This window comes from Pseudoneobacillus rhizolycopersici (genome assembly GCF_054786815.1).
The window spans coordinates 1-115343 of record NZ_JBTOOE010000008.1 but is presented as its reverse complement, the minus strand read 5'-3'; the positions used below and the strand labels follow the sequence as shown (position 1 = coordinate 115343).

The window sequence follows — 115343 nt, the reverse complement described above, 5'->3', positions numbered from 1 at the left end:
GCCTCATTAAATTTTTTGTTTTTAAGCCGATCCAAGCCTTTTTCTAGTAAAAGCTTGTCTACATTCGGGAAAAGGAAAATATTATCCTGATGATGTTTGGCTTTTCGTCGCTTCTTCATGACATTTCCGCCTTAGAAAGTATCTTTGTAGAGTAGTTTAGCACGGAGGCTTTAAAAAAACAAAATGGAACAAAAAAACTCACCATCGCTAGGTGAGTAATTGATAAGTTGGTATGTAGTTAAAATGGCGTCCCAGGAGAGATTCGAACTCCCGACCGTACGCTTAGAAGGCGTATGCTCTATCCGGCTGAGCTACTGGGACATAAGTAATTTTTAAGACATTTTTTATTATAGTAGTGTAATTACTAATTGTCAACACTTTAAAATACTTTTTCTAAAAAACTTTTAAAGTATCTAGGGGGAGAAATTTCCCCCAAAGTGAAGTGGCTAAGAATTTACGATAAATTCAAGATTTAACTCAGGTAGTAGCCCTAGATTAATATCATATACATTTAATCGGATTTTGTCATTGATTATTTCCAAAATACAATAAGTTTTTTCTTTCCGCATACGTGGGAGGCGGATGCTTCCCGGATTGAGAAAAAGCACATTACCGATCACTTCCGCACCAAGAATATGGGAATGACCAAAACAAACAATATTAACACCTAGCTCGGCAGCTCGATAAGATAAGGCTAAGAGTGAGGATTTGACTCTATGGTGATGACCATGAGTCACAAAAATCCGTTTTCCACCTTTTTCTTGAATAGATTCCTCAGAAAATTGATCATTCCAATCGCAATTTCCCCTAACGACCGTAAATCCTGATAAGGCAGGATGGTCAGACATTAATTCTGAATCGCCACAATGGATCATGAGATCAACCGAATCCTGATGCTTGGCCTTAATTTCCATTAACTCATTTGTTAATCCATGACTATCGCTGACAACCAATACCTTAACCATCAACGGCTACATCCGCAAAAATCGTTTCGATATCCTGACTTAGCTTCTCGAGAGCCTTAGCGCGGTGACTAATTGCATTTTTCTCCTCGGATGACAATTCGGCCATGGCCAGCTTTTTTTCAGAAACATAAAAAATCGGATCATATCCAAAACCATTGTGTCCGCGTCGTTCCTTTAAGATTTTTCCTTCGCATGTACCTGAAACCGTATAGGTTTTTTGACCGGGGATTGCAATCGCTAAGGCGCAGTAGAATCTCGCAGTACGTTCCTGGTCTGGTACATCTTGTAATTCGTCTAACACCTTGTCCATATTGGCCTCATCATTTTTTGTTACACCCGCATAGCGGGCAGAATAAATGCCTGGGCGACCATTTAATGCATCGACGACCAGTCCAGAATCATCAGCTAGAACAGGGCGCCCTAAAAGAAGGGAAACGGCCTCCGCTTTTAGGATTGCATTTTCCTCAAAGGTCGTACCGGTTTCCTCAATATCTTCAGCTTCAGGATAATCAATTAATGTTTTAACCTGAAAACCATAGGTCGAAAACAGATTTTCAAATTCCTTTGCTTTACCTTTATTTTTCGTGGCAATTACAAGTTCCTTCATTTACTTTTCCCCTTACTTGTCGTCGAGATTAATTTGACGACATTTTCGCCAAGCGCATTCTTTTGAAATTCAAATAGCTCCATCAATCCTTCTTGAGCCGATTTTAGTAATTCATGCAATTGGTTATAAGAAAAAGTTGATTCTTCTCCCGTTCCTTGTAATTCAACAAATTCTCCGCTTCCTGTCATGACAACATTCATATCCACTTGGGCAGCAGAATCTTCAACATAGTTTAAATCTAATACGGTTTGACCATTTTCCAAAATCCCAACACTTGTTGCTGCTAAAAAATCATGAACAGGAAATTTTGAAATCGACTTGTTGGTGTACAATTTATATAGGGCTTGTACCATGGCGACATATGCGCCCGTAATGGAGGCTGTTCTCGTTCCACCATCTGCTTGAATAACATCACAATCGATCCAAATAGTTTTCTCACCAACTGCGTCAAGATTAACGACCGAACGCAAGGCGCGCCCAATCAGACGTTGTATTTCCATTGTTCTCCCCGACACTTTACCTTTTGAGGATTCACGAATATTACGGGTTCCAGTTGCCCTTGGTAGCATCGCATATTCAGCTGTAATCCAGCCCTTTCCTTGGTTTCGCAAAAACGGGGGAACACGGTCCTCAATACTTGCGGTACAGATTACTTTTGTCTCGCCGACGGTAATCATCACGGACCCTTCCGGATGGATTAAATAGTTCGTTTCAATATGTATTGGTCTAAGTTCGTTATTTTGCCTTCCATCGAAGCGCATGTCTTGTTTCCTCCCAGCACATTAACACTGACTAAATAAGAAAGAGGCGGCACTTTATGCCTACCTCTTTGATTGTCATTATATAGTATAACAAAAATTATTTATTAGAAACTACCTGTATTTACTTTTTCTGGCCTCGTTACTGGTTCAGAAAGTTTGTCACCATTTTCCTTAACGAGATTTGCATCGCCATTGACCATAACCGAAACACTTTCAATCCCTTGCTGTTCAGTCAAGGAAAGAACTAGAGATGTCAGTAAGTGGTCCGAAATGATTTTTTGTTCATTGTGGCTACTATACAATGCATCATTAAAATTTAATGTCACTTTTCCGTCAGTAACTTTTGGTTTCTCAATTAATTTTACACCTGATAAAAATTCTGACACGAGCCCGGAAGCATAGTTTGGACCTTCAACTAACTCATTGACAACCGCTTCGACAGGATTAGAGGTTGAATTGCTGACACGTTTCGTAACTGGCACATAATAATAATTGCTTTCATCGCCACCAAGATAATAAACGGTGATTGGCTTTGTATTTGTGATATCGGAAACATCTGAATTATCCATATTAATTCCATTTACCCGACTAACCGTTTTACCAATCGGTGTTCCTTTAACCGGCATTTCTGTAAGTTCATGACCATTCATTTTGAACGACACACGATCGATTGAATCGAATTGTGTTAATGTCCAAGTTACCGCTTGGACTATCTTCATTTCATCTTCCTCTTTATAGTTCTTAAATTCCTTTGAAAAATTAACCGTAGCCACTTTATCCTTTACATCAATTGAAACTTGAGTATCTTCGGGAAGTACAGCACGGAATCCGTTTGGCAATAGGTCTGTTACCTCCCCGTTTTCAACTAGGTATTGTAATGCTTGGGTAGCAACTGCTTCTGTATTTGGTAATGCCATTGTTTGCGGAACGACAAAACCATTTTTATCAATTAAATAAAGCTCTGTCATGACTGTACTTTCAGCAATAACATCACCAGTCGCAGTCCCTGTCACATCATTTGTTACAACGGATTCTTGATTTTCATCCGTGTATGTTACCTCCTGCGGTGGATCAATTTGCGTTTTCTTTTCTTCCCCAAATAGCCCACAGCCTGATAGAAGAACAGATGAGACAAGGACTGCTGAAACAAGGCTCGTTGTTGTTTTTTTATTAACGGACATGAATTATCCCTCCTGAGACGGTTTGTACTAATATATATACAAGCTCTTTAAAAAATAGACCGACGCTTATAAAAGTTTTTTAAGATTAATAAAAAAAAGAATCCTTTCATATTGAACAGAAAGGATTCTTTAATCAATTTTTATTTGCTGGACAGTGTCAATTTTCCTACCTAGCCAATTCGATGCAATTTTTGAAAATATCGTGGTGGAACCGGTCGTGAAAAATTGATGAACTGGTTCTTCTAAAGAAGGGTTTAACTGGCCACTATGGTCAAGGATGGCGCTCATTTCGTGTGCAGTCTCATCCCCTGAACTAATGATTTGGACATTTTTCCCCATCACATTTTTAATTAGTGGTTCTAGCAGTGGATAATGGGTACAACCTAAAATTATGGTATCCAATCCCTTGTTTTTTAATGGTTGCAATGTTTCAGCGACCATTTTTTTGGCAATTGGCCCATCCGTTTCACCGCTTTCCACTAATGGGACAAATTTAGGACAAGCCAAACTGATGACACTGATTTTTTGCTGATATGATTTTAAAGCTTTTTCATAGGCACCACTTCTTACCGTTCCAATTGTTCCTAGAACACCAACCCGAAAATTGTTAGTCACTTTAATAGCTGCTCTGGCACCTGGATAAATCACTCCGATAACGGGTATAGGCAAGGTTTCACGTATTTCATCCAGTACTACCGCGGTAGCTGTATTACAGGCAATGACCAACATTTTAATGTTTTGTTTTAGTAAAAATTCGGTTAACTGCCATGTAAAAAGTTTTATTTCCTCTGTGGAACGCGGGCCATACGGACATCGCGCAGTATCCCCAAGATAATAAATTTGTTCATAGGGCAGCTGGCGCATTACTTCTTTTACTACAGTTAACCCACCGACACCTGAATCAATAATACCTATCGGTTGTTTCAAACATCTCGCCTCATTCTTATCGCATTTCTTGATGTAGCTTTAATAGGCTTCCTCTTAAGGCCTCTACTTCTTCTGATGAAAAGTCTTTTAATACACCCTGTAGATAAGCTTGTCTTTTATCAATTACCTCTTCAATAATTCGTTCACCCTCTTCTAATAGGTGAATGCGCACCACTCTACGATCATTAGGATCTTTTACACGCATAACAAGTGTATTTTTTTCCATTCGATCAACGAGGTCTGTAGTTGTGCTACAAGCTAAATACATTTTATTGGAAAGCTCCCCAATTGTCATGTCACCCTCTTCAAACAACCATTGTAAAGCGACAAACTGGGGTGGTGTAATCGTATAATTACTAAGGATTTCTCTTCCCTTTTGCTTAACAATTCCCGATATGTAGCGCAATTCTTTTTCAATTTCAGCAACAAGTTGTGCTGCTGCCTTTCTTTCAAGCTCTTCAATTTTCATTTTTTCATCTCCTCTGTTTATTTTTTTGTATCAAGAAAAAGGTCTAACCTTAAACATTTAGGGTGTCTACTTTTATTTTCTATCTTTTTCAATAAAAATTCAAGATAATATGTCGAAAAATGATTAACCGGCAATCAACTTACATGATTGCCGGTCAACTTTAAAGTTCTAGCTCTCCCATACGAAGGAGTTCTACAACCGCTTGTGAACGCCCCTTAACACCAAGCTTTTGCATGGCATTGGATATGTGGTTCCGAACTGTCTTTTCGCTTATAAATAATTCACTAGCGATTTCTTTTGTCGTTTTATCTTGGACTAACAGTTCGAATACTTCTCGTTCTCTTTTGGTGAGTAATGGCTTGTGAGTATATTCATTCTCCTTCAAGTACTGTAACCCTCCTTGCCTTCGCCAGCTTTGAACCGTGGGATGGGTATAGATTTAGTCACCATATCATATGTATAAAATACCAAACTAGTGACTAGAAACTTGAAAAGAGCTTGAAATGTAAAATATAAGTATTTCAAAAAATATTATTTTAAAAATGGAATAAGGGCTCCCAGTAATAGGGAACCCTTAATTTTAAATTTGGTCGCTTCCGAAGAAGTTTTTGAATGCTTGGAAAGTTGTGTCGCGGTTTAGTGCAGCAATCGATGTTGTTAAAGGAATTCCCTTTGGACATGATTGCACACAGTTTTGTGAGTTACCGCAGTTTGCAAGTCCACCGTCCCCCATAATCGTTTGGAGGCGTTCTGCTTTATTCATTTCCCCAGTTGGATGAGCATTGAATAGTCGTACTTGTGATAACGGAGCTGGTCCGATGAAATCAGATTTGCTATTTACATTCGGACATGCTTCTAAACAAACACCACAAGTCATACATTTTGATAATTCATAAGCCCATTGACGTTTCGTTTCCGGCATACGTGGTCCAGGTCCTAAATCGTAAGTACCGTCAATCGGAATCCATGCCTTAACCTTTTTCAGGGAATCAAACATACGACTACGGTCAACTTGTAGGTCACGTACAACAGGGAACGTTCTCATTGGCTCTAAGCGAATCGGTTGTTCTAATTGATCCACTAACGCTGAACAAGATTGGCGTGGCTTGCCGTTAATAATCATTGAACAAGCTCCACATACCTCCTCCAAACAGTTCATGTCCCAAGTGATTGGTGTTGTATCTTCACCTTTAGCATTTTTCGGATTACGTCGAATCTCCATTAAAGCCGAAATAACGTTCATATTAGGACGATATGCCAGTTCGAATTCCTCCGTGTAAGGAGCAGAATCAGGACTGTCTTGACGTGAAATGATAAATTTTACGGTTTTTTGTTCAGACATACCTTTCTACTCTCCCTTCTTCTTCGAATAATCACGCTTACGAGGCTTGATCAACGAAGTATCTACTTCATCGTAATGGAAAGCTGGTGCAGACTTACCATTGACAAACTTAGCCATTGTTGTTTTCAAGAATTCTTCATCATTTCGCTCAGGGAAATCTGGCTTATAATGTGCACCACGGCTCTCATTACGATTATAAGCACCAAGTGTGATAACACGTGATAATTGAAGCATGTTTTGTAACTGGCGTGTAAAGCTAGCTCCTTGATTGCTCCATCTAGCCGTATCGTTAATATTAATTTTCTCAAAACGTTCAAGTAGCTCTTGAATCTTCTCATCTGTTTTTAGAAGTTTATCGTTAAAACGAACAACTGTTACGTTATCTGTCATCCATTCCCCTAATTCTTTATGGATAACATACGCATTCTCGGTACCGTTCATGGACATAATCTTATTCCATTTTTCTTCTTCTTGTTTCACGGCGCCATCAAATACAGTAGAAGATAGAGAGTCTACGCTCTTTTCTAATCCATTAATATATTTAACAGCATTTGGACCCGCTACCATACCACCATAGATTGCTGATAATAGAGAGTTTGCACCTAAACGGTTTGCACCATGCTGTGAATAATCACATTCACCCGCAGCGAATAACCCTGGAATATTGGTCATTTGGTCGTAATCTACCCATAATCCACCCATAGAATAGTGAACAGCAGGGAAAATTTTCATTGGAACTTTACGAGGATCATCACCCATGAATTTCTCGTAAATTTCAATGATACCACCAAGTTTAATATCAAGCTCTTTTGGATCCTTATGAGATAAATCTAGGTAAACCATGTTTTCGCCATTGATACCTAATTTTAAATCCACACAAACATGGAAAATTTCACGTGTTGCAATATCACGTGGAACAAGGTTTCCATATGCCGGATATTTTTCTTCAAGGAAGTACCATGGCTTACCATCTTTATATGTCCAGACGCGTCCACCTTCACCACGAGCTGATTCACTCATTAAGCGCAGCTTATCATCACCAGGGATGGCTGTTGGATGGATTTGAATGAATTCTCCATTTGCATAATAAACACCTTGCTGGTAGGCAATCGCAGCTGCTGAACCAGTATTAATAACTGAGTTAGTTGTCTTCCCAAAAATAATCCCAGGACCACCAGTTGCAAGGATTACCGCATCTGCAGCAAATGATTTAATTTCCATTGTCTTAAGATTTTGACATACAACCCCGCGGCAGATGCCTTCATCATCAAGAACTGAACCCAAGAATTCCCAGCCTTCATATTTCGTAACAAGACCGGCTACCTCATGACGGCGAACTTGCTCATCAAGAGCATATAGTAATTGCTGCCCAGTTGTTGCCCCGGCAAATGCCGTACGATGATGTTGCGTACCACCGAAACGACGGAAGTCTAATAAACCTTCAGGCGTCCGGTTAAACATAACACCCATACGGTCAAATAAATGAATTATTCCAGGTGCTGCCTCTGCCATTGCTTTAACAGGTGGCTGATTAGCCAAGAAATCTCCACCATAAATTGTATCGTCAAAGTGGATCCAAGGAGAGTCCCCTTCACCCTTTGTATTAACCGCTCCATTAATACCACCTTGGGCACAAACAGAGTGAGAACGTTTAACAGGAACTAACGAGAATAATTCAACGGGTGTACCGGATTCTGCAACTTTGACAGTTGCCATAAGGCCAGCGAGACCGCCACCGACAACAATCACTTTACCTTTACTCATCGTGACTCACTCCTACTTTCCTCAAATCTTTCATATTTCAATAGAATCGATAATATTAGCTAACAAATGCAAATAGTGTTCTGACAAACACAAATGATGTGGCAAGGAAAATCACAATAGTCACATAAGTAGAAATGACCTGTGAACGAGGCGATACGGTGATCCCCCAGCTTACCAAAAATGACCATAATCCATTCGCGAAGTGGAATGTTGTAGAAATGACACCGACAACATAGAATGCGAACATAAACGGATTTGATAAAATATTTGCCATCATATCAAAGTTTACTTCTGCACCAAAAGCTGCGGCCACACGGGTTTCCCATACGTGCCAAGTGATAAAAATTAGAGTAATCACACCGGAAACACGTTGTAATAGGAACATCCAGTTACGGAAAAAACCGTAGCGACTTGCGTTGTTTTTAGCAGTAAAAGCGATGTAAAGTCCGTAGATTGCATGGAATAATAACGGTAAGAAAATGATAAAAGCCTCTAATAAATACCGGAATGGAAGATTTGCCATAAAATTAGCAGCGCTATTGAAAGCCGATTCCCCTCTTGTGGCAAATTGATTGACTATCATATGCTGCATTAAAAACAAACCAACCGGAATTACCCCTAGTAATGAGTGCAATCTCCGATTAAAAAACTCACGATTACCTGCCATCATGTACCCCCCTTAAAAATTAAAAGTTAATTAAGTATTAGGTATATCTATCCTAAATTCCCCTTCTATGGAAGATAAACCTATCATCACTGTGAAAAAGTTTCGACACTTTTCGTACAATTATGTGACAAATTCATTTTACTCCCATCAAGTTGAAGCGTCAAGGAAACGATTACACAATAATTTTGCTAAGATAATTATCGGAAATTTCAGAACTGTAATATTTACCAATTCAGTAATAATTATTTTTGTTCATAATAAAAATGTTCATGGATAAGGTTGAATTTTTTTACAAACTTAAAGGAAATTTTGATTATAATAGGATAATAGAAAGAGAGGAGAAACATGTGAAAAAGTTAAGAAGTATGGAGGAGGAAATTTCGTTACATGAGATTTCGGTTCCTTCATTTGGATATGAGTTAATTCGTGAAGAGCTTTTAAGTAATATTCTTGGCAAAGATGCTCCTGAAATCTTATACTGGGCAGGCAAACAACTGGCTAGAAATTATCTATTGCAAAATCTAGATGAAATATCAGCATTTTTTTCCGAAGCCGCTTGGGGAACTTTAACAGTAAAAAAAGAACATAAAAATGAATTAATATTTGAACTGACGAGTGAATTAATTAGTAGAAGACTGAAGTTGAAGCAAGATATCCATTTTCGCTTAGAAGCTGGTTTTTTAGCCCAACAAATCGAAAACCAACTTAGGATGGTCGCAGAGGCAAATGTTCAAATACATAAGAAAGCGGGCATTATTGAAATAACAGTAAGATGGGATCAGAAGGATTTATTCTAACTAAAACGAGGTGCCCTTTGATGAAGGGCACCTCGTTTTTGGGTTTATGCATTCGCAAATGCACCGGCAAGTTCAAATGTATCATGTAATACTTGTACGGCATGTAACATATGTTCCTTTTCAACGACTGTAGAAACTTTTATTTCGGATGTACTTACCATTTTTATTTGAATTTGGTTTTTAGCAAGTGCTTCGAACATTTCTGCCGCTACACCCGGATTTGATATCATCCCTGATCCAACAATCGAAACTTTTGCTAAACCGGTTTCACTCTCAACTCGGTCAAACATTAGTAATTCTTTATTTTTCTCGAGCACTTCTATAGTTTCATCCAGTGAGTCTGTTTTTATAGAAAAGGAAAGGTTTGTCGTATCCTCAGAAGTTATGCTTTGAATAATAATATCGACGTTAATATGGTTCGATGCCAGTGTGGTAAAAATGGTTGATAAGCTTGTGAATGAATTAGGCAAACCAAAAACAGTTACCCTTGTAATTTCATCTTCAAACGCCACACCGCGTACAATTAAGTTTTGTTCCATGCTTGCTTCCTCCTCAATAATTGTTCCTGCTACTCTCTCCAAACTGGATCGAACTTCCAATGGCACTTGATAATTTTTTGCAAATTCAACTGCACGCGGATGTAACACGCCTGCCCCTAAATTTGCCAGCTCAAGCATCTCATCGTAGGAAACGGAAAGTAATTTACGTGCTTCCTTTACATACCGTGGATCAGTGGTAAAAACACCTGTTACATCTGTGTAAATATCACACTTATCTGCCCCTAACGCTGCAGCTAACGCCACAGCCGTCGTATCAGATCCACCTCGGCCTAATGTCGTAATATCACCCGTTTCGGAAATTCCTTGGAAACCTGCAACGACAACAACCTGTCCAGCCTCTATTTGCGCTTGAATGGCCTTCGTATCAATATGCGTAATCCGCGCGTTGCTATGTACGGACTCGGTTGATATTCCTGCTTGCCAACCTGTAAACGAAGTGGCACTTACACCTTTTTCAGCAAGCGCCATTGAAAGTAAAGCGATGGTTACTTGCTCTCCTGTTGATAAGAGCATATCCATTTCCCGTTTTGACGGATTGGCTGAAAGTTCTTTGGCTAATGAAACTAATACGTCAGTGGTTTTCCCCATTGCCGATACAACAACGACAACGTCATTTCCATTATTCTTTTCTTCTAATACTCGCTCGGCAACATTTTTAATTCGTTCTGAACTGCCTACTGAGGTCCCACCAAATTTTTGCACAATTAAACCCACAATTTTCCCTACTTTCTATGTTGTTAGAAATGAATATGTCCTCTTCATGCAAAAAAGCAATGAGAGGCGCGCTCCCATTGCTTTTATAGACGTAAAAATATACGAAAATAAACAATTTGAGATAGCGCTCCAAGATGTTATGTTCATCTTGACAATCTGGCATTTCTTAAACGCACAGACCAGCAAAGAAAGTAATGAGTCTTTCTTTACTTCGGCGAACATTCCTTTCAAAGTTTTTCTCAGAAGCTCAATCTTCTCCAAACTTTTACTCTTAAGGCTCGCACCTCTACCCACTTTAATAAAGTGTTTAATTAAATTATCACTTATTATATCACAGCCCATTTTTGTCGACAACCATTATTCTTGCAGCCTCTTTATTAATTCCGTGGCAACATTAGTTGGAATGCCGATCTCTGTAAAATCCTCCACTTTGGCTTCCTTCATTTTTTTCACTGAGCCAAAGTGCTTAAGAAGGGCCTTTTTCCGCTTTTCGCCTATTCCTTCAATCTCATCAAGAAGCGATTGAAACGCCCCTTTACCTCGAATTTGCCGATGAAATGTAATCGCAAAACGGTGGACCTCATCTTGAATTCGTTGTAATAGGTAGAATTCCTGACTCGTCCTGCTTAAAGGGACCACCTCTAAAGGACTTCCATATAATAGCTGAGACGTTCTGTGTTTATCATCTTTTGCAAGTCCAGCCAGCGGAATATCTAATCCAAGCTCATTTTCGAGGATCTCGCGAACTGCTTCAATATGCCCTTTACCACCATCAATAATAATTAAATCCGGTAGTGGGAGGTTTTCTTGGAGAACTCTTGTATAACGACGTCTTGTCACCTCACGCATGGATTCATAATCGTCTGGACCTTGCACCGATTTAATTTTATATTTTCGATATTCCTTTTTATAGGGTTTTCCATCTATAAACACAACCATGGCTGACACCGGATTAGTCCCTTGGATATTCGAATTATCAAACGCTTCAATTCGGTGCGGTGTATAGATTCCCATCGCTCTTCCGAGATTTTCAACTGCCTTGATTGTTCGGTCTTCATCCTTTTCAATTAGGGAGAATTTTTCCTTTAAGGCAATGTTCGCATTCTTTTCCGCTAATTTAACAAGTTCCTTCTTGGATCCTTTTTGCGGTTTTAAAACCTTTACTTCAAGCAACTGCTCAAGAATGCTTGAGTCTATTTTTTCAGATATAAGAATTTCCTTAGGCTTAAAATGATTCGCTTTTGTGTAAAATTGGCCAAGAAAACTAAGTATTTCTTCTTCCGGTTCATTATAGATTGGGAAAAGCGACACATCACGCTCAATCAGTTTTCCTTGGCGGACGAAGAATACCTGGACACACATCCAACCTTTATCAACCGCGTAACCGAATACATCACGATCAGTGAAATCGGTCATCGTAATTTTTTGTTTCTCCATTGTCGCTTCGATGTGGGCAATTTTATCACGAAACTCTTTGGCCCGTTCAAAATCTAGTTCTTCAGCGGCAGCTGTCATTTTTTCAGTGAGGTCTTTTTTTATTTCTTTATAACCTCCGTTTAAAAATCGGGTGATTTCGTCGGTTAATTCCTTGTATTGCTGCTCGCTAATATCGTGAATGCAAGGTGCTAGGCATTGTCCCATGTGATAATACAAGCAAACCCGATCGGGTAGGGTAGAGCATTTTCTTAATGGGTAAATGCGGTCGAGGAGCTTTTTTGTCTCATTGGCTGCTTGGACATTTGGATATGGTCCAAAATACTTTCCTTTATCTTTTTTGACTTGTCTCGTTGTGATGAGCCGTGGATGGCGCTCGGATGTAAGTTTAATAAACGGATATGTTTTATCATCCTTTAGCATCACATTGTATTTTGGGTCATGTTTTTTAATTAGATTAATTTCCAGGAGAAGTGCTTCAATATTGGACGAAGTTACAATATACTCAAAATCCTCAATTTCACTGACTAGCCTTAATGTTTTTCCATCATGTGAGCCAGTGAAATAGGATCGAACACGATTTTTTAAAATTTTCGCCTTTCCAACGTAGATGACTGTTCCTTGGCGGTCCTTCATTAGATAACAGCCAGGCTGGTCAGGTAGTAATGTTAGTTTATTTTTAATGGTTTCATTCATAAGACTGACCACACCTTTTTTTATATTCTTTTTCATTATAACCTTGGTGTGAAAATTTTTAAATGAAAAAAGCCCCAGTTGGACTGAGGCTTTTTGGAAGATTAAAGATGTTTTTTAAGTAGGTTTTCTAATGATTCTTTTGGTTGGAAACCAAGAGTCTTATCAACTTGTTGACCGTCTTTGAAAACCATTAAGGTCGGGATGCTCATTACTCCAAATTGAGCAGCTGTCTCTTGATTGTCATCCACATCAAGCTTAACAATTTTCACCTTTTCGCCTAATTCTGCATCAAGTTCTTCAAGAACTGGAGCAATCATTTTACAAGGACCACACCAAGGTGCCCAAAAATCTACTAAAACCACTCCTGAGCTAGTTTCAGTAGCGAAGTTTTGATCAGTTACATTTACAATAGCCATACTCAATTTGCCTCCTAATTATTACTGGTAAATCTACCGTCAGTATATCACTATGACTCCATTCTTGCTATTAATTTGCTCCTTATATAAATTTCCCTTTGTGGTAGTTCCTATTCACTGTTTTTGGGCATGGGGATTCTCAAACTTTCCTGGTGGCTGCGGGTTTGGGAATGACTTTGACGATGTGATTCCCAAACTCCTCTACTGCCGACGACTTTGGGAATCAAAACCCCAATTTGATTCCCAAACCTCACTACATAATGAAGGATTGGGAATCAAAACCCCGGTTTGATTCCCAAACCGCACTCCATAACAAAAGTTTAGGAATCAAATCGTCATATTTATTCCCAAACCTTACTACATATCAAAAGTTTAAGAATCAAATCCTCAAATTGATTCCCAAACCTCACTTCACAACGAGAGTTTAGGAACCAAAACCCCTGATTGATTTCGAACTTCGCTTTAACCATCAAGATTGAGAATCAATTCCCCAACCTCCACAAAAAAATGGCCGACACATGTCAGCCATTTTCATAATTACGCATTTACCTTTAATTTCTTAAACTCTTCTGTTAGCATAGGAACGACTTCGAATAGATCTCCGACGATTCCGTAGTCTGCTACTTTGAAGATGTTTGCTTCTGGATCTTTATTGATCGCCACAATGACCTTCGAGTTCGACATACCTGCTAAATGTTGAATTGCACCTGAGATACCGCAAGCGATATATAGATCAGGAGTTACCACTTTACCTGTTTGACCGATTTGTAAAGAATAATCGCAATATTCCGCGTCACATGCACCACGAGATGCTCCTACCGCACCGCCAAGAACATTAGCAAGTTCTTTTAATGGTTCGAAACCATCTTCGCTCTTTACACCACGCCCACCAGCAACAACGACCTTTGCTTCTGATAAATCAACACCTTCTGTTGCTTTTCGAACTACTTCCTTAATAATGGTGCGTAAGTCTTTTACATTGACAGATACAGAAGAAACTTCCCCGTTTCTGGACTCATCCTTTGCAAGAACACCGATATTGTTCGGACGAACGGTCGCAAAAATAAAGTTATCTGTAAAGATTTTCTTTTCAAACGCTTTGCCGGAATAGATTGGTCGGGTAAACACAACATTACCACCAGCCACTTCAATTGCAGTCGCATCAGAAACAAGACCAACTTGTAGTTTTGCTGCAATTTTTGGAGCAAGGTCTTTACCAAGTGCAGTATGACCTAAAATGAGTCCTTCAGGCTTTTCTGAATCTATCACAGCTAATAACGCTTGTGAGAAACCATCTGATGTATAAGATGTTAATTTGTCGTTTTCAACAACGACAACTCGGTCTGCGCCATATTGGATTAATTCACTAGCTAAAGAGTTAACTGACCCGCCGATTAACACACCTACAACTTCTCCGCCTTCAGCTACCGTTTTTCCAGCAGCCACTGCTTCAAAGGAAACGTTCCGTAGAGAACCATCACGAACTTCACCTAATACTAAAACTTTTCTCGCCATTTGTTAAACCTCCTGTGAATACAAAATATGTGAGTATTAAACTACTTTCGCTTCCGTGTGTAGAAGGTGGACTAATTCCTTCACTTGATCATTAAGATCACCGCTTAGAATTTTTCCAGCTTCCTTTTGGGCTGGTAAGTAGATTTCAATTGTTTTGGTTTTCGCTTCAACATCGTCTTCTTCCAAATCTAAATCATCAAGTTCAAGCTCATCGAGTGGCTTTTTCTTTGCTTTCATGATTCCAGGTAAAGACGGATAACGTGGCTCGTTTAAGCCTTGTTGTGCCGTTACAAGCAACGGTAAAGTTGATTCGATTACTTCAGAGTCGCCCTCAACATCGCGAACGATTTTTACATTTTTTCCATCGATTTCAAGATTTGTAATCGTTGTGACATAAGGAATGTTTAACAATTCAGCAACACGAGGTCCTACCTGCCCAGAACCGCCATCGATAGCAACATTTCCGGCTAAAATTAAATCAGCATTTTTATCTTTTAAGTATTCGGAAATGATTTTTGAAGTGGTGAATTGGTCACCGTAATCTATATCATCTTCAGTGTTAATTAGGACCGCTTTATCCGCCCCCATCGCAAGGGCCGTTCTTAGTTGCTTTTCAGCATCCTCGCCACCAACGGAAATGACTGTCACTTCACCGCCATGAGCGTCGCGTACTCTAATCGCTTCTTCTACCGCATACTCATCGTAAGGGTTGATGATGAACTCAGCACCATCTTCATTGATTTTTCCGCCAGAGATGGTGATTTTTTCTTCAGTGTCAAAAGTTCTTTTCATTAAAACGTAGATGTTCATTGTTTCCCCTCCTGAAAAATTCGTCAGTTCAAAAGATTGAGATAATTTTCAATAAAATTATTTCCCTTTAAATTGTGGTTCTCTTTTTTCTAGGAATGCAGCAATTCCTTCTTGCCCATCCTCGGAGCCAAATACTTTACCAAAAAGTAATGCCTCTTGTTTCACACCAGCATAGAATTCAGAAGTCTTGGCGTAATTAAGAAGTTCAATGGCAGCCCGAATGGATACTGGACTCTTCTTGGCTATTTTTCTAGCAATCTTGTAAGCGTTTTCCAAAACCTCAGCATCCGGGTAAGCATGATTAGCTAGTCCGTATTGAACTGCTTCGGTCCCAGATATCGGGTCGCTCGTAAACAACATTTCTGCAGCACGGGCAACACCTACATATTTCGGAAGCCGCTGTGATCCTGCGAAACCAGGAACTAAACCAAGCTGAAGCTCCGGTAAACCTAGTTTAGCATTTTCAGAGACTAAACGGAAATGGCAAGCCATTGCCAATTCGAGACCGCCACCTAGTGCAGCACCATGAATGGAGGCAATAATTGGTTTTGGAAACTTTTCCATGCGTTCAAATATATTTTGTCCGTATTCGCCCAGTTTTGAAAATTCCTCTTCAGACTTCACTTCGGTAAATTCCTTAATGTCTGCCCCAGCTGAGAAAAATCTGCCTTCACCATGAATGACGATGACGCGGATTTCCTCATTTGGTTCAATTTCATCTAATACAGCTGATAACTCCTTTAAAAGCCCTGAAGAAAGAGCGTTTGCCGGAGGTCGGTTGATAGTAATGGTGGCAATCCTGTCTTCAAACGACCATTTTAAATATTCCAATTCAAATCCTCCTTTATGAAACATGGTTATTACCTATGGCCACAGCCATTAATAAGAAGCTGATGGACAGCCGGTGCAAGGGCTAACAAATCATAACGCTGCTCGTTCATCACCCAGGAAGTGATGGTTTCATCCATCGTTCCAAAAATCATTTGCCTGGCCAGTCTTGTATCTAGTGTTGGAATAAATTCACCATTTTCTTTACCTTCTACTAATATTTGGTCAACAACCTGTAAATAATCTTTTAAAACATCATTGATTTTTAAACGAAGTTCCTTATTTGACTGTCGAAGTTCCAGTTGTGTGACAATTGCAAGGTGGTGATTTTCCGAAAGAAGTTGAAAATGTGATTCGACCAACATTAATAATTTCTCTACTGCGCTGTCTTTTCCTGCAATTTTTTGCTGAATTTTTTCTACGAATGTGCCCATTTTTTCTTGAAATAGTGATATTAGAATATCTTCCTTATTTTTAAAATAAAGATAAATGGTCCCATCGGCGACACCTGCCTGTTTGGCAATCTTTGATACTTGCGCAGCATGGTAGCCATTTTCTGCAATGACTACTACGGCAGCATCGATAATTTGCATATATTTTGGTTTGTTTTTTTTCATTTATTCCACTCCAAAAAAGAGGTCACTAACGATGATAGAAATATGAATGAATAATCATTCATATTTCTATCATAGTAAGTAACCTGATTAATGTCAATAATCTGAAAAAATTATTCTTGTATAATGGACAAGCCTTATCTGAAAAATAAAGAGTCAAAAATCGACTCTAAAAATAGTCCATTACGTTTGATTGGTCAACTCTTCTAGTTTTTTCTTTTCTTCATCCACTAAAGCTCTTCTAAGAATTTTCCCAACTGCTGTTTTGGGCAATTCTTTTCTAAATTCATAGATTCGCGGGACTTTATAGGCTGCTAATTGTTTTCTAACAAACTTATCTAGTTCATCCTCTGTGAGAGTCGATCCTTCTTTTAAAACAATATATGCCTTAACAGTTTCTCCGCGATAAGCATCTGGTACTCCGGCGGCAACAACCTCTTGGATATCGGGATGTTCATATAATACCTCTTCAATTTCACGCGGATAAATATTAAATCCGCCTGCAATAATCATATCTTTTTTTCGGTCAACAATAAAGAAATAACCTTCTTCGTCCATATAACCTAAATCTCCCGTTAATAACCAATCGTTTCGTAAGGTTTGCGCCGTTTCCTCCGGCTTATTCCAATAGCCCTTCATTACTTGTGGACCGCGTATGGCAACTTCGCCAATTTCACCTGGTGGTAATGGCTCCCCTGTTTCAATGGAAAATATCGCCGCATCTGTGTCGGGCCACGGCACTCCGATACTACCTTTAACCCTTGGTCTGTCCCATAAAAAGTTTGCATGGGTTACAGGAGACGATTCTGTTAAACCATACCCTTCAACTAATTTTCCACCTGTTGCTGTTTCAAAATTTTGCTGCACTTCTACAGGTAATGGTGCTGAGCCAGAGAGACAGGAATCGATTGAAGATAAATCATATTTTTTTATATCAGGGTAATTTAACAGACCGATATAAATAGTTGGTGCTCCTGGGAATAAAGTTGGTTTTTCTTTATGAATGGTTTTTAGGGTTGTTTCTGCATCAAACTTTGGTAAAAGAATCATTTCATTGCCATCCATAACCGCTAACAGTAAGACCGTTGTCATCCCATAAACATGGAATAATGGCAGGATTCCTAAAATTTTTTCTTGCCCTGGTTTGCATTTGTACATCCAGGCTTTACACATCGTGGCATTGGCAACTAAGTTTTTATGAGTTAACATAACCCCTTTTGGAAAACCAGTCGTTCCACCTGTATATTGCAATAAGGCAAGATCTTCTTCAAAATCAAACTCATATCTCTTAAGTTCTTTGGCAGGTTGTTTGAGGATTTCTGTTAATAAATGATTGTTGCCCTCGTGTTTCACGTTAACAACAATGCCATATTGTTTCTTTTGAATAAATGGATAAATTAGGTTTTTGGGAAACGGAAGCGCCTCTTTGATAGCGGTTACAATGACATGTTGCAGGTTTGTCTTATGAATCACCTTCGATAACCGAGGAAATAATATGTCGAGTGTGATGATAATCTTTGAATCGGAATCATTCATTTGATACTCAAGTTCTCTCTCCATATAGAGCGGGTTTGTCATGACAACAACGGCGCCAGCTAATAAAGCACCGAAATAACTAATCACCGCTTGTGGCGTATTCGGTAGCATGATCGCCACCCGATCACCTTTTGTTATTCCTAATTGTTGTAAATATGAAGCGAGATTTGTAGCTTTTTCATGCAATTCATAGAAGGTCATTTCTTTACCCATAAAATGAATAGCAGTCTTGTCGGGATATTCTTTGGCCGCATTGATTAAGTATTGTTGTAATGGCTGGGAAGGATAGGATAGCGTATGGGGTATTTCATCGGGATAAGTCTTGAGCCAGGGCTTTTCTACATGCATCGGCGAACCTCCTTTTTGATTTTTCTAAAAATTCAAATTATAGATAACCACTTTTATTATAATACAGGATATTGGTATAAACAATCACAAAAAAACTACCTAGTCGAACTAGGTAGTTTCCTCTTTAGGCAAAAAACACTAAATAGATGACCCCAATTAATAAAAAACCAGCACATAAACCAATTAGTACTTTTGCTAATGTTTCCACTTTGTTCGCTCCTTACAGGATTCCTGCACCGATGACGTAGGAAAGACCAACTGAGATGACCAGTGCAATAAACCCAACCGCGCGGTTATCCTTTTCTATTTCTTTATCCACATTAAATTTAGGAGTTAAAAATTCAAAAATAAAATAACCAACTAATAATAGAAAAAACCCAAATACTCCCCAACTAATGACGGTAAAAAGATTATCATGCTGCATAATGGAGAAACGAAAAATATTAGCAACACCAAATATTTTTCCTCCAGTTGCCATCGCAACCGCCAGATTACCGTTTTTAATTTCTTCCCAATTTTTATACTTCGTGACTAGCTCAAAAATAGCTAAAAAGACGATCATACAAAGGATGACGACACTATAATAGGCTGCGGTACTCACAAACACATTTTCCCAAAATCCACTATTCATTTAAAAGTGAGCCTCCCTCGCTTATTTAAATTCAACAATGGTAACACCTATACCACCTTCGCCCGCATCACCAAATCGGGTTCTTTTTACGGAACGGTGATTCCTTAAATATTCGGTTACTCCTTGTCTTAATGCTCCGGTCCCTTTTCCATGAATAATCGAAACTCTTGGATAGCCAGCCAATAAAGCATCATCGATATATTTTTCTACACGCATTAACGCATCTTCAAAACGTTCACCACGGAGGTCGAGCTCTAAGCCAACGTGGAAGTCCTTACCTTTGACGATGGCCATTGGCTTCACTTCTTTTCGCTTAGGTGTACTCGTATATTCAAGATCCTTTTCGTTAACTTTCATTTTTAAAATTCCAATTTGCACAACCCATTCTTTATCGGAGGATTGCTCGATAATGGTTCCCATTTGACCGAATGTCAGAACTTTTACTTCATCTCCAGGTGTTAAGCTATGGGTTTTCTTTTTCGTTTTCAGTGTTGCAGACGATTTTTTCACTGTTGGTGTGGCTTCATCGAGACGTTTTCTAGCTTCAATTAGTTCATGCTCTTTTACTTCGGCATTTTTTTCTATTCTCAGTTTGCGCAGTTCTCTGATAATGTGTTCAGCTTCACCTTTTGCCTTGTCAACAATTTCAACCGCTTTTTCTTGAGCCTTCTCATACATGGTATCCTTCTGTTCATAGAAGGCTATCATTTGATTTTGTAGGTCTTTATGAAGCTTTTCGGCATTCTTTAATAGTTCATTTGCCTCAAGACGATCATGTTCAGCCTCGCGCCTACTTGTTTCTAATGAAGCAATCATATTTTCAATTTGATTCGTGTCTGCACTAATTTGCTTACGGGCATTGTCAATCACACGGTCACCAAGTCCTAACCGCTTAGAAATTTCAAAAGCATTACTTCTTCCCGGGACACCTATAAGGAGCTTGTAGGTTGGACTTAAAGTCTCAATGTCAAATTCAACGCTGGCATTGACAACTCCAGGTCGATTGTAGCCATATGCCTTTAATTCCGGATAGTGAGTCGTTGCGATTACCCGTGCTCCACTTTTTATTACTTCATCTAATATTGAGATTGCAAGGGCCGCCCCCTCTTGCGGGTCGGTCCCTGCACCTAATTCATCAAACAAAACTAGGCTATTAAAGTCGACCTTTTTTAGAATATCAACAATATTCACCATATGGGAGGAGAAAGTACTTAAGCTTTGTTCAATTGACTGTTCGTCACCGATATCGGCAAAAACCGAGTCGAAAACGGCCACTTCTGAACCATCTAATGCTGGTATTTGTAAGCCAGCTTGGGCCATCAGAACACAGAGCCCTACCGTTTTTAATGTAACGGTTTTTCCACCTGTGTTTGGTCCGGTAATGACGATGGTCGTGAAATCTTTGCCTAGCATCACATCATTTGCGACAACTTCATCCTTGGGAATCAATGGATGGCGCGCTTTATATAAAGTGATTCTACCATCTTGATTGATGGCCGGCTTAGAGGCTTTTATTTTATGAGCATATCGAGCCTTGGCAAACATAAAATCCAATTCGCCTAAAACATAGACAATGGTTAACAGTTCTTGCTCAAACTGGGCAACGAACGCTGAGAGTTCAGCTAGAATTCGTTCAATTTCGAGCTGTTCCTTCACTCTGATTTCTTGAAGCTGGTTGTTCAATTGGACGATCGCTTGTGGTTCGATAAATAGCGTTGCACCTGATGAGCTTTGATCGTGTATAATTCCGCCATAATGGCCACGGTATTCTTGTTTGACCGGAATAACGTAGCGATCATTACGAATTGTGATCAGCGAATCTGACAACATCTTTTGTGCGTTGGAGGAACGAATCATGCTTTCAAGTTTTTCTCGAACACGAGACTCGCCCACGCGCATTTGTTGGCGAAGGTTACGCAAAGTATCACTCGCGCTGTCTAGAACCTCGCCTCCTTCATCTATGGCATTTCGAATTTTTTCTTCCAGTTCGGCTAAGACCATCATTTTATTCACATATTGACTTAAGATTGGCAATTCGACAGCGTCGGCTATCATGTCTTCTACAAACCGTTTCATTTGGCGGCTGACCCGTACGGTGCTTGCTACTTGCATTAGTTCCTGAGGACTTAATATTCCGCCGATTGCTGACCGTTTTACATGAGGACGTATATTAAAAATACCCGACAATGGCACATTTCCTTTTAATCGAAACACTGTCGCGGCTTCATCAGTTTCTTCCTGTAGCTTTATGACTTCTTGATAATCAGTTGACGGGCTTAACTTATTTACTTTTTCCTGTCCAAGGGTTGAAGAGACAAATGCGTAGATTTGCTCTTTAATTTTATCAAATTCCAAAACCTTTAGAACTCTTTGATGCATGGAGGTAACACCCCTTATCTATTAAATCGGTACGCTGATGTTCATCATTTTTTGATATGTACGGATATTCCTTCTTTTATATACGACGAAGAATGGAATTGGTTTCGTACAAATAAAATTGTTGGAAAAATCCTAGTCCAAATTATGATTTACTCTGTTTGCTTACTAATCATTATGTGATTTAAATGAATGTTTTATTTTTATCACTGAGTAATGGGACGATGGTGTTTCAAACAAATAAAGGAGCTGAACCTATCAGACTCAGCCCCTACTAGCAATGTAGTCAAACCATAGTTCCTTAATTTGTTTCGAAAAGATAGGTGTATTTTTGATAACAGACTGGGCAATTGATGAATCCTTTATCGGTGCTTGGATAAAATCAATTGGAAGCAGTGCCGCAATATATAAAATAATAAAGACCAATAAATAAGCCTCAACAAGACCTAAAATTCCGCCAGCCCAAATATTCAGCTGTTTTAGAATCGGAATATGGGCGATAAAATCTAGCATCGTTCCAATGATTTGGAGGAAAATTTTCACCGAAAAAAAGATAATGGCGAAAGCAATCGCTCGGTAATAGGCATCCTCAAAATGGTCACCGTTAAAAATTGCATGTAGTGCGGTTTCCGTTCCGAAATCAGGATATGGGACCCATAAGGTCAGCTTTGGAGCGAGATCATCATAGTAGGTTGCCGCTATAATAAAAGACACAAAAAATCCTACTAAATGGATAAACTGTAATATAAGTCCTCTTTTCAAACCAACAAAAAATCCGATTAAAAAAATGACAAGAATGACGATATTGAGCATATGGAATCATTCCTTTACTTTAGATAATTCCGCCTCAAGCTTCTCGACTTGATCCTTAAGCTTAACAAAATCGTTCATTGCATTTAAAGCGGTTAATACTGCTAATCTACTAACATCAAGTGAAGGATTCTTAGAACCAATTTCACGCATTTTATCATCAACCATCGAAGCAACTAACCGAATGTGACTAGCACTTTCTGTTCCAACGATGGCATATTGCTGCCCATATATATCAACCGTCGTACGTACCTTTCTCGAATCTGCCAAATCCTACACCCCTATCAAAAAAAAGAATCCTACACACTATCATACCACGAACACCAAAACAGTGAAAAGCCACAACTTAAGACACACACACCCTTTAACGCGTTAAAGCACAGCGGGACTGTCCCGCTGTGCTTTAAAGTGCTAAAGGGTTTGTTTGGTTATGCTCTTAGTACGGCGCCAGTTTTTTGCTCGAGGGCGTTTAGTACTTGTTGATGGGCTTTGGTGACGTCTTCGTCGGTTAAGGTACGTTCTGGATCTAGGTATTTTAATGAGAACGCAATTGATTTTTTGCCTGGCTCTAGGCGGTCACCTTCGTAGAGATCGAATATGCTGATTTCTTTTAGAAGTGCTCCGCCCGCTTCCTGAATGACACTCTTCAATTCATTCGCAGATTTATCCTTCTCCACTACTAGGGCGATATCTCTGGTGATAGATGGATACCTTGGAATTGCTTGATATTTTAACGGCTCTTGGTCAGCAGTCAATATATCCCTTAGATTCAATTCACAAACATAGGTGTCTTTTAAGTCTTTATCCTTTTGAACCTGTGGATGAAGCTGGCCGACAAACCCAATTACCTTGCCATCCAATGCTACTTCTGCTGTTCGTCCTGGATGCATACCTTGAGGAGCAGCCTGGCGATATTCCACACGATCCGCTAATCCTAGCTTAGCAAATAAACCTTCTAGAATTCCCTTTACAACATAGAAATCAACTGGCTTTTTCTCTCCCTGCCATAAATGAGTATGCCAAAGTCCTGTTAAAGCAATTGCCAGATGTTCCTGCTCCTCAGGAAGAATATCCCCTTCGTTTGCTAAGAAAACAGCACCCGCTTCATAGACTCCGGTACTATCATTTTGTCTGGCCGCATTATATTTTAAAATATCTAATAATCCAGGTACAATACTTAAACGCAGCTGGCTTCGTTCTTCGCTCATCGGCATCGCTAAACGAATTGGCTCACGTTTCTCTAACGCAAATTGGGCTGCCTTATCTTCACTTGTTAATGAATAAGTAACCGCTTGAAAAAGGCCAGCAGATTCTAAATAACTCCGAACCCTTCTGCGCTTAGCTTGGTAGTCTGACAATCTTCCAGGAGTGGCTTCCCCAATTGGTAAGGTAGAAGGAATGTTATCATAGCCGTATAAGCGAGCTACCTCTTCGACTAAATCTTCTTCAATCGAAATATCGCCACGGCGAGTTGGTACGGTTACTTTGAATACCTCATTATCCGTTTCAACCTCAAATTGCAAACGATCAAAAATATCTTCCACTGTTTTAACTTCTAAATTGGTCCCAATGACTAGATTGATTTTATCTAAAGATGTTGAAACAACCGCTGGCTGAATGTCCATATGGTCCGCTTCTACTGATCCTTGCAAAACTTCTCCGCCAGCATACAATTCCATTAAATAAGCAGCACGTTCAGCAGCGGCACGAACCCGATTAGGGTCAACACCTTTTTCAAAACGAGCACTTGCTTCGCTGCGTAACCCATGAACCTTAGACGCTTTGCGAATCGTAGTCCCCTTGAAATAAGCTGACTCTAGTAATACCGTCGTAGTGTCAGATGAAACCTCAGAATTCGCTCCACCCATGACACCTGCTAAGGCAACCGGTTCTTGACCGTTCGTAATAACCAATTCATCACTTGCTAATGTTCGTTTAACATCATCAAGCGTTTCAATGATTTCACCTTCATGTGCTAAACGAACTATAATTTCTTTTGAACCTAATTTATCATAATCAAATGCATGTAATGGCTGTCCGTATTCTAATAGGATGTAGTTTGTAATATCGACCACATTATTATGAGGACGAATCCCTGCTGCCATTAATCGCGCTTGCATCCAAAGTGGCGCTGGGCCAATCTTGACATTCTTAATCACTTTCCCGACGTATAGCGGGTTATCTTCTTTAGCATCCACTGTAATCGAAATATAATCGGACGCTTTTTCCTGGGCTAGGGTCAGGGTCGTTTCCGGAAGTTTAACATCTCTCCCAAGAATAGCTGCCACTTCATAAGCTACCCCTAACATACTTAATGCATCTGCACGATTAGGTGTAATGCTTAATTCAAGAACTTGATCGTCACGATTCAAGAGTGTCAATGCATCTACTCCAACCTCTGCATCAGCAGGGAAAACGAAAATACCTTCAGAGTATTCTTTTGCTACTAATTTGCCTTCAATTCCGAGCTCCTGAAGTGAGCAAATCATTCCATTTGATTCTTCACCACGAAGCTTTGCCTTTTTAATTTTGAAATTTCCGGGTAAAACAGCTCCTACAGTCGCTACCGCAACCTTTTGACCTTGAGCAACGTTTTTCGCACCGCAAATAATCTGTACAGGTGTTTCCCCGCCAATATCAACTAAGCACTTGCTCAATTTATCAGCATTCGGGTGCTGTTCCCGCTCTAATACATGACCGACAACGACACCGCTCATTCCTTCATTTAAAATTTTGACACCCTCGACCTCAATCCCACTCTTCGTAATTCTTTCGGCTAATTCAGTCGGCGAAATCCCAGTTAAATCAACATAATCCTGAAGCCATTTATATGAAACAAACATGTTTATACCCTCCCTTATTTACTCTTGAACCGAAAATTGCTTTAAGAAACGCACATCATTTGTATAGAAATGACGGATATCATCAACACCATATTTCAACATTGCAATCCGCTCTGGTCCCATACCGAAGGCGAATCCAGTGTATTTCTTAGAGTCGTAGCCAGCCATTTCCAACACGTTTGGATGAACCATTCCTGCGCCAAGAATTTCAATCCAGCCGGTTTTCTTACATACGTTACAGCCATCCCCGCCACAGATTTTACAAGAAATATCTAATTCAACTGAAGGCTCCGTGAATGGGAAAAAGCTTGGGCGTAAACGAATTTTACGGTCTTCTCCAAAGATTTTTTTCACGAACAATTCTAATGTCCCTTTAAGGTCACTCATGCGAATGTTTTCGCCGACGACTAAGCCTTCAATTTGCATAAACTGATGAGAGTGTGTCGCATCATCGTTATCGCGGCGGTACACCTTTCCAGGACAAATAATCTTGATTGGCCCTTTGCCTTCATTTTTTTCCATCGTTCTTGCTTGAACTGGAGATGTATGGGTACGCAATAAGATTTCTTCTGAAATATAGAAGGAGTCCTGCATATCTCTTGCCGGGTGACCTTTCGGTAAGTTCAGCGCTTCGAAATTGTAGTAATCCTTTTCTACTTCTGGTCCTTCGGCAATTTGATAGCCCATCCCAATAAACAAATCTTCAATTTCTTCAATGATCTTGGTTAATGGATGACGGTTGCCTTGGCGAACTGGACGTCCTGGTAGGGTAACGTCGATTTTTTCAGAAGCAAGTTTGGCATTAATCACAACTGTTTCTAAATCAGCTTGTTTTTCGGAAATTTTAGATGCAATGATTTCACGGACTTCGTTAACCAGTGCTCCCATTTTCGGTCTTTCTTCCTCAGAAATCTTGCCCATTCCTCTTAATACTTCAGTAATCGGCCCTTTTTTCCCTAAGTAAGCAACACGAACATCATTCAATGCCTTAAGGTCAGTAGCCGCTTCAATTAAATTCAGCGCTTCCGTTTGCAATTCTTTTAAACGATCTTGCATTTGATTTTTCCTCCTTTAAAATTAAAAATCTTGCATGATTTTTGAAAAATAAAAAAACCTCTATCCCCAAAAAGGGACGAGGTTCAATTCGCGGTACCACCCTTATAAATGTGTACAAATATGTATACATTCACTTCGTTGAAGATAACGGCTTAGCCGGGTGCACCTTTACACATTAAAGTGGTCCCGGTGCCAACTCTGGAGGTGAACTTCACTTACCCTTTCCATAAAGATGCTTTCAGTCAAGGCATCTTCTCCCTAAAAGTTAGGTACAAGCTACTTTTCTCCGTCAATGTTTTTTGATCATGCAGTTTTGCAAATTATTATATTATAAAATGCGTTTCGTTTCAAATTGTTCTTACCTATTTTTAAAATAATATAGCAATATTCCAGCAGCAACGGCTACGTTTAAAGATTCACTTTTTCCATAAATCGGAATAAAGAGATTTTGATCCGTTCTAGCTAATAGTTCTGGGTTTATCCCATTTCCTTCATTTCCGACAATGATGGCAAATTTCCCTGCAGGTTTCACTTCGGTAAAGGTGGTTGCATTTTCCAAAGCGGTACCAAAAATCGAAACAGACTCAGCTCTTAATTTATTGACCCATTCAAAAAGGTCGCCCCTTAAAATAGGCAAGTGAAAATGGCTACCTTGAGCGGAACGGAGAACCTTTGAATTGTAAATATCAACGCTTCCAGTTCCGACGATAATCATATCAATACCTGCAGCATCAGCGGTACGAATAATCGTTCCGAGATTGCCTGGATCTTGAACTGCATCGAGGAGTAAAAAGCTCTGTCCATCCACATCACTATACTTCGGTTGGACACATACCGCAAAAATCCCTTGGGAGGTTTCCGTTTCCGCCAACTCCTTGACAACTTCCTTATTAATTTGTGTCACGGGGATGGCACCATAGTTCATTCGATGGGGAATCATTACTTCTTCGGAAACAATAATTTCTTGCACCATACCTTTAACTTTTAATGCTTCTTCTAACAGATGAAAACCTTCAATTAAAAAGGTACCTGTGCTTTCCCGTTCTTTCTTTGTATGTAGTTTTTTCCACTGCTTAACCTGTGGATTTTTCGAAGAGTGAATATACTTCACGAGATTCGCTCCTTTAATTGACCTGTTCAATTTTAATATTATATCTTTCTTTGATACATATTAAAAGTAATAATGGAAAAACTTATGTAAGTAATACAGAAAAGGAGTGGGACTTGATGAATTTAAATTTGCGAAATGCGATTGTTCATAACGTTCAAGGAAACACGCAAGATCAATTAAGAGATACCATTGTGGACGCCATTCAAACCGGGGAAGAAAAAATGCTTCCTGGTCTAGGGGTACTATTTGAAATAATCTGGAATAATTCTACTGAAGATGAACGACAAGAAATGCTACAAACGTTACAACAAGGGTTAAAATAAATATGACAAAAAAAGAAACTCCAGAACCAATCCGGAGTTTCTTTTTTTATTATTCGTAAGTAATTTTATCCACAGTTTCTTGATCTAAGCGTTTGGTTACTTCAACAATTAATTTAACCGCATTTTCATAGTCATCACGGTGAAGCATGGCTGCATGTGAGTGAATATAACGTGTGGCCACTGTGATGGCTAATGAAGGCGAACCTTTATGAGCTAAATGAATGGAACCAGCATCTGTTCCGCCACCTGCAATCACATCAAATTGATATGGAATTCCTAACTCATCAGCAACACCTGTAACAAAATCACGTAAACCTTTATGGGAAACCATTGAAGCATCATATAATAAGATTTGTGGACCCTTACCCATTTTGCTCATTGCTTCTTTTTCAGAGATTCCCGGGGTGTCTCCCGCGATACCGACGTCAACACCAAAGCCGATGTCTGGCTCGACAGCATTGGCTGAAGTTCTTGCTCCTCTTAAACCAACCTCTTCTTGTACCGTTCCTACTCCATAAACAACGTTTGGATGGTCAACACCCTTTAATTGTTTTAGGACATCAATGGCAATCGCACATCCAATGCGGTTGTCCCAAGCCTTAGCAAGTAGCATTTTTTCATTGTTCATCACCGTAAACTCGAAGTAAGGAACGACCATATCACCTGGACGAACGCCCCATTCCAATGCTTCCTCACGGCTTGACGCACCGATATCAATGAACATATCCTTAATTTCAACTGGCTTTTTGCGCGCTTCAGCTGATAAGATATGCGGTGGTTTGGACCCAATAACACCAGTTACATCGCCTTTGTTTGTGACAATCGTAACCCGTTGTGCCAGCATTACCTGTGACCACCAGCCACCAACAGTTTGAAATTTCAAGAAACCTTTGTCATCGATTTGAGTAATCATGAAACCGACTTCATCTAAGTGCCCGGCAACCATGATTTTTGGCCCGCCTTGTTTACCAACCTTTTTGGCAATTAAACTGCCTAAATGGTCAGACGTTACCTCGTCCGCAAAAGGCTCGATGTATTTTTTCATGACCTCACGAGGTTCTCTTTCATTTCCAGGAATACCCTTTGCATCGGTTAAATCCTTGAGCATGGTTAGTGTTTCATCTAATTTCGTCATTGATTCGACTCCCTTAATATGTATTCATGATTTATTATACAAAAAGACTTAGCAAAATGCACAAATTTTCACACTAATATCCTGTTTGTTGCCTTTCATAATTTACTTCATTTTTCAAAATGTATGCTTGTTCGATATCTTGATAACTTAAACCAAGTAGTTCTGCTAAAGAAAGATACGCAGAGAACAACTTTTGATAATTCTCAAATGATTGTCCTTCTTTAAAAAGATTTATTGCCGAAAACACAGTCAAAAATTGCTGGGTTAAGTCCTGCAAATGCTTGCTTTCCAGATTTAATTGGTATTGTTCAAACCCACATTCCAACCCCAGGGATAGAATAAAATGAACTCCATCGACAAATTCTTCTAAAATCTTTTCTCTTCGTGCCGGTGGCTTGAGACTCCAAAATTTAAAGCAGCGTGTTTCATTGGCTAGTTCACCTACTTCAACTAATAAGGCGAGAATTTTTTTTTCAATTAAATTCTCATTTTCTAGCTGGTGATTACTTTCAATATGGGAGTCTAAACTCTTTTGCATCTCATAAAGCTTTACTAATTGCATTTTTACCACTCCTTTAAAAAAGATTATAGCAAAAGTTGAAACCTTTTTAAGGTTTAACCGTATAGCAAGAAAAGTGATATTTTTGGAGGAATAAAAGATGTGGTTTCTTCGTACCTTGTTATTTGCGTTAATTTTATTTTTGGTTTATTACCTAATAAAATATATCATTAATCCAAAAAGGAAGCTTGAGTTAGCACATGAACAAAAAAGCTATTATTATTTTGATGATAAGGCGAATGTCCGTAAAAATTTCCTTCTCACTTACAAAGGGGTACTTTTTGAAGGAGAAAAATACTTAGGTGCAACAACTGATTCGTTTGAGGTAGTCTCGATATTTATTTTCCCAAAAGATTCGGGAGCTTTAATGGGCTTAACGAAGTCTGATTTTCGATATATCGAAAAGAAGGTTCAGGACCAATATCCTAATGCGAAAATTGATTGGAAAAGTCCAATCAAAGATTTACTCAACAAAGAATAATAGAAAATGGTTATCCTTTTGACATTGGATAACCATTTTTTTATTTATGAGGTTGAAGCCTTTTTAAAAAATTCCTTCCAACGAATGACGGCTATTTTCTCTCTTAATAAATAGACGAGTACGGTTAGAGCAAATAAAATGATGGCAATAATCGTCGGGGTAAATCGACTAATAAACTGACCAAAGATCGTATAAAAGAATGCCAGTGGTAGATTGGAATAGAAGGAGCCCCTTGCATATTCTTTAAAGTTCTTTTTGCGCTGCATTAAACAAAAGTTCATTAAATGAAAATGAATAAAAGGAATTAACCGTAAAATAGCAATCTGTCCAACTGTTAAATTACGATATTCACCAAACCATTTGATTTTGATGCGCGAGAGTTTCTCATACGTTTTAGGCATTTTATTAATCACAAAATAAAAGGCCAAACTAACGAGCATTAATCCGATTAACGAATATATGGTACCTAGTACGGTCCCAAAGATGACTCCGCCAGCGATGCAAACAATGGCCACTGGCAAGAATAAAAATTGCCTGACGATATGAAAGAAGATAAAGGCTAATGGGGCTAAATATCCAACTGACTTCACAAACACAAACACCATTGTAAGTTGTTCGTCCATTCTGCTCACACCGCCTTCTAATTTATGCCTTCTAAAGCATATAAAATCGGACTAGTTGTTATGACAATTATTTTAAATATAGGTAAATTAAGACCACCTGAATTACTGCTAATAAGGGAAAACCAATCCGAAACGAAGAGTGTTTTGTTTTATGTCTGAAAGCATTCATTCCGATGGTCGTTCCGATTGCTCCGAAACAAATCGCTGTAATCCAGAGTGCTCGTTCACTTATACGCCACCCACCTTTTTGTGCGCGGCTTTTATCAAAGCCCATTAGAATAAAGCCATAGATGTTAATAAAAAGCACGATTAGCCATGTCCAAATCTCCATCGACTATACACCTCTCCTAAAAGATAAAAAGCCACTCCCGAAATCCGAGAATGGCTAGTAAAGATTACTGGTTTAATTGAGCTTTAGCAGCGTTTGCTAATTCAGTGAATGCAGCAGCGTCGCTGATTGCTAATTCAGAAAGCATTTTGCGGTTTACTTCGATACCAGCAAGCTTTAAACCGTGCATTAAACGGCTGTAAGAAAGACCGTTCATGCGAGCTGCTGCGTTGATACGAGTAACCCAAAGTTTGCGGAAGTCGCGCTTCTTTTGGCGACGGTCGCGGAATGCATACATTAAAGATTTCATTACTTGTTGATTGGCAACTTTATATAATGTATGTTTTGAACCGAAATAACCTTTTGCTAATTTAATGACTTTTTTACGACGTCTGCGAGTAACTGTACCGCCTTTTACACGTGGCATGTGTTTTCCCTCCTATATTTCCATAACCATAGATGGCTTAAATGTTTACTAATAAGAAACGAATGCGTTTGTAGTCACCGCTAGAAACTAATGTAGCTTTACGAAGGTGACGTTTTTGTTTTTGAGATTTGTTTGCGAACATATGGCTTCTATAAGCATGGCTACGCTTTAATTTACCAGATCCAGTTCTTTTGAAACGCTTTGCAGCGCCACGGTGAGTTTTCATTTTAGGCATTATGGTATCCTCCTTATTGCTTATCGATTTTCGGTGCTAACATTAAGAACATACTGCGACCATCCATTTTTGGTGGGGACTCAACAGTTGCTACTTCAACACAAGCAGCAGAGAAACGGTCTAGCACACGTTGACCGATTTCCTTATGTGTAATCGCACGTCCTTTGAAACGGATCGATGCTTTTACTTTATCGCCTTTTTCTAAGAATTTAATTGCATTGCGAAGCTTAGTGTTAAAGTCATGCTCATCAATCGTTGGGCTAAGGCGAACCTCTTTAACATTGATGATCTTTTGATTTTTACGCGCTTCTTTTTCTTTCTTTTGTTGCTCAAATTTAAACTTTCCATAATCCATAATCCGGGCTACAGGCGGTTTTGCATTTGGAGCAACAAGTACAACATCAAGATTGACACGAGCAGCAATTTCTAATGCTTCGGTTTTTGTCTTGATTCCCAATTGGTCACCATTTTGGTCAATAAGACGAACTTCGCGAGCGCGAATTCCCTCATTCAACATCATGTCTTTACTAATAGTTAGACACCTCCAAGGTATTTTAGCGAATACAGCAACTTGAATAATTTCCCCGCTAAAAAAACATTAAAAAAGTGTGGATGCATATAACACCCACACTTTACGAAACAAATTTAAAAGAAGTTGTTTTCGTTTAACCTGTTAACTGCCTATATTGGCGCTATTCAGGTGAGAAGCGGGTGCTTCTTCTTATTCGAACGCTTGTATTCAATTACCTTAGCAACTATATCATAAAAAACGATGTATTGTCAAACATAAATAATTTCCGTAACAACGAATTAAATATTATCAAAATATACAACGTTATGCAATAGAATTTTAGAAAAATAACATTTGACAATAATTTACTGTTAGCGTAATACCTCAGCAGCAAGCTTTCCTGAAAAATCAGCTAAAGGAATGATATCGGAATTTTGTTCACCATATTTGCGGACGTTTACCGATTTTGATTCAACTTCCTTGTCACCTAACACAAGCATATATGGAATCTTTTGCATTTGTGCTTCGCGAATTTTGTACCCGATTTTTTCATCGCGACTATCCAGTTCCACACGCAATCCTTTTGATTGCAATTCTTCTAAAACTTCGCGCGCATAATCTGCGTGTGCATCTGGGGATACCGGAATGACTCTTACTTGAACAGGCGCTAACCATGCTGGGAAAGCTCCTTTGTATTCTTCAATCAAGTAAGCAACAAAGCGTTCCATTGTTGAAACAACGCCGCGGTGAATAACTACAGGACGATGGTGTTTGCCGTCTTCTCCGATATAAGTTAGATCAAATCGTTCTGGCAATAAGAAGTCCAATTGAACAGTTGATAAAGTTTCTTCCTTGCCTAGAGCTGTTTTTACTTGAACATCAAGCTTCGGACCATAGAAAGCCGCCTCGCCTTCAGCCTCAAAGTAATTAACACCCATTTCATCCATAGCTTCTTTCAGCATCGATTGTGCCTTATTCCACATCTCATCATCATCAAAGTATTTCTCTTTATCTTCTGGATCGCGATAGGATAAACGGAAAGTATAATCAGTAATGTTGAAATCTTTGTACACTTCCATAACAAGATTTACTACTCGCTTGAATTCATCCTTAATTTGATCGGGGCGAACAAAGATATGCGCGTCATTCAGAGTCATACCACGAACACGCTGTAATCCGGAAAGTGCTCCAGACATTTCATAACGATGCATTGTTCCAAGCTCAGCAATCCGAATTGGCAATTCACGATAACTATGAGGAGCATTTTTATAAACCATCATATGGTGCGGACAGTTCATCGGACGTAACACCAGTTGCTCATTATCCATTTCCATGACCGGGAACATATCTTCATGATAATGGTCCCAGTGACCAGAAGTTTTGTATAGATCGACACTTCCCATGATTGGTGTATAGACATGGTCATATCCTAAACGAACTTCTTTATCGACAATATATCGTTCGATTGTGCGGCGGATTGTTGCTCCTTTTGGTAACCAAACAGGCAAGCCCTGACCTACTAACTGGTTATTAGTGAATAAGTTAAGTTCCTTACCAATTTTTCGGTGATCACGTTCTTTTGCCTCTTCAAGTAGACGGAGGTGCTCAGCTAAATCTTCCTTCTTGAAGAAAGCTGTTCCATAAATGCGCTGCAACATTTTATTGTCACTGTTTCCGCGCCAATAAGCACCGGCAATGCTTAACAATTTAAATTCCTTCAGCTTTCCTGTTGAAGGAACATGGACGCCGCGGCAAAGGTCAATAAATTCTGCCTGCTGATATAGCGTCACTTGCTCATCTTGCGGAATCGCTTCGATAAGTTCTAATTTATATTCGTCATCCATTTCCTTAAACAGCTGAACCGCTTCATCACGAGAAACTTCTTTACGAATAATTTCGATGTTTTCGTTTATGATTTTCGCCATTTCCTTTTCAATCTTTGGTAAGTCTTCTGGAGTAATGGACTCCTCAATATCAACATCGTAGTAGAATCCACCCTCGATAACTGGTCCTACACCAAGTTTCACGCTTGGATATAAGCGTTTTAATGCTTGGGCCATAAGGTGGGCAGAACTGTGACGAAGCACTTCTAACGCTTCCGGTTGTTCTTGAGTAATAATTTCGACGGCTCCATCTTCTAAAAGCGGACGACGAAGATCATACATTTGACCATTAAATTTTGCGGCAATGGCTTTCTTTTTCAAACCTGAACTAATGGATGCTGCTATATCTTCTGTTGTCGTTCCCTTAGGAAACTCCTTAACAGCACCATCTGGAAACGAAACTTTAATAAGCTCACTCATTGTTACTTCCTCCTTAAATTAGTTAAGCGTCATGATAGACTCTTTTGATAAAAATAAAAAAACCCGCCCCCTAGGAAAAGGGACGAGTTTGATTAAACACGTGGTTCCACCCAAATTTTCACAACTAGAATAAAAAACTAGATGTGACTTTGTAGTAATAACGGTTTTTAGCCGTCAATCCATACTAAAAGGTTTCCGGATTGAAGTTTAAAGGTGGTAAGTAGTCTTGTCATGTTAGGAAGCTTTCAGCCGCTGACTTCCCTCTCTAGTAACTGATTCACAGAATACTCATGTCCTTATCATTACTTTTAACATTTATGATAATATGTACAATATTATAGTAGGTAATGATAGGAAATGCAAGTAGGCAATGATCCATTTTTACAAATTTATCGGATTCACTGGTGCTGATGCTTAAACTGTTCAAGTGGCAGTAAAATTACGCGTTCCTCAAAAATGTTTTTTATCGTTCGGATCACCGGTTCCTCAACGTCAGCAGTATATAAGAAAATTTCCCTTGGAGCCATCGATAAAAGCGGAGCAATTGTGACCGAGTCCACATAAATCGGATGATTGGAAAGCAGTTTACGATCAATCATCCGCGCAACTTCCGATCGTTTCATTTCTTCCAACTTCTCATTGTAAAAGATTGGCTCGTCCTCATATACTAATGATAAACGCGTCATTTTTTCCGGTCGCCCACGTAGAAATTCCCGTAAGGTTTGAATAAAAACCTGATATTCCTGTTCCATTTTATATTCATCTAGTGATATTTCCACAAAATTCAATAGTTTTTCTTGAAAATCTCGTAATCTAAATCGAACAAATGCCTCGAAGGAAAAAGCGATATTCGAGTCTTGTAACAGATCACGAACAGCTTTTCTTATCGTTGTTCCATCCATCGAATTACCAATAAAATCAGCTAATTCTTCATTTTCACCTTCCATTATGGAATAAACAATTGAAAGTATATGATCTTGTTCTTCAGGGTCACTATAGAAAAACTGCTCAGTTAAGATCTGCCGTAACCAATCATCACGTTTTGTTCTATAAATAAACTCAAAAAACACTTCGGTAACAGCATTTTTAAAATGTTCATCCAGTAAACCGACATTTATTTTAATTGTTTGGCGTTCTTCCAGAAGAAGAATTTCATCACAAAACAATATTTTTTCTTTAAGTTTTGAATAAAGTCTGTTCACATCCTCTTTATTTTGGAAGATGATCTCTACCAACCAAATCCCCCCTAGCCCCATGCACCGTTTATCTGTTTTTTATGAAAATTTCTTTTTACATGTATATGGGGGGCTTGGTCAAATTAGAAGTTTTTGAAAAAAATAAAAACAGATAGCTCAGGTAGAGCTATCTGTTTAGATGCGGCGGTTTGGACCGTCTATTTCAATGGCTTCGGTTAAGTAGCGAATTCGTTCCATTAGACGGCGAGCCTTTACCTTTTCTTCTTCACCGCGTTGACTATAGGTTAGGTGGTGCTCTAATTCTTCATAATTAAAATTAGATGTGAAAAAGGTTGGCAGATTTTCAAGCATTCGATATTGTAAAATCGGGCCCAGAATTTCATCCCTCATCCAGCTTGACATCGTTTCAGCACCGATATCATCCATCATTAAAATGGGTTCCTTCTTAATCGCTTCAATTTTTGAATTTAATGTTTGGTCACCAATCGCAGATTTTAATTCCCTAACAAGCTCCGGAAAATAAACAATCATCGAGGAAATTTGTTTTTCCGCCAATTGATTGGCAATGGCCCCTAAAAGATACGATTTTCCTACACCAAATTTGCCATAAAAGTATAAACCTTTCACAGTTTGGCCAGTAGGATACTTTTCCACAAAAGATGTTGCCTTATCAATGGCATCAATTCGTTTTGGAGTTGATTCATCAATATACAGATTAGCAAAGGAGGCTTTTAATATATCCTTCGGAACATAAAGGCTTTGAATGAGTTTTTCATTTTTTAGGCGTTCATCAAACATGATTTTTCTTGGGCACCGATGATATTCAAGATCAATCGATTGACGAAGTATAACCAGTTTAGGTGAAAAACCCTGAAGCATGTTTTGACAGTTAGATAAATCGGTACACTTTTCACATTCCTTACTTTGCGAAGAATACTCATAAAGTTTAATTAAATTTTTCTCCAGCATTTCATTTGTAAGTTGATCGCGGTTTTCGTTAATAAATGCTTTAATATAAGGATCAGAATAGACTTCTTGTTTCTGCTTTTCATAGCGTTTTTGAAAGCTTTCGTTAAAAGCTAGCTTTTTTAACGTCTCACTTAATTTTTCCATATATTTTTCCCTCCTTTACTTTTTAAATTTTTTCAATCGTTCTTCCAGTGCCCGCTTTTTCGCAGCAACATCATTACCTTCTTGGCTTGGTTCGTTCCTCTTATTCGTGTCACCATCATGAAACCAATCCGGCAACAACTCCGTTCGAATCGGCTTTTTATCATTTGTCTTTTTCTTAGACTTATTATTCCCCCACTCAAGATATTGACGATGTTCTTTTAGAGCTAAGGAAAAAGCTTCGTCAACCGTTTTAATCCCTTTTCTGGACCAGTGGCTCGCAATTTTTTCCACATAGGTTTTGGTTAGTTTCATATCCGTTTTCATCAGAACAAAATGGAGTAAAACATTTGCCACTGCTGGAGTAAGTTGTTGATGAAACATCACATCTTCAACGATTTGCAAATCCGATTTGCTAGGCTCACTGCCACCAGAAACATCGATTAAAAACTGTCTTGGTGAAACCGATTCAAAATATTGCTTTAGTTTTTCTTCCTTTGTTTGTGGTTCTTTCGGTTGTGTTTTTAACATGACCGGCTGAACCTTATCAACCAGTAATGGCAACTGGTCATTATGCTGGTATTGATAATGGTTCCGAGCCGCTTTACGCAATTCATCAATGTTAATTCCATCCACGTCCACAGCATCATAAATAATTCCTTGCATTTCAATCGGACCAATCTCATACAGAAAAGCTAAATTCGCAATTGCCTCTTTCACTTTTAGAGTAAGATATTGGTCGGGTACAAGGGATTTTCTTAAACCAGCGGTTAACAGTTCAAAATTAAACGTGTCAATTGGTACTTGAATCGTCTTCGTCTCTGCCCTGCCGATATAAGTCTTTCCTTCTTCCAGTTCTAAATCTTGCGATGTTTCTATATAAGCTTGTGGTGATTCGGGGAAGGCAGACGAAAAAACTTCACCGAAGGCAGTGGTCACATCATCGTAGCCATCCTCACTTTCCGAAAATCTTCGATCACTAAAAATGCGCTTTAACCGGCTATACTGTTTCTTGCCAATCTTTTGATATAAGTAAATATTAAGCATCCCGTCTAGGAAAAATCGTTCCGGGTTTAACGGCGGTTTAAGCTCGTAAACAAAAAAACGATTATCGTCTGTCGTTTTCACATATGTTTTTAACAGCCCAATTCCTTCGAGCTTTTTTCTGGCATAATAGATTTCCCGCAAATTCGTATCTAAAAAGTTCATCAAACTATGATGGGTTGTCGATTCCGACCATAACCGATTTTCTTCTAATTCTGCCCATAGGGTCAAATAAAGGCTTAGGGCGGTTGAACCGAGTAATGGTTGATACAATAAAGTAAGAACCTTCTGGTCAAAAAAATGCAACAAACCATCTGAAGAAACTTCATAACGGTCAATCGGGAGAAGCTCTTGCCAATGCTGAGCCATTTTCAAAAATCCCCTTTTCCAAAAATCAAAAAAGAGCCAAAACCGTTCAATCTATTAACGGTCATAGAACGGAATTTTAGCTCTATTTTAATTGTTCTCGTTTAATTAATTCCTTTAACTCATCTATAAAAACATTAATATCTTTGAATTGACGGTAAACGGAGGCAAAGCGTACATAGGCAACCTCATCAATCTTAGCCAATCTGTCCATAACCATTTCACCAATTGCATCACTTTTAATTTCAGAGATTCCAGTGCTGCGAAGCTCCTTTTCGACCTCACTAACAATATCCTCCAATTCCTTAAGAGCAACTGGGCGCTTTTCACAAGCCTTTATCAATCCTCTTAAAACCTTCTCTCGGCTAAACTCCTCTCGAGTCCCTTCCTTCTTCACGACAATAAGAGGAATTTCTTCTACTTTTTCAAAAGTGGTGAAACGAAAATTGCATTCCTCACACTCTCTTCTTCGACGAATAGCTTTCGCTTCATCGACAGGGCGCGAGTCCAGAACGCGAGTACCATTATGTTGACAAGAAGGACATTTCACTTTTCCATCACTCCAATGTGTAAGCGCAAGCATTTATTTTCTTATTTATATCTTATAAAAAACTAGCCATTTAGACAAGGGAACTGCGTAAACCCTACCCCCTGCCTTTCCCAATAAAGTTGGCAGCTTGGTTTAGTTTTTGATAAAAGTCAACCACTTGTTTTTTCAAGAAAGGGTAAGAGCCAAATAGCGAATAACTTTCCGTTGAGATATGTAGATCAACAGCAATCTCAAGTGGTTTAACCGCAACCACTGTAATAATAAGAAAGGATTGTCTTCCTCTTTTCAGATTGACTGATATTTCACCATGCTCCTTTGATAAATGTCCCATTACATAATTATCATTTTGCTTTACAGTTGTTTCAACGATATCGAATATTTGTTTATAGGTACCTTTATAGTAATGAGTGATTAATTTTTCGTCACGATGGTTTTCTTTCGTTTCACAAATTCTTTGATAACGGGCAAAAATAGACATTTTTAACTTCAAACCCCTCTGCTTAAAATGTACAAAAAAGAGGTGTATTTGATATACACCTCTTGTTAACATTCATCGTTATTATTGGGCTTTTACTTTTGCTTGTTGTACAGCAACTGGACCCATACCGCGAGGAATTTCGATGTTCTCTCGCGTTTGAGCATTCAAACTTTGCGCAATATAATCAGCAGCAATATTTGGATCTAAATCTCCGCAAGTGTAGACATCAATACTTGCGTATCCATGCTCTGGAAAGCTATGAATCGTTAAGTGTGATTCAGAGATTATGACAACCCCACTCACACCTTGTGGCGCGAATTTGTGAAAAGCTACTTCACGAATTTCAGCACCTGATTTTAATGCAGCATCAACGAAGATTTGTTCAATTAATTGCATGTCGTTTAATTTTTCAAAATCGCATCCCCATAGTTCAGAGATGACATGACGTCCCATAGTTTCCATTGTATTTCCCCCTTAACACGATTATCATGAATTTCTTAAAACGCTGGTAAGATGCAACTACCACGGGGGAAAGTTAGTCCAGAGAGGTCCTAACCCTTTAAGTAGTTCCATATTATCTTAAGAAGAAGTTCACGATGACTAGTATACTTCGTTTATATTATTTTTGCAACAAGGAAATTTAATTTTATTAGAATCTTAAATAGTTGCATAAAAATAGCTTGCCGGACTGACCAGCAAGCTTTTATATTATCCTACGTTTACTGTTGTGGATTGACTTTTCATGGCATTTGCAACGAATTTTACTAGATCGACGACACGGCAAGAATACCCCCACTCGTTGTCGTACCATGCTAATACTTTAACCTTGTTGGTTCCGATGACCATTGTTGATAATCCATCGATGATGGCCGAATTTTCATTTGTGTTGAAATCGACAGACACAAGCGGTTCGGTTGTGAAGCCAAGGATTCCTTTTAACTCACCGTAAGCAGCTTCAATAAATGCATCATTGATCTCGTCCACTGTAACATCTTTCTCTAAATCTACGACTAAATCTACCAAAGATACATTTGGAGTTGGAACACGTAAAGCCATTCCATGAAGCTTACCTTTTAATTCAGGTAAAACAAGTGATAAAGCTTTAGCAGCTCCAGTTGTAGTTGGAATGATAGATTGTGCGCAACCTCTTGCTCTTCTTAAATCCTTATGCGGATTATCAATATTATTTTGATCATTCGTGTATGCGTGAACGGTTGTCATTAACCCATTAACAATGCCAAACTTTTTATTTAAAACTTTAGCAACCGGTGCTAAGCAATTCGTTGTACAAGAAGCATTTGAGATAACATGGTGTTCGTTCACATCGAATTTTTCTTCGTTAACGCCCATAACAATAGTGATATCCTCATCTTTAGCCGGGGCCGTGATGACAACCTTTTTGGCACCTGCTTCAATATGTGCACTTGCTTTGTCTTTAGAGTTAAACTTCCCGGTAGCTTCGATAACAATATCAATATTTAATTCTTTCCATGGTAATTGTTTTGGATCACGATTACTTAAAAGTTGAACATATTTTCCATTTACTTCAAGTCCGTTCTCTAAAGCAACAACTTCCCCTTTAAATGGTCCATGATTTGTGTCATACTTTATTAAATGAGCAAGCGTTTCTGATGGATAGCTTGCGTTGATTGCAACGATTTCAAGATTATCCTCTAAAATTGCCTTTCTAAACACCATTCTTCCGATTCTTCCAAAGCCATTAATTGCGATTCTAGGTTTCATTATGCGGCCCCTCTCCTATATATGTTATACTTATATGCTATTAATATGGTTTTAGTATAACACATTCAACTATTGTTGTGATGAAAATTTTACTCAATTGTTAAAGTTGGACTTTTCTGACAATGGTATGATTAAAGGGGAATAAGTTTGAGGCCATAAAAAAACGACTTAAGTTCCACTTAAGCCGTTTCAATTACTTTCCAATTTTCCAGTATCCGTAATAATTGATCCTGTGTTTCGTCCACTGTTCCGTTATTATTGATTACCTCGTCAGCAAGAGAAATTTTATCCTTAAGTGGCATTTGGGAATGTATCCTTGCCAAGGCATCATTTTTCGGTAACCCATTTCTAGCCATTAGTCTTTGCAGCTGGACATCCTCCCCAACATAAACTAACAGCACCTTTTCCACTAAATGGGTAAGCTTGCTTTCAAATAAAAGCGGAATGTCCAACACTACCACAGGATGTCCTGCAGCAATTAGTCTTTCCTTTTCCGAGTTCATTCTTTCACGAACGGCTGGGTGGACAATAGCATTTAGTTGTAATCTTTTCGCCTCGTTATGAAAGACGATCGTGCCAAGCTTGCCACGATCAATTTCTCCATCTACCGCTACGATTTCTTCGCCAAACGTCTCAACTATCTGCTGATAGGCATTTTCGCCTTTTTCAACTACCCTACGTGCTTCGACATCTGCGTCAATAACCGGAATGCCAAGGTCTAGAAACATCCGAGTTACCGTACTCTTGCCACTGGCAATCCCACCTGTTAATCCAATTATTAGTGACATAAAAATACCTCATACAAATTTATAATTTCCAAACACCTATGATGATTAATAATACCCCTGGGATGAAGGTAAATTTTTGCACCCAGTCACTTTTTGAAAAAAATGCACCACTTTTGAGACCGGCTGTTACGAATAACGAGCTCATCACCGCAACGGCAAGCGCTAAATAAAATGGTGAAAAACCTAGGATAGCAGCGCCAACACCAGCACCAAAAGCATCTAAAGATAAAGCTACGCCGAGCATCAGCGCTTCAATTCCGGTTATCGTTCCAGATAAGTCAAAGTCGGCTGACATCGGTTTGCGTAAAATGTTGATGACAATGCCTAATGATTTAATTTCAAAATTAACAATCGTTTTTTCCATCGTTACGATTTCTTTGTTTTTCTCAGGGCGAAAAAACTGAAACAACACCCATGCCCCAATAAGGATTAAGATGAATCCGCCAATTTTATCCGTAATGCCAGGTGGAAACACTTTTTCAAGCGCATGCCCAACACCCGAAGCAATCAGTAGGGATATTGCAGAGCAGCAAGAAATAATAAGGATGGACTTAAAGGGAATTTTCATTTTCCGTAATCCATAGGTAAAACCAACACTGAAGCTATCAAGACTTACGGCAAAAGCAAGTATTAGAAGTGAAAGCGTCTGCGCCATATTGTGAAGGCTCCTTCCTGATAAACTATGAACAGTATATGGAGGGAACCTTCAAAATGTTATTCTTCTTACTTTAGCGGTTGGCAATTGGGGCAAAAATGAGTACCTCGTCCACCTACAACTGTTTTTTCTAGTGGTTGACCACAATTTTTACATCCTTCGCCTTTACGACCGTAAACAAATAATTCTAACTGGAACATCCCAATTTCCCCTTGGGAATTTACATAGGAGCGAATCGTACTTCCACCCTTCTCAACCGCTTCAGAAAGTGTGTTGATGATTTCCTGATGGAGCCTTGCTAGTTGCATCGAATTTAATGAGCTAGCAATGGTTTCCGGATGGATTCGTGAGCGAAACAAGGCTTCATCAACGTAAATATTGCCAAGCCCAACAACAATATTTTGGTCAAGTAAGGCTGGTTTAATTTTCCGGTTCGTTTTCTTCAGCTTTTCCATTAAATAATCGGCCGTAAAATCGGCGGCAAACGGCTCTGGTCCTAATTGTAAAAGGGGTGCGTTCATGAATTCTGTCCCCTTTTTAAATAAATGCATCGTCCCAAATTTTCTTACGTCTCGGTAACGAAGCTCTGTGCCATCGGTAAAATGAAAAATCACATGGGTATGCTTATCAATAGGCTCATCCTTTGGGTAAACAGCATACCTACCTTCCATTCGTAAATGGGAGACGAGTGCAAATTTATCACTGTAAAAAATCAGGAATTTTCCACGGCGAGAAATGGACTGAATCGTTTCTCCTTTTAGAGCATCACAAAACTGTACTACCTCAGATGGATTCTTAATCATTTTCGGCCAATTAACCGTTATGCTTTCTATCGTTTTATCAAGAACGAGCTTTTCTAATGTTCTTCGGACCGTTTCGACCTCAGGAAGCTCTGGCATGTCACGTCACCTCCTATTAATATTTTTTACCCCAAAGCCCTGATCAAGGCTCTTTTTGTTTTTCTATTTGGCATCGTACCAGGTAGGTCCATAAGAATAATCCACTTTTAATGGAACCGATAATTCCACAGCATTCTCCATCACTTCTGGAACAATTTGTTTTAATGTTTCAATCTCGTCCTTTGGTGCTTCAAAAATTAATTCGTCATGGACCTGTAATAATAAGCGCGTTTTTAAGTTTTCCCGTTCAAGTCGTTCAGCCATATCAATCATCGCTTTTTTAATAATGTCGGCTGCACTGCCTTGTATTGGTGTATTCATCGCAGTTCGCTCAGCAAAGCTGCGAATATTAAAATTACGACTCGTTATCTCAGGTAGATATCTTCTGCGATGAAGGATTGTTGAAACATAACCTTGTTGTTTAGCTATTTTTACAATATCCTCCATATAGTCCTTTACGCCTGGATAGCTTGTTAAATAACGTTCGATAAAGAGGCCAGCTTCTTTTCGAGTAATACTTAAGCTTTGTGATAATCCGTAATCACTAATCCCATAGACAATTCCGAAATTAACAGCTTTAGCATGGCGGCGCATATCAGAAGTTACCTCTTCAGCCGATACATGGAAAACTTCCATCGCTGTCTTCGTGTGGATATCCAAATTTTCTTTAAAAGCCTGAATCAATTTCTCGTCATTAGCAATATGCGCTAAGACTCTTAACTCAATTTGTGAGTAGTCTGCTGCAAAGATGACCCAATCCTTTTCCGAAGGGATGAAAGCCTGACGAATTTTTCTTCCTTCCTCCAAACGAATCGGAATATTTTGTAAGTTAGGATCCAGGGAGCTTAGCCTTCCCGTTTGTGCCAGCACTTGGTTAAACCGAGTATGCACCTTATCGCTGTTTGGATGAACAACCTTTAGTAGTCCCTCCAGATAAGTAGATTGAAGCTTACCAAGCTGACGATAGTTAAGAATCTCAGCAATAATCTCATGATCATCTGCCAACTTTTCTAACACATCCGCAGAAGTTGAATAGCCCGTTTTCGTTTTCTTTCCCGAAGAAAGACCCAGCTTTTCAAACAAAATCGTACCAAGCTGCTTCGGTGAGTTTATGTTAAAATGCTCCCCTGCAAGTTGATGGATTTTATTTTCGAGACCAATCAGCTTGACCGCAATTCCCTCATTCATATTTTTAAGTCGTTCGATATCGACTTTCACACCGGTTGATTCCATATCCGCTAAAATGAGCGAAAGCGGCAATTCTAAATCATAAAATAGCTCGGATTGGTGATTCTCTTTTAATTGGTCCTCTAATATACCACTTAGTTGCTCTAAAACTATCGCTTTTCGGACGATGTGCTCAGAGAGTGATTCAAGTTCAGGAATTCGTCTCTTTGCCCCTTTTCCATAAAACTCATCATCTGATTGAACATAATGGTTGTTGTATTGTCTGGCCACTGAGGCAATATCATCAATTGTTTCAGATGGATTGAGCAAATAGGAGGCGATTAATAAATCAAACTGGATTCCTCGTAAATGAATTCCATGCTTTCTTAGAGAAACCTCTGAACGTTTTCCATCATAAACCATTTTCAGCTTAGACTCATCTTCAGCCCATTGCTTAAACAGTGGAGAGGCAAATGCTTTTTCTGTTTCAATAAAAAAGTTGCCATTTTGATTGACGATCGCTATTCCTAGAATCGGGGCAAGATGATAATTATCCTCTAATAGCTCCACATAAAGAGACACATGATTGGTTAACATCGCTGAGGTTATTTCTTGCACAGTCTCATATTGTACCCTTTCTAGTTCGACTTTGGCAGCTTCTGTTCCGTCAGGTTCAATTTTATCCAGCAATGAATTAAAGCCAAGCTCTTTAAAGATGGCTTTTAACTTTTCAACATTATAGCCAACGTAAGCAATTTCAGGGAGAGTAACTTCAACGGGTGCTTCTCGAGTAATGGTTGCTAGTTCTTTACTCATGAGTGCTTGGTCTTTAAATTCAATTAGCTTGTCCTTTAATTTTGCCCCACTTACTTGTTCTACGGAGGAAAGCAATGTTTCTAGTGTTTCAAATTCTTTTAATAATTTTATCGCTGTTTTTTCACCAACGCCGGGAACTCCCGGAATATTGTCTGATTGGTCGCCCATTAAACCTTTCATATCAATAATTTGTTTTGGAGTTAGGCCGTATTTTTCTAAAATATGCTTTGGTGTATAGGCTTCAATATCGGTAATGCCTTTTCTAGTAATACCTACGGTTACCTGTTCTGAAGCTAATTGTGTTAAGTCTTTATCACCTGAAATGACTTTTACTTGATAGCCTTCCTCTTCAGCAACTTTTGAGACGGTACCGATAATATCGTCCGCTTCATAATTTTCCAATTCATAGCGTGAGATTCCATATGCATCTAACAAATCGCGGATAAATGGGAATTGCTCGGAAAGCTCAGGTGGGGTCTTTTGACGACCACCTTTATATTCGGTAAAGGTTTTATGACGAAACGTTGTTTTTCCGGCATCAAATGCCACTAACAAGTGAGTTGGCTTCTCTTCCTCCAAAATTTTCATTAACATCGTCGTAAAACCATAAATCGCATTCGTATGTACACCTTTATCATTATTTAATAACGGCAAAGCAAAAAAAGCACGGTAAGCAATACTATTCCCGTCGATTAAAACTAATTTTTTCTCCATCGCGTTTCTCCTTTCAAAAAAAAGACCGTCATTCCTCTCTCTATTCTATCATGGATAGAAATAGAAAGAAAAATAACGGCGTTCAAATAATAAGTTACTTCGTATATCCCATTAGCAATCTTGCATATGGAGAATCTGATGGTAAAACGATGACAGATTTCTCGTTAATCGTTTTCTTATAGGATTCTAGTGTTCGGAATAGTTCATAGAAACTAGGGTCTTTAGAGAAGGAATTGTTGTAAATCTTTGCGGCTTCTCCTTCCCCTTCCGCACGAATGACTTCTGCATCAGCTTGTGCTTTAGCAAGCATTTCCTTTACTTCACGGTCGGTTTCGGCAATTGTCCGATTCTTCTGTGCATCTCCCATTGATAAATATTCCTGTGCTTTTGATTCACGTTCAGAAATCATTCTTGTGTATACAGATTGTTCGTTTTCAGCCGGTAAATCGGTTCTCTTCATCCGAACATCAACAAGAACAATTCCATAATTATCTTGTGTTAATAACTCGTTAACCTTATTTGTTACTCGATCATTCAAGGAACCACGTGAAGACTTCTCATCATTTATTATCTCATCATAATTTAATTGACCAAGTTCAGCACGAACAACTGAATAGATGAATTCTTCCATTCGTGATTCAGCTTTTTCAACCGTTCTGGCGTTTGAAATCATTTTTTTCGGGTCTTCAATACGCCAAATAGCATAGTTATCTATGATCATTCTCTTTTTATCTTTCGTGTTGATTTCTGCTTCCTGGACATCGTATGTCATCTGATACTTAGGAAGGGATGAGACACTTTGAATAAAAGGAAGTTTATAGCTTAGTCCAGGTGTACCTTCGATTCGAACAACTTCTCCAAACTGGCGGACAACTCGGTATTCCCCTTCTTTTACAATAAATAGATTAGTAAATACAAAGATTAAGATAACCAATAAAACGACTAAAAATATCCCACCCTTGGTATAGTTTCGCCAATTAATGCCACGGGTTTTCATATCAATCACATTGTTATTGTCCATTAGTCTCACTTCCTTCCTCTTTCGTCTTCGGTTGGTTATTCTCTAATGGACGGATTGGAAAATACTTAAGTGTATTACCATCGTCATTCATAATATAAATTTCTGTATTTGGTAAGACTTGCTCAATCGTTTCAAGGACGAGACGCTGTCTCGTAATTTCAGGATTTTTACTGTATTCAGCGAATAGTTTATTAAAAATCGCGACGTCCCCACGAGCTCTTTCGATACGGGCCGCTTTATCCCCTTGAGCATTTGAGATTAATGCATCCTTTTCCCCTTGAGCCTCATTAGTCCGCTTATTTCGGTATTTTTTCGCTTCGTTAATTTTTGTATTCATCGTTTCTCTAGCGTCGGTAACGTTTGTAAACGCCTTACGAACTTCATCATTTGGTAGTTCGACATCTTGAAGTTTCACCGCTAAAATTGAAATCCCAATGTCATATTTAGAAATTAAATCAGATAATAGATCGCGGACATCGGCTTCGATTTCTGCTTTTCCACTAGTAAGAGCGTCGTCAATTTTTGAACTACCAATAATGCTTCTTAAGCTCGCAGATGTAGCATCATAAAGAATTTCCTCTGGCTTATCCGCATTGAATAAAAATTGCGCGGGGTTGGTAATTTTCCATTGTACAACGAGATCTGCAAGGACAATGTTTTCATCCCCTGTAATCATCTTTGTTTCATTCGGAAACTCCTTGATTTGGCCTTCTCTTTCCTCATAACCAAATTGTAAGCTAAATGTCTCTTTCGATAGCTTTTCGACATTTTGGATTGGCCAAGGTAATTTAAAATGCAGCCCGGGTTCAGTGAGACCCTGTTCGACTTTTCCAAATGTTAGAATAACCGCCTGTTCCGATTCATCAACGGTATACCAGGTCGTAAATGCCACAATACTTAAAATACCAATTAAAAAAACTAGTCCAGTAATCGTATAGATTCTTTTTATACTGACCATTGATTCATCACTTCCTTCTTAAAAAATATCCGCATTAGTCTATACGAACGAAAATTAAAAAAGTTGCATTAATTTTAAAAAAGAAAAGAGAAAGAGCGGGGTCTGCTCTTTCTCTTTCTTGCTTGGTCCCAATCTAATGGGGGTTTTCATTAAGAATCTTATCATTTGTATATGAATTGATTGTTAATGGTTGGTTAAGTTATTGTAAATTATCTAGTGCTGTGACTTTTTCTAACGAAATAGTAAATGTTGACCCCTTGCCCACTACACTTTTGACAGAAATCGTACCTTTATGTGCTTCAACAATATGTTTTACGATGGCTAAACCTAGTCCAGTCCCACCAGAATTTCGACTTCTAGCACGGTCAACTCGATAAAACCGTTCGAAAATTCGCGATACTTCATCCTGTTGGATTCCTATTCCCGTATCCTTAACATGAATATATACCCTATCGCCATCAGCATTTACCCCCATCTCAACATTACCTTGTGAACCAGTGTAATTGATTGCATTACTTAATAGATTGATAAATACCTGCTTAAGTCGGTAATAGTCCCCTTTTACAAAATGAGGAGAAGTTTTAGAGATGATTTGCAAACTGATATTTTTTTGGATAGCTCTTCCTACCAGCATTGTTTTTACCTCTTCAAGTAGAGATAGTATGTCGATTTCCTCAAGCTCCAGTTGAAAGTCATGCTGCTCTATTCTAGAAAGATCCAATAAATCTTGAATTAACGTTTGCAGGCGATCACTTTCTTTTAAGATAATCGATAAAAAGGATTCTAATGTATCTTGATCCTTCATCGCCCCGTCCAAAAGCGTTTCAGAGAAACCTTTGATAGAGGTAATCGGTGTTTTCAATTCATGAGATACATTTGCTACAAAATCCTTGCGCATTTGCTCTAATTTTTTAAGCTCAGTGATGTCATGAAAAACAAGGAGGACCCCCTTCCACTCATTCTGGGTCCCAATTATCGGCGAGCCAAATACATCAAAAAATCGCCTTTCAATCCCGATAGGAAGTAATAGTGTCCGTTTAATATTTTGTTCAGTCATAAAGATTTCTTCTATTAAGTTGGTGATTTCTTTATACTGAATAACATTATAATAAAGCTGCGACATATAGGATTCAGGACTAACGTCAAATACCTCTTTATAAGTTTTATTAATTAAACTTATATAGCCTCGGTTATCAATTAATATTAGAGCACTTCCCATATTCTCTATTAACGTCGATAAACGATCTTGCTGCATTTCCTGATTTTTGACAATTTCTTCAAAATTCCTGGCAAGAATATTGATAGAATGACTGAGAAGGCTTGTTTCATTTTGTTGATCAACATATGTACGCGCCCGGTAATTTCCTTTAGCTAATTCTAGAGCCACCTCTGTTGCTGCTTCAATTGGCTTAGTATAACGATTTTTTATCTTATTCCCTAAGAAAAGGATTAAGATAATGTCCATTACAATGCCAACTCCTAAAATGGTCCATAATCCACTAGGGGCTTGTTCATGGTAAGTAAGGAATAAGCGTCCCAATAAGAAGATAGTGAATATCAATATAGCAATAATGAGGGTGATGAGAATCAAAAATAGTCTAGAACGTTTTTTCATCACAGAGTCTTTGGCTCCTCAAGTTTATAGCCGATCCCTCTAATAGTCTTTATAAATAGTGGTTTTTTTGAATTTTTTTCAATTTTTTCACGCAAATGGCTAATATGAACATCAACAATTCTCGTATCGCCTGCAAAATCATAGTTCCACACGGCGCTTAGCAGTTGATCTCTCGTTAGTACTCGTCCTTTATTGGTCACTAGGTACATTAATAATTCAAATTCCTTTGGTGTTAGTTCAATCACTTCATCTTCCATAAAGGCTTCGTACTTATTCGGGAAAATTTTCAAATTCGCAATTTGGATATAGTCCTTATCTTCATCTTGGACAGGTTGATTGACAGGCGCTTGGGTTCTGCGTAAAATCGCCTTTACTCTAGCTACTACTTCCCTAGGACTAAACGGCTTTGTCATATAATCGTCTGCCCCTAATTCTAAACCGATGATTTTATCAAATTCGTCATCTTTTGCCGTAAGCATGAGAATCGGTGTGGACACTTTCTGTTGTCTCAATTGTTTACAAACTTCAATACCATCTAATTTGGGAAGCATTAAATCTAACACAATAAAATCAGGATTCAACGAAATAGCTAAATCGCGACCTATTTCCCCATCAGTTGCTGTGATAACCTCGAAGCCATTTTGCTCTAAATTGTATTGAAGTAGGGTAAGGATATGCTGCTCATCATCAACGACTAAGACTTTTTTTGACATAATTGCCTCCGCTTTCATTATTAACCCCTGTGAAAACCCCATAGTATTCATCTCTTATTATAATGAAAAAATAAAAAAAACCACAGTAAAATACCTGTGGATTTAAAAATTATCTAAAGCCCGACCTTCCATTTTCTCTAATTTGTGAGGTGGACATACTAAAATATCTCCAACAATTACCGTTTCTTCCGATTCATTTGTGCCGACGACATGAATGACTACGGTATGAGCGCTTTTATTCACTTCTGTTACTTCAAATAAAAATTGCACGGTACCATAATGATATACTTGTTTAGGGAACTCTAAACTTTGCTTTAAAATATGACTCCCAGGTCCAGGCATATATTTAGAAACGGCAGCAGTGATAATCCCTGTTAGCATAATGGTAGGGACAATTGGTTTTTGGAATGGAGTTTGAGATGCATAATCGTGCTGAATATAGAGTGGATTTGCATCATTGGTTAATCCAAGATATAAGAGTAAATCCTTATCTTCTATTTTTTCTGTTAGGGACAATTTTTCGCCTACAGAAATCTCTTCAATCTTGCGTCCAAGCTTTCTTTTTTTACCTAACAACAACAGGACACACCTCCAAATAGTGAAAGCGATTTCTAAAAAAATGATAGAAAAGGGACTGACCAATATTTGTTCATCGATCAGACCCCTTCTGGCTTTTTTATACTAAAACACTCATAACATTACGGACAGCTTCCGCTGATTTATCAAGAGCTTTCTTTTCCTCTTGCGTTAATTCAAGCTCGATCACTTTTTCAATTCCGTTAGCGCCTAGAATGGTCGGCACTCCAAGATAAATTCCTTCATAGCCATACTCACCCTCTAGATACGCAATGGAAGGAATGACGCGACGCTGGTCTTTAAGAATAGCTTCACACATTTGTACAAGAGAAGCAGCAGGTGCATAATAAGCACTTCCGTTACCTAGAAGGTTAACGATTTCCCCACCACCCTTACGAGTACGTTCCACGATTGCATCTAAACGGTCTTTCGGAATTAATGTTTCTAACGGAATTCCTCCCGCGTAGGAGTAACGAACAAGTGGAACCATTTCGTCGCCATGACCACCAAGAACAAAACCAGTAATATCTTTCACAGATAGGTTTAGTTCTTGAGCAATAAATGTACGGAAACGGGCAGTGTCTAGAACTCCTGATTGACCAATTACACGATTTTTAGGGAAACCTGTCTCTTTAAACAATGTGTAAGTCATTGCATCTACTGGGTTAGTTAAAACAACCACATAAGCGTTTGGCGAATGTTTAACGATTTCAGCGGCAACACTCTTCATGATTTTTTGGTTTGTTTGCACTAAATCGTCACGGCTCATCCCCGGCTTACGGGCAATACCCGCTGTCACAACAACAATGTCTGAATCCTTTGTATCCTCATAGTTAGATGTACCGATGATGTTTGCATCAAAACCTTGTACAGGACTTGCTTCTAACATGTCTAGCGCTTTCCCTTTAGTTGGGTTTTCCAATTGCGGAATATCAACTAAAACCACATCAGCAAGCTCTTTTTGTGCAATCATAAGTGCTGTTGTTGCACCTGTAAAACCGCCACCAATAACTGACACTTTTCTACGTTTAAAAGACATGGTAAATCCCCCTAATCGAGTTTTATATTTGAAAAGGGGCCGTTAAAAACGACCCGAGAAACTTCCATACTTTAATCTTATGCCATGTTCTTGATTAATTCGTCACCGAATTCAGAGCACTTTACTTCCGTTGCCCCTTCCATTAAGCGCGCGAAATCATAGGTTACAACTTTAGACGCAATTGACTTTTCCATAGATTGGATAATTAATTTTGCGGCTTCGTTCCAGCCTAAATGCTCAAGCATTAACACCCCTGAAAGGATGACAGAAGATGGATTTACTTTATCTAAACCAGCGTATTTTGGAGCAGTACCGTGTGTAGCTTCAAAAATTGCATGGCCAGTTTCGTAGTTGATGTTTGCTCCTGGTGCGATACCGATACCGCCTACTTGAGCAGCTAATGCGTCAGAAATATAGTCACCGTTTAAGTTCATAGTAGCAACAACATCGAACTCACTAGGTCTTGTTAAAATTTGTTGTAAGAAGATGTCTGCAATCGCATCTTTTACGATGATTTTGCCTGCTGCTTCAGCGTCTGCTTGAGCTTTGTTAGCTGCTTCAGAGCCTTGCTCTTCTTTAATTCTGTCATATTGCGCCCAAGTGAATACTTTATCGCCAAATTCTTTTTCAGCAAGCTCATATGCCCAGTTCTTGAACGCACCTTCAGTAAACTTCATAATGTTACCTTTATGTACGATTGTTAAAGATTTACGACCTTCGTTAATCGTATAGTTTAATGCAGCACGAACTAAGCGAGAAGTACCTTCTTCAGAAATAGGCTTAATACCGATACCTGATGTTTCAGGGAAACGAATTTTCTTCACACCCATTTCAGTTTGAAGGAAGTTGATTAATTTTTCTACTTCTGCTGAACCTTTTGCGTATTCAATTCCAGCATAAATATCCTCTGTGTTCTCACGGAAAATCACCATGTCAGTGTCTTGAGGACGCTTAACTGGTGATGGAACGCCTTCAAACCAACGTACTGGACGTAAGCACACGAATAAATCTAATTCTTGACGTAATGCTACGTTTAATGAACGAATTCCGCCGCCAACTGGAGTAGTTAAAGGACCTTTGATAGCAATGAAATATTCGCTAATTGCATCAAGTGTTTCTTGTGGTAACCATTCACCCGTTTGGTTAAATGCTTTTTCCCCTGCTAAAACTTCTTTCCAAACGATTTTCTTTTCGCCATTATAGGCTTTTTCAACTGCTGCGTCTAATACGCGAGAAGCTGCTGCCCAAATATCAGGACCGGTACCGTCTCCTTCAATAAAAGGAATGATAGGATTGTTTGGTACGTTTAATACCCCATTTGAAACTGTGATTTTTTCTCCAGACATTATGTATCCCTCCAAAATTTCTTTGTTCAACTATAAATGGATCGAAAAATGAATACTCAAAGGTTAGAAGAAAAATCTTCTAACCTCATTCATTTTAACAGTTTTCGATTGAAAGTAAAATATTAGCCTCTTTGCTCAATTGGTACATAAGTCTGCATGCCAGGACCTGTGTACTCTGCACGAGGGCGAATCAGGCGGTTGTTATCATATTGTTCTAAAATGTGTGCCAACCAACCAGATACACGGCTAACAGCAAAGATTGGTGTAAACAAATCATGATCGATTCCAAGACTATGGTACATGGAAGCTGAGTAGAAATCCACATTTGGTGGTAAATTCTTTTCACTTGTAACAATTTTTTCAATCTCGACTGACATTTGGTACCAATGCGGTTCACCAGTTAAAGCCGTTAATTTTTCAGACATTTTTCTTAGATGCTTGGCACGAGGATCACCTTGACGGTACACACGATGTCCGAATCCCATAATTTTCTCTTTATTTGCAAGCTTACCGTGAACATAGCTATCTACGTTTTCTAATGTGCCAATTTCTTTTAGCATTTTCATTACAGCTTCATTAGCACCGCCGTGAAGTGGTCCTTTTAATGCGCCGATTGCCGCAGTCACACCAGAATATACATCAGAAAGCGTTGCCACACAAACACGCGCAGTAAATGTAGAGGCATTTAACTCATGGTCAGCATGAAGAACTAATGCTTTATCTAGCGCTTCAACTGCAATAGAATCTGGTTCGTTACCTGTTAACATAAATAAAAAGTTAGCGGCAAAATTTAAATCTTTGCGTGGAGTCACTGGCTCTAGCCCAGCTCTTACGCGGGAAAACGCTGCCACAATGGCTGGCATTTTTGCTTGCAAACGAATGGCTTTACGATAATTTGCATCTCTTTCCATTACATCCGCTTCGTCGTCATAAAGACCTAGTAATGAAACAGCGGTACGGATGGCTGCCATCGGGTGAATATCACCGATTGGAATCAGTTTAAAATGTTCAATGATTTCCTTTGGAAGATCCATATTATCTGCTAATTGCTGCTTCAATTGGGCTAATTCAGCCGCAGTTGGAAGCTTGCGATGCCATAATAAAAATATTACTTCTTCAAAGGTTGCGTTGTCGGCTAAATCATCAATATTGTAACCAACATACGTTAATGTATCATCGATAATTGAACTAATCGATGAAGATGTAGCTACTACCCCTTCAAGACCTCTTGTAACTGACAATCTAATCTCTCCTTTACATGAAAAATTTCCCCATCAACCTATTAATGTCGGCTTAAGCCGTATAAATGAATCATAGTACAATATCCCGATTTCTTCAAAGTTATCGAGCGGGTGCTCGGTAAAAAGCAGAGTGTTCCGATTTATTATGTATCTACTGTATTCACCAATAAAAAAACTTCATTAAGAAAAAAGGATACGCTTACAAGCCTATTATAAACAATAATCAGAACTTTGGGAATGAAAACCACATAAAATGGCTGAAAAATTATTATACCGAAAAATAACTATCTAAAAAACTCAAAAATTTTCATCGCTAAAAAGGCGATTCCAGCACCGATCAATGGTCCGACTGATACACCATTAAATAACGAAACGGCAAGAATTGTTCCAATTACTAGTGCGGTTGTAATATGTGGGTCTGTTGAAAGTAATGTCACTCCCCCCTTTGCCAGTAATGCGACAGCCATTCCTGAGAGGAGTGCAATCCAAGCATATGGTGATTTAAAAGCACCACTTAAATCCTTAAAGCCTATATCACCATTGGCAATTGGAGATAATACTGCGATGGTAATGACGATAACTCCCCATTCAATTCCTTTTGTTTGGATTTGCGTGAAATATTTAGAATCGAGACCGATTATTTTTAGGATAAATAAAACAGCAATGGCTATAATCAATGATTTATTTTTTGCTAATAGGCCGATAACTAAGAGTAATAGTAAAAATAATAATGACTGCACCTTATCTTCCCTCCAATCTGGTGACGTTATTGTAATATAACTTATGTTTTAATAACTTATTGTTTAATTTTTGGTTTTAATAGGATAATCATACTTCCATGATGGAAAAAACGAGCCAGAATATGCGAATTATTCAATAAAATGTTAAAATAAATTCATTAATGCGTTTTTAGTCTGGGGGGAAGATATGAATCTAACATATGTTTACCGAACATTGCGATTTATTTTAGTCGCAGGGGCAGTTATCTTAGGGCTGATGGCGTTTTACTTTATTTCTAAGGTAACCTATCCATTTTTAATCGGTCTGGCAATTGCATTTTTAATTAATCCGCTCGTCAATTTTTTTGTTAGCAAATTTAGAATGCCAAGGTCGGTATCCGTCCTAGTAGCGTTAGTTATTTTATTTTCTGTTGCGGCCGGCCTGATCATCTTACTTATTGCAGAAATTGTTTCTGGAGCCGAATACTTAGCGAAGGTAGTACCTAATCATTTAGACACCGTAATCAATTATTTAGAGGAGCTATTTGCCGCGCAAATCATTCCTTTATATAACCAATTAACAAGCTTATTTAATAATTTGGATGCTGGCCAGCAGGATACGATAATGGAAAATATCCAAAATGTTGGTACTAAATTTGGTACAACTGTTGGCGCATTTATTCAGAATTTCTTTGGAAATATTCCAAACATCTTATCATGGTTTCCTAACGCCGCAACTGTTCTGATTTTTTCATTGCTAGCAACCTTTTTTATCAGTAAGGATTGGTACCGCCTTAGTGCCTTAGGAAGCAGACTGTTACCCGGACGCGCAAAGACTAGTGGAAAAACAGTGTTTGAAGATTTAAAAAAGGCATTGTTTGGTTTTATTAAAGCACAGTTGACGTTAATTTCAATTACGACAGTTATTATTTTGATTGGACTGCTCGTTCTTCGGGTGGACTATGCTATAACGATTGCATTAATTTGTGGTATTGTTGATATTATTCCCTATCTAGGAACTGGCGCCATTTTTGTTCCATGGATTATTTATGAAGCAATATCTGGTGATATCAGCACAGCGATTGGCTTGGGAGTCCTTTATGTGGTTGTGTTAGTCCAAAGACAAGTAATGGAGCCTAAGATTCTTTCCTCCAATATTGGTTTAGATCCACTGGCAACCTTAATTTCCTTGTTTGTTGGTTTTAAACTATTAGGATTTTTAGGGTTGATCGCAGGACCAGTTTTACTTGTGATCATCAGCACCCTACACCGTGCCAACGTTTTCCGCGATCTTTGGTCGTTTATACTGGGGAGAGAAGAAATTAAGTGATTAGAAAAAGCTACTCTGTTTGTAAAGAGTAGCTTTTTTAGGTTAGTAAATGATTTTCCTGTTGTTTTTGTGGATTTTTGCATGAAATTTTTTCTTCATGAATTTTTTAAAATAAACTCTAGTTACCGGGAAAAGGAGTAGGAACCCCATAATGTCGGTGAGAAAGCCAGGAGCTAATAGAAAGATTCCACCGACCAAAATGCAAATTCCATCCAGAATGGTTTCCCCGGGCATTTCTCCCATTTGTAACTGCTGCTGAAGCTGGCGATATACGGATAACCCCTGCTTTTTTGCTAAATAAGAGCCGATGACTCCTGTAAAGATAATTAAAAAAATGGTCGGCCAAGTACCGATGATTCTACCAGAAACTAATAAAAAACTGATTTCAGCTGCTGGTATGATGATAATTAAAAGTAAGAGTAATCTCAATGATAACGCCCCTATTCTACACTGCCTACCTATATAATAATACCAATAAAAGATAAGTTCAATTTCTGAAATGGTGTAACCAAAAAAGGGTACCCCAAATTAGGGCACCCATCAATCAAATTTTAAAGTACGCTGGCGTGACCATTGTAGATGACGCCGCGTCCTGAGTCTACGGTAATTTCTTGGCCGTCTTTGAATAATTTTGTAGCATTTTCAACTCCCACGATAACCGGAATACCTAGGTTTAGTCCTACCACGGCAGCGTGACTTGTTAGACCGCCTTCTTCGGCAATAAGGGCAGCGCATTTTTCAATCGCCGGAACCATTTCACGATCAGAGCCATAAGTAATTAGGATAGAGCCCTCTTTCACCTTAGCCAAAGCTTCGGCAGCATTCAATGCAACGACAACCCTACCATAAGCTGACTTTCTACCAATACCTTGCGCCTTCGCAATGATATCACCAACAACATGAATCTTCATTAAATTGGTTGTTCCTGCTTCTCCAACCGGAACACCTGCTGTAATGACCACTAGATCTCCATGCTTCACTAATCCGCTATTTACACTTTCATCAACGGCAATATCAAGCATTTCATCTGTTGTTCGTGCTTGTTGACCCATTTGTGGGTACACGCCCCAAACTAGTGATAAGCTACGCTTTGTTGTTTCGCTTGCTGTCACGGCAACAATTGGCGCTTTTGGACGATACTTCGAAATCATTCGAGCCGTATGTCCACTTTCAGTAGGAGTGATGATGGCATTTACATCCAGATTCAGAGCTGTGTATGCAACAGATTGGCCAATTGCATCAGTAATATTATGGTCGTTCTCCTTGCTGCGAGCGGAAAGGATTTCTTTATGGTCTAATGCTTCCTCTGCTCTTGAAGCAATATTGTGCATTGTTTGAACTGCCTCAACCGGATAATTCCCTGCAGCCGTTTCACCAGAAAGCATGATAGCATCTGTTCCGTCAAAAATCGCATTCGCAACATCACTGGCCTCAGCGCGAGTTGGACGCGGATTACGCTGCATCGAGTCTAACATTTGTGTTGCCGTAATAACCGGCTTTCCTTGCGCATTACATTTTTTGATGAGCATTTTTTGAACTAGCGGAACTTCTTCTGCCGGGATTTCTACACCTAAATCTCCTCTGGCAACCATTAAACCATTAGAAATTTCAAGAATCTCATCAATATAGTCAACGCCCTCTTGGTTTTCGATTTTAGGAATGATTTGAATATGAGTAGCTTGATTCTCTTCTAATAATCGACGGATTTCGAGAACATCGGAAGCACGTCTTACGAACGAGGCCGCAATAAAATCAACTTCTTGTTGGATTCCGAACAGGATATCCTTTGCATCCTTTTCCGTAATTCCTGGTAATTTAACGGAAACACCAGGCACATTGACTCCTTTTTTATTTTTCAATGTACCGCTATTTAAGATTTTCGTTTGAATTTCCTGTTTATCTTTATCAATTGATAGTACTTCCAATCCAATCAATCCATCATCAAGTAAAATTCTTGAACCAACATGGACATCGTGGATTAGCCCCGGATATGTAACAGAGAACTTTTCAGTAGTACCTTCAACCTCGACCATGGAAACGATGATATGGTTACCTGCTTGTAGTTCAATCGCTCCACCCACCATATTGTTCGTTCTGATTTCAGGGCCTTTCGTATCCAATAAAATCGCCACAGTTTTTCCAGTTTGGCGAGCTGCTTCACGGATATTCTTAATTCTTGCTCCATGTTCTTCATGGTCACCATGAGAAAAATTTAATCTCGCAACGTTCATTCCCGCTTCAATCAGTTGGGTTAATTTTTCGACACTCTCACTTGCCGGACCAATCGTACAAACGATTTTTGTTTTGCGCATTATCATATCCTCCAATTAAATCGATAATTCTTTCGAAAGTTTGTATAGACTTAAATCTCCAGAATGCTTATGGCTAAATATTTCGGATAAATCGGAATCGACTAACTTGTTCTGTTGAATTCCGACTGCTCTTCCACCCTTACCTTCCATTAATAATTCTACTGCTCGCGCCCCAAGACGGCTTGCCAATACACGGTCAAAAGCTGTTGGTGAACCGCCACGTTGGATATGGCCTAACACGGAAATTCGCGTATCAATATTGGCTGCTTCTTTTAATTGTTTTGCGAAATCGGTTGCACTACAAACTCCCTCAGCTACCACAATAATACTATGCTTCTTTCCACGCTCATGTCCACTCTTTAAGCGTGCCGCAATTTCTTCCATGTCATAATTCTCTTCAGGGATTAAAATCGTTTCCGCACCTCCGGCAAGTCCAGCCCATAGTGCGATATCTCCTGCATCGCGTCCCATTACTTCAATAATGAAAGTACGCTCATGAGAGGTAGCCGTATCACGAATTTTGTCAATTGCATCAATGACTGTATTTAAAGCGGTATCAAAGCCAATCGTAAAATCAGTCCCCGCAATATCATTATCGATTGTTCCTGGTACCCCAACACAAGGATAGCCTTGTTCCGTTAACGCCTTGGCTCCCCGATAGGAACCATCCCCACCGATAACGACCAAACCTTCAATCCCCAATTTTTTTAATTGCTCGATTCCTTTTTGCTGGCCCTCTTTCGTTCTAAACTCTTCACATCTTGCAGAATAAAGCATCGTTCCGCCACGATGAATGATATCACCAACCGATCCTAATTCTAGCTTTTTTATATTTCCATTTATTAATCCTGTATAACCCCCATAAACTCCATAAACGTCCAAATTATGAAAAATAGCTTTACGGACAACAGCCCGAACGGCTGGGTTCATTCCAGGAGAATCACCGCCACTAGTAAGTACTCCGATTTTTTTCATCTTTTCCACCTCTAAAAAATAATGTGAAAAACAATTATGTAATAAAAATTGTGCAAATCTAGGCTATTCTTATTATGAACAAATCGCCCCAGAATATTTCTAAAATAACATGAACCTATTGGTATCTCAATACAATAAGCATGAACTTTTAGGAAAAACTCTCGATTTCAAAATGTAAGCGTTTTAGAATAGGGAAAATGTCATAAACTTTTCAAATTAAAATAGTGTTCTATAATAGACAAATAAAAAGCTGACTCAAAGCAATTCGAGCCAGCTTTTATATTTATTTGACGCCTATCGATTCTTCTTCCTGGGAAAATTCACCAATTGCTTTGAATTTTTGATAGCGTTGATCGATTAATTGAATATCGGTCATTTTTGTTAATTCCTGTAAGGAACTAAAAAGAACTTGATCGATTTCACTAGCTTGTTGTTTCAAGTCACGATGAGCGCCACCCTTAACTTCAGGAATAATCTCATCAATAACCCCAAGTTGCTTTAAGTCTGGTGCAGTAATTTTCATCGTTTCTGCCGCTTGCTTAGCCAATGAGGAATCCTTCCAAAGAATCGCAGCAGCACCTTCAGGCGAAATTACCGAGTATGTTGAATTTTCTAGCATATGAATATGATTTCCAACACCTAGGGCTAAGGCACCACCACTTCCACCTTCACCAATCACGATACAAACAACTGGAACTTTTAAACTTGCCATTTCAAATAAATTTTTAGCAATTGCCTCGCTTTGACCACGTTCCTCTGCTGCCTTACCTGGATATGCACCCTTCGTATCAATAAAACAAATAATTGGACGATGAAACTTTTCCGCCTGATGCATTAAACGCAGTGCTTTACGATAACCTTCCGGATGTGGCATCCCAAAATTACGACGAATATTCTCCTTCGTATCTTTTCCACGTTGATGACCAATGACTGTTACAGGTATTCCCCGATACATTGCTACCCCACCGACGATTGCCTCATCATCACCAAAAGTACGATCTCCATGACATTCAAAGAAATCTTTAAAAAGTAAAGAAATATAGTCAAGTGTAGTTGGGCGATTTGGGTGACGAGCAATTTGCACGCGATCCCACGGTTTCATATTTTCGTAAATATCTTTTTCAAGCTTTTCTAAGCGGGATTCCAGTTTTTCTATTTCAACGGAAAGGTCAACATCCGCATTCTTGGTAAATTCCTTTAATTCGACAATCTTTTTTCGCAATTCAATGACCGGTTTTTCAAACTCTAATTCTCCTACCATTGAAGAGCACCCCCCGGTTGATGGATTTCAAGTAGGTTCATCATCTTTTCTCTTAGCTCTAATCTTGAAACAACTGCATCTAACTGACCATGTTTCAAAAGAAATTCAGCTGTTTGAAAATCCTCCGGAAGTTCTTCGCGGATGGTTTGTTCAATAATTCGTCTACCAGCAAAGCCAATTAACGCACCTGGTTCAGCAAAATTATAGTCCCCAAGTGATGCAAAGCTTGCAGACACCCCGCCAGTTGTTGGATGGGTCATAATCGATATAATCAATCCGCCATGATCGCTAAATCGTTTTAGAGCAACACTCGTCTTCGCCATTTGCATTAGGCTCAAAACCCCCTCCTGCATTCTGGCACCACCTGAAGCTGTGAAAATAATAAATGGTACTGAAAGTTGGTCAGCCTTTTCAATTGCACGAGTAATTTTTTCTCCAACAACTGAGCCCATACTTCCCATTCGAAAGGTAGAATCCATAATTGCTACAACGATTGGGAATCCACCAACTGTACCTGTTCCTGTTACAACAGCTTCGTTTAAATTTGTCTTTTTAATATCGCCCTGTAACTTCTCAAGATAATCCGGAAAATTTAAAGGATTCTCTGAAGTCATACTGGAATCCATTTCTTCAAAACTATTTTCATCCAAAAAGCTTTCAATTCTTTCAAAAGAGTTCATTGGATAATGATAACCGCAATGAAAACAAACCTTATTATTTTTAACTAGTTCCTTTGTGTACATGATTTTTTTACAATCCGGACATTTGGACATAATACCTTCAGGTACATCCTGTTTAGCACTCTCAGAAGGTATCGTTGCATATTTCTTCTTCTTATTTTTAGTAAATAACCCCTTAATTTGCAAAGTGAAACCTCCTAAATACGCAAGTGGTCAGACCACTTTTTGTTTTTTAATACCCAGCTCACAAGCTTGGGCAATAAATTAGCTTGTCCTATTACTATAGAACAATTTTTATACAAAATATGTTTGAATTTGTCGTTATAAAGACGACATATTCCGCATTTTATGATAAGTGTCTAATACTTGTTGCTCGGCACTATTTTCTAACGCGATGATTAATTCTTCGTATAATGATCGATGAATAGCCGCCTTCTTTATTTCTAAAGCATTTATATAATCATATAAAATATGCCATATTCTCAGTAACAAATAGTTTTCTGCCATTTCGGCAATCTCAAAGAAAAATTGTTCGTCATCGACAATTTCCGATTGGATTTTCGAGCGAAGTGTAGCCAAATCGGTTTTTGTTTTTCTGCCCACAGCGAGCCGAAGACAGTCCATTTCAATGTAATTTCTAGTCTCGATCACATCTTTAATTGCTTTTTCATCTTGAAGAACAAATGTCCCTAACAATTGGACCAGTTGATTGCCTCGAAAATCGCGAATGAACGTCCCTTCTCCGCGCCTAGTTTCAATTAGACCAAGCAACTCTAACGCCCTTAAAGCTTCACGAACGGAGGAGCGCCCAACATTAAGGCGCTCAGATAGTTCCCGTTCGGAAGGTAGTTTGTCACCAGGTTTTAATCGTTCCTGTGTTATAAGACCTCTCAATTGCTTGACAATTTCTAGATAAACCTTTGATTCTTTTTGTGAGGATGGCACCAGTATCATCACTCACTTTTGCCAATAATCGCTAATTGACGGGTTTTTTCTTTAATTTCCTCTGGATCGACCTTAATTCGGGCAACGCCTGTATCCATCGCAGCTTTCGCAACAGCTGCGGCAACTTCAGGAGCCACACGTGGGTCAAACGGTCCAGGAATAACATAATCGGAATGAAGCTCGTCTTCCGAAATGAGACCGGCAATGGCTTCAACAGCCGCTACTTTCATTGATTCATTTATATGGGTTGCGCGTACATCTAATGCACCTCGAAAAATCCCCGGGAAGGCAAGAACGTTATTTACTTGATTAGGGAAGTCAGAACGGCCAGTTCCGATTACGCTTGCTCCGGCTTCTTTAGCAATTTCAGGCATGATTTCTGGAACTGGGTTTGCCATTGCAAAAATTATGGCATCCGGATTCATGGATTCCACCATTTCTTTAGTGAGAGCCCCCGCAACAGAAACACCGATAAAGACATCGGCACCTTGAATAACATCTTCAAGATTGCCTTTTAGATTTTCACGGTTAGTATATTTAGCTACCTCGTCCTTGATGGCATTCATTCCTTTTGGACGACCTTCATAAATAGCCCCTTTTGTATCACACATGATGATGTCTCTGACACCATAACGATATAAAAGTTTGATGATGGCAATACCTGCTGCTCCGGCACCGTTTGCCACTACCTTAATTTCGGTAATTTTTTTGCCGACAATCTTTAAAGCATTCAAAAGCCCGGCAACCGTTACAATAGCAGTACCATGTTGATCATCATGAAAAATTGGGATATTCGTTTCCCGCTTTAAGCGTTCCTCCACTTCAAAGCAGTGAGGAGCTGAAATATCTTCAAGATTAACACCACCAAAAGTTGGCTCAAGTAGCTTAACCGTTTCCACAATTTTATCAACATCTGTCGTTGCAAGACAAATTGGAAAGGCATCCACACCTGCAAAACTCTTAAATAATACTGCCTTTCCTTCCATTACAGGAAGAGCCGCCTCTGGACCAATATTTCCTAACCCTAAAACAGCTGTTCCATCCGAAACCACTGCTACCATGTTCCCCTTCATGGTATAGTCATATACTGTTTCCGGTTTATCGTAAATTTCTTTACAAGGCTCCGCAACCCCGGGTGAATAGGCGAGACTTAAATCTCTTGCGTCTCTCACAGGTACCTTTGATTTTGATTCCAGTTTGCCTTGGTTTTCTCGGTGCATTTGCAATGCTTCTTCGCGCAAATTCATTCTTTATTCACTCCCTAAATTGATCAACATAGGATTTTTCTATATCGCTGCTAAGTGAATGGACTCTAGTAAAATAGTGGTCAGACCACAAATAAATTCTATTTACCAATATAACATAACTCAGCAACTTGTAAAGACTATTCCTTTAGGATTACGTTATCCAAACCAAGAATATTTTTTAATTGATCAAGCAAATATCCCGTTGGTTTAATAGAGAATTCTTCATCTAAAAGGACAGTTTTTTTTGATTTTTCGTAATATAAAACAATGCTAGTGTGCCCGTGGTTCTTTCGAAAAAGTTCTTTTAGTTGTTGAAGTACTTTATTCGATTGCTGTGATTCTTCTAATTTTAAATACAAGACGGATTTTGGTTTTTTATTCTTTTCTAACCACTCTTGCATTGGTACTACATTTTCGATAATGAGTTGTACCGTTTCGGATCGTTCTTCCACTTTCCCATTTACAACCAACATACTTCCCTGTTTAAGATGGAGGAGTGTTTTTGTATAGACTGTTGGAAAAACCACTGCCTCCATTTCCCCACTTGGGTCAGAAACCGTAAGGAAAGCCATTGCTTCTCCCTTTTTGGTACGAATTTTTTTAATTCCTGTTATATAAATCCCTACCAACACACGCTTGTTTGCTTTATTTAAACCAGATAGCTGTTTACAGCCAGATAGAAGTAATTCTTTTTCATAGGCAGTAACAGGATGGTCAGAAAGGTAAAGTCCTAAAACCTCTTTTTCAAGATTAAGTTTATCTTCAATTAATAGCGGTTCAATTTCGACATATTTAGGTTTCAAAAAGAACTCTGCCTCGGAAAAAAAGTCAATTTGATTCGTTTCTTCTGGATTAACTAGCACAGAATGGTCAATTGCTACATCTAAACTCGCTAAATAGATAGCTCTATCCTTTCCAAACTCATCAAAACTACCCGAGTGGACAAGTGTTTCCAACGTTTTTCGATTGATGATTTTCATTGAAACCCGCATACAAAAATCAAACAAATCGTCGAATTTCTTTTGCTTACGCTTTTGAAATATTTCCTTCATGACCACTGCACCAATGCCTTTAATTGCAGCTAGGCTGTATCTTATCGCGCCGCTCTCAACATGAAAGGAGTAACCGCTCTTATTAATGGAAGGCGGTAACACCTTTAAATTCATTTGTTTAACCTCACGAATATATTGAGCAATCTTTGATTCATTTCCTATTACCGATGTTAATAAGGCAGCCATAAAATATAATGGATAATGGGCTTTTAAATAGGCCAATTGATAAGAAATTAAGCTATAGGCAACAGCATGGCTACGATTAAACCCATAATTGGCAAAACGAACAATCAAATCGTAAATTTCATTGGCAACATTTTCTTGATAGCCATTGTTGAGAGAGCCTTTCACAAAATGGGTTCGTTCCCGGTCTAATATTTCTTTTTGTTTTTTCGAAACTGCTCGCCGGAGCAAATCTGCTTCACCTAGTGAGAAACCAGCCATTTTTGAGGCGATTTGGATAATTTGTTCTTGATAAACAATGACTCCATATGTTTTATCCAAAATATCCTTTAAATCTGGATGTGGGTAGTGAATCGGTTCAATGCCATGTTTACGGTCAATAAATAACGGAATATTTTCCATTGGACCTGGACGGTACAACGCATTGACCGCGACAATATCTTCAAATTGCGATGGCTTTAGTTTTATTAAAACCTTCCGCATCCCCTCCGATTCTAGCTGAAAAATACCGGTTGTATCTCCATCCGACAAAAGTTCAAAGACAGCTGGGTCATTTAATGGCAACGTCTTTAAATTTATTTTTTCACCTTTGCCCTTTTCGATTTGTCGCACGATATCCTCGAGTAAGGTTAAATTCCTTAACCCAAGAAAATCCATTTTCAACAGTCCAATATCCTCGAGATATTCCATTGAATATTGCGTTAGATAGACTCCTTGGTGTCCGTTTTGAATCGGAACCATATTTACCAAGGGCTCCTCACTGATAATGACTCCTGCAGCATGTGTGGAGGTATGCCGTGGCAACCCTTCAAGCTTTAGCGCCGTCTGAAACAGCTTTTTATGTAACTCGTTTTCACCGACAAATTCTCGTAGCCCTTCAGATTCCTTATAAGCCGATTGCAAACTAATCCCTAACTGTGAGGGCACTTGTTTCGACAGGGAATCGAGTTCCTTAGTATTTAGGCCAAACGCCCGACCTACATCCCTCAATGCTGCCTTTGCCGCCAATGTACCAAAGGTGATGATTTGAGCGACATGCAACTCTCCGTATTTCCCTGCTACATAGCGAATAACTTCGTCCCTTTTTACGTCAGGGAAGTCAATATCAATATCGGGCATTGAGATTCGCTCTGGATTTAGAAATCGTTCGAATAAAAGATCATGTTCGATAGGGTCGACATCGGTAATATTTAGAACGTAAGCAACTAATGATCCTGCTGCAGAGCCACGACCCGGCCCAGTAAGAATGTCATTTTCATTAGCAAATTTCATAAAGTCCCAAACAATTAAAAAATAGTCACTAAATTGCATTTTTTTAATAATTTGCAGTTCATAGGCTAGCCGCTCATGATATTCTTTCGATGGCTTAGCAATCTTTTCCTGCAATCCCTGAAAGCAAAGTTCCTCTAACAAGTTGTCAGCCGTATATCCTTCACCTGTTGGGAATTTAGGCAAATGCTTTTCATTTAATGAAAGAAGTACATTACACTGTTCGGCAATCTTTAACGAGTTCTCTAACGCATTGGGATACTCCGAAAATAACTTTACCATTTCCTGACTAGATTTAAAGTAATATTGGTCACTATCTAGCTTTTCATGGTGGTCATCTTGCAATTTTTCGCCATTTTTTATTGCTAATAAGCATTCGTGGGCTAAGGCATCCTCTTGTTCTAAGTAAAAAACCTGATTTGTCGCAACGGATGCTGTTTCTGTTTCACGTCCAAGTTGGAGTATTTCATTATGTATCGAAACTTCTTTTGTTGTTTGATGATTCTGCAAACCTAAAAAAAAGTTAGTTTTACCAAAAATAGATTGGTATTTTAAAATCGACTCCCTAGCTAATTCTCTATTTTTATTTAACAATTGGGATTCTATTTCTCCCTCAAGCCCAGGCGTGATTGCTATGAGCCCTGCATGGTAATGTTTGAGCCATTTGAGTGGTATGCCTGTATCTGATTTCGTTTTGATAACACTACTTATCTTTAGAAGATTTTGAAAACCATAACGATCCTTTGCTAGCAAAACAAGAGGATACGTCTCCTCTTTTTCATTTAAAATATCGGCGGTTAGTCCTAATATCGGTTTGATTCCGTGTTTTAAACATTCTTTATAAAAAGGAATGGTTCCATACATGACATTTCGGTCAGTCAATGCTAGTGCTTGAAAACCTTTCTGTTTGGCCGCTTGGACCAAAGAATTAATCGGAATGGTACTGCTTAATAAGCTATAGGTACTGTACACATGAAGGTGAATAAAAGACATTTCAAGTTCCCTCCCTTCCACTTACTTACGTTTCTATTATAGAGCCCAATCAATAAAAAAGAAAATATGTTCTCATTACATTCATCGAATGTTTTGTGGCTTTATCATAGAAGCTGTCCACTTTTCATATGATGAAGTAAGTCGATAATAGGACAGGTGGTTTTGTTATGAAGGAAATTGGCTTTTTCCCCACATTAATTGTTAGTTATTTTATTGCGCTAGGAGTTATTTTAGGAGGCTCGCTACTAAGTGGTTTAGCGGCATTTTTAACCGGACAACCTCCACTTACGACCATCTTCCGCTATTCAACCGATCTACGAATTTGGGCAATCATCGCCGCCATTGGAGGTACCTTTGATACCGTGTATAGCTTCGAAAAGGGTCTATTAGAAGCGGGAACCAAGGAAATCTTTAAACAGTTTATTTTAATTTTGGCAGCCTTAGGCGGTGCCCAGACGGGAGCTAAGCTGATATTTTGGTTGACTGAGGGTCATACACAACTATGAGAATTCCATCTATCCAATTATGGAAGGAATGGCGGCGCTTTTTTACAGGGATGGCCATAGGAGCAATGATTAGCTGGAGTATTTTTGTATTCATATTTGGCATATTGCAAGAAAAACAAGCAAAGCTTATTCATGAACAGGCTCATGATATTAAAAAATTAGAATCCGAAAAAAAAATATGGCAGGATGAATTTGCTGCACTAAATAAAAAAAATCAGGAAAAAATAACAGTTCAAGAGTTAAAAATAAAGATAAACCCAAAAACGGCTGAAAAGTTCAATTTAAATAAGTTTAGTGTTTATGAAGTGGAAGAGAGTATTAAAAACGATTTAGAAATGGTTGTCGCCAAAGATTTGGAGACAGTCTACAAAAGCCGTGAACTAATCAAGAGGGCAATTGAAAATAAAGTGTTTAAAATTGATAGCAAGCGTTATCGACTAGAAGTAGATGAAATCTATATTTATACAACCTTAAATATTCAGCTTCATATTCATTTAGCAAGTTAAAAAGACCCTGGCAAAAGGGTCTTTCAGACTGTAGACAAACTCGGAGAGTTTCGAGTGTGCTACAGTCTTTTTTCTATTAAAATAAATTTATACGCTAAAGAATCGTTGATTTCCGCGAAGGGCGAACGCTTTCCGCGGGGTGTGCCTTGAGCCTCCTCAGTCGCTATGCTCCCTGCGGGGTCTCAAGGCGCACACTAGTCCCGCAGGAGTCGTCGCCCTTCGCTCCAATCAACTAGTATCCTGAAAAAAAACTATGAGGTGACGTACCATGATGACCAAAAACCAATCCAATGAACGTGATCAATTAGAAATGCTGACTATCGACCAATTAGTTCTTAGAAGGTCATTTGGTACGATGCCTTTTGTCAACAATCTGAAAGACCCTACAAGAGGGTCTTTTCTTTAATGGTTGGAACAAAGTTCATCTAACTCTTTCACTACCTTTTCCGCTTCTTCCCAATGATAGATAGAAGCACCGGCTGCTAAAGGATGGCCACCACCGTTATAGTTACGGGCGACACCATTAATGATTGGACCTTTTGACCGTAAGCGAACTCGAACTTGGTCTTCTTCTTCGATAAAGAATACCCATGCTTTAATCCCTTTTACATTCCCCAGTGTTCCAACGAGTAAGGAAGCTTCGGATGGCACGACATTAAAACGTTTTAATACTTCCTTTGATAGTGTCACCGTGGCTACCCCAGTTTGGCGCATTTCAAAATTTTCAAGAATGTAACCATTTAATTTAATGACATTTGGCTCTAGCTCATACATTTTGTCAAATAGATCAGTTCTTGAAAATTGATAATGAATTAGTTCACCTGCATACATAAAGGTCTTTTCGGATGTACTCGGAAATAAAAATCTTCCCGTATCACCAACAATTCCTGCAAAAAGTAGTCTAGCTGCCTCATCTGACATCGTTAACCCTTTATCCTTACCATATAGGTAAAATTCATAAATCATTTCACTAACTGAACTGGCTGTTGTATCAACCCATAATAAATCCCCATATGGATCTTCATTAGGATGATGATCGATTTTGATTAACATTTTCCCAAGTGTATATCTGGAATCACAAATTCGTTCTTGATTGGCTGTATCGCAAACAATCACGAGGGCATCTTGGAAAACCTCATCACCAATCACATCCAAGCGTCTCATATAATGTAAGGATGGGTCTTCCTTTCCTACTGCATATACTCTTTTATTTGGGAAAGAATTCTTCAAAATTTCAACCAGCCCGCATTGGGAACCATAGGCATCCGGATCCGGCCGGACATGACGATGGACAATAATCGTATCAAATTGTTGGATTGTTTCTAGAATTTGCTCTTTCATATAGGTCTCCTTTATTTCTAGTGGAATTTAAACCAAAGAACCGTTAAAATAAATAGGTGAATGTCGATTTTTGTAGATGGAGGTTTCAACTATGCCTATTTTAGTTATATGTATTGTCATTTCGTTTGTTTTTTATCTTTTCTATAAAGTAAAATTTGTCAGAAGCAAGCTTCCTGTCGAAAGAAAATGGATTTCTGCTAAATCAAGTATGGCACTTGGTTTGTTTGTTGCTTTATTTGGTGTGAATCAGCTGTTTTTGTTCCAATCTACCACTACCTATATTATTGCAGCAATTTTTATTTTAATCGGTGGTTTGAGCACTTTTACGGGTTGGAAAGCATACAAACATTTCTTACCCTTAGCCGTGCAGGAATATGATCAAGTTTCAAAAAGATAATCAACAATTATAAGCTGTTTCGACTTAGAAACAGCTTCTTTATTATGTTTCTTTTCGTACGTATTTAACTCCGTTCAAGGAGCTGGCACATCATCATTGCTTTGCCGACAAGGGTTCCCTCATTATATACTTCTACATCTACTTTTCCAAATTTACGTCCGACTTCTAATACCTTTGGGTAGATTTCAAGCATACTGTCAATTTGAACTGGTTTAATAAAGTAGATGGTCATATTTTCTACAACTAAATCACCTTTTTTATAAGAGCGCAACACTCTGTTAGCCGCTTCCGAAACAATGGTCGTAAATACACCATAGGAAATTGTTCCAAGATAATTAGTCATTTGAGGTGTCACTTCACATTGATAAATGTCTTCACCCTTATTTTTACCGGTTGCGAAGACTAACTGACTTGTAACAATATCATCAATTGTCTCCCCAACCTGTGGCTGTCGCCCAATCATTTGCAGTGCTTTTAACACGTCCTGCCTACTAATAATCCCTTCTAACCGATTAGAGCTGTCAACGACGGGCAAGACTTCAATTCCTTCCCATACCATCATATGAGAGGCAGAGGCAACGCTCGTTTTACCACTTACGGTCATTGGATTTTTGGTCATAATTTTATCAATGAATGTTTCAGGGCTTTGACCGAGAATATCCTTTGCTGTTACCATTCCTTGAATTTTTCGATTATCATCAATTACCGGAAAGCGGCTATGGGTTGTTTCACGGTTTTGTTCATGCCACGTCGCCGCTGTATCATTTACATGTAGATAAATTGTTTTTTCAATCGGTGTAAGAATATCTTCAACCAGAACAATTTCTTTTTTGATGAGTTGATCATAAATCGCCCGGTTAATCATTGTTGCAACCGTAAAGGTATCATAGCTGCTTGAGATGATCGGTAATTGCAGTTCATCAGCTAATTTTTTGATATGATCTTCAGCATCAAACCCCCCGGTAATCAAAACTGCTGCTCCAGCTTTTAAAGCCAGTTCATGGGCATTTGTCCGATTCCCAACAATTAATAGGTTTCCTGCTCCTGTATAGCGCATCATCGCGTCAAGCTTCATCGCACCAATAACAAATTTATTTAATGTTTTATGAAGTCCTGCTTTGCCCCCGACAACTTGGCCATCGATAATATTGACGATTTCGGCATAGGTTAGCTTTTCGATATTTTCCTTTTTCTTGCGTTCAATACGAATGGTGCCGACTCGTTCAATTGTACTCACATAGCCTTTATTTTCAGAATCCTTTATGGCCCGATAAGCGGTACCTTCACTAACACCCATTACTTTAGCAATCTGGCGAACGGATATTTTTTCCCCTATCGGAAGTGAATCAATGTATTGGAGTATTTGTTCATGCTTTGTAGCCATACGTTCACCTTTTTCACTCTTGATACTTCCATTATAAAGTGAAGGTTTGGCTGATTTCAATGTTATCTGCTTACTTGGCTTGGCTTTTTATCAATTAGTGTCCAAGATACCTTACTTTTTTGTTTTTTTGTTTCTTTAAAGGGATGGCCCGTTTTTTTGGTGAGTATAGCAAGGCAGATAAATTTCCGGCAATGACAAAGAGAACGAAGATAAGCCAAGTGATAGCAAAGGTCCCTGCTAGTCCATCAGCAAAAATTGAAAATCTAGGGACAGCAAAATAGAGTAAAAAAGCACTTACTAACAAGCATAAAATATACCGATTTTTCTTCACGATGGATGAATCCCCCTTTTTTACTTTTACATAGCTTGTTCTATACTTATGCAAAGAAGGGGGAAAACATTAAAGAAAATTTTTATAGCTCAATAGCGTCCCCAGGGTGGAGTACTTTTCCATTTTCGTTCTCTAGAAGTTTTAAAAATTGGTTTGGGTCCTGTTTAATTGGTGGGAAGGTATTATAATGAATCGGTACAACCTGCTTCGCTTGAAGTAGCTTGGCCGCATATGCCGCATCCTCCGGCCCCATAGTAAAATTGTCGCCAATCGGCAAAAAGGCTAAATCAATCGAATGGCGGTCACCGATTAATTTCATATCTGAAAATAGGGCTGTATCCCCCGCATGGTAAATGGTCTTATCTTCTGATGTAAATAAAATCCCCGCTGGCATTCCGCAATAAATGATTTCATTCTTATCTGTCATATAAGCACTTCCGTGGAACGCCTGCGTTAATTTCACTTTTCCAAATTCAAATTGATAGGCGCCACCAATTGACATTCCATGTACTTTTTTTACTCCCTGCCAGCTCATCAATGTCGCTAGTTCGTGCATGGCGATAACAAGGGAGTTATTTTTCATCGCAAGCTGAACGGTGTCGCCAACATGATCATTATGCCCATGGGTTAATAAAATGACGTCGGGTTTAACCTCATCTAGAGTTAAGTCAGTTAAGCTGTTTCCAGTAATGAATGGATCTATAAGTATGACTTTTCCGTTCGTTTCAATTTTTACAACTGAATGGCCATGGTAGGATACTTTCATTATAGGTTGCCTCCTTTTAAGCTGTTGTTATCTATTTCCACAAAAGTTAAGGATATCCTTCTTGATATTTTTTATACTTGGTTGTGGTGGTTAGTAGCCACTTTTCGATTTCAGCAAAAAAGGTTACTAAAGCTCTTTTCAAATTTTACTTTTTCTCTTTTCCTTGCTAATCTCAAAACATAGACTTTTATAAAGGGGGAACTACATAATGAATGAGCGTATTCAAAAGGTATCAAGTTGGATGAGAGATTCTGATATTCAGCTTTCTTTTATCACGAACCCGGATAATGTGTTTTATTTTAGCGGCTTTTTAAGCAATCCACATGAGCGCTTACTTGCAGTTGCCATTTTCCAGGAACAGGAGCCATTTTTAATCTGTCCTGCCATGGAAGTGGAGGATGTAAAGAGAACGGGCTGGCAAGGTGATATTATCGGCCATACAGACATTGATCGTCCATGGGAATTAGTTCAAAAAGCCATCAGCAAACGAAACCTTACCATCAACAAAGTGGCCATTGAAAAAGAGCATATGAATGTGGAGCGCTATGAGGCAATATCTCAGCTTTTCCCACAAGCTACTTTTGTTTCTGCAGAGGATAAAGTCCGCACGCTTCGTCTTATCAAAGATGAAAACGAATTAAAATCGCTTCGCGAGGCTTGTGCACTAGCAGATTACGCAATTGAAGTTGGCTGCCAAGAAATCAAAGAAGGCAAAACTGAATTAGACGTGTTAGCGGCTGTGGAGTATGCCTTAAAGAAAAAGGGCGTCAGTGAAATGTCATTCTCTACTATGGTATTAACAGGTGCAAATGCTGCATCCCCTCACGGAAACCCTGGATTAACGAAAATTAAAAAAGGTGACTTTGTTTTGTTTGACCTTGGGGTAGTCGTGGATGGATATTGTTCCGATATTACCCGTACCGTTGCTTACGGTGAAATTAACGAGAAGCAGCGTGAAATTTATGAGACCGTTTTAAAAGCACAGCTTGCTGCGGTTGAAGCAAGTATGCCAGGGAAAACTGCCGCTGAAGTAGATTTAGCTGCGAGAAATATGATCAGAGAGGCTGGCTATGGTGACTACTTCCCACACCGACTTGGCCATGGACTCGGGATTAGCGTTCATGAATATCCATCATTAACTGAAACGAATCCACTTATCCTTGAAGAAGGCATGGTGTACACAATCGAGCCGGGGATTTATGTGCCGAATGTGGCAGGTGTTCGTATTGAAGATGATGTCTATATTACGAAAGATGGCGTAGAGATTTTAACAAAATTCCCGAAAACACTTGTAACAGTATAAAAAAAAATCCGAGGGACTTGCATAGCCCTCGGATTTTTCGTTTTTTTAAAGTTGTTCTAAAACTTCTCTTGCACTCTTATATTCAAGGTTTTGATCTTTCGCCACTGCTTCATAGGTCACATAGCCGTTTAATGTGTTGATACCTTTTAGAAGCGCTTCGTTATCTAAGCATGCTTGTTTGTATCCTTTATTCGCAATCGAAACAGCATAAGGTACTGTCACATTCGTTAACGCGATCGTTGATGTACGCGGTACCGCACCAGGCATGTTCGCAACCGCATAGTGAACCACGCCATGCTTCGTATAAGTAGGGTTGTCATGAGTTGTGATTCGATCGGTTGTTTCAAAAATACCACCTTGATCAATGGCGATATCGACAACAACAGAACCAGGCTTCATTGACTTAATCATTTCTTCAGAAACAAGCTTCGGAGCCTTAGCACCAGGAATTAAAACAGCGCCGATAACTAGGTCTGATTCCTTCACAGCCTCAGCAATATTGTATGGGTTAGACATTAATGTCGTAGCATCAGCACCGAATAGGTCGTCTAACTGGCGTAAACGTTCTGGGTTTAAGTCTAGGATGGTTACTTTTGCGCCTAAACCAATCGCCATTTTTGCAGCATTTGTTCCGGCAACTCCCCCACCGATAATCGTAACTACTCCACGTTGAACACCAGGTACTCCAGATAATAGGATTCCTTGCCCACCATGAACTTTCTCTAAAAATTGAGCGCCAATTTGCGCAGACATTCTTCCTGCAACCTCACTCATTGGGGTTAATAGCGGCAGGGCACCATTTGGAGTTTGCACGGTTTCATAAGCAATCCCAACCACTTTTTTGTCAAGTAATGCTTGAGTTAATTCTGGTTCTGGTGCTAAATGTAAGTATGTAAACAGAATTAATCCTTCACGGAAGTATGTATATTCACTTGGAAGTGGTTCTTTAACTTTCATGACCATGTCCATTGACCAAGCATCTGCTGCTGTGTCAACGATTTTACCACCTGCATTGAAGTAATCTTCGTCGGTAAATCCAGAACCTAGTCCAGCTCCTGTTTCGATAAAAACTTCATGACCAAATTTGGTTAAGTTAACAACTCCAGCTGGGGTCATCGCTACACGATTTTCGTTATTTTTAATCTCTTTAGGTACTCCGATACGCACGATGCATACCTCCCGAATTTATATAATTTGAAGTAATTCGATTTTACTATATCACCTTTAATAGAAAAGAAGAAGTAAAATCTGCATATTAATTTGAAAGCACTTACATTTTAACAAAATAACTTATTAAAAACCAACATAAAAAAGGGCTGATAAATGAAATCTCAGCCCAACTCTTTTATGACAACTCTGTTTGCTCTTCTGATTGTATCTCTTCCTGCTGTATCCCTCCGACGGTTCCGCTGTTATAGGAATCCATGATTTGCTGCGAAACCTCATTTAACCCGTCTTCGTCGTAAAAAAAGCCATATTGATCTTGTGGGTCGCGTTTTTTCAACTTTAAGTCCCCCTTTTTTATTTATTGTTAGAACTTTTGTCACAGATATACCTGTTAAAATTTTGTATAATATAAATGTGGAAGGAATTACAACTTGATTTTAACTCTATACTGATTTTTTCAGGAAAAGGGGGAAGCAAGATGTTAACTTATAAAAATATTATGGTTGCAGTGGATGGCTCTAAGGAAGCTGACTGGGCATTTAAAAAATCAATTGAAGTGGCGAAAAGAAATAACGCCCAGATTATTTTAACCCATGTCGTTGATACACGTACATTTGCAACGGTTGAAGCCTACGATTACACAATAGCAGAACGGGCTGATCGCTATGCCGGGGAAATGATGGAAAGCTACAAAAGAGAGGCTGAAGCTGCCGGAATTAACAACGTATCAATTTTGATCGATTATGGTTCACCAAAGCTGAAAATTCCAAGGGAACTTGCAAAAAAACATAGCGTCGATCTAATTATTTGCGGTGCAACAGGACTCAATATGGTCGAGCGTTTCTTCATCGGCAGTGTCTCTGAAAATATTACCCGATATGCCCCTTGTGATGTCTTGATTGTTCGGACTGAAAAAGATAACTAAGCCTGGAGCTGTTTCCAGGCTTTTTTTGTTATTATTAGTAACATCTAGCCGGTATTTTGTAGTAAAATAGTGAGCAGAACCTTAATGGAGGTAAACTTGCAAATGGATTTTTTTCAATTTAATCATAGACTTGGGATTCCTATTCCTCATCTAGTGGATGAGTGGGATGAATATAATAATGAAACACGAGAGGCTATCCTATTTCACTGGGAGAAAATCAGAGGTTCAATTCCAGATCGAATTGCTGATATTGAAACCGAAATCAACACTAAACAACATCAGCTTTCAAACGAAAGTGACTTCAAAAAATCCTGTCAATTAAACAGTGAAATTGCGGATTTAGCCTCGGTAATTAACGACTTATGGTTATGGTACAGAACCAATCAGGATCTATCGGCAAAAGCTCACATGTAAAAAGTCTGACGTTTACGCGTCAGACTTTTTTAGATCCTTTTGTAACTCTTTTACGACATGGCCCAACTCTGGAAGAATTAACTTATTCATCGCAAGGCGGACAGCGCCAGTTGATCCTGGAGTTGAAAAAACTGCCTTATCATTGACTACTCCAGCAATGGCCCTTGATAAAATCGCGGCGGAACCAATATCCTCTTGGTAACTTAGTAGTCTAAACAACTCGCCAAAACCGCTGATTTCCTTATCAAATAATTTTCGAATTGTTTCGATGGTAACATCCCTTTTGGCAATTCCCGTTCCGCCATTCGTCAAAACAACATCGATTTGCTCATTTCTGCAAGCCTTTAATACCTCAGAGCTAATGGCCTCTGATTCATCCTTAACAATCACATAATCAATCATCTGGTGACCGGCGCTCTCTAACAGCTCCTTCATCAATTGACCGCTTTTATCGGTATCCTTCGTGCGGGTATCACTAACCGTTATAATTTTACAGCGAACAGAAGTTATCGCTGTTTTTTTATGCTCTTGTAAGCTCATATCCATTCCCCATTATAAAATTTCATTATGTTTATTCTGTAAATAGCGCATTTGATAATAGTTTTGGGCAAATTCAGTCACTTTTCTCGTTAAGAAATAGTTTGAGCCTGCCCCAATCGACATACTGATTAGTGGGATACCCTGAAGGTATTTTTTCCGAAAGGTCATAATCGCAATGGCCTTTAACAGTTGTTTAATTGGCTGTTCAAACCATGAAACATCGGTTAACTTTTCATTGCCTTCAAATAAGTAGTCATGGGCATCAGATAGCTCGTTTTTTAATTCCTCCCACCCCTGAATTTGCAGACGATTTGGTAGGGTGGCAATATGAAAAACTTTTAGACTGGACATCATTTCAAATGGTGTGTTCACTTCAAACCCGTAGGACATGGCTATTAATTGAACGGCACGCAGGTTGATGACAGCCATGGCAGGTAAATCTGAGCTAAGTAAGATGGTTCCTCCAGTACCAGCTAGGGCACCTTGGGCAAACGAGTAGAAACGGTGACGAGCGACTTGTTGCCCGACAATATAGTTTAATTGGTCTATTTCAAGTTTTCGCATATCTGTAATCGTTTCAATTTGCGGGTCAAAAACTCTCCCTGCAGTCAGAATTCGTTCCTTTGCATCTGCTTGGAACTGCGTCCCTTGAATGATAGCATGCAAATGAAAAAGCCAATTATCTAAAAGGGCAAAAAATTGTGTTTGGATGTCGTCTGGAAGAAGTGAAAAAGCTCTTTCCAAGTATTTTTCATAGGTTAATTCAAAATCATTTGGTTGATATCCTAACAGCTTCGTTTCCCATTCCGTTAACTTCTCTCTTACTCTTTGATCTCTTTCTGTCCACATTCTTTTTCACCATCCCTTAAATAGACTTTTTTATAAGTATACCATGAGATAGTTTTATCTAAAAGAAACAGGCAAAGCCTCTCGAAAAGTCTTTGCCTGTAAATAGGTTTTATTTAGATAAACGGACAACGTCACGAGCAATCATAACTTCTTCATTAGTCGGTATAACCATTACTTTAACCGGGGAATGCGGATAGCTGACAAATCGCTCCCCACCTCGTGTTTTATTAAGGGAAGGATCCCAATACACGCCCATAAATTCTAATCCTCTAAGAACTCTGGCACGGATGACGTCACTATTTTCACCGATACCGGCAGTAAATATAATCGCATCAACTCCCGACATACGGGCAGCATAAGAGCCGATATATTTATGGATTCTGCTTGCAAAAACCTCTAAGGCTAACTCCGCTCGCTGATTTCCTTGTGCAGCAAGATCCTCAATGTCTCTTAAATCACTAGATAATCCAGAAACTCCTAGCATCCCACTCTTTTTGTTTAGTACGTTTAACACATCGTCAGCGTTCATTCCGGTCTTTTCCATGATGTATGGGATTAGGGCTGGATCGATATTTCCGGAACGAGTCCCCATGGTTACACCCGCTAATGGAGTAAAGCCCATGGAGGTATCAATCGATTTACCACCTTCAATTGCGGCAATACTCGCTCCATTTCCTAAATGGCATGAAATTAACCGCAGCTGTTCCAGCGGTCTCCCCAGCATATCAGCAGCTCTTAGCGATACATATTTATGTGAGGTTCCGTGGAAACCATATTTTCGAATCCCATACTTTTTATAATATTCATAGGGTAGACTGTATAGAAATGATTTTTCAGGCATCGTTTGATGAAAGGCTGTATCAAATACAGCTATCGCAGGAACATTGGGCAGCACATGTTGAAATGCCTTGATTCCAGTAATATTGGCTGGATTATGTAATGGTGCTAATTCCGATAATTCTTCGATTTTTGCAAGTACGTCATCAGTAATTAAGACCGAATCAGTAAACACTTCGCCGCCATGTACGACACGATGGCCAATACCTTCAATTTCATCAAGGGACTGAATAATCCCTAAAGTTGTGAGTTTATCTAAAAGCATCGAAACCGCGATATCATGATTTGCAATATCTGTTGTTTCTTTGATTTTTTCTCCGTTGACTGAAATCGTAAAAGTTGAATCATTCAAGCCAATTCTCTCCACGATTCCACTTGTAATTACTTTTTCTTCCGGCATTTCAAACAGCTGAAATTTTAAGGAAGAACTTCCAGCGTTAATAGCGATAATTTTTGCCATAATCCTTAGCTCCTTTGCTTACGATATACCCCTTTGTTTATTGTCTTCGATTTCATCTCTCTCCATACAAAATTAAAGCATTCAAATGAAGACATTTCAAATGTTATCAACCATTTCAGTTGATGTTGTTATTTTCCGATTATTAATACTATTGGAAAATGGTTCGTTTTTCACAAAAAAACAGACCACTTTATTGGCCTGTTCAAAGTTAATATTTATTTTCTTCTATCCAATCTTCAATTTGACCAAGAATATTTTCCATCGCGTTCCCATTCGAAAAACTTGGTAGATTGACTAAAAGAGCTTGCTTAGGTGCTTGAACATTGTCTCCTTTTTTCTGCAAAACTAAAATGCTTTTTGACGCATTTTTATTTTTAAACATATTGGTAGGTAACTGCAGAAGTCCTTGGATAAAGACATGTTCCTTTAAAAACTCCCGTAATGCAGGGGCTTCATCACTTTCAAATAATCCATTAGGGATAACAAAGAACAAATAGCCTCCTGGTTTCGTATGTTTCACGCTTTTTTCAATCAACAAATGATGTGCATAGGAATGTCCTTCCTTAGCCTTTAACTGATAATCAAGAGCTCGTACATCATTTGGGTAATAGCCCACCGGCAAATCACAGATGATACTATCGACGGGATCAACAAATAACGGTTCTAAGCTATCTTGGTTAAAAAATTCAACCGGATGCCTTTGTAAATTTGCGTTCACGTAAGCTAGTTTGATTAAAAGGTCATCCACGTCAATACCAATTGCAGAGATACTTTTGTTTGGCTGGTTATTGATAACGGCTGTTAATAGATTACCTGTCCCAACAGTCGGGTCAAGCAAGCTTATTTGCTCGTTTTTATTAAATTTATTCACTAAATAACCCATTAATATCCCTACAGAATCCGGGGTCATTTGATGATTAGGATGCGCGCTTTCTTTCATCCCTTTTAATATTGCTAACTGAAAAGCTTTGCGAAGTTCTTCATTTGTATATTCTTCCAACTTAACTTCTTTATATTTTTTTTCAAGACGTTTAGCTGCCAGCTCGGTTAGATCCTCTTGGAGGACGTGACCTTCATAAATATTTTCCCCGGTGTCTGCAACGGCTTCTAGGTAGGTATAGGATAATTCCTCTTGAAGAGAAAGGGCTGTTTCGTTAATAACGGTAAATAATTTTTCAACTGGAGAAATTTTAAGCATTGTTACCTCCCGCTCTCCTATAAAAGTTAAAAGAGACCTCGAGCCATCTCGAGGTCCGTTCGTACATTATCTTGCTTGCTTCGCTGCTTCAATAGCCGCTTCGTAGTTAGGGTGATCGGTTGCTTCAGGCACATATTCCACATATGTCACTGTATCAGTAGAATCAATAACAAATACGGCACGAGTTAAAAGACGAAGCTCCTTAATCGCTACCCCATAAGCTTCACCAAATGAAAGGTCACGATGGTCGGAAACGGTTTGAACGTTTTCGATTCCAGCTGCACCACACCAACGCTTTTGTGCAAATGGTAAGTCATTGCTAACAGTTATAACCTTAACGTTATCTAAGGAAGCAGCTTCTTGGTTGAATCTGCGTACTTCAGCATCACAAACCCCTGTATCAATGGAAGGGACTGAGATAATTAATCGAACTTGCCCCTTAGAGCTTTCTAGTGTTACAGGTGATAAATCGTTAGCTAATACTGTAAAATCAGGTGCTTTATCGCCAACCTTTACTTCATTAGCAGGTAAAGTAATAGGGTTGCCTTTAAAAGTTACATTTGCCATTTTTGAAAATCCTCCCTTTGTTCATATGTACAAAATAAATGATAACTTTTCACAGCGGTTTTTGCAAAAAATTACGCTTAGTCCGCAAGAAAAAAGTTAACCTTCCCTCCTAAGGATGGTTAACCTTGACTTTTTTAGATATCGAGGTCATGTTTTGGTCCTTGGTTGTTTTGATGATCAGTTTGATTTTTCTCTTTATCCTTCTTAGAGAACATTTGCTGAACCTTTTCAACGGCTTGAGGAGCCAAATCGAGAATTTTTTCCAATAAATGAGTGCTTTCATCTAAATGGAGCATTTTAACACCTTGAGAGTTTACAATCAGGAAGGCAATTGGTGTAATAGAAACTCCTCCACCGCTACCGCCTCCGAAAGGATGCTGCTTTTGTCCCTGGCCTTGGCCCTGTGAAGAGCCTCCTCCCCCGCCTTGTCCATCAATTGAAAATTCACTTCCACCTGCAGCAAAACCGAAACCAACCTTCGAAACCGTAAGTATTACGCTCCCATCAGGCGTTTCCACAGGGTCGCCGATTATCGTATTGACATCAATCATTGCTTTAAGGCTTTCCATTGCGGTCGTCATTAATCCTTGAATTGGATGATCAGACATAGTCGTTTCCTCCTTACTTAGGCTTTTCTAGATTGAACTGATAATGGTTTTGTTTTAAGTTTGGGGCGTCCACCCTTCCACATTTTCATCAGTTTTAAACCTGCTATCATAGCTTGCCCGATACGAAATTGAAACATACACTTAAAGCTTAATTGAGAAATCTTATGGTTAAAATATGGAGTTACCGTCATTTTCGGCATTTCTAAAAGCCTAAAATAATGACTAATGAGGCCAATTAATGAACCTTTTGCCGCCCAAATCGCGCCAGTTAGTACAGCCGTATCAGCAGCATCACCAACGCCTATATTGGTATGCCATTCTACTCGTTTCACCGACACTTTTTTAAAAAAGGTTCTCACAATCGTATGGAGATTCACAACGTGTCTCAGAAGCCATTTTGTACTGTCAATACTTTCAACAATATCCTTTTTACCTATCTGAGTATCTTTCATACCTTGCTTCGATTTTTCTTTCAAGACAATCGTAGGCGAATTATCATCTATTTTGATAACAGGGATTTCTTTTTTATATTTTATTAGTCCAAACCATATTTTAAAGGTTATCTTTAAATGATCATTGTCATTCCCATGATAGTAATCCAATAGGATGGATAATTTGCTCCAAAACAAGATAATAATCAGAACCAAAAGGATAATCAGCGCTATTATTAGCCACTTCATCTCGCTCACAACCTTTCAGACTTTTATTATCTACTTTTTGGAAAAAATTAAACCTATCAGACAGATGCTGATAGGCTTTTTTTATACTTCATGAACGACTGAAGTGTCCGAGAATAGATCATGAAGGCCTTGTTTTTTTGGTAAGAAGGCCACAATAACATAACTAATCATAATGGTTGTTGAGATAAAACGGCCGATCCATTCCCGAAATAGGATGGTCTTCCACGATAACTTTTCTTCTTTTAGTCCTACTACCTTTAGTCCAAACACCATTTTCCCAAGGGTTTGCCGGAAAAATTTCGTCATGAACACAAAATAAGCGTAAAAAGTAATCGCTGTTGCAATCGTAATTGGGGCAAATAGTTCATTGCCTACTATAGGAATATCGAAAACCCGAAAGACCGGTTTAATCATAATTCTGTCTATACTGCCAATCACGATTAAATCGAGAAGATAGGCCCAAAACCGCATCCAGAAACCCGCAAAATGAATAGGCGAAGCAGGTGTTTCATCTCGATGAAGATCTATTTGATTGGATTCTTGCTCAACGATATTTTCCATCCACGCTAACCTCCTAATCGGCGTATAAATACATGAGTCGAGGTGAATTTGGCTGGGTTAGCATTTTCATTAATCCCGCCATTTCTACATCTTTACCCATGATTTTTTGTGCACTCATGCTAAACAGGGAGCCGAAGCCAAAGGCATCATTATAGCGAACAACCTCGGCATCCGTTATTTTTAGATCCTTTTTCATTGTTTCGATGACATCGTCAAAGTAACCAAAATCATCAATTAGATTTAATTCTTTCGCTTGTCTTCCATCATAAATCCGCCCATCGGCAATTTGTTTCACCTTGTCAGGTGCAATATTTCTACCTTCCGAAATCACCTTAACAAAGCCTTCATAAGAATTATTGATCATCGTTTGTAAAATTTTTGTTTCTTCCTTAGTCATTTGCCTAGTAGGACTCATTATGTCTTTATATGGACCGCTTTTAATGGTCACAAAGTCGACTCCATATTTTTCGGCAAGTCCCTCATAGTTGATTCCCTGCATAATGACTCCTAGTGAACCAGTTAATGTTTCGGGGCTTGCAAAAATTTTCTGCGCAGGGGCTGAAATATAATAGCCCCCAGATGCAGCTATCGATCCCATTGATATGTACACTGGTTTTTTCGCTTCTTTTTGTATCTCGACAATTTTATTATGGATTTCAGCGCTTTCAACGACACCTCCCCCTGGAGAATTGACGCGAAGGATTATTCCTTTTACAGTGTCATCCTCTTTGACATGCTTTAATTTTTCTAAAAATGTTCGATGGCTATAGCCGGGACTTGCAAAAATAGAACTTACATCCCCACCAGTATCTTGAATGACTCCATCGACTTCTAACACGGCAACCTTTTTTAACTTGCTCCCTTTTTCAATCACTTCCTCGATAAATTTTTCGTCCTCCATTGCAAAAAGATCCCCAAATGATTTTCTCTCGCTGAAGGCAAAGGAAGACATCAGGTTAATGATGGTAGAAAAAATAAATAGGGCAGCTGCTATCGCTAACGCAGCCCAGCGTTTTCCATTCATTGTGGAAGCACCTCCAAAAAATTCATATATTGTTCAATTTATTATGTACGAATCTGAATTAAAAAAGTTCTCAAAACATGGTAAACTTAATTTTTAATAAGGTTGAATTTAGGATAGTCTATGTTAAAAGCAATCATTTTAATAGGAGGAATACATAATGCCAGAACGACGTAATGTTTATTTTTATCATACAAATGACCCTTCCATGTTGGAAAAGGTAGAACCGCTATATGAATTAGCTAACCGATATGGCTATAAGGTGCTAAAGGATCCTAAAGAAGCTAACATCATCATTAGTATCGGTGGGGATGGCACGTTTTTACAAGCGGTAAGAAAAACAGGATTCCGAGAAGATTGCCTATATGCCGGAATCTCAACCATTGGTCGGTTAGGAATTTATACCGATTTTCACATCAATGACACGTCCAAAATGATTGAAGCGATTACAAATGAACAAATTGAGGTACGCCGTTATCCGACAATTGATGTGACGATTGATGATCAATTTTCTTTCCGTTGCTTAAACGAGTTTACGATTCGTTCTGCGATTATCAAAACCTTTGTTATGGATGTCTTTATTGATCAATTACACTTTGAAACATTCCGCGGTGATGGAATGATTGTTTCCACACCAACAGGCAGTACCGGTTATAATCGGTCCGTGAATGGTGCGATTGTAGATCCGTTTTTACCTTGCATGCAAGTGACGGAAATGGCCTCTGTAAATGATAATCTTTACCGTACCATTGGGTCATCATTTATTTTAAGCAGTGATAGGGAATTAACCTTGAAGGTGGTCCAAAATGGGAATAACCACCCAACGATGGGGATGGACAACGAGGCATTAAGCGTCCAACATGTTGAAAAAATTCATATCAAACTAAGTAATAGTCGCATTAAAACGGTGAAGTTAAAGGATAATTCTTTCTGGGAGAAAGTCAAACGGACGTTTTTATAGTAAGAAAAAGCCTGGCTTGGTGCCAGGCTTTTGGATTATGCTGGAATATTGTTTTTTCGTTTCGCGCTTGCTGCGAACAGCTTCGTTTTGGAAAATGAATAAATGGTTAAGGCTAACCAAATAAACATAAAAGCAAGTAAATGAGATTTGGAGAAATGCTCACCGTAAACAAAGACTCCAAGCATTAACGATATGGTCGGTGCAATATATTGAAGGAACCCTAAGGTTGATAATGGAATCTTCTGAGCACCAATGGCGAAAAATAATAGCGGTGTCGCTGTTGCTGCACCAGCACCAAGTAACAAGAGGTCAGTGGTTAAGGACATCGTTAAAAAGGCTTGATTGCCTTGGATAAATAGATAAATGAGATAAAAGATTCCAAGTGGCGTTACCATCATCGTTTCTAGAGTCAGCCCAATCGCCGAATCAACTTTGATCATTTTTTTCGCTAACCCGTACAATCCGAATGAAACAGCTAGTGACACAGAAACCCATGGAAAACTTCCGTAACTTAAGGTTAATACTAGGACACCGATGGAAGCTAGAACTAACGACAGGATTTGAAGGAGGTTTAATTTTTCTTTTAAAATGATTAGACCAAGGAGGATACTAACCAACGGATTTATATAGTAGCCTAAACTTGCTTCAATCATGTGATTACTATTAACTGCCCAAATATAGAGAAACCAGTTACCTGATATGAGTAAGGATGCGAGTATGAGCGACAATAATAATTTCTTTTGTTGCCAGAGCTGTGCAATGGTTTCTTTTAATCTACCAATCTTTTTTGTGCATGCAAGAAGGAAGACCATGAAAACAAACGACCACACGACCCGATGGGCTAAAATTTCGTCTGAATTAACTTCATTGACCAATTTCCAATAAATCGGTAAAAGCCCCCACAGTAAATAGGAAAATGCCGCCGATAAAACACCTATTTGATTTTCACTTCGCTTCATTCAATGCGCCTCGATTCTTTAGAGATTCGAAATAATATTAATTAATTATAAAGCGAAATTGAAAATGTGCAATAGGTTGGGAAAAATAAATATGGGGATAGGGCTTAGTGACCTCTTTTAGGGTATTTTCTGGAAAATGGTCACCAAGAATGATTCTTGGCGATGTTTAACTAAAAAACGGACACGGTAAATTGGACACTTGGTGACCACTTTTGATGACTTTCTTGAAAATCGGTCGCCAAGAACGTGTCCTGGTGACCACTTTTAATGCTTTTTCTGAAAATCGGTCGCCAAGAACGTGTCCTGCTTATCCCTGATAAACAATCTCCCCACCAATTACGGTCATTTTCACCTTCAAATCAGTGATGGAATCGGCTGGAACAGTGAAGATATCTTTCTCCAAAATTGTAAAATCAGCCAAATAACCTTCTCTCAATTCGCCGCGATCGTTTTCATGACAAATAGCATAGGCGCTACCTTTAGTAAACAATGAAACTGCTTCATAAACAGATAATCTTTCGGACTCCCCATAAACAACACGCTGAGGATCATTTTTGTTGGTTCTTGTAACGGCTGCATGGATACCCCACAGTGGATTTAACGGTTCAATCGGTGCATCTGACCCGCCAGCACAAGGGATACCGGAATCAATTAATGTTTTCCAAGCATAACAATATTCCATTTTATCAGCACCGACCCGATCGATTACCCACGGAAAATCGGAAGCTAAAAATCGCGGTTGTAAATCTAAAATCAACGAAGGTAGTCTCCGTGCGCGCTCAATTAAGCTTTGATTTAAAATCTGGGCATGGATAATCCGATCTCGACCATTTGTGACCGGATGGGCCTCGATAGCATTTAAGGCATACTCAAACGCCAAATCTCCAATCGTATGAATCGCAACGGGCAAATTCAACCTTCTAGCTTTTCCATATAGCTCATTTAATTCCTCTTGGGTAAAAATCGCCACACCACTGGTTGATGGATCATCAGCATATGGAGAGCTTAATAAAGCGGTTCTACCACCTAAAGCACCATCGGCAAATATTTTCATTGCACCGAATTCTACCGACAAATCGCCAGAATAGGGCATCCAGCCACCCTCAACCATCTCGTCGACAACCTCATGATGGATCAATAAATGAGCACGAAATCTTTGGCCATTTTCCTTGATTACCTTTTCGAACGTGCGATGAACATTATTGAAACCGTTGTAATAATTCAAATCTTCCGTGTGCCCACCAGTTAGGCCCAACTTGTAAGCATCTTGAATGGCAGCGGTCATTGCACGTTCTAAATGCTCATTAGTTACCTTTGGAACTACTTCTAATACTAACTCCTGTGCCTGATCTTTTAGAAGACCATTTAATTCACCATCCGCATCCTTTTCGATAATCCCTCCAGCAGGTACCAAGGTTTCCTTAGTAATCCCCGCAAGTTCTAGTGCCTTCGTATTCACCACTAGCGCATGACGGCAAACTCGTTTTAACATAACAGGTAAATCTGGAACAATTTCGTCTAACTCCTGTCTTGTAATCGGCATAGCCGTTTCCCATAAATTCTCATTCCAGCCTTCGCCAATAATCCACTCATCACCTGAAAATTGACTTGCATAATCTTTAACTGCCGACAATACATCGACTTTTGATGAAAAGTTAGACAAATCAAGTCTAATCAACGTTTCCCCATGTCCAATTAAATGCAGATGACTATCCACAAAACCAGGCATCAGCGTACCACCATGTAAATGGATTCTCTCTGCTATTTCATATTTTTCTTCAAGCTCTGAGACATTACCTAAAGCGATAATCTGTTCTCCTTCGGTTAATACGGCTTCCACTTGATGCCCTTCACTATTTAATGTATAAATTGATCCACCATACCATAACTTGGCCATCTATCCAAACCCCTTTTCAAAAAATAAATGCAGGAAAACGAATCTCCCTGCATCCATTCTACTAAAATATTAATTCTGCTTTAAAGTTTGAAGTTCCTTTTGTCTTAGTTCGATGCGACGAATTTTACCAGAAGTGGTCTTTGGTAGTTCTGATAAGAATTCAATCTTTCTAGGATACTTATACGGCGCGGTTAATTCCTTGACATGATCTTGAAGTATTTTGATTAGGTCTGGTGAATCGGCATCGACACCATCTCTTAATACGACAAACGCCTTTACGATATTTCCGCGAATTTCATCCGGGCTAGCCACGACTGCACATTCTTTAACAAGCGGATGTTTCACTAAAGCATCTTCCACTTCAAATGGTCCAATCGTATATCCGGAGGAAATGATGATGTCATCACCGCGGCCTTCAAACCAGAAATAGCCGTCCTCATCCTTTTTCGCCTTATCCCCTGTCACATAGTAATCGCCGCGAAATTGCATCGCAGTACGTTCCGGGTCCTTGTAATAATTTTTAAAAAGGGCCGGCGTTTCGATATGGACAGCGATATCGCCAACTTCTCCTGCAGCGCAAGGGTTGCCATTGTCATCAATAATTTCGACATGATTACCCGGTGTAGGCTTCCCCATCGAACCAGCTTTAAGTTCCATGTCTTTCGTAATGCCCACGAGTAGAGTATTTTCAGTTTGCCCATAGCCATCCCGAACATTAACACCAAAATACTTATTAAAAGTATCAATTACTTCACGGTTTAATGGTTCACCTGCTGAAACTGCACTATGAAGATTAGGAAGTTTTAAGTCTACTAGATTATCAACCTTGGCCATTAAACGATACTCGGTAGGCGTACAACATAGGACATTTACTTGATATTTTTCAAGTAGCTGTAAGTATTTCACAGGTTCAAATTTACCATGATAAACGAAACCTGTTCCACCTGAGCCCAACACGGAAAGGAATGGGCTCCAAATCCACTTTTGCCAGCCAGGTCCTGCTGTTGCCCACACGATATCGCCTTCTTCAATACATAACCAGTTTTTTGCAGCGGTCCGTAGATGCGCATAAGCCCAGCCGTGAGTGTGGACGACTCCTTTTGGATTTCCGGTTGTTCCGGATGTATAGGATAAAAAGGCCATATCGTCTCTTTTGGTATCAGCTAATTGCAGCTCCTCTGAAGCAGTATCCATTTCTCGGTCTAAATGTAACCATCCCTCAACCTTTTGTCCAATCGCAAATTTATGTAAATTCTTTACCTCTTCAAGATCGTCAAACTGGCTGACATACTCAAAATAGCTGATAACACCTTTTACATCGCCATGGTTAATTCGATATTGCAAATCCTTAGTTCGTAGTAATTCAGAGCTCGGGATGACTACTAGCCCTATTTTAAGGGCAGCAAGATACACTTGATAAGCTTCAATCAATCGCGGGACGATAATTAAAACGGTGTCTCCCTTGGTCAAACCATGGTTTTTAAATATATTACCAATTTTATTGACGTTTTTTAATAAAGTTTCGTATGTTATCTCTTCTGTCTGTCCTGTTTCACTTTCCCATTTTAATGCCATTTTGCTTGGGTCTTGCGCAAACTTTTCCATTTCACTGACAAGATTGTACTTTTCTGGAGCAATTAAATCGTTTCTGTTCAAAACTCTTTCCCCCCTCATGAAATGCGAATCACTAGCTTAGTTATTATTATACAAAATTATTTTAAAATTTAAAATAATTAACTAAAAGCAAGAATTAATACTCTTTTTTATCGAATAGAAGCTCCTTCAAAATAAAAGGAGTGGGTTTTACCCCACTCCTTTGTAGCCATTTATATATTTAGTTATTAACGGAATCCTCCGCCAAGTTGTTGCTCAGCCATTTGAACTAAGCGCTTTGTGATTTCACCACCAACAGATCCGTTAGCACGTGAAGTTGTATCAGCACCAAGGTTCACACCGAATTCTGTAGCGATTTCGTATTTCATTTGGTCAAGAGCTTGTTGAGCTCCGCTTACTAGAAGTTGATTTGAGCTGTTGTTGTTTGCCATGTGGTATCACCTCCTTGTGAGTATAGATTGTGTAGAATCAACAACCTTCATTCACAAGATTAACTGGTAATTGTTCACATTTTCTTCAAAAAGTCAACTTCTCTTCTAGTATAAAATTTTCCACCATAATAAATTAAAACAAATCTTCCACCAGGTTTTCTTCTATCGTTTGTCCCGGACGAATGACAATCATTTCTGTGTTCTCGACAGCTTTTTGGATCAACGGTTCAAAATCGATAAAGCTTTCATAATGCTCAACTTTGTCTAGTTTCGGTTTTGTTTTGGGTGAGGATGGCACAAATACGGTACAACAATCCTCAAACGGACGAATTGAAATATCGTACGTATCAATTCGTTGAGCGAGCTCAATGATTTCAGTCTTGTCCATCATAACTAATGGCCTCAATATAGGAGTATTTGTCATTCTGTTAATTGTATACATACTTTGTAAAGTTTGGCTGGCCACTTGACCTAAACTTTCTCCTGTAATGATAGCTAGTCCATTACGTCTATGACGAATTTCATCTGTGATTCGCAGCATTAATCGTCTAGTTGTCGTCATCGTATAGTTGGCTGGAACTTGTTCATTAATCAGCTGTTGAATTTCTGTAAAAGGTACAACATGAAGTACCATTTTTTCACTAATATGCGAAAGTTTTTCGGTTAAATCAATGACCTTTTGTTTGGCACGTTCGCTAGTAAAAGGAGGACTGAAAAAGTGAACTCCTTCAATTTCAACGCCTCTCTTTAAAGAAAGGTAGCCGGCAACTGGGCTGTCGATTCCACCTGAGAGCATTAGCATCGCTTTACCATTTGAGCCTACTGGATACCCCCCTGAACCTAGAATGCTTTCACAATATAAATAGGCTGCTTCACGACGAACTTCAATTCGTAAATTGATATCCGGTTTCTTAACATTAACCTTTATGCCTGGAATGTTTATTAATAAATGGGCACCAAATTCATGATTGATTTGGTCTGAGCTCATTTCAAACGTTTTGTCCATTCGTTTACCGGATATTTTAAAGGTCATACCTGGCTCATATTGTTTCTGTACGAGTTTCAGTGCCACATCTTTCATCGTTTGAATATCCTTTTCAACCTTTACCGCTGGGCTGAAGGATTGAATACCAAAAATGTTTCTCATAGCATGGACAATATCAGCAACCGTTTCATCCCCTAAAAGGATATACATTCTTTCCCGATCCGCTTCAATGGAAGCTGTTGGAAAATTGCGGAGGCTTAAGCGAATGCTCTTTTTTAATTTATCAATAAAGCGGTTACGGTTACGCCCTTTTGTGGAGAGCTCTCCGTACCGAACAAGAATACGATCATATTTCATTAGGTGTCATCACCTTTCCTAGTTTTTGAATCGTTTGTCGAATTGCCTCGATAACCTCTTTTGCCTCATCAATCGTATTTTCGAACGATAAGCTAATTCTGATTGCACTTCTGGCAATCGCTTCGTCCACTCCCATTGCTAAAAGGGTGTGACTGACAGATTTTATTTTAGAAGAACAGGCGCTTGTAGTCGAAACATAAATTTCATTTTCCTCTAAAGCATGGACGAAAACCTCAGCTTTAAAGCCTTTGACGGAAAAATTTATGATATGTGGCGCACCATTTTCGTTCGGTGTATGGACAATAATGGCCTTCTCCTTCTCAAGCTCTTCCAGTAAAAATTTTTTTACCTGGAGTAACTTTGTTGATTCTTTATCCATTTGTTGTAATGACATTCGAAGCGCTTTCGCCATTGCCACAATCCCCGCTACATTTTCTGTTCCACTTCTTAGTTGCCACTCTTGATTTCCGCCTGTTAATAAGGGTGAAATTCGTACCCCTTCACGAACATAGAGGAGGCCATTTCCCTTCAGACCATGAAATTTATGTGCCGACATCGAACATAAATCAATTCCGCATCGGTGAAAATCTAAAGGAACCTTCGTGACTCCTTGAACATGGTCCACATGAAAGAGAATTTTCGGATAATTTTTTAAAAGAGCCCCTACTTCCTGGATAGGTTGAATCGCTCCTACTTCATTATTCACATGAATCATTGATACTAAAATGGTATCGTCACGAATCGCCTTTTTGAGATCTTCTAAATGAATCTGCCCCTCCGAGTTTACCGGCACATATGTGATTTCATAACCAAGTGATTTTAGTTGTTCCATTGACTCTTGCGTTGCAGGATGCTCAATCGCTGTGGTAATAAGATGCTTACCACGATTTTTATACATCATCGCTGTGCCCTTTATGGCGAGGTTATTACTCTCCGTCCCTCCAGAGGTAAAATAAACCTCACGCGGTTTGATGTTAAGAAGGTGTGCCAATTGGTTTCTTGCTTGGTTTAGGAGCGTTTCTGACTGCCCACCAAATCTGTGTAGCGATGAGGGATTTGCAAAAAATTGTGTTGAAACCTTTACATAGGAGTCAATTACCTCTTTATATGGTTTCGTTGTTGCACTGTTATCAAAATAAATCATCGGCCTTCTTCCTTTCATAAAGGTATGCCCAATTTGTAATCTTAGCATATGGAAGATTAAATGAAAATAATGTTGTTGTTAAAGGATAAGAATTAACAAAAAACGGAAGCTCTTCTTCCAAAAGGAGAGAGCTTCCGCTTTATTCTTCATTCATTAGGCTTTCAATTTTTTTCAATGCGCCAGGCTCTACTTTTTCAATAGCTGCAGCCGCTTGTTCCAATGCTTCTTGATAGTGATAGCTTCTAAACTTGACTTCAGCGAATATTAAATCCTGTGCTACCATTGAATTTTTACTTTTATAACGGTTACCGTATTGAATGACCCGTTCCGCAAGCTTTGCATTTTCAATCATGTCACTTGTGGTCTGGACCAGTTTCTCAACGGTTAAGACCGATAAATCTAAATGCTGTCCGACCGCTTGCATATCAAGAGGTTTTTGTCCAAGTTGCCCAATGACATTTTGGATACCTTCGTTAGAATCCTCCATTAAGAGCTTGTATTCCTCAGGTATACCTGGAATCTTACTTTTAGCAACTACTCGTAAGCTATCTTGTAATTGTTTCTTCATTTCGGATATTTTTTCACGCGCAGCCATTTCGTCTTTACGAAGTGCCTGTAATTTTTCCTTATAGGCTAACTGCTCACTTTGGATTGTTTCAATCTCATCTTTGATTTCTAGCAATTCTTCACTCAATAAAGTATTGGCTGTATCATTTTGCTCAATTTTATATTTCATGACCATGTAACGATTAGAAAGATCCGTTAGTCGTTTTTCAAGTTCACGTGATTGCTCCAGTTCGTGGTCCTTTAAGTGGTAAGTTTGAAGAACAGCCTTCGTCTCTTCCTTAAGAACTTCATTTTCTTGATGAGCAGCTTCAAGTATCAAGCCAGTTGACTCTTGATTTTTCACTATATAGCCTTTGGCATGTGCCTCTTTTTCTAGAAGGTCATATAAAATCTCAATGCTTTCCTTAATATCTTCGACTCCTGCTTGTGCGACGGTGATATCAGTCTGTTCGATACATATTAAAATATTTTCAAGTTCCGATTCAATCCGCTCTATTTCTGTTGGCAGAGGAATATGCTCCAATGAGTAGCCTTTTTCAACCATATCCTTATAGCCATCCTTTAGTTCCTGAATTAGCGCAGGTAAAGCAGATTGACATTCAGTGAGCAAATTCGGAATCGCATCCATTTTCAATGCAATACTTTCTAGATTTTCTTTAATCGATAACACTTCTTCGCGAGCTTCTAAATAGTTGCCATGGACGGTTTTTTCTTCGTAAACATCGAATTGCCCAACTATATGGTCTAGCAGTTGCTCCAAAGCAATTTCCGATTTTCCATAATTATATCGATGCGCCAGTAATGTTTTTCTAGCTTCCCGGTAGGCTTCCTTTAATTGTTCAATTTCCTGACGGTTCTTTTCTTCACTACCAACTAGCTCATTTAACTCAGTTAAAATTTTATTAATTTTACTTTCCGTTTTGGCTAATTTTTGGTCAATTTTAACTTGAACTTCTTTAGCTCTTTTGAAGCGAAATTTATCAATATATTCTTCCGCGTCAAACAGGTATTCTTCGACATCGGGTAAATCGATGGTGACAACTTCATCCCATTCGCTCCGCCATCGTTCAAAGAGCACTTCGGTTTGACCTGTCATATTTAATTGCTTTACCTTTGTCATTTCTTCCAAAACGGGTCTAGTCGAAATGTCCATTTTCCACTGTTCCAAACGGTCTATTTCTTTAAATGATTTTCTTTTCACTATAAATCCTATTAAAATGATAGCAATTCCTAATATGATAAATCCAATTATGTATTCCATATAAGCCCCCTGTCTTGGCAGCGCTTCTACTAAGCATCTCTCAAGTTTGATCTAAACTAAGACGTCAATGCTAATATGATACCATGTAAACGACATTTTTTGACTATTATTTTCACTTTTTTTTAGAAATGTCGAACAAAAAATAATACGATTAGACAAATGTCCAATCGTATTTTATAAATTATTGATTAACCGCTACTTTTTCTTGCATTGAAATTCCGATACTTTTTAGGCTGTCAATCCACAAATATATTTCTTGGAGATATTTTTCTTGAAAAAATCGTTCCTGTGGGAACACATGTAACACTTCGGTAGCGTATTGGGTGTTTAAAAACGGCATTGAAAGCAAGCCTTTTAACTGAATAATCGTAAACGGAATTGAATGTGGCCGAAATATTCTTTTTCTTAACCCAAATTCTAATATCCGATTATAATAGTATTTTTCCTTCACATAATAGGTGGACATAATCTCTCGTACTACTTGGGAATCAATCGACATTTCTCTTAAAATAAACCTCGTAAACTGGAGGTTTCTACATTGAAAATCGATAATATTTTTTGCTACCTGTTTAAGACACTTAACAGGGTCATCTTCTAGTAGTGGAAGCGCCTCTTCCATTCCCTTTAAATACTGTTCAAAATAAGTGGTTAGGCAGTATTCCAATAGTCCATGTTTGCTCTCGAAGTAATAGGCAATATTCGCCACATTCACCTTAGCTTCCGCCGCAATATCACGAATGGAAGTTCCGTGAAAACCGGTGGAATTAAATAACTTGATGGCAGCTTGGACTATTTTCTCTTTCGAATTATTTTTCACTTAGCTTCCCTCGCTTTTGTCGTCGAAAATGTATTATTATTAAATTCGGTTTCGTTACCACCGATTCCTCTAAGAAAATATCGACAAAGTCTCCTCTTTTTCCCGTCATTTTGATACAATAGAAGTTAAATTTTGAAATAAAAGGGGGAATTAAGGTGTTTCAAGTCGAAAATTACCGAGGAAATAAAGAAGAAAACTATGAATTAGTCAAAAAACAACTTATCGCTTTAATCGAAGATGAAAAAAGTCAAATTGCCAATTTAAGCAATGCATCAGCATTATTAAATCAATTTCTAGACCGAATTAACTGGGTTGGGTTTTATTTAATGGATGGAAACGAATTAGTACTTGGACCTTTCCAAGGCCTACCTGCATGTGTGCGAATTCCAGTTGGAAGAGGAGTTTGTGGTACCGCTGTAGCTAAAAAAGAAACGATTGTTGTGGAAGATGTACACCAATTCCCAGGACACATTGCTTGTGACGCAGCATCCTTATCTGAAATTGTGATTCCCCTTGTTAAAAACGGCGAAATTATTGGGGTTCTTGACATTGATTCGCCTGAAAAAGCGCGGTTTGATGAGGTCGACAAACAAAAGCTTGAAGAAATTATTGATGTATTAGTCCGTTATATTTAAAGGAGCAGAATGTTTCTGCCCCTTTTTTTATTTAAATGGTTATTTTTAATGAAGCGAAAGCCTGTTCCATATCTTCAACTATATCCTGCCAAGATTCTAAACCGACTGAGATTCTTAGCATGGTATCCTCAATTCCCATTTGAAGACGTACCTCTTTCGGGACGACTGCATGAGTCATCGTTGCAGGGTGTTGGATTAGCGTCTCAGCATCCCCTAAACTAACGGCAATTTTAATCATGTTTAGTCTGTTCATAAATTCTTGAGCCGTTTCTTTAGTACCCTTTATTGTAAACGCAAAAATACCGCCAGGTTTCTTCATTTGTTTTTTTACAATTTCCCATTGAGGATGATTTGAATCTCCAGGATAAAAGATTTTGTCCACCATTGGATGTTCATTTAAAAAGTGAAATACCTTTTCAGCATTTTCACAATGGCGATCCATCCGGACTGGTAATGTTTTGATTCCACGTAACAATAGCCAAGCATCAAATGGTGAAATAATTCCTCCGATGTCCTTTAAGGTTGTCATGGCAATAGTTTGGATCACATCAGCTTTTCCAACTGCTAAGCCAGCAATGACATCACCATGTCCACAAATGTATTTTGTTGCAGAATGGATAACGATATCACAACCTAATTCAATTGGTGTTTGCAGGTAAGGGGAACAAAAGGTATTATCGACAACAACTGGAATTCCTCTTTCTTTCGCTACTTCTGCGACCATTTTCAAATCAACTAATTGCATAGTTGGGTTAATTGGTGTTTCAATATAAATAAGTGCCGTATCGGGTCTGATAGCTTCTTCTAAGACAGCCTTACTATCCATAGGCGAAAAGTGATGGTTAATATGGTACTTTTCCTTCATTAATTGTAAAAGGCCAAAGGTACAGCCATAAACTCCTTGCGAACATAAAATATGATCGCCTGATTTTGTTAGCCCTAAAAGTATTGCTGAAACAGCCGCCATTCCCGAGCCAAAAGCTAAGCCTGCTTCCGCTTTTTCCAAAGCGGCAATTCGTTCTTCCAAAACTTTTACGGTTGGATTACCTAAACGCGAATAAATATAGCCGTTTTCTTCCCCAGCAAACCGCCTTTCTCCTTGTTCAGCAGTTGCAAATGTAAAGGTTGATGTCTGAAAGAGCGGTGGAACTAAGCTGCCTTCATACTGTGAGCTCTCATAGCCACTATGAATGACCTCGGTTTCAAAACTTTTCCTTTTCATAAAATTCCTCCTCATCCCTTTTGAAAACGCTTCCATATTTTTAGAATATGATATATTTGCCTAAAAATCTATTAAAATTGTAAAAATTATTCAATATGCTAAGATTGGGATAGACTTTTAAAGCACCATTGTAAATTAGCTTGACTTTTGAAGTATAAAAATTATATAATAGCATTTGTGTAAAATATCGCAGCTTTTATGAACACAGTTGTATTCTCATTTTGTTCCTCATTTGTGTTTTGTCCAATGATGGTGCATCTTGTAACCTTGTGCTGCTAAGGCGAGGGTGCATGAAAACAAAATGGATATGGCTCGACGCTTCATATCTGTGTTTTTATTTTACCCAAATAAAAACATTTAAAGGAGGAGTCATACTATGGCTCGTTATACAGGTCCATCTTGGAAACTGTCTCGTCGTCTTGGAATTTCTCTAAGCGGCACTGGTAAAGAAATCGAAAAGCGTCCTTACGCTCCTGGACAACATGGTCCAAACCAACGCAAAAAGCTTTCTGAATACGGATTACAATTACAGGAAAAGCAAAAACTTCGTCATATGTATGGAGTAACTGAGCGTCAATTCCGTAATTTATTCGATAGAGCAGGTAAAATGGGTGGTAAACACGGTGAGAACTTCATGATCCTTCTTGAGTCTCGCTTAGATAACGTTGTTTATCGTTTAGGTTTAGCACGTACTCGTCGTGCAGCTCGTCAGTTAGTAAACCATGGCCACATTCTTGTTGATGGCAAGCGCGTTGATATCCCATCATACCGCCTAACTATCGGACAAACAATCAGCCTTCGCGAAAAATCTCGCAACCTTGATGTTGTTAAGGAAGCTGTTGAAGTGAATAACTTCGTACCTGACTTCTTAACATTTGATGCTAACACTTTAGAAGGTACTTTCAACCGCTTACCAGAGCGTTCTGAGCTACCTGCTGAAATTAACGAAGCATTCATCGTTGAGTTCTACTCAAGATAATAGTGAAAAAACCTCATTTCCTTTTGGGAATGAGGTTTTTTTATTTGATTTATTTGGTTTTGTATTGGCTAGTATGCTTTCTGCGGTAAGTTTTGAGTGATTTCATCCAAAAACCTACCGTTGATTTCATTCTGCGGTAAGTTTTAATCGTTTTCATCCAAAAACTTACCGCTGATTTCATTCTGCGGTAGGTTTTTATCCTTTTTCATTCAAAAACCTGCTGCTGATTTCATTCTGCGGTAAGTTCTCCTTGTTTTCATCCAAAAACCTACCGCTAGAGGGGATTAGCTAAATTTTATCAAATGGTACTTCTTCTTCCCACGGCGAATGATGGTAAATTGGCCTTCTACCCGGTCTTTTTCACTCACAATGTACTCAAGCTCTGTTACTTTATCACCGTTGATGGAAACAGCACCGTTTGTGACGTCTTCTCTTGCTTGGCGTTTGGATGGGCTGATACCAGCTGCAACAAGAAGATCTACTAGGCTAATATCTTTACCTGTTGTGTGCTCAAAGGTAGGAACATCTTTGAAACCTTGACCAATTTCGTTGGCGCTCAGGTTTTTAACATCTCCACTAAACAATGCTTCAGTAATTTTAATAGCTTGTTGTAAAGCGGATTCTCCATGGATCAAGCGTGTCATTTCCTCTGCTAACGCTTTTTGTGCCTTACGTAGATGAGGCTCTTCTTGGACACTAACTTCTAGAGCATCGATTTCCTCATGAGATAAGAAAGTAAAGTATTTTAAATACTTAACGACATCAGCATCACTTGTATTAATCCAAAACTGGTAAAATTCATATGGTGTCGTCTTCTCAGCGTCTAACCAAACAGCGCCGCCTTCTGTTTTACCAAATTTTGTCCCATCCGATTTTGTCACTAACGGAATCGTCATGCCGTAACCCTTTGACCCTTCAGGAAGCATTTTACGAATGAGCTCTAAACCAGTTGTAATATTCCCCCATTGGTCACTTCCACCAATTTGTAGCTTACATTGGAAATTCTCGTATAAATGCTTAAAATCCATCCCTTGAAGAATCGTGTAAGTGAATTCTGTAAACGAAATCCCTGTATCTAGTCGACTGGCAATCGTATCCTTCGCCAACATGTAGTTTATTCCAACATGTTTTCCGTAATCGCGAAGGAACGTAATCACATCCAACGATTTGGTCCAATCATAGTTATTGACCATGAGAGCACCATTTTCACCTTCAAAATCAAAAATCCGTTTCAATTGAGTGCTTAAACATTCAACATTGTGTTGAACCGTCTCAACCGATTGTAACGTTCTCTCTTCGGTCATTTTTGGATCTCCAATTAAACCTGTTGCTCCTCCTACAAGGACAATCGGGCGATGGCCCTCTTTTTGAAAGCGTCTTAAGGTTAAAAATGGAAGTAAATGCCCGATATGCATGCTATCACCAGTCGGGTCCATACCGCAGTATAAGGAAATTTTCTCTTTATCCAAAGTCTCCTTAAGACCTACTTCGTCCGTTTGCTGGTATACGATTCCACGCCATTGCAAATCCTGTAATAAATTCATTATTTTTCTACCTCCTAATTTCAAAAATGGTCAATCGCCAAATAAAAAACGCCCTTGCAAAATGCAAGGACGCTATCTTTAGCGCGGTACCACCTGGCTTCTCGGAATTCCTCCGACTTGACATGTTAACGGCATGACCGTTTACCACTACAAAAAAGGTTCGTGGTAAATGCTCCGGGAGGTAATTCATACTTCTATTTGTATCGGTTTGCAGCATCCACCGACTCTCTAATTAACAGGGATAGAAGTACTACTAATTCCCATCTTAGCGATGACAATTTTTTATTACTATCATTTTTACCACAATCCTAATTTGTTTGTCAATTTTTCATTTATCTAATAATCGACATTTTCTTTTAAAAAAATTAGAAATCCGTCATACCTTGTCATCTTCCTAATTAGGTTATGATATAATTGTAGGTGATTTTAGGGGGTTGATTTATGACAAAAGAACCAAACCATTGGCTTGATCGCCTGAGGAGCATGACCAACATTTTTACCCATAAACGAACCGTCAAAAGCGCTAGAATTACTTATCAAGTTGTTTGGAATTTATTGCTATTATTTTTTATTGTCTTAATTATTGGCGGTGCTTTTGCAGGTGGTGTAGGGGCTGGTTACTTTGCTTCTCTTGTAAAAGATGAGCCCATTAGACCATATGAAAGCATGAAAAAGGATATTTATAACTATGAAGAGACATCTGAGCTTTATTTTGCCAATAATGAATATTTAGGGACATTAAGAACCGATTTAGAGCGGGAAGAGGTTAAGCTGGAGGATGTTTCAAAATACTTGATTGATGCTGTGGTTGCAACAGAGGACCAATACTTCTATGAGCATAATGGTATCGTTCCAAAGGCAATTATGCGTGCGCTTTTCCAAGAGTTCACTAATGCTTCTGTACAAACAGGAGGAAGTACGCTAACGCAACAGTTAATTAAAAATCAAATTCTTACCAATGAAGTTTCTTTTGATCGAAAAGCCAAAGAAATCCTTCTTGCGCTACGGCTAGAGAAATTTTTTAAAAAAGAGGAAATTCTTGAGGCCTATTTAAATGTCTCAACCTTTGGACGTAATTCCTCAGGGCGGAATATTGCCGGAGTTCAAACAGCAGCTAAAGGCCTTTTTGGAGTGAATGCAAAGGACTTAAGCCTTCCACAAGCAGCTTTTATTGCCGGTTTGCCGCAAAGTCCATTTGGCTACACCCCTTTTACAAAGGAAGGTAACCTTAAAAATAATCTCGAGCCAGGACTCTCTAGAATGAAAACGGTGTTAAAGCGAATGTATGATCATAGCTCTATCGACAAGAAAGAGTATGAAGAGGCCATTGTCTACGACATCACAAAGGATTTTATTCCATCAAAGTCAAGCAGTGTTGAAAAATATCCGTGGCTAACGTTTGAAATTGAGAAACGTGCAATTGAAATATTAGCTAAAATATTAGCTGAAAAAGATGGTTACGAAGAAAAGGATCTAAAAGAAAATAATGAATTGAAAGAAGAATATATCACTTTAGCCAACCGAAATCTTAGGCAAAATGGCTACAAAATTCACTCCACCATTGATAAAAATATTTATGATGCAATGCAAAAAGCCAAGGATGAATATCCGTATTTCGGTCCAGACAAACCGCAACTGAAACAAGACCCTGAAACAGGAGAAAATATTACGGTTTCCGAGCCTGTTGAAGTTGGCGCAATTTTAATCGAAAATAATACTGGAAAAATTATCAGTTTTGTCGGTGGACGCGACCATAAACGTGAGCAAGTTAATCATGCAACGGGTTCATTAAGACCAAACGGGTCAACAATGAAACCATTGCTTGTCTACGCACCTGCCATTGAGCTAGGAAAGATATCTCCCGGGTCTGTCCTTCCCGATGTGCCTTTAAAATTAGATTCAACTAACCCTAATCCGTGGCCAAGCAACTATGATAAAAAGTTCAGTGGATTAGTGTCAGCTCGATATGCGTTAACGAAATCTTATAACATTCCAACCGTTAAGCTATATAGTGACATCATTGATCACAAACCAGCTCACTATTTAGACAAAATGGGCTTTACCTCATTGGAAAAACACGATTATACCAATTTATCTACTGCGATTGGTTCAATGGAAAAAGGCGTAACGGTTGAGGAAAATACGAATGCATTTGCTACCTTTGGAAACGGTGGAAAATTTGTTGATGCTTATTTAATTGAAAAAATAGTCGATAATAACGGTGAAGTTATTTACCAGCATCAGGCGGCACCAGTTGATGTTTTCACCCCACAAACAGCTTACTTAACGCTCGATATGATGCGTGATGTTGTAAAAAAAGGGACAGCCGCTGCCATTAATAACCGTCTAAAATTCAAAACCGACTGGGCTGGAAAAACCGGAACTGGACATGATTTCCATGATTCATGGTTTGTTGCGACTAACCCGAACGTCACGTTTGGAATTTGGACCGGTTATGATACGCCAAAATCACTAAAAACGAGTGTAGGTGAACTAACCTATAGCTTGAGAACGAATTATTTATGGGTTGACCTAATCAATGCAGCTTATGCGCAAAATCCATCTTTAATTGGTCCTGAAGAACCGTTTAAAATGCCAGGTGGTATTGTGAAAAGAAGTTACTGCGCCGTATCAGGCTTTATTCCTTCAGATATTTGTGAACGCGCCGGCCTTATTGAAACGGATATTTTTAATATGATATATGAGCCTACTGAAACAGATTCAAGCTTAATTGAAGGAAAATTTGTCCGGGTAGGCAACAAAAAATATTTAGCGATGGATACTACGCCTGATGAGTTTTCCGAATACGGCCTCATCTTAAATCCTGATTTTATTGAAAAATTGGTTGGCAAGGATTTTGCGGACCCTAGTCAATTGATTCCAAAACGAAGTCGCTGGTCAAGAATTCTAGCACCACATTCGAAAATTGTGGAAAACGGACAAATTCCTGAACCGCCAGTGATTACCTCTACGGGGAATACAATTACATGGGGGAACCATCCTGAACATGATGTGATTGGATACAGGGTTTATAATCGAAATTGGCAGGTTGTGTCATCGATTATGGCCGGAACAAATTTAAGTGTAACGGTTGGAAATGGTGAATATTTTGTGATTGCGGTTGATATTGATGGCCAGGAGTCCGGTCCGTCCAATATGGTGCATATCGGTGTAGGTAGTCCGGTCATTCCTTCAGATCCTGTGGATGAGGAAGAAAAAGAAGAAAATGAAGAAGAATTACCGCTGGATTTAGATTCGATTTTTAGACAACCATAGAAAAAAGAACTTGGCTTGCCAAGTTCTTTTTTCATGTTTTTAATCTTCCATCGTCGATAGGTCGCCTGTTGGAAGGTTGAGTTCCCATGCTTTAAGGACGCGGCGCATGATTTTACCGCTTCTTGTTTTTGGCAACTTATCACGGAAATCGATTTCGCGTGGTGCAGCATGTGCCGCAAGGCCTTTCTTAACAAACTGACGAATTTCTTCCTTTAATTCCTCTGTTGCTTCGTAACCTTCGCGTAACGCTACAAATGCTTTAATGATTTCACCGCGAACAGGGTCCGGTTTACCAATTACACCGGCCTCGGCAATGGCGGGATGTTCGACTAATTTACTTTCCACTTCAAATGGACCGACGCGTTCACCTGACGTCATAATCACGTCGTCTACTCGACCCTGGAACCAGAAGTAGCCGTCTTCATCCATATAGGCGGAATCCCCTGAGACATACCAGTCACCAGGCATAAAATAGGATTCGTATTTTGCTGGGTTGTTCCAAATTGTGTACATCATCGATGGCCAACCTTTTTTAATGGCTAGGTTACCCATGCGATAAGGAGGAAGCTCATTTCCTTGATCGTCCACTATTGCGGCTTTAACACCAGGAATCGGTTTACCCATTGATCCAGGCTTAATCTCCATACAAGGATAGTTACTAATTAACTGTGCACCAGTTTCCGTCATCCACCAGTTATCATGTATACGAAGATGGAATACCTTCATCCCCCAGCGAACAACCTCTGGATTCAGTGGCTCCCCAACGCTCAGGATATGGCGTAAACTCTTTAAATTAAACTTCTTAATCACTTCATCGCCGGCACCCATTAACATTCTAAATGCGGTTGGAGCACTGTACCATACCGTAACGCCATAATCTTCAATTACTTGATACCAGGTTTCCGGCTTGAAGCGACCACCGACAATCACATTCGAAGTACCAGTCAGCCAAGGGCCAAAAATTCCATATGATGTACCGGTTACCCAGCCTGGATCAGCTGTACACCAGTAAACATCCTCATCCTTAAGGTCCAATACCCATTTGGCAGTTTGATATTGCTGAATCATCGCGTTATGGACATGGAGAACCCCTTTAGGTTTTCCAGTTGAACCTGAAGTATAGTGAAGAATCATGCCATCTGTGCGTTCAACCCATTCAATTTTCAATTCCTTACTTGCGTCTTTTAATCTCTTATTAAAATCAAAATATTTGCCATCCTCAACAATCCCATCACCGACAAGGAAAATCGTTTTCAATTCTGGCAAATCTTTTACTGGAACACGGTCTAATAGTTCAGGCGTGGTAACAAGAACCTTTGCTCCACTGTCCTCTAAACGGTCGCGAACGGCACCTTCCATAAACGCTTCAAAAAGTGGTCCCACGATGGCACCTAATTTAATCGCACCTAACACGGTAAAATACAATTCCGGTGAGCGAGGCATAAAAATGAACACTCGGTCGCCCTTTTCCACATCCCCATATGACTTAAGGACATTACCCGCTTGGTTCGAATACTCTTTCATTTCTTTAAAGGTATATTTCTCTGTTCGCACACCATCGCGGTAATAAAGGGCTACTTTATTTTTGCGATAGGTTGCTGCGTGGCGATCAATCGCCTCAAATGCCATATTGACCAAACCTGTTTCAGACCAAGAGAATTGTTTTTCTGTTTCTTTCCAATCGAACCTCTTGTAAGTTTCCGCATAATCTTTTAAATTATGATTGCCATGAATGACTGGTAGCGCTTCCACCTTCAAAGTACTCATCCCCTTATTTCGACTTCAAAAACAATTTTAAAGCTATTATAGTATACTTATACTATTTTCTCAATTTTAAAAAATTATTAAATTGCTAAAATATTTATACACCTATGTAAGGTAGAATATATCTAATCACTATAAAATTTAGTGAAAGCGCTTAAAAATGTCAGAATTTATGTATAATAGAGGTAGTGAATGCATTCTTAGAGGTGACGAAGGTGGAACATAAAAAAATATATAATGCTAAAGAGCTGAAAACTCCAAACGGAAATTTATTTATTGAAGGACCCATTTCATCTGAAAAACTAGCAGGTTACGAATTTCACGAAGATCTTGTCGCCTTTAGACCACCAGCACAGCAGCACCGGGCACTCGTAGAAATTGCTGACTTGCCTGAGGGAAGAATTATTATTGCTCGTAATCGACATACGATTGTAGGCTATGTTACATTCCTATATCCAGACCCGTTGGAAAGATGGTCTGAAGGGAAAATGGAAAATCTTATTGAACTTGGTGCGATTGAGGTAATTCCAGAATATAGAGGCTTTTCGGTTGGGAAAAATCTTATTAATGTAGCCATGATGGACGATGCTATGGAAGACTTTATTGTGATTACAACCGAATATTATTGGCATTGGGATCTAAAAGGGACAGGCTTAAATGTATGGGAATATCGTAAAGTAATGGAGAAAATGATGAATTCAGGCGGATTAGAATGGTATGCGACAGACGACCCGGAAATCAGTTCACATCCCGCAAACTGCTTAATGGCTCGCATTGGTAAACGAGTTGATCCAGAGTCGATTCAGAAATTTGACCGCTTAAGATTTATGAATCGTTTCATGTATTAAGGGGGAAACAAAATGATCGTTGAAGAAATTATGAAAACAAAGGTCGCTTATCTTTCAGCAAAGGATACGATTTCAAGAGCGATTGGAGTGATGGCTAAAAACAGAATACGCCATATCCCAATTGTTGATGAGGGTCTTCATGTAATCGGCTTGATTACTGACAGAGATATTAAAGATGCTACCCCTTCGATTTTTCGTGCAGATGAAAATAAGGAGGATTTAGAAAAACCCATCTCTACAATTATGAAACAAAATGTCATAACTGGCCACCCGCTTGATTTTGTCGAAGAAATTGCTGCCCTTTTTTATGAGCATAAAATTAGCTGTATGCCGATAATTAAGGATCAACGATTGGTCGGAATTGTGACCGAAACCGATCTTCTCCATACTTTAGTGGAACTGACAGGAGCTCATCAACCTGGATCACAAATTGAAATAAGAGTACCGAATAAGGCAGGAATGCTCTTAGAGATTTCTACGATCATAAAAAAACATAAAGCCAATATTCAGAGCGTACTCGTTTATCCTGATAAAAAGGATGAAAACTATAAAATAATCGTTGTTAGATTACAGACTATGAATCCAGTCGCAGTAATAAATGACTTAAAATTAGCAGGTCATCATGTATTATGGCCAAATTTACCGGGTGTTTCCTCATGACAAATGATTCAATCTTTATTTATTCCGATGACTTGTTAAAATACAAGTTTAATAGTCATCATCCCTTTAATCAGTTTCGCTTAAAACTAACTTTAGATTTGTTAAAAAAACTTGGTGCAATTGACGACGCCTCGATTGTAGCACCCAAAATGGCCACAGAAGAAGAGTTAGCACTCATTCATGATAAAAGCTATATCCAAGCTGTAAAATTGGCAGGGAGCGGTTCCTTAGCTCCTGAAACAGCCGAAAACTATGGATTGGGAACAGAGGATACCCCTATATTCCCTAATATGCATGAGGCAAGTTCCTTTTTAGTTGGAGGGACATTAACTGCAGTTGATTATGTGATGTCAGGCAAGGCTAAGCATGCCCTTCATCTTGGTGGTGGTCTACATCATGGTTTTCGTGGAAAGGCATCTGGTTTTTGCGTTTATAACGATAGTTCAGTGGCAATCAAGTATTTACAGGAAAAATATAATGCCCGCGTTCTTTATGTAGATACCGATGCTCATCATGGCGACGGAGTGCAATGGTCATTTTATGATGATCCGAGTGTTTGCACATTGTCGATACATGAAACAGGGCGCTATTTGTTTCCCGGGACAGGCAGCATAACCGAACGTGGTCAGGGAAGCGGATATGGTTACTCTTTTAATATTCCTTTAGATGCTTTTACCGAAGATGAATCTTGGCTCTATGCCTATCGTACGTCACTTCGTGAAATTGCTGCTTTTTTTAAACCGGATGTCATTCTCACGCAAAATGGAGCAGACTCTCATTATTTTGATCCATTAACACACTTGTCGGCCTCGATGAAAATATTTCGGGAGATTCCAAAACTTGCTCATGAAATTGCCCACACTTACTGTGATGGTAGATGGATTGCAGTCGGTGGCGGGGGGTATGATATTTGGCGAGTAGTACCGCGTGCCTGGGCCCATATCTGGCTAGAAATGACTGAAAACTCTAATTGTTCGGGAAGTTTACCTTCTAGCTGGGTGGAAGAGTGGCAATCGCTGGCACCGGTTTCTTTGCCAACAACCTGGGAAGATCCAGCTGACCTTTATCCGCCTATCCCTAGGAAAGCAGAGATAACTGAAAAAAACCTACAGACTGTAGAACGAGCTTTATACCCTATTCGAGGACAGTCATAGTCAGACTAAAAGAGCACCCCATATAAGGTGCTCTCTTTCTACTTTGTCGATTGACGATGTTCAATACGATGTGGCAAGACGACAATATGGTCATCTACCTCTTCTTTGTTCATATATTTTGTTAAAAGTCGCATCGCTACGGCTCCAATATCATATAGCGGTTGAACAACGGTTGTTAATTGCGGGCGAACCATTAACGTTAACCTTGTATTATCAGAACTGATAATTTCAAAATCATTTGGTATATGGTAACCTTTATCTTCAGCCCCGTGAACAACCCCTAAAGCCATTTCATCGGTTCCGACAAAAATGGCTGTTGGTTTCGTATCATTTTCAAGAAGTTTTTCAAAAGCCTCCATTCCAGCATCGTAGGTATAATCTCCTTCAACAACCAAATCCTCACGGAAGTCGATTCCTGACTCCGCTAAAGCCCGCTGGTATCCGCGCAATTTCTTTTCTTTATTGATTGGTTCATGTAAAGGTCCTGTGACAAAGGCAATATTCTTATGTCCTTTTTCAACGAATTCCAAAACAGCATCATAGGTGGATTGCTCATAATCGATATTCACGGAAGGAATTTTGCCTGATTCCTCAATTGATCCTGCCAGAACGATTGGAACAGGAGACTTTTCAAATTCTTCTACATGTTCACGGGTAACATGTCCACTCATAAAAACGATTCCATCTACCTGTTTTCCGAGCATCGTATTTAAAAGATGGAGTTCCTTATCCATGTTTTCATCAGAGTTGCTTAAAATAATATTATATTTATACATAGTTGCAATATCTTCAATTCCACGCGCCAACTCTGCAAAGAACAAGTTGGAAATATCAGGTATAATTACTCCGACGGTGGTTGTCTTTTTACTAGCTAAACCTCTTGCCACCGCATTGGGGCGGTAACCTAAGCGGTCGATGACTTCCAAAACCTTTTTTCTCGTTACCGGCTTTACATTTGGGTTTCCATTTACGACACGGGAAACCGTTGCCATTGATACGTTTGCTTCACGTGCAACATCGTAAATTGTTACATTCATCCTAAACACTCCCTCGTCTAACTTCACTAATCTTATTTTATGGAAAGATATGTATCGTTAATCATGTATCATGGTTTGTGATTTACTAAACAAACATGAATAGTTGAATTTATCATACGACAAGCCGTTAAGAGTCGCAAGGGAAAATTAAAAAAACACCCCTCAACCAAGGGCTGAGAGGAGCAGATTTATTAAACACGAGCATAAGCAAATGACCCTATTTCACTCATAAATCGATCAAATTGCTCCAAGTTCATTTGTTGAGCAGCATCTGAAAGCGCAACAGCAGGGTCAGGATGAACCTCGGCCATCACACCGTCTGCCCCAATTGCTAATGCTGCTTTAGCTGCAGGTAATAGCAAATCACGGCGACCAGTCGAATGTGTCACATCAACCAATACAGGTAAATGCGTCTCTTGTTTTAATATTGGGACGGCTGAAATATCTAATGTATTTCGAGTCGCTTTTTCATAAGTTCGGATTCCGCGCTCACAAAGAATAATTTGTCCATTACCTTGCGCCATGATATATTCTGCCGCATAAATAAACTCCTCGATTGTCGCAGCAAGACCTCGTTTTAATAAAATCGGCTTATTAACAGCTCCTGCCGCTTTTAGAAGGGCAAAGTTTTGCATATTGCGTGCACCGATTTGAATAACATCGATATATTCACAAGCTGTTTCAATATCAGCTGGATCTACAATTTCACTAATAACAGCTAAATTATATTCATCAGCGACACGTTTTAGAATTTTAAGTCCCTCTAGGCCAAGTCCCTGGAAATCATAAGGTGAAGTTCTTGGCTTATAAGCACCACCACGTAATAATTTCAGCCCTTTTTCATTTACGGCTTTGGCAACGATAGCCGTTTGCTCATAGGATTCAACGGCACAAGGACCAAACACAAAATGTGGCTTGCCATCACCAATTAATTCTCCTTTTACATTGACAATTGTATCTTCCCGTTTCTTCTTACGTGAAACAAGCAACGCCTTACTGTCATCATCCTTTTGCAAATCAAGCCCTGCTTTAAAGATTTCTTTAAATATATGTTCAATCGTCGCTTTATCAAACGGACCATCATTATGTTTCTTAATAAGGTCTAACATGTCTCTTTCGCGAACAGGATCGTATCGGTAGACGCCTTGAGCTTCCTTCACTCGTCCAATTTCTTGAACAAGTTCTGCTCTTTCATTAATGAGCCTTAGTAGCTGCAGGTTTAATTCATCTACTCTTCCACGAAGCTGATCCAATTCAACTTTGCTCACTATACATCCCGTCCTTTCCATTGTATTTTGAAATTATTTTAGGATAATCAAGCAATGTTTTAATTATAATGGATTGTCTGATGTTTGTCATCCTGATACTTTATTAAGTAAACGCTTTTAAGCAATAAAGTATTAAAGTATTTGGATAAAAAAGCGTGTCAATTGGAGGTCTGCTCCGATCTGACACGCTAATTTTTTACTGATTTTCCTTTAAAATCGTCGTTAAGGTTGAATTTGTTATTTTCCAGTGTGAGACATTCCATTTGACCTCTCCGTTTTTGAATAAAAAGACTTGAGGCGATTCATGCTGAATCTGATAAGTTTCGGCTATATAATTTGAAAGTAGGCGTGCGTCCTGTACGGTTAAGTAATAACACTTTATTTCAGCATTTTCATTTGAAAATTTTTCATATTCCCCAAATGCAGCCTGACTTATTGGACAAGTAGTGCTATGCTTTAGTACAAAAACTGCTCCACCTTGATTTAGAACCTCTTTCAATTGGGTTTCGTGATGAATTTGTTTCATTACTATCCTCTCCTAAGCCTTCATCTTTAACTCTTCTTCTTCAAGAGCCTTTTCGGCTTCCTCTATTTTCCGTTGTAATTCTTCATGTGATGGAACGTACGGTTTTATTGGAACAAAATCCGTTGGTTGTTCTTCTTTTACACCTTGATCTTTTCCATCATTCATCGAACTTTTCATTGAAATAGGCAAATTTTTGGTACGGTCCCTCACTTGAGTCACGAGGTCACCGCTTTTACTGAATGCAGAATCCTTGAATTCAGTTAATGTCCCGCGAATCTCCTTACCTGCCTTGGGTGAGAACAGAAAAGCGGCTGCAGCACCAACAAGACCACCAACAAATGCTCCTAGCAAAAAGTCCTTTGTACTTGATTTTTTTCCATTTACTTGAATTTCTTGTTTTTCCATTATGCTTACCTCCTTTTTTTAAGAATGAGAGCGAAGTCGCTGTAATTCCATTTCCCTTTTTTCTTCCTTTGAAAGGCCCTTTCCCTCATCCTTTTTTTCCTGCTTTTTGGCATTCCATTTTTCCTTTATTTCTATTAACACATTGCTCCATTGGACAACCTGTGAAACTCGGTCTTTATTTTGCTCAATATGTTTATCAAACGCACCTGTCACGCTTTTTAATGATTGATTAAATTTATGTACGGTTGTTCCTACATCCTTTACCGCTGTTACGACAGAGTTTAAGCTTTCTGATTTTGCTTGGATATCATCCGCAAGAGCATTCGTTTTTTGGAGAAGTAATGTTGTTTCCTTGGTCACTCCGTCCAGTTGCTCTTCAATTCCTGCCAACGTTTTTGAAACGGAGGCAATCGTCCCCTGAACTGCCTTTAAGGTTTTAACTAAGTATAAAACTAAGACAAAAAATGCCGCTGCAATCACGGCTACACTAATAGAAATAATCATGCTCGCCCACCTCTTTTATCTTTCTCTAGTATATTTTAACAGTATAGAGAATAACAGTCATGCTTTCAATTAAACAAAATCATACTTTTTAGGGTAAAATATAATTATGCTTCACAATTTACCTACATAATGGAGGAAAGTCATGAGAGATTCGCGTATCGAAGTATTGGCAAAAAATCTGATTAATTATTCCTGCAACCTACAGAAAGGAGAAAAAGTCCTCATTGAAAACTTTGGGCTACAGCGTGAACTAGTCACTGCACTCGTTAAAGAGGCTTATGCAGCAGGTGGCTATCCATTTGTTTTACTAAAAGATCATCAAGTAGATCGAGCGCTTTTACTGGGAGCACAGGAAGAGCAATACGATATGATGGCTGAATTTGAAGCCAATGTTATGAGCAAAATGGATGCTTATATTGGATTGCGCTCAGGGAACAACATTAATGAATTAGCCGATGTTCCCGACGATAAAATGAAAATTTCCGGAAAAACAATCGGTCGCAAAGTACATAGTGAAATTCGCGTTCCAAAAACGAAATGGGTTGTGCTTCGTTACCCAACTTCTTCGATGGCTCAGTTAGCAAAAATGAGTACGGAAGGATTTGAGGATTTTTATTTTAATGTCTGTAATTTAGATTATGGAAAAATGGGTAAGGCAATGGATGGCTTGGTCGAATTAATGAATCGTACCGATAAAGTCCGTATTACCGGTCCGGGAACGGATTTATCATTCTCTATCAAGGATATCCCAGCCATTAAGTGTGCTGGAAATTACAATATTCCAGATGGCGAAGTGTACACCGCCCCTGTCCGTAATTCTGTGAATGGTGTGATTACCTACAATACGCCATCTCCATATCAAGGATTTACGTTTGAAAATGTGAAACTAACTTTTAAGGATGGAAAAATTGTCGAGGCATCCTCCAATGATACCGAGCGAATCAATAAAATTTTCGATACAGATGAAGGTGCTCGTTATATTGGTGAGTTTGCGATTGGGGTTAACCCTTATATTCTTCACCCAATGCAGGACATTTTATTTGATGAAAAAATTGATGGCAGTTTCCACTTCACACCTGGTCAATGTTACGACAATGCCTTTAATGGAAATAGTTCTAATATTCACTGGGATATGGTGAATATTCAGAGACCCGATTACGGTGGTGGAGAAATCTATTTTGACGATGTCTTAGTTCGTAAGGATGGCCGTTTTGTGTTGCCTGAATTAGAAGGATTAAACCCGGAGAATTTAAAATAAATAAGAAGGGGCCGGAACTATTGTTCCGACCCCTTTTTTTATGCTAATTGTCGCTCGTATGCTTCTTGGAACTTTTGAATGTCGCCAGCTCCCATAAAAATGATGACACTGTTTTCATGTTTCTTTAATTCAATTGTGCTTTCTTCGTTTATAATGGCGGCCCCAGGAATTTTCGCCTGTAAATCGACAATCGATAACTTGCCATGATTTTCACGCGCCGAGCCAAAAATTTCACATAAATATACTTGGTCAGCTAAATTTAAGCTTTCGGCAAAATCATCTAAAAAGGTTTGCGTTCGGGTAAAGGTATGTGGCTGGAATACCACCACAATCTCACGGTCAGGAAATTTTTGTCTTGCCGCCTCTACTGTTGCTTTAATTTCGGTAGGATGATGGGCGTAATCATCGATAATCACCTGGCCATGAACCTGCTTTTCGGTAAACCTTCTTTTCACACCTTTAAAGGTCATCAGTTGAGCTTTTACAATTTGTGGATCTAGATTCTCGTAATGACAGATGGCAATAACCGCTAGCGAATTTAATACATTATGATTACCAAATGTTGGAATTGAGAAGGTTTCAAAAAAAGTATTTCTGACAAAAACATCAAAAGTAGTACCCTCTGTTGTCTTAACAATATTCCTAGCTTGGAAATCATTTTCCTCGTTAAAACCATAAAAAAGAACAGGAACTTTCGCTTGAATCCGTTGAAGTTGCTCATCATCGCCACAGGCGATAATTCCTTTTTTCACTTGGACAGCCATTTCCTGAAATGCTTCAATTACATCCTCTAAATTAGCAAAATAATCAGGATGATCAAAATCAATATTCGTCATAATCGCGTAATCAGGGAAATAGGAAAGAAAATGTCTGCGATATTCACAGGCCTCAAACACAAAATATTCTGCTTCTTGTTCTCCTTTTCCTGTCCCATCACCGATTAAAAAGGAAGTGGGCTTAGCCCCTTCCATCACATGAGCTAATAGGCCAGTTGTCGAAGTTTTACCATGAGCACCTGTTACCGCAACACTTGTGAAATTATGCATAAAATCGCCTAAAAACCGATGATAGCGAACAATTGGTAATCCGAGTTTCATCGCTTCTTGAATTTCCTCGTGTGTATCCGGGTAAGCATTACCAGCGATAATAGTCATCCCTGGAGAAATATTTTCCTTTTGAAAGGGAAGGATCTTTATTCCAGATTTTTCAAGAGCTAGTTGAGTAAAAAAATGCTTTTCAACATCAGAACCCTGTACTTCATAGTTCATATCATGAAGAATTTGTGCCAAGGCACTCATTCCAGACCCCTTTATACCTACGAAATGGTAAATAGTCATATAAAGAACCTCCAACCAACAACTTTTACATATTCATACCATTTTTCAAATTCAAATCGTACTTTTAAACGTTAGCAGTTTTACATAAGAATAGTATATGTAACTCAATAAAATTTGTTATTTTTCAAATAGGGCGAGGGTGACCCTTACTATATTTACACAGTATAGCACTAATTCATTCCGTTCACTATTTTTTAATGTAAAAATGAACGAATAGTCCCCCTACCCTTCCACAAAAAACCTAAATCATAGTATTATTATTGTGTTTACGCTTGTAAAGAATACCATTTTTTAGAGGAATGCACTAGTTGAGTTCTCTTGAATTTCGGTTAATTCCTCCAAGGTAATAAGTACATCTCGTGGTTTACTCCCTTTTGGCTCAGAGATAAATCCTTGTTTCTCCATCATATCAATCAATCTTGCTGCACGATTATAGCCAATTTTAAAGCGTCTTTGGATGCTAGAAGTCGATGCGCCTCCTTGATCAATCACATATTCGCACGCCTCATAAAAAAGCTCATCCTCTTCTTCAATGACTTGCGCCTTTTTTAATAGCTCCTCCTGCTGGAAAAGATAATTCGGCTCTTGCTGTAAACGAACGTGTTCAACAACTAAATCGATTTCCGCATCAGAAACAAATGTTCCTTGCAGGCGAACTGGCTTCGATGACCCATTTTCTAAAAATAGCATGTCGCCTCGGCCCAATAATTTTTCAGCTCCGCTAATATCAATAATAGTCCTCGAGTCAATTTGAGATGACACCGAAAAGGCCGTTCTTGTCGGCACATTTGCTTTTATCAAACCAGTAATGACATCTACCGACGGTCGCTGTGTAGCAATGATTAAATGTATTCCACAAGCACGAGCTTTTTGGGCAATCCGACAAATCGATTCCTCAACATCTGCTGGTGACATCATCATTAAATCAGCTAACTCATCAATGATAATGACAATAAAAGGTAACTTATCAGAATAGCGTTTATGATCCTCAGCAATCTCATTAAAGCGATTTATGTCCCTAACCCCCGTATGGGCAAATAGCTCATAACGTCGTTCCATTTCATCAACCGCCCACTTTAACGCTGCCGTGGCCGCTTTTACATCAGTAATCACCGGGCTGACCAGATGTGGAATATGATTATATGGCGCTAGTTCTACCATTTTTGGATCAATTAACAGTAGCTTTAATTCTTCTGGACTAGCCTTATAAAGCAACGACACTAAAATAGAATTTATACATACACTCTTTCCTGATCCTGTCGCACCTGCAATTAAGCCGTGCGGCATTTTCTTTAAATCCGTTACGACAGGGGCACCGGAAATATCCAATCCAAGAACAGCGGTTAGTGGTGAAGAACTATTCCGGAAAGTATCGCTTTTAATAATTTCGGATATCAACACCGGGCGACTCTTTTTGTTTGGTACCTCGATTCCAATCGTATGTTTACCTGGTATAGGAGCTTCAATCCGAATATCTTTGGCTGCAAGGCTTAGTTTAATATCATCTGATAGATTAGTAATTTTGTTAACCTTCACCCCCGGCTCTGGTTGAACCTCGAATCGTGTGACGGCTGGACCTTGGGTAACATTAACAACCTTCGCACGAACACCAAAATTTTTAAGCGCCTCGTTTAAGAGCTCCTCCTGATTTTGTGTCCACTCGAGATTCTCCTGAGCAAAACGAAGGAGAGGTGGATTTAAAAGATCCATCGTCGGGAATTGGTATTGACTTGAATTTACTTTTTCTATTGGTTTTGATTCCATTTGAACAGGAGATGGTGTTGATATCAACTGTTGTTGTTGGTGTTGTTGCTGTTGTTGCTGTTGTTGCTGTTGTTGCTGTTGTTGCTGTTGTTGCTGTTGTTGCT

Annotated in this window: 114 protein-coding genes, 1 tRNA gene, 1 riboswitch and 4 other annotated features (1 of these 120 running past the window's edge); of the genes, 19 read left to right on the top strand and 96 right to left on the bottom strand. The window is 38.9% G+C overall.

Annotated features, from left to right (window positions below):
* From ACX9YW_RS10935 to ACX9YW_RS10880, 12 genes are all read right to left on the bottom strand, one after another.
* Positions 1–119: the 5' portion of a tetratricopeptide repeat protein gene (locus ACX9YW_RS10935; RefSeq protein WP_460346200.1), read on the bottom strand. Its footprint begins 904 nt before the window's first position; the window shows 119 of its 1023 coding nt (coding positions 1–119); its start codon is at positions 117–119; its stop codon lies beyond the left edge, outside the window.
* Positions 120–244: 125 nt separating this feature from the next.
* Positions 245–321: transfer RNA gene (locus tag ACX9YW_RS10930), tRNA-Arg, on the bottom strand.
* Between the two features lie 125 nt (positions 322–446).
* Positions 447–965: a metallophosphoesterase family protein gene (locus ACX9YW_RS10925; RefSeq protein WP_460346198.1), complete on the bottom strand. Its 519-nt coding sequence runs from the start codon at positions 963–965 to the stop codon at positions 447–449.
* Positions 958–1572 (bottom strand): XTP/dITP diphosphatase, encoded by a 615-nt coding sequence (locus tag ACX9YW_RS10920; protein ID WP_460346196.1) that lies wholly within the window; start codon positions 1570–1572, stop codon positions 958–960. The genes ACX9YW_RS10925 and ACX9YW_RS10920 overlap by 8 nt, the downstream gene beginning before the upstream one ends.
* The gene (rph, locus tag ACX9YW_RS10915; RefSeq protein ID WP_460346194.1) at positions 1569–2333 is read right to left on the bottom strand and encodes a ribonuclease PH; all 765 of its coding nucleotides are present in this window, start codon (positions 2331–2333) and stop codon (positions 1569–1571) included. The genes ACX9YW_RS10920 and rph overlap by 4 nt, the downstream gene beginning before the upstream one ends.
* Positions 2334–2437: 104 nt before the next feature.
* Positions 2438–3514, bottom strand: a complete 1077-nt coding sequence (locus ACX9YW_RS10910; protein WP_460346192.1) for a GerMN domain-containing protein — start codon at positions 3512–3514, stop codon at positions 2438–2440.
* Positions 3515–3643: 129 nt separating this feature from the next.
* The gene (racE, locus tag ACX9YW_RS10905; RefSeq protein WP_460346190.1) at positions 3644–4441 is read right to left on the bottom strand and encodes a glutamate racemase; all 798 of its coding nucleotides are present in this window, start codon (positions 4439–4441) and stop codon (positions 3644–3646) included.
* A gap of 16 nt (positions 4442–4457) precedes the next feature.
* On the bottom strand, positions 4458–4910 hold the full coding sequence (locus ACX9YW_RS10900; RefSeq protein ID WP_460346188.1) for a MarR family winged helix-turn-helix transcriptional regulator: 453 nt from the start codon (positions 4908–4910) through the stop codon (positions 4458–4460).
* Positions 4911–5070: 160 nt separating this feature from the next.
* Positions 5071–5295, bottom strand: coding sequence for a spore germination transcription factor GerE (gerE, locus tag ACX9YW_RS10895; protein ID WP_019154738.1), 225 nt, complete (start codon positions 5293–5295; stop codon positions 5071–5073).
* Positions 5296–5490: 195 nt separating this feature from the next.
* The gene (sdhB, locus tag ACX9YW_RS10890) at positions 5491–6252 is read right to left on the bottom strand and encodes a succinate dehydrogenase iron-sulfur subunit (RefSeq protein ID WP_460346185.1); all 762 of its coding nucleotides are present in this window, start codon (positions 6250–6252) and stop codon (positions 5491–5493) included.
* A 6-nt stretch (positions 6253–6258) separates the two neighbouring features.
* Positions 6259–8016 (bottom strand): succinate dehydrogenase flavoprotein subunit, encoded by a 1758-nt coding sequence (sdhA, locus tag ACX9YW_RS10885; protein WP_460346183.1) that lies wholly within the window; start codon positions 8014–8016, stop codon positions 6259–6261.
* Between the two features lie 55 nt (positions 8017–8071).
* Positions 8072–8683: a succinate dehydrogenase cytochrome b558 subunit gene (locus ACX9YW_RS10880; protein ID WP_460346318.1), complete on the bottom strand. Its 612-nt coding sequence runs from the start codon at positions 8681–8683 to the stop codon at positions 8072–8074.
* A gap of 347 nt (positions 8684–9030) precedes the next feature.
* Between ACX9YW_RS10880 and ACX9YW_RS10875 the strand changes: the two genes are divergently transcribed.
* A complete protein-coding gene (locus ACX9YW_RS10875; protein ID WP_460346181.1) occupies positions 9031–9480 on the top strand; it encodes a YslB family protein in 450 nt (149 codons plus the stop codon).
* A gap of 44 nt (positions 9481–9524) precedes the next feature.
* Here the strand turns inward: ACX9YW_RS10875 and ACX9YW_RS10870 are convergent, their stop codons facing one another.
* The 15 genes from ACX9YW_RS10870 to ACX9YW_RS10800 form a co-directional block, all read right to left on the bottom strand.
* Positions 9525–10754 carry an aspartate kinase gene (locus tag ACX9YW_RS10870; RefSeq protein ID WP_460346179.1) on the bottom strand — a complete coding sequence of 410 codons (1230 nt, stop codon included), beginning with the start codon at positions 10752–10754 and terminating at the stop codon, positions 9525–9527.
* Positions 10755–10868: 114 nt separating this feature from the next.
* Positions 10869–11051: riboswitch (Lysine riboswitch) on the bottom strand.
* Positions 11052–11111: 60 nt separating this feature from the next.
* Positions 11112–12884 carry an excinuclease ABC subunit UvrC gene (gene uvrC / locus ACX9YW_RS10865; protein WP_460346177.1) on the bottom strand — a complete coding sequence of 591 codons (1773 nt, stop codon included), beginning with the start codon at positions 12882–12884 and terminating at the stop codon, positions 11112–11114.
* 101 nt (positions 12885–12985) lie between these two features.
* Complete coding sequence (gene trxA, locus ACX9YW_RS10860) at positions 12986–13300, bottom strand: thioredoxin (protein WP_460346175.1); 315 nt, start codon at positions 13298–13300, stop codon at positions 12986–12988.
* A gap of 537 nt (positions 13301–13837) precedes the next feature.
* Positions 13838–14815: an electron transfer flavoprotein subunit alpha/FixB family protein gene (locus ACX9YW_RS10855; RefSeq protein ID WP_460346173.1), complete on the bottom strand. Its 978-nt coding sequence runs from the start codon at positions 14813–14815 to the stop codon at positions 13838–13840.
* A 36-nt stretch (positions 14816–14851) separates the two neighbouring features.
* Positions 14852–15625, bottom strand: coding sequence for an electron transfer flavoprotein subunit beta/FixA family protein (locus ACX9YW_RS10850; RefSeq protein WP_460346171.1), 774 nt, complete (start codon positions 15623–15625; stop codon positions 14852–14854).
* A gap of 57 nt (positions 15626–15682) precedes the next feature.
* Positions 15683–16456: an enoyl-CoA hydratase gene (locus ACX9YW_RS10845; protein WP_460346169.1), complete on the bottom strand. Its 774-nt coding sequence runs from the start codon at positions 16454–16456 to the stop codon at positions 15683–15685.
* A gap of 29 nt (positions 16457–16485) precedes the next feature.
* On the bottom strand, positions 16486–17070 hold the full coding sequence (gene fadR, locus ACX9YW_RS10840) for a fatty acid metabolism transcriptional regulator FadR (protein WP_460346167.1): 585 nt from the start codon (positions 17068–17070) through the stop codon (positions 16486–16488).
* Positions 17071–17250: 180 nt separating this feature from the next.
* Positions 17251–18951 carry a long-chain-fatty-acid--CoA ligase gene (locus ACX9YW_RS10835; protein ID WP_460346165.1) on the bottom strand — a complete coding sequence of 567 codons (1701 nt, stop codon included), beginning with the start codon at positions 18949–18951 and terminating at the stop codon, positions 17251–17253.
* Positions 18952–19171: 220 nt separating this feature from the next.
* Positions 19172–19582, bottom strand: a complete 411-nt coding sequence (locus tag ACX9YW_RS10830) for a DUF350 domain-containing protein (protein ID WP_460346163.1) — start codon at positions 19580–19582, stop codon at positions 19172–19174.
* A 21-nt stretch (positions 19583–19603) separates the two neighbouring features.
* Positions 19604–21961 carry an endonuclease MutS2 gene (locus ACX9YW_RS10825; RefSeq protein ID WP_460346161.1) on the bottom strand — a complete coding sequence of 786 codons (2358 nt, stop codon included), beginning with the start codon at positions 21959–21961 and terminating at the stop codon, positions 19604–19606.
* 261 nt (positions 21962–22222) lie between these two features.
* Positions 22223–22771: a CvpA family protein gene (locus ACX9YW_RS10820; RefSeq protein ID WP_460346159.1), complete on the bottom strand. Its 549-nt coding sequence runs from the start codon at positions 22769–22771 to the stop codon at positions 22223–22225.
* A 6-nt stretch (positions 22772–22777) separates the two neighbouring features.
* Entirely contained in the window at positions 22778–23038 is a 261-nt protein-coding gene (gene zapA, locus ACX9YW_RS10815) for a cell division protein ZapA (RefSeq protein ID WP_460346157.1), read from the bottom strand.
* A 158-nt stretch (positions 23039–23196) separates the two neighbouring features.
* Complete coding sequence (pheT, locus tag ACX9YW_RS10810; RefSeq protein WP_460346155.1) at positions 23197–25611, bottom strand: phenylalanine--tRNA ligase subunit beta; 2415 nt, start codon at positions 25609–25611, stop codon at positions 23197–23199.
* 18 nt (positions 25612–25629) lie between these two features.
* Positions 25630–26667: a phenylalanine--tRNA ligase subunit alpha gene (pheS, locus tag ACX9YW_RS10805; RefSeq protein ID WP_460346153.1), complete on the bottom strand. Its 1038-nt coding sequence runs from the start codon at positions 26665–26667 to the stop codon at positions 25630–25632.
* Positions 26668–26736: 69 nt separating this feature from the next.
* Positions 26737–26969 (bottom strand) — a binding site (T-box leader).
* Between the two features lie 56 nt (positions 26970–27025).
* Positions 27026–27778 carry a TrmH family RNA methyltransferase gene (locus ACX9YW_RS10800; RefSeq protein ID WP_460346151.1) on the bottom strand — a complete coding sequence of 251 codons (753 nt, stop codon included), beginning with the start codon at positions 27776–27778 and terminating at the stop codon, positions 27026–27028.
* A 116-nt stretch (positions 27779–27894) separates the two neighbouring features.
* Between ACX9YW_RS10800 and sspI the strand changes: the two genes are divergently transcribed.
* A complete protein-coding gene (sspI, locus tag ACX9YW_RS10795) occupies positions 27895–28101 on the top strand; it encodes a small acid-soluble spore protein SspI (protein WP_460346149.1) in 207 nt (68 codons plus the stop codon).
* Between the two features lie 49 nt (positions 28102–28150).
* On the opposite strand, the gene ACX9YW_RS10790 is transcribed toward sspI, so the two are convergent.
* Positions 28151–29236, bottom strand: a complete 1086-nt coding sequence (locus tag ACX9YW_RS10790) for a M42 family metallopeptidase (RefSeq protein ID WP_460346147.1) — start codon at positions 29234–29236, stop codon at positions 28151–28153.
* A 73-nt stretch (positions 29237–29309) separates the two neighbouring features.
* Positions 29310–29798: a dUTP diphosphatase gene (locus ACX9YW_RS10785; protein ID WP_460346145.1), complete on the bottom strand. Its 489-nt coding sequence runs from the start codon at positions 29796–29798 to the stop codon at positions 29310–29312.
* A gap of 97 nt (positions 29799–29895) precedes the next feature.
* On the opposite strand from ACX9YW_RS10785, the gene ACX9YW_RS10780 reads away from it, so the two are divergent.
* The gene (locus ACX9YW_RS10780) at positions 29896–30276 is read left to right on the top strand and encodes a sigma-w pathway protein ysdB (RefSeq protein ID WP_460346143.1); all 381 of its coding nucleotides are present in this window, start codon (positions 29896–29898) and stop codon (positions 30274–30276) included.
* 44 nt (positions 30277–30320) lie between these two features.
* Here ACX9YW_RS10780 and ACX9YW_RS10775 read toward each other — a convergent pair whose 3' ends face one another.
* The 26 genes from ACX9YW_RS10775 to ACX9YW_RS10650 form a co-directional block, all read right to left on the bottom strand.
* Entirely contained in the window at positions 30321–30899 is a 579-nt protein-coding gene (locus tag ACX9YW_RS10775; RefSeq protein ID WP_460346141.1) for a TVP38/TMEM64 family protein, read from the bottom strand.
* A gap of 67 nt (positions 30900–30966) precedes the next feature.
* A complete protein-coding gene (locus ACX9YW_RS10770) occupies positions 30967–31230 on the bottom strand; it encodes a DUF1294 domain-containing protein (RefSeq protein ID WP_460346139.1) in 264 nt (87 codons plus the stop codon).
* A 64-nt stretch (positions 31231–31294) separates the two neighbouring features.
* Positions 31295–31654 (bottom strand): 50S ribosomal protein L20, encoded by a 360-nt coding sequence (rplT, locus tag ACX9YW_RS10765; RefSeq protein ID WP_460346137.1) that lies wholly within the window; start codon positions 31652–31654, stop codon positions 31295–31297.
* Positions 31655–31691: 37 nt separating this feature from the next.
* Positions 31692–31889, bottom strand: coding sequence for a 50S ribosomal protein L35 (gene rpmI / locus ACX9YW_RS10760; RefSeq protein ID WP_460346135.1), 198 nt, complete (start codon positions 31887–31889; stop codon positions 31692–31694).
* Between the two features lie 13 nt (positions 31890–31902).
* Entirely contained in the window at positions 31903–32409 is a 507-nt protein-coding gene (gene infC, locus ACX9YW_RS10755; RefSeq protein WP_460346133.1) for a translation initiation factor IF-3, read from the bottom strand.
* Positions 32410–32483: 74 nt separating this feature from the next.
* Positions 32484–32618: a sequence feature (ribosomal protein L20 leader region), on the bottom strand.
* 153 nt (positions 32619–32771) lie between these two features.
* Positions 32772–34703: a threonine--tRNA ligase gene (thrS, locus tag ACX9YW_RS10750; protein ID WP_460346131.1), complete on the bottom strand. Its 1932-nt coding sequence runs from the start codon at positions 34701–34703 to the stop codon at positions 32772–32774.
* 75 nt (positions 34704–34778) lie between these two features.
* Positions 34779–35015: a binding site (T-box leader), on the bottom strand.
* A gap of 86 nt (positions 35016–35101) precedes the next feature.
* Positions 35102–35938 carry a putative sporulation protein YtxC gene (locus ACX9YW_RS10745; RefSeq protein WP_460346130.1) on the bottom strand — a complete coding sequence of 279 codons (837 nt, stop codon included), beginning with the start codon at positions 35936–35938 and terminating at the stop codon, positions 35102–35104.
* A 135-nt stretch (positions 35939–36073) separates the two neighbouring features.
* On the bottom strand, positions 36074–37012 hold the full coding sequence (gene dnaI, locus ACX9YW_RS10740; RefSeq protein ID WP_460346128.1) for a primosomal protein DnaI: 939 nt from the start codon (positions 37010–37012) through the stop codon (positions 36074–36076).
* Between the two features lie 15 nt (positions 37013–37027).
* Positions 37028–38422 (bottom strand): replication initiation and membrane attachment family protein, encoded by a 1395-nt coding sequence (locus ACX9YW_RS10735; protein ID WP_460346126.1) that lies wholly within the window; start codon positions 38420–38422, stop codon positions 37028–37030.
* 82 nt (positions 38423–38504) lie between these two features.
* Positions 38505–38969, bottom strand: coding sequence for a transcriptional regulator NrdR (gene nrdR, locus ACX9YW_RS10730; protein WP_460346124.1), 465 nt, complete (start codon positions 38967–38969; stop codon positions 38505–38507).
* Between the two features lie 94 nt (positions 38970–39063).
* Entirely contained in the window at positions 39064–39447 is a 384-nt protein-coding gene (locus ACX9YW_RS10725; protein WP_460346122.1) for a hypothetical protein, read from the bottom strand.
* Between the two features lie 81 nt (positions 39448–39528).
* Positions 39529–39909, bottom strand: coding sequence for an adenosylmethionine decarboxylase (gene speD, locus ACX9YW_RS10720; RefSeq protein WP_460346120.1), 381 nt, complete (start codon positions 39907–39909; stop codon positions 39529–39531).
* A gap of 246 nt (positions 39910–40155) precedes the next feature.
* On the bottom strand, positions 40156–41190 hold the full coding sequence (locus ACX9YW_RS10715; RefSeq protein WP_460346118.1) for a glyceraldehyde-3-phosphate dehydrogenase: 1035 nt from the start codon (positions 41188–41190) through the stop codon (positions 40156–40158).
* Between the two features lie 179 nt (positions 41191–41369).
* Positions 41370–41978 carry a dephospho-CoA kinase gene (gene coaE, locus ACX9YW_RS10710; protein WP_460346116.1) on the bottom strand — a complete coding sequence of 203 codons (609 nt, stop codon included), beginning with the start codon at positions 41976–41978 and terminating at the stop codon, positions 41370–41372.
* A gap of 19 nt (positions 41979–41997) precedes the next feature.
* Positions 41998–42633, bottom strand: coding sequence for a sporulation membrane protein YtaF (gene ytaF, locus ACX9YW_RS10705; protein ID WP_460346114.1), 636 nt, complete (start codon positions 42631–42633; stop codon positions 41998–42000).
* A 68-nt stretch (positions 42634–42701) separates the two neighbouring features.
* Positions 42702–43532, bottom strand: a complete 831-nt coding sequence (mutM, locus tag ACX9YW_RS10700; RefSeq protein ID WP_460346112.1) for a DNA-formamidopyrimidine glycosylase — start codon at positions 43530–43532, stop codon at positions 42702–42704.
* A 63-nt stretch (positions 43533–43595) separates the two neighbouring features.
* Positions 43596–46229, bottom strand: coding sequence for a DNA polymerase I (gene polA, locus ACX9YW_RS10695; protein WP_460346110.1), 2634 nt, complete (start codon positions 46227–46229; stop codon positions 43596–43598).
* A gap of 94 nt (positions 46230–46323) precedes the next feature.
* Entirely contained in the window at positions 46324–47250 is a 927-nt protein-coding gene (hflC, locus tag ACX9YW_RS10690; RefSeq protein ID WP_460346107.1) for a protease modulator HflC, read from the bottom strand.
* Positions 47240–48208 (bottom strand): FtsH protease activity modulator HflK, encoded by a 969-nt coding sequence (hflK, locus tag ACX9YW_RS10685; protein ID WP_460346105.1) that lies wholly within the window; start codon positions 48206–48208, stop codon positions 47240–47242. The genes hflC and hflK overlap by 11 nt, the downstream gene beginning before the upstream one ends.
* 199 nt (positions 48209–48407) lie before the next feature.
* On the bottom strand, positions 48408–49823 hold the full coding sequence (gene pnpS, locus ACX9YW_RS10680; protein ID WP_460346316.1) for a two-component system histidine kinase PnpS: 1416 nt from the start codon (positions 49821–49823) through the stop codon (positions 48408–48410).
* The gene (locus ACX9YW_RS10675; RefSeq protein WP_460346102.1) at positions 49823–50536 is read right to left on the bottom strand and encodes a winged helix-turn-helix domain-containing protein; all 714 of its coding nucleotides are present in this window, start codon (positions 50534–50536) and stop codon (positions 49823–49825) included. The genes pnpS and ACX9YW_RS10675 overlap by 1 nt, the downstream gene beginning before the upstream one ends.
* A 102-nt stretch (positions 50537–50638) precedes the next feature.
* Entirely contained in the window at positions 50639–51115 is a 477-nt protein-coding gene (locus ACX9YW_RS10670) for a MaoC/PaaZ C-terminal domain-containing protein (RefSeq protein WP_460346099.1), read from the bottom strand.
* A 97-nt stretch (positions 51116–51212) separates the two neighbouring features.
* The gene (mdh, locus tag ACX9YW_RS10665; protein WP_460346096.1) at positions 51213–52151 is read right to left on the bottom strand and encodes a malate dehydrogenase; all 939 of its coding nucleotides are present in this window, start codon (positions 52149–52151) and stop codon (positions 51213–51215) included.
* A gap of 77 nt (positions 52152–52228) precedes the next feature.
* On the bottom strand, positions 52229–53500 hold the full coding sequence (gene icd, locus ACX9YW_RS10660) for an NADP-dependent isocitrate dehydrogenase (RefSeq protein ID WP_460346314.1): 1272 nt from the start codon (positions 53498–53500) through the stop codon (positions 52229–52231).
* A 119-nt stretch (positions 53501–53619) separates the two neighbouring features.
* Positions 53620–54738 carry a citrate synthase gene (gene citZ, locus ACX9YW_RS10655; protein ID WP_460346092.1) on the bottom strand — a complete coding sequence of 373 codons (1119 nt, stop codon included), beginning with the start codon at positions 54736–54738 and terminating at the stop codon, positions 53620–53622.
* A gap of 284 nt (positions 54739–55022) precedes the next feature.
* Positions 55023–55478, bottom strand: coding sequence for a DUF441 domain-containing protein (locus ACX9YW_RS10650; protein WP_460346089.1), 456 nt, complete (start codon positions 55476–55478; stop codon positions 55023–55025).
* A gap of 187 nt (positions 55479–55665) precedes the next feature.
* On the opposite strand from ACX9YW_RS10650, the gene ytvI reads away from it, so the two are divergent.
* The gene (ytvI, locus tag ACX9YW_RS10645) at positions 55666–56787 is read left to right on the top strand and encodes a sporulation integral membrane protein YtvI (protein WP_460346086.1); all 1122 of its coding nucleotides are present in this window, start codon (positions 55666–55668) and stop codon (positions 56785–56787) included.
* 42 nt (positions 56788–56829) lie between these two features.
* On the opposite strand, the gene ACX9YW_RS10640 is transcribed toward ytvI, so the two are convergent.
* From ACX9YW_RS10640 to dnaE, 8 genes are all read right to left on the bottom strand, one after another.
* Entirely contained in the window at positions 56830–57216 is a 387-nt protein-coding gene (locus ACX9YW_RS10640; protein ID WP_460346083.1) for an FxsA family protein, read from the bottom strand.
* Between the two features lie 122 nt (positions 57217–57338).
* Positions 57339–59099, bottom strand: a complete 1761-nt coding sequence (pyk, locus tag ACX9YW_RS10635) for a pyruvate kinase (RefSeq protein ID WP_460346080.1) — start codon at positions 59097–59099, stop codon at positions 57339–57341.
* Between the two features lie 15 nt (positions 59100–59114).
* Positions 59115–60074: a 6-phosphofructokinase gene (gene pfkA, locus ACX9YW_RS10630; RefSeq protein ID WP_460346078.1), complete on the bottom strand. Its 960-nt coding sequence runs from the start codon at positions 60072–60074 to the stop codon at positions 59115–59117.
* A gap of 283 nt (positions 60075–60357) precedes the next feature.
* Entirely contained in the window at positions 60358–61335 is a 978-nt protein-coding gene (gene accA / locus ACX9YW_RS10625; RefSeq protein WP_460346075.1) for an acetyl-CoA carboxylase carboxyl transferase subunit alpha, read from the bottom strand.
* Complete coding sequence (gene accD, locus ACX9YW_RS10620) at positions 61329–62201, bottom strand: acetyl-CoA carboxylase, carboxyltransferase subunit beta (RefSeq protein ID WP_460346072.1); 873 nt, start codon at positions 62199–62201, stop codon at positions 61329–61331. Before accD ends, accA begins: the two co-directional genes overlap by 7 nt.
* Positions 62202–62336: 135 nt before the next feature.
* The gene (locus tag ACX9YW_RS10615; protein WP_460346069.1) at positions 62337–62960 is read right to left on the bottom strand and encodes a FadR/GntR family transcriptional regulator; all 624 of its coding nucleotides are present in this window, start codon (positions 62958–62960) and stop codon (positions 62337–62339) included.
* 8 nt (positions 62961–62968) lie between these two features.
* On the bottom strand, positions 62969–64207 hold the full coding sequence (ystJ, locus tag ACX9YW_RS10610; protein ID WP_460346066.1) for an NADP-dependent malic enzyme: 1239 nt from the start codon (positions 64205–64207) through the stop codon (positions 62969–62971).
* A gap of 137 nt (positions 64208–64344) precedes the next feature.
* The gene (dnaE, locus tag ACX9YW_RS10605) at positions 64345–67704 is read right to left on the bottom strand and encodes a DNA polymerase III subunit alpha (RefSeq protein WP_460346063.1); all 3360 of its coding nucleotides are present in this window, start codon (positions 67702–67704) and stop codon (positions 64345–64347) included.
* A gap of 167 nt (positions 67705–67871) precedes the next feature.
* Here dnaE and ytrH point away from each other — a divergent pair, with 167 nt between their 5' ends.
* The 3 genes from ytrH (at position 67872) to ACX9YW_RS10590 (ending at position 69122) form a co-directional block, all read left to right on the top strand.
* Positions 67872–68210 (top strand): sporulation membrane protein YtrH, encoded by a 339-nt coding sequence (gene ytrH / locus ACX9YW_RS10600; protein WP_460346060.1) that lies wholly within the window; start codon positions 67872–67874, stop codon positions 68208–68210.
* A complete protein-coding gene (ytrI, locus tag ACX9YW_RS10595; RefSeq protein ID WP_460346057.1) occupies positions 68207–68716 on the top strand; it encodes a sporulation membrane protein YtrI in 510 nt (169 codons plus the stop codon). The genes ytrH and ytrI overlap by 4 nt, the downstream gene beginning before the upstream one ends.
* 268 nt (positions 68717–68984) lie before the next feature.
* Positions 68985–69122 carry a hypothetical protein gene (locus tag ACX9YW_RS10590; protein WP_460346324.1) on the top strand — a complete coding sequence of 46 codons (138 nt, stop codon included), beginning with the start codon at positions 68985–68987 and terminating at the stop codon, positions 69120–69122.
* Here ACX9YW_RS10590 and ACX9YW_RS10585 read toward each other — a convergent pair.
* Entirely contained in the window at positions 69119–70057 is a 939-nt protein-coding gene (locus tag ACX9YW_RS10585) for a DHH family phosphoesterase (RefSeq protein WP_460346054.1), read from the bottom strand. The genes ACX9YW_RS10590 and ACX9YW_RS10585 overlap by 4 nt on opposite strands.
* 91 nt (positions 70058–70148) lie before the next feature.
* Here ACX9YW_RS10585 and ACX9YW_RS10580 point away from each other — a divergent pair, with 91 nt between their 5' ends.
* Positions 70149–70454, top strand: coding sequence for a YtpI family protein (locus tag ACX9YW_RS10580; RefSeq protein WP_460346051.1), 306 nt, complete (start codon positions 70149–70151; stop codon positions 70452–70454).
* A 64-nt stretch (positions 70455–70518) separates the two neighbouring features.
* On the opposite strand, the gene ACX9YW_RS10575 is transcribed toward ACX9YW_RS10580, so the two are convergent.
* From ACX9YW_RS10575 to ACX9YW_RS10565, 3 genes are all read right to left on the bottom strand, one after another.
* Entirely contained in the window at positions 70519–71838 is a 1320-nt protein-coding gene (locus ACX9YW_RS10575) for a DRTGG domain-containing protein (RefSeq protein WP_460346048.1), read from the bottom strand.
* A 94-nt stretch (positions 71839–71932) separates the two neighbouring features.
* Complete coding sequence (locus ACX9YW_RS10570; RefSeq protein WP_460346045.1) at positions 71933–72169, bottom strand: hypothetical protein; 237 nt, start codon at positions 72167–72169, stop codon at positions 71933–71935.
* A gap of 82 nt (positions 72170–72251) precedes the next feature.
* Positions 72252–72935, bottom strand: a complete 684-nt coding sequence (locus ACX9YW_RS10565) for a metal-dependent hydrolase (RefSeq protein ID WP_460346042.1) — start codon at positions 72933–72935, stop codon at positions 72252–72254.
* A 208-nt stretch (positions 72936–73143) separates the two neighbouring features.
* Here ACX9YW_RS10565 and ACX9YW_RS10560 point away from each other — a divergent pair, with 208 nt between their 5' ends.
* On the top strand, positions 73144–74238 hold the full coding sequence (locus tag ACX9YW_RS10560; RefSeq protein ID WP_460346039.1) for a M24 family metallopeptidase: 1095 nt from the start codon (positions 73144–73146) through the stop codon (positions 74236–74238).
* Positions 74239–74283: 45 nt separating this feature from the next.
* Here ACX9YW_RS10560 and ald read toward each other — a convergent pair whose 3' ends face one another.
* Positions 74284–75405 carry an alanine dehydrogenase gene (ald, locus tag ACX9YW_RS10555; protein WP_460346036.1) on the bottom strand — a complete coding sequence of 374 codons (1122 nt, stop codon included), beginning with the start codon at positions 75403–75405 and terminating at the stop codon, positions 74284–74286.
* A gap of 178 nt (positions 75406–75583) precedes the next feature.
* Positions 75584–75742: a hypothetical protein gene (locus ACX9YW_RS10550; RefSeq protein WP_460346033.1), complete on the bottom strand. Its 159-nt coding sequence runs from the start codon at positions 75740–75742 to the stop codon at positions 75584–75586.
* A gap of 141 nt (positions 75743–75883) precedes the next feature.
* Between ACX9YW_RS10550 and ACX9YW_RS10545 the strand changes: the two genes are divergently transcribed.
* The gene (locus tag ACX9YW_RS10545) at positions 75884–76330 is read left to right on the top strand and encodes a universal stress protein (RefSeq protein ID WP_460346030.1); all 447 of its coding nucleotides are present in this window, start codon (positions 75884–75886) and stop codon (positions 76328–76330) included.
* Positions 76331–76432: 102 nt separating this feature from the next.
* Positions 76433–76744, top strand: a complete 312-nt coding sequence (locus ACX9YW_RS10540) for a hypothetical protein (RefSeq protein WP_460346027.1) — start codon at positions 76433–76435, stop codon at positions 76742–76744.
* 12 nt (positions 76745–76756) lie between these two features.
* On the opposite strand, the gene ACX9YW_RS10535 is transcribed toward ACX9YW_RS10540, so the two are convergent.
* The 9 genes from ACX9YW_RS10535 to sppA form a co-directional block, all read right to left on the bottom strand.
* A complete protein-coding gene (locus ACX9YW_RS10535) occupies positions 76757–77284 on the bottom strand; it encodes a MogA/MoaB family molybdenum cofactor biosynthesis protein (protein WP_460346024.1) in 528 nt (175 codons plus the stop codon).
* A gap of 12 nt (positions 77285–77296) precedes the next feature.
* The gene (locus ACX9YW_RS10530) at positions 77297–78133 is read right to left on the bottom strand and encodes an EcsC family protein (RefSeq protein ID WP_460346021.1); all 837 of its coding nucleotides are present in this window, start codon (positions 78131–78133) and stop codon (positions 77297–77299) included.
* Positions 78134–78242: 109 nt separating this feature from the next.
* A complete protein-coding gene (locus tag ACX9YW_RS10525; RefSeq protein ID WP_460346018.1) occupies positions 78243–79430 on the bottom strand; it encodes an acetate kinase in 1188 nt (395 codons plus the stop codon).
* 208 nt (positions 79431–79638) lie between these two features.
* On the bottom strand, positions 79639–80628 hold the full coding sequence (locus tag ACX9YW_RS10520; protein ID WP_460346015.1) for a class I SAM-dependent methyltransferase: 990 nt from the start codon (positions 80626–80628) through the stop codon (positions 79639–79641).
* 66 nt (positions 80629–80694) lie between these two features.
* Entirely contained in the window at positions 80695–81195 is a 501-nt protein-coding gene (gene tpx, locus ACX9YW_RS10515; protein WP_460346012.1) for a thiol peroxidase, read from the bottom strand.
* A 134-nt stretch (positions 81196–81329) separates the two neighbouring features.
* Positions 81330–81803, bottom strand: a complete 474-nt coding sequence (ytfJ, locus tag ACX9YW_RS10510; protein WP_460346009.1) for a GerW family sporulation protein — start codon at positions 81801–81803, stop codon at positions 81330–81332.
* 17 nt (positions 81804–81820) lie between these two features.
* The gene (locus ACX9YW_RS10505) at positions 81821–82483 is read right to left on the bottom strand and encodes a DUF2953 domain-containing protein (protein ID WP_460346006.1); all 663 of its coding nucleotides are present in this window, start codon (positions 82481–82483) and stop codon (positions 81821–81823) included.
* A gap of 81 nt (positions 82484–82564) precedes the next feature.
* Positions 82565–83044, bottom strand: coding sequence for an RDD family protein (locus tag ACX9YW_RS10500; RefSeq protein WP_460346003.1), 480 nt, complete (start codon positions 83042–83044; stop codon positions 82565–82567).
* A 13-nt stretch (positions 83045–83057) separates the two neighbouring features.
* Positions 83058–84068 (bottom strand): signal peptide peptidase SppA, encoded by a 1011-nt coding sequence (gene sppA / locus ACX9YW_RS10495; RefSeq protein ID WP_460346000.1) that lies wholly within the window; start codon positions 84066–84068, stop codon positions 83058–83060.
* Positions 84069–84225: 157 nt separating this feature from the next.
* On the opposite strand from sppA, the gene ACX9YW_RS10490 reads away from it, so the two are divergent.
* Positions 84226–85026 carry an NAD kinase gene (locus ACX9YW_RS10490; RefSeq protein WP_460345997.1) on the top strand — a complete coding sequence of 267 codons (801 nt, stop codon included), beginning with the start codon at positions 84226–84228 and terminating at the stop codon, positions 85024–85026.
* 35 nt (positions 85027–85061) lie between these two features.
* On the opposite strand, the gene rarD is transcribed toward ACX9YW_RS10490, so the two are convergent.
* The 8 genes from rarD to refZ all read right to left on the bottom strand — a co-directional run bounded on the left by rarD (position 85062) and on the right by refZ (position 95058).
* The gene (rarD, locus tag ACX9YW_RS10485; protein WP_460345994.1) at positions 85062–85985 is read right to left on the bottom strand and encodes an EamA family transporter RarD; all 924 of its coding nucleotides are present in this window, start codon (positions 85983–85985) and stop codon (positions 85062–85064) included.
* 307 nt (positions 85986–86292) lie between these two features.
* Positions 86293–87882, bottom strand: coding sequence for an amidohydrolase (locus ACX9YW_RS10480; protein WP_460345991.1), 1590 nt, complete (start codon positions 87880–87882; stop codon positions 86293–86295).
* A 69-nt stretch (positions 87883–87951) separates the two neighbouring features.
* Positions 87952–89538, bottom strand: a complete 1587-nt coding sequence (mbcS, locus tag ACX9YW_RS10475) for an acyl-CoA synthetase MbcS (protein WP_460345988.1) — start codon at positions 89536–89538, stop codon at positions 87952–87954.
* Between the two features lie 185 nt (positions 89539–89723).
* On the bottom strand, positions 89724–89927 hold the full coding sequence (locus ACX9YW_RS10470) for an alpha/beta-type small acid-soluble spore protein (RefSeq protein ID WP_460345985.1): 204 nt from the start codon (positions 89925–89927) through the stop codon (positions 89724–89726).
* Between the two features lie 133 nt (positions 89928–90060).
* Positions 90061–91269 carry a tRNA uracil 4-sulfurtransferase ThiI gene (gene thiI / locus ACX9YW_RS10465; RefSeq protein WP_460345982.1) on the bottom strand — a complete coding sequence of 403 codons (1209 nt, stop codon included), beginning with the start codon at positions 91267–91269 and terminating at the stop codon, positions 90061–90063.
* Positions 91259–92413, bottom strand: a complete 1155-nt coding sequence (locus ACX9YW_RS10460; protein WP_460345979.1) for a cysteine desulfurase family protein — start codon at positions 92411–92413, stop codon at positions 91259–91261. The genes thiI and ACX9YW_RS10460 overlap by 11 nt, the downstream gene beginning before the upstream one ends.
* Before the next feature lie 139 nt (positions 92414–92552).
* A complete protein-coding gene (ezrA, locus tag ACX9YW_RS10455) occupies positions 92553–94241 on the bottom strand; it encodes a septation ring formation regulator EzrA (protein ID WP_460345976.1) in 1689 nt (562 codons plus the stop codon).
* Between the two features lie 181 nt (positions 94242–94422).
* Positions 94423–95058: a forespore capture DNA-binding protein RefZ gene (refZ, locus tag ACX9YW_RS10450; protein WP_460345973.1), complete on the bottom strand. Its 636-nt coding sequence runs from the start codon at positions 95056–95058 to the stop codon at positions 94423–94425.
* Positions 95059–95213: 155 nt separating this feature from the next.
* Between refZ and ACX9YW_RS10445 the strand changes: the two genes are divergently transcribed.
* Positions 95214–95693, top strand: coding sequence for a GAF domain-containing protein (locus tag ACX9YW_RS10445; RefSeq protein ID WP_460345970.1), 480 nt, complete (start codon positions 95214–95216; stop codon positions 95691–95693).
* Positions 95694–95724: 31 nt separating this feature from the next.
* Here the strand turns inward: ACX9YW_RS10445 and megL are convergent, their stop codons facing one another.
* A complete protein-coding gene (megL, locus tag ACX9YW_RS10440; protein ID WP_460345967.1) occupies positions 95725–96915 on the bottom strand; it encodes a methionine gamma-lyase in 1191 nt (396 codons plus the stop codon).
* Positions 96916–97291: 376 nt separating this feature from the next.
* Here megL and rpsD point away from each other — a divergent pair, with 376 nt between their 5' ends.
* The gene (gene rpsD, locus ACX9YW_RS10435; protein ID WP_460345964.1) at positions 97292–97894 is read left to right on the top strand and encodes a 30S ribosomal protein S4; all 603 of its coding nucleotides are present in this window, start codon (positions 97292–97294) and stop codon (positions 97892–97894) included.
* A gap of 284 nt (positions 97895–98178) precedes the next feature.
* On the opposite strand, the gene tyrS is transcribed toward rpsD, so the two are convergent.
* The gene (gene tyrS / locus ACX9YW_RS10430; RefSeq protein WP_460345961.1) at positions 98179–99438 is read right to left on the bottom strand and encodes a tyrosine--tRNA ligase; all 1260 of its coding nucleotides are present in this window, start codon (positions 99436–99438) and stop codon (positions 98179–98181) included.
* Between the two features lie 62 nt (positions 99439–99500).
* Positions 99501–99714, bottom strand: a binding site (T-box leader).
* A gap of 165 nt (positions 99715–99879) precedes the next feature.
* Here tyrS and ACX9YW_RS10425 point away from each other — a divergent pair.
* Positions 99880–102714, top strand: a complete 2835-nt coding sequence (locus tag ACX9YW_RS10425; RefSeq protein ID WP_460345958.1) for a transglycosylase domain-containing protein — start codon at positions 99880–99882, stop codon at positions 102712–102714.
* Between the two features lie 39 nt (positions 102715–102753).
* Here the strand turns inward: ACX9YW_RS10425 and acsA are convergent, their stop codons facing one another.
* Positions 102754–104472 carry an acetate--CoA ligase gene (gene acsA, locus ACX9YW_RS10420; RefSeq protein ID WP_460345956.1) on the bottom strand — a complete coding sequence of 573 codons (1719 nt, stop codon included), beginning with the start codon at positions 104470–104472 and terminating at the stop codon, positions 102754–102756.
* Positions 104473–104693: 221 nt separating this feature from the next.
* Between acsA and ACX9YW_RS10415 the strand changes: the two genes are divergently transcribed.
* From ACX9YW_RS10415 to ACX9YW_RS10405, 3 genes are read left to right on the top strand one after another with little or no spacing between them, the layout of a single operon-like run.
* On the top strand, positions 104694–105326 hold the full coding sequence (locus ACX9YW_RS10415; RefSeq protein ID WP_460345953.1) for a GNAT family N-acetyltransferase: 633 nt from the start codon (positions 104694–104696) through the stop codon (positions 105324–105326).
* A gap of 12 nt (positions 105327–105338) precedes the next feature.
* Positions 105339–105986, top strand: coding sequence for an acetoin utilization AcuB family protein (locus ACX9YW_RS10410; RefSeq protein ID WP_460345950.1), 648 nt, complete (start codon positions 105339–105341; stop codon positions 105984–105986).
* Positions 105983–107140, top strand: coding sequence for an acetoin utilization protein AcuC (locus ACX9YW_RS10405; protein WP_460345947.1), 1158 nt, complete (start codon positions 105983–105985; stop codon positions 107138–107140). The genes ACX9YW_RS10410 and ACX9YW_RS10405 overlap by 4 nt, the downstream gene beginning before the upstream one ends.
* Positions 107141–107178: 38 nt before the next feature.
* Here the strand turns inward: ACX9YW_RS10405 and ccpA are convergent, their stop codons facing one another.
* From ccpA to ACX9YW_RS10380, 5 genes are all read right to left on the bottom strand, one after another.
* Positions 107179–108177 (bottom strand): catabolite control protein A, encoded by a 999-nt coding sequence (gene ccpA / locus ACX9YW_RS10400; protein ID WP_460345944.1) that lies wholly within the window; start codon positions 108175–108177, stop codon positions 107179–107181.
* A gap of 191 nt (positions 108178–108368) precedes the next feature.
* The gene (locus tag ACX9YW_RS10395; RefSeq protein ID WP_460345941.1) at positions 108369–109445 is read right to left on the bottom strand and encodes a bifunctional 3-deoxy-7-phosphoheptulonate synthase/chorismate mutase; all 1077 of its coding nucleotides are present in this window, start codon (positions 109443–109445) and stop codon (positions 108369–108371) included.
* Positions 109446–109641: 196 nt separating this feature from the next.
* Complete coding sequence (gene ytxJ / locus ACX9YW_RS10390) at positions 109642–109977, bottom strand: bacillithiol system redox-active protein YtxJ (RefSeq protein WP_460346312.1); 336 nt, start codon at positions 109975–109977, stop codon at positions 109642–109644.
* A gap of 6 nt (positions 109978–109983) precedes the next feature.
* Complete coding sequence (locus ACX9YW_RS10385) at positions 109984–110376, bottom strand: YtxH domain-containing protein (RefSeq protein WP_460345938.1); 393 nt, start codon at positions 110374–110376, stop codon at positions 109984–109986.
* Positions 110377–110394: 18 nt separating this feature from the next.
* On the bottom strand, positions 110395–110880 hold the full coding sequence (locus ACX9YW_RS10380) for a DUF948 domain-containing protein (RefSeq protein WP_460345935.1): 486 nt from the start codon (positions 110878–110880) through the stop codon (positions 110395–110397).
* 142 nt (positions 110881–111022) lie between these two features.
* On the opposite strand from ACX9YW_RS10380, the gene ACX9YW_RS10375 reads away from it, so the two are divergent.
* The gene (locus tag ACX9YW_RS10375) at positions 111023–112138 is read left to right on the top strand and encodes an aminopeptidase (RefSeq protein WP_460345933.1); all 1116 of its coding nucleotides are present in this window, start codon (positions 111023–111025) and stop codon (positions 112136–112138) included.
* Between the two features lie 38 nt (positions 112139–112176).
* Here the strand turns inward: ACX9YW_RS10375 and murC are convergent, their stop codons facing one another.
* Together murC and ACX9YW_RS10365 are read right to left on the bottom strand one after the other, a co-directional pair.
* Positions 112177–113475, bottom strand: coding sequence for a UDP-N-acetylmuramate--L-alanine ligase (gene murC / locus ACX9YW_RS10370; protein WP_460345930.1), 1299 nt, complete (start codon positions 113473–113475; stop codon positions 112177–112179).
* A 291-nt stretch (positions 113476–113766) separates the two neighbouring features.
* Positions 113767–115343: DNA translocase FtsK (locus ACX9YW_RS10365; RefSeq protein WP_460345927.1), on the bottom strand; the 1577-nt coding region annotated here is incomplete at its 5' end.

Coding starts and splice junctions, on each gene's coding strand:
- ACX9YW_RS10925 (WP_460346198.1), bottom strand. CDS start 965: ATGGTTAAGGTATTGGTTGTCAGCGATAGTCATGGATTAACAAATGAG.
- ACX9YW_RS10920 (WP_460346196.1), bottom strand. CDS start 1,572: ATGAAGGAACTTGTAATTGCCACGAAAAATAAAGGTAAAGCAAAGGAA.
- rph (WP_460346194.1), bottom strand. CDS start 2,333: ATGCGCTTCGATGGAAGGCAAAATAACGAACTTAGACCAATACATATT.
- ACX9YW_RS10910 (WP_460346192.1), bottom strand. CDS start 3,514: ATGTCCGTTAATAAAAAAACAACAACGAGCCTTGTTTCAGCAGTCCTT.
- ACX9YW_RS10900 (WP_460346188.1), bottom strand. CDS start 4,910: ATGAAAATTGAAGAGCTTGAAAGAAAGGCAGCAGCACAACTTGTTGCT.
- sdhB (WP_460346185.1), bottom strand. CDS start 6,252: ATGTCTGAACAAAAAACCGTAAAATTTATCATTTCACGTCAAGACAGT.
- sdhA (WP_460346183.1), bottom strand. CDS start 8,016: ATGAGTAAAGGTAAAGTGATTGTTGTCGGTGGCGGTCTCGCTGGCCTT.
- ACX9YW_RS10880 (WP_460346318.1), bottom strand. CDS start 8,683: ATGGCAGGTAATCGTGAGTTTTTTAATCGGAGATTGCACTCATTACTA.
- uvrC (WP_460346177.1), bottom strand. CDS start 12,884: ATGAATGAAACCATTAAAAATAAACTAACATTACTACCTGACCAGCCT.
- trxA (WP_460346175.1), bottom strand. CDS start 13,300: ATGGCTATTGTAAATGTAACTGATCAAAACTTCGCTACTGAAACTAGC.
- ACX9YW_RS10855 (WP_460346173.1), bottom strand. CDS start 14,815: ATGGCGAGAAAAGTTTTAGTATTAGGTGAAGTTCGTGATGGTTCTCTA.
- ACX9YW_RS10850 (WP_460346171.1), bottom strand. CDS start 15,625: ATGAACATCTACGTTTTAATGAAAAGAACTTTTGACACTGAAGAAAAA.
- fadR (WP_460346167.1), bottom strand. CDS start 17,070: ATGAAAAAAAACAAACCAAAATATATGCAAATTATCGATGCTGCCGTA.
- ACX9YW_RS10835 (WP_460346165.1), bottom strand. CDS start 18,951: ATGCATGTAGAAAAGCCCTGGCTCAAGACTTATCCCGATGAAATACCC.
- ACX9YW_RS10830 (WP_460346163.1), bottom strand. CDS start 19,582: ATGAATAGTGGATTTTGGGAAAATGTGTTTGTGAGTACCGCAGCCTAT.
- ACX9YW_RS10825 (WP_460346161.1), bottom strand. CDS start 21,961: ATGCATCAAAGAGTTCTAAAGGTTTTGGAATTTGATAAAATTAAAGAG.
- ACX9YW_RS10820 (WP_460346159.1), bottom strand. CDS start 22,771: ATGCTCAATATCGTCATTCTTGTCATTTTTTTAATCGGATTTTTTGTT.
- pheT (WP_460346155.1), bottom strand. CDS start 25,611: ATGTTTGTTTCATATAAATGGCTTCAGGATTATGTTGATTTAACTGGG.
- pheS (WP_460346153.1), bottom strand. CDS start 26,667: ATGCAAGATCGTTTAAAAGAATTGCAAACGGAAGCGCTGAATTTAATT.
- sspI (WP_460346149.1), top strand. CDS start 27,895: ATGAATTTAAATTTGCGAAATGCGATTGTTCATAACGTTCAAGGAAAC.
- ACX9YW_RS10790 (WP_460346147.1), bottom strand. CDS start 29,236: ATGACGAAATTAGATGAAACACTAACCATGCTCAAGGATTTAACCGAT.
- ACX9YW_RS10785 (WP_460346145.1), bottom strand. CDS start 29,798: ATGCAATTAGTAAAGCTTTATGAGATGCAAAAGAGTTTAGACTCCCAT.
- ACX9YW_RS10780 (WP_460346143.1), top strand. CDS start 29,896: ATGTGGTTTCTTCGTACCTTGTTATTTGCGTTAATTTTATTTTTGGTT.
- ACX9YW_RS10775 (WP_460346141.1), bottom strand. CDS start 30,899: ATGGACGAACAACTTACAATGGTGTTTGTGTTTGTGAAGTCAGTTGGA.
- ACX9YW_RS10770 (WP_460346139.1), bottom strand. CDS start 31,230: ATGGAGATTTGGACATGGCTAATCGTGCTTTTTATTAACATCTATGGC.
- rplT (WP_460346137.1), bottom strand. CDS start 31,654: ATGCCACGTGTAAAAGGCGGTACAGTTACTCGCAGACGTCGTAAAAAA.
- rpmI (WP_460346135.1), bottom strand. CDS start 31,889: ATGCCTAAAATGAAAACTCACCGTGGCGCTGCAAAGCGTTTCAAAAGA.
- infC (WP_460346133.1), bottom strand. CDS start 32,409: ATGATGTTGAATGAGGGAATTCGCGCTCGCGAAGTTCGTCTTATTGAC.
- thrS (WP_460346131.1), bottom strand. CDS start 34,703: ATGAGTGAGCTTATTAAAGTTTCGTTTCCAGATGGTGCTGTTAAGGAG.
- dnaI (WP_460346128.1), bottom strand. CDS start 37,012: ATGGAAAAATTAAGTGAGACGTTAAAAAAGCTAGCTTTTAACGAAAGC.
- ACX9YW_RS10735 (WP_460346126.1), bottom strand. CDS start 38,422: ATGGCTCAGCATTGGCAAGAGCTTCTCCCGATTGACCGTTATGAAGTT.
- ACX9YW_RS10725 (WP_460346122.1), bottom strand. CDS start 39,447: ATGTCTATTTTTGCCCGTTATCAAAGAATTTGTGAAACGAAAGAAAAC.
- speD (WP_460346120.1), bottom strand. CDS start 39,909: ATGGAAACTATGGGACGTCATGTCATCTCTGAACTATGGGGATGCGAT.
- ACX9YW_RS10715 (WP_460346118.1), bottom strand. CDS start 41,190: ATGAAACCTAGAATCGCAATTAATGGCTTTGGAAGAATCGGAAGAATG.
- coaE (WP_460346116.1), bottom strand. CDS start 41,978: ATGTCACTAATAATTGGATTAACAGGTGGGATTGCCAGTGGCAAGAGT.
- ytaF (WP_460346114.1), bottom strand. CDS start 42,633: ATGGCGCAGACGCTTTCACTTCTAATACTTGCTTTTGCCGTAAGTCTT.
- mutM (WP_460346112.1), bottom strand. CDS start 43,532: ATGCCAGAGCTTCCTGAGGTCGAAACGGTCCGAAGAACATTAGAAAAG.
- polA (WP_460346110.1), bottom strand. CDS start 46,229: ATGGAGAAAAAATTAGTTTTAATCGACGGGAATAGTATTGCTTACCGT.
- hflC (WP_460346107.1), bottom strand. CDS start 47,250: ATGGACAATAACAATGTGATTGATATGAAAACCCGTGGCATTAATTGG.
- hflK (WP_460346105.1), bottom strand. CDS start 48,208: ATGGTCAGTATAAAAAGAATCTATACGATTACTGGACTAGTTTTTTTA.
- pnpS (WP_460346316.1), bottom strand. CDS start 49,823: ATGAAAAAACGTTCTAGACTATTTTTGATTCTCATCACCCTCATTATT.
- ACX9YW_RS10675 (WP_460346102.1), bottom strand. CDS start 50,536: ATGTCAAAAAAAGTCTTAGTCGTTGATGATGAGCAGCATATCCTTACC.
- mdh (WP_460346096.1), bottom strand. CDS start 52,151: ATGTCTTTTAAACGTAGAAAAGTGTCAGTTATTGGTGGCGGTTTTACA.
- ytvI (WP_460346086.1), top strand. CDS start 55,666: ATGAATCTAACATATGTTTACCGAACATTGCGATTTATTTTAGTCGCA.
- pyk (WP_460346080.1), bottom strand. CDS start 59,099: ATGCGCAAAACAAAAATCGTTTGTACGATTGGTCCGGCAAGTGAGAGT.
- pfkA (WP_460346078.1), bottom strand. CDS start 60,074: ATGAAAAAAATCGGAGTACTTACTAGTGGCGGTGATTCTCCTGGAATG.
- accA (WP_460346075.1), bottom strand. CDS start 61,335: ATGGTAGGAGAATTAGAGTTTGAAAAACCGGTCATTGAATTGCGAAAA.
- ystJ (WP_460346066.1), bottom strand. CDS start 64,207: ATGAATTTGCGCGAAGAAGCATTGCAAATGCACCGAGAAAACCAAGGC.
- dnaE (WP_460346063.1), bottom strand. CDS start 67,704: ATGTCTTTTATTCACCTTCATGTGTACAGTACCTATAGCTTATTAAGC.
- ytrH (WP_460346060.1), top strand. CDS start 67,872: ATGAAGGAAATTGGCTTTTTCCCCACATTAATTGTTAGTTATTTTATT.
- ytrI (WP_460346057.1), top strand. CDS start 68,207: ATGAGAATTCCATCTATCCAATTATGGAAGGAATGGCGGCGCTTTTTT.
- ACX9YW_RS10590 (WP_460346324.1), top strand. CDS start 68,985: ATGATGACCAAAAACCAATCCAATGAACGTGATCAATTAGAAATGCTG.
- ACX9YW_RS10585 (WP_460346054.1), bottom strand. CDS start 70,057: ATGAAAGAGCAAATTCTAGAAACAATCCAACAATTTGATACGATTATT.
- ACX9YW_RS10580 (WP_460346051.1), top strand. CDS start 70,149: ATGCCTATTTTAGTTATATGTATTGTCATTTCGTTTGTTTTTTATCTT.
- ACX9YW_RS10575 (WP_460346048.1), bottom strand. CDS start 71,838: ATGGCTACAAAGCATGAACAAATACTCCAATACATTGATTCACTTCCG.
- ACX9YW_RS10565 (WP_460346042.1), bottom strand. CDS start 72,935: ATGAAAGTATCCTACCATGGCCATTCAGTTGTAAAAATTGAAACGAAC.
- ACX9YW_RS10560 (WP_460346039.1), top strand. CDS start 73,144: ATGAATGAGCGTATTCAAAAGGTATCAAGTTGGATGAGAGATTCTGAT.
- ACX9YW_RS10545 (WP_460346030.1), top strand. CDS start 75,884: ATGTTAACTTATAAAAATATTATGGTTGCAGTGGATGGCTCTAAGGAA.
- ACX9YW_RS10540 (WP_460346027.1), top strand. CDS start 76,433: ATGGATTTTTTTCAATTTAATCATAGACTTGGGATTCCTATTCCTCAT.
- ACX9YW_RS10535 (WP_460346024.1), bottom strand. CDS start 77,284: ATGAGCTTACAAGAGCATAAAAAAACAGCGATAACTTCTGTTCGCTGT.
- ACX9YW_RS10530 (WP_460346021.1), bottom strand. CDS start 78,133: ATGTGGACAGAAAGAGATCAAAGAGTAAGAGAGAAGTTAACGGAATGG.
- ACX9YW_RS10525 (WP_460346018.1), bottom strand. CDS start 79,430: ATGGCAAAAATTATCGCTATTAACGCTGGAAGTTCTTCCTTAAAATTT.
- ACX9YW_RS10520 (WP_460346015.1), bottom strand. CDS start 80,628: ATGCTTAAAATTTCTCCAGTTGAAAAATTATTTACCGTTATTAACGAA.
- tpx (WP_460346012.1), bottom strand. CDS start 81,195: ATGGCAAATGTAACTTTTAAAGGCAACCCTATTACTTTACCTGCTAAT.
- ytfJ (WP_460346009.1), bottom strand. CDS start 81,803: ATGTCTGATCATCCAATTCAAGGATTAATGACGACCGCAATGGAAAGC.
- ACX9YW_RS10505 (WP_460346006.1), bottom strand. CDS start 82,483: ATGAAGTGGCTAATAATAGCGCTGATTATCCTTTTGGTTCTGATTATT.
- ACX9YW_RS10500 (WP_460346003.1), bottom strand. CDS start 83,044: ATGGAAAATATCGTTGAGCAAGAATCCAATCAAATAGATCTTCATCGA.
- sppA (WP_460346000.1), bottom strand. CDS start 84,068: ATGAATGGAAAACGCTGGGCTGCGTTAGCGATAGCAGCTGCCCTATTT.
- ACX9YW_RS10490 (WP_460345997.1), top strand. CDS start 84,226: ATGCCAGAACGACGTAATGTTTATTTTTATCATACAAATGACCCTTCC.
- rarD (WP_460345994.1), bottom strand. CDS start 85,985: ATGAAGCGAAGTGAAAATCAAATAGGTGTTTTATCGGCGGCATTTTCC.
- ACX9YW_RS10480 (WP_460345991.1), bottom strand. CDS start 87,882: ATGGCCAAGTTATGGTATGGTGGATCAATTTATACATTAAATAGTGAA.
- ACX9YW_RS10470 (WP_460345985.1), bottom strand. CDS start 89,927: ATGGCAAACAACAACAGCTCAAATCAACTTCTAGTAAGCGGAGCTCAA.
- thiI (WP_460345982.1), bottom strand. CDS start 91,269: ATGAAATATGATCGTATTCTTGTTCGGTACGGAGAGCTCTCCACAAAA.
- ACX9YW_RS10460 (WP_460345979.1), bottom strand. CDS start 92,413: ATGATTTATTTTGATAACAGTGCAACAACGAAACCATATAAAGAGGTA.
- ezrA (WP_460345976.1), bottom strand. CDS start 94,241: ATGGAATACATAATTGGATTTATCATATTAGGAATTGCTATCATTTTA.
- megL (WP_460345967.1), bottom strand. CDS start 96,915: ATGAAAAGGAAAAGTTTTGAAACCGAGGTCATTCATAGTGGCTATGAG.
- rpsD (WP_460345964.1), top strand. CDS start 97,292: ATGGCTCGTTATACAGGTCCATCTTGGAAACTGTCTCGTCGTCTTGGA.
- tyrS (WP_460345961.1), bottom strand. CDS start 99,438: ATGAATTTATTACAGGATTTGCAATGGCGTGGAATCGTATACCAGCAA.
- ACX9YW_RS10425 (WP_460345958.1), top strand. CDS start 99,880: ATGACAAAAGAACCAAACCATTGGCTTGATCGCCTGAGGAGCATGACC.
- ACX9YW_RS10410 (WP_460345950.1), top strand. CDS start 105,339: ATGATCGTTGAAGAAATTATGAAAACAAAGGTCGCTTATCTTTCAGCA.
- ACX9YW_RS10405 (WP_460345947.1), top strand. CDS start 105,983: ATGACAAATGATTCAATCTTTATTTATTCCGATGACTTGTTAAAATAC.
- ccpA (WP_460345944.1), bottom strand. CDS start 108,177: ATGAATGTAACAATTTACGATGTTGCACGTGAAGCAAACGTATCAATG.
- ACX9YW_RS10385 (WP_460345938.1), bottom strand. CDS start 110,376: ATGGAAAAACAAGAAATTCAAGTAAATGGAAAAAAATCAAGTACAAAG.
- ACX9YW_RS10380 (WP_460345935.1), bottom strand. CDS start 110,880: ATGATTATTTCTATTAGTGTAGCCGTGATTGCAGCGGCATTTTTTGTC.
- ACX9YW_RS10375 (WP_460345933.1), top strand. CDS start 111,023: ATGAGAGATTCGCGTATCGAAGTATTGGCAAAAAATCTGATTAATTAT.
- murC (WP_460345930.1), bottom strand. CDS start 113,475: ATGACTATTTACCATTTCGTAGGTATAAAGGGGTCTGGAATGAGTGCC.